Origin of the sequence: Thalassospira sp. A40-3, assembly GCF_015871485.1 — a bacterium.
Classification (GTDB): domain Bacteria; phylum Pseudomonadota; class Alphaproteobacteria; order Rhodospirillales; family Thalassospiraceae; genus Thalassospira; species Thalassospira tepidiphila.
The window spans coordinates 528530-643872 of the sequence record NZ_CP065428.1; the positions used below are offsets into that span (position 1 = coordinate 528530).

Here is a 115343-nt window from a genome sequence, read left to right on the forward strand (position 1 = left end):
ATGTCTTCACATGCTGGACCGAGTCATGGGGCAACAGCACCTCATTGACGAAATGCGAAAGTGCTGCCAGATCCTTGGTTGCGACCTTAAGGTGGTAATCCATCTCCCCGGTCAGCGAAAACGCCTCCAACACTTCGGGCAGATCGGCCAACAGTCTGGCAAACCGTTTGGCATTGTCGCGGTTATGGGTGGCAAGTGTCACCGAAATCACCACCAGCAACCCCATGCCCATCTTTTGCCGGTCAATATCGGCACGGTATCCGCGAATGACCTTGTCGTCTTCAAGGCGGGCACGGCGGCGTGAACATTGTGACGCCGAAAGGCCGATGCGTTCTGACAAATCATTGTTTGTCAGACGGCCATCCTTTTGCAGTTCCGCCAGCAGTTTAAGGTCCAGTCGGTCCAGTTGCATGTTTCACGCGCCAAATGATTGTTTAATGCATGATGTATGCAAAGAATTCCGAAAAGCAAGCGTAAATGCACGCACGTTGCACGCGGTTTGGCGCACGATTGGGACATAACAAGAATTCGAATAATTCCAATCATTCGAATGTTCCAATCAAAGGAGACTTCCGATGGGTCCGTTCCCGCATGATGCCCCGCGCGCAACCATTAGCGATGAAAACCCGGCCGGAACCGACGGGTTCGAGTTCGTTGAATTCGCCCATGAAGACGCCGACAAACTGGAAACCCTGTTTGCCCGCATGGGATACAGCCCGGTTGCCAAGCACAAGACCAAAAACATCACTGTCTGGCGTCAGGGCGATATCAACTACATCCTCAATGCGGAGCCATCATCGCATGGCATGAAATTCGTTGAAAAGCACGGCCCCTGCGCACCGTCCATGGCATGGCGCGTGGTGGATGCCAAGCATGCCTTTGATCATGCGGTGTCAAAGGGGGCAGAGCCCTACACCGGGGATGACAAGACGCTTGATGTCCCGGCCATCGTCGGCATTGGCGGGTCGTTGCTGTATTTCGTCGATAAATATGGTGAAACCGGTTCGGCCTATGACGCGGAATTTGACTGGCTGGGCGAACGCGATCCGAAACCCGAAGGGGTTGGTTTCTATTACCTTGATCACCTGACCCATAACGTCTATCGCGGCAATATGGATAAATGGTGGGACTTCTATCGCGATCTGTTTGGTTTCAAGCAAATCCACTTCTTTGACATTGCCGGTAAAATCACTGGTCTGGTCAGCCGCGCGATCACGTCCCCCTGTGGCAAGATCCGCATTCCGCTTAATGAATCGACTGATGACAAAAGCCAGATCGAAGAATACCTGCGCAAATACAAGGGCGAAGGCATTCAGCATATCGCGGTCGGCACCGATGGCATCTATGACGCCACCGACAAGCTTGCCGCCAATGATCTGAAATTCATGCCCGGGCCCCCGGAAACCTATTACGAAAAATCGCATGAACGCGTGCACGGCCATGACGAGCCGATTGAACGCATGAAGCAGCACGGCATCCTGATCGATGGCGAAGGTGTGGTTGATGGCGGCACGACCAAGATTTTGCTTCAGATCTTCTCGAAAACCGTGATCGGCCCGATCTTCTTTGAGTTTATTCAGCGCAAAGGCGACGAAGGCTTTGGCGAGGGCAACTTCCGCGCCCTGTTTGAGAGCATCGAAGAAGACCAGATCCGCCGTGGCGTGCTGAAGGTGGATGCCGCCGAATGATCATCGGCGATGGATCTTACAAAAGCCCGGATGACATCAATCCGGGCTTTTGCTTTTGGGGCCGCTAAGCGGACAGCGTCTTTTCAAAATAAACGCGCTTAAAACCGTCTTCCGTGCGTCGGTCTGTTTCAACATAACCAAGATGCGGATAAATCGATAAATTCGCCGACATCTTTTCATTGGTATAAAGACGGACACGCGAAAACCCTTGCTGCCGTGCGGTGTCCTCGCAGACGGCCATCAGGCGTTTGCCAATGCCACGCCCATTTAGCGCGGGCGTAACCGCGATGTTTTCAAGCATCATGGTCGTGTCGTCATCCGGGTAAAAAACAACAAAACCAACAGGCCGGTCGTCGTCATCGGTCGCGACATGAATATGTCCGGCGCTGATTTGTGCCGCAAAATCGGCGGTCATCGGGGCCGGCTTTCGCCCGATCACGGCAATATATTGCTGATAAGCCGAGATGGCGCACTCGCGGATGGCAGTTTCATCGCTGGGTTTTGCGGGGCGGATCATGTGCTTTCCAATCAGTTACGCCACCATAATTTCTTATGGTGGCGTTTGGGAATCAATGTGTTTTGATCGTTTCAGCTTGCTGTGCTGAAATCAAGTTGCCGTCGCTAGTAGGCACCAAATCCCAGCAAATGCGGCAACCACAGAACCAGCCCCGGGATTGCAATCATCAGGATCACCCGCACAAAGTCAGCCGCCAGAAATGGCAGGATACCGCGTGCAAGGGTCGTGATCTTCATGTCCGGTGAAACGCCCTGAATGATAAACAGGTTCATGCCAATCGGCGGGGTAATCAGGCCGATTTCAACAACCGATACCAGAACAACACCAAACCAGATCGGGTCATAGCCGACGCCGGTAATCACGCCATAGGCCGGAACCATGGTCAGAAGAATCATAGACAGGCTATCCATGAAGCACCCGAGAACGACATAAAACACCAGAAGCGCGATCAAAACGACAAGTGGCGAATAGCCCTGTGTGGTGATCCAGTCGACCAAGGTCTGGGTCAGTCCGCTGGTTTCAATGAAGAAATTGAAAAGTGCCGCGCCCACCAGAATAAGGAAAATCATCCCGGTCATGCCGGCGGTTTCGCGAATGCCGGTGCGCAAAACAGTCCAGGTCAGGCGTTTGCGCATAAAGGCAAACAGCAACGCTGCCCCCGCGCCAACAGCCGCGGCCTCGGTCGGGGAAAACAGGCCGGCATAAATGCCGCCAATCACCAAGGCGATCAAAAGGACCGCATCCCACATTTGCAGCAATGCGCCCCACCGTTGCGACCAGGGCACATAGGTGCTGACCGGCGCAAGCGATGGATCGCGCATCACCTGAATACGGATGGAGGCGATATAAAGAACCGTCGCCAAAAGACCCGGGATCATCGCACCGGCAAACAGCGCGCCAATCGACTGTTCGGTCATCAGCGCGTAAATCACCAGCAGGATCGATGGCGGAATGAGAACGCCCAGTGTGCCGCCCGCCGCAATCGATGCCCCGGCAAGACTTTTGGCATAGCCGCGTTGACGCATTTCAGGCAGCGCCACGCGCCCCATGGTCGCACAGGTCGCAAGCGACGATCCGCAAATCGCCCCAAACACCGCACTGGCCCCGATGCTTGATGCGGCAAGTCCGCCTGGACGATGGCCGGAAAAGGCCGTGATACCGCGAAACAGGTTGCTTGAAAGGCCGGAGTGCGATGCGAACACGCCCATGAAAATGAACAGTGGCACCACCGAAAGGCCATAGGGGAAGATCGCCTCAAACGGCAGGCTTGCCATGACATAGCTTGCCGACATCCAGTCGGTCAAAAGCAGCGTTCCGATAATACCAACCACCGCCATCGCGACAGCAACCGGTACGCGCAACAGGGCCAGTGCCAGTGCTGCAGCAAACCCGATCAATCCCGCCCATTCCGTCGCCATCAGTTATTCTCGTTCGTTAAAAGCATTTTCAGAAAATGGACAAGACAGACCAGTGTCGATATCGCCATGCCGCTGAGAAGGAAGCCCCAGAACAGGATCATCGGAATCTCAAGGTTCTGCGACACGTCGCCATAGCTCCATTGTTCCATCGCCCGTCCCCATGACAGATAAAACAGGAACGCCATCAACCCGGCACACAGAAGCGGGATTAGGGTGTCGATGATGCGAAACAGGAAGCGAAGATGGTTCTTGCCGACCAGGTCGACCGTGACGTGGGCATGGGCGCTAAACGCATAGGGGATCGCCCAGGATGCCGCCGCCATGACACAAAACTGGGTCAGGTCAACCGCGCCCACCATCGATTGGCCGCCAATGCGGCGCCAGATGATATCGATAACCACAATGGCAATCGCACCGATCAGGGCGGCCATACCGACAAAAGCCAGAATGTCGGTCAGTCTGTTCATAAAGCGGTCAGTGCGGTGAACCGCGGCATAAAGCCGCGATCCACCGAAGTTTTCAGTCGGCTGGGTCATTTGTCGCCAGCGTGATATTTGGCATCAAATTCCGCGATAAGTTCCTGCGCACGCTGATAGACGGCCTCGGGGTCCGAGACGCCCTTTTCCTTCAGGCTGGCAAGGTATTCCTTGATCATCGGCTGGGATGCTTCCTGCCATTCCGCACGGGTGGCGTCATCAATCGTGATGATTTCATTGCCGTGTTTTTCCGCATCAGCCTTGCCAACGGCTTCCCATTTGTCCCACCAGTCGCCGAATTTCCCGACAAGGACATCGCCAGAAATTTCGTCAATTGCGGCCCGCACGTCGTCGGGCAGGCTGTCATATTTTTTCTGATTCATGACGAAATAGAAGCCGGCGGTATAGGCCGCGGCATCGGTGTGATATTTCAAAAGTTCATTGGCCTTGACCGCATTGACCAGATCCCAGGTGGCAACCAGACCTTCGATATTGCCTTTTTCAAGGTTTTCGTAAATTGCCGAGGGCGGCAGTCCGACCGGGGATGCCCCAAAGGATTCCAGCATTGCTGAAATCGCCGGGCTTGGTGTGCGAAGACGCAGGCCCTTGAGGTCGTCAAGCGATCTGACCGGTGTATCAAGGGTGTGGATCAGTCCACCCGGATGGGTAAACAGGCCAAGGACCTTGAAGTCCTGATAGTCACTGCCAAGAAGGCCTTCCTTGTAAAGCTGCCACAGGGTTTCCGACCCGGAATCGGCATATTTCACCAGAAACGGCAGTTCAATCACCGAGGCAGCCGGATAACGGTCACGCGGAATGCCATTCAGGCCCACGGCCATATCCATAACGCCCGCGCGTACCTGATCGGCCTGACGGTCGATTTTGCCAAAGGCCGACGTGGCGTCATAGATCTCGACTTCGACTTTGCCGCCGGTTTTTTCCGACAGTTGCTGTCCCCAGCTTTCAAGGAAGTCCTTCTGGAAACCATGACTTGGCGGCAGATAGTGGCTGACTTTAAGGGTGATGTCGGCCGCATGCGCGATACCGGCACCGGCAAGAATGGTTGCGCCGGTCATAAGACCAAGCAGCGTTTTACGAAGATTAGGATGTTTCACGGATGTCTCCCTGTTTTTTTTAAGTCGTTCATTTGGTCTTGCGTCTGACCAGCTTCGGGCCAAGCGATTGCTGTGCAGTTGCCATCAGCCTGTGCATGTCCGGGATGGCAGTCTGGGATCGCGCCTGGAATGCTGTTTTTTCTTTGAATTGGAATTATGATATATATAATCAATTACGCAATATGAAATTTATGCAGGTAAATTTTGACCAAAGCCTCGCCCAAAAATATCCCGGATAGCGAAACCGAACATGACACCGCCGACGTGGTTGATGCCGCTGACAAGCGCAAAGGCATTCAGTCGGTCGAAGTCAGTGGCGTCATTATTGCCGCCTTGTGCGATTTCAAATTCCCGGTTCCGCTAAAGGACCTTGCAGACGCGGTTTCTATGCCCGCGGCAAAGGTCCATCGCTACCTTGCCAGTCTGGTGCGCATCGGCCTTGCCTGGCAGGATGACCAGACGGGGCTGTATGGCCTTGGCCCGATGGCGTTGCGCATGGGTGTTTCGGCGATTGAACGCAATGATGTTGTGATGCGCGCCGGTCGGCTGTTGCGCAATCTGGCGATTGAGTTGCGATCATCGGGGCATCTGGCGATCTGGGGTGAACGTGGCCCGGTTCTGATCCGCACCGAACATGGCGGCCCGCCGATCATATCGACCATGGGGCTTGGCACGGTGATGCCGCTTTTGCGCTCTGCAACCGGGCAGGCCTTTTTGACCAGCATGCCGCGCAGCGCAATCGAACATGTCATTTCGGCCGAACAGGAAATCCTGCATTGGGATGATGCCACGGTGGACCGGCTGATTGCCGACACCAAGCAACGCGGCGCAGCCGTGATTGAAGGCGATATCGTGCCCGGTTTATCCGCAATCAGTGCGCCGGTTTATAATCTCGACGGGGCGGTGGCCTGTTGCGTCACGCTGATGAACCCCAATGCCAATTACTTTCAGCCGGGACAGGCGGCGTTCGATGTGTTTACCCGTGCCATTGCCGATTTCACGCAAAGTTGGGGTGGCACGCCGCGCACGGAATCTGATCAGGCTTAGGGTGCCGGGATCACAGGTCGTTAAACCGTTTCAGGAGGTCAGAAAGACGTTTGAATTCATCTTTGCCCAGAAAGTCGCGCACTTTCCGGTCATAGGCGACGCCCGCCTCACACAGTGACGTGAAGGCCGATTTTCCCTGCGCAGTCAGGTCAAGGCGATGTACACGGCGATCATTTTCATCCTGAAACCGTTTCAACCAACGCCGTTTCTCGATGGAAAAGACAGCCCGTGAAACCTTGGTTTTGTGCAGTCCGGTATGGGTCACGATTTCGGTCGCGGTTAAGGCACCATACTGGCCGAGTGTCGCCAGAACCCGCCATTCGGACCGCGTCATCCGGTATCGGTCGCGATAGATATCGCGAAAGCCAAGGCTGAGCTTTTCGCTGGCGTGATGCATCAGAAACGGCAGGAAACTGTGAAGATCGAATTCGGATTTCATTGGCTTCAAAAGGCTGTTTGATAGTTACAAAAATTACAGTTACGAATGTAACTATATCAAAGATTGGGAGGAAAAAGGCAATGACGGATCACAACGAGCAGACCAAAAATGCCGAAAAAGGCGGTGCCAACGATCTGCGTTACATGCCCGGTTTCGGCAATGATTTTGAAACCGAAAGTCTTCCGGGTGCGTTGCCGCAAGGGCAAAACAGCCCGCAAAAATGCGCCTATGGGCTTTATGCCGAACAGCTTTCAGGATCGCCTTTCACCGCCCCGCGCGGCACCAATGAACGGTCCTGGCTGTATCGCATTCGCCCGAGTGTCAAACATAACGGGCGCTTCGCCGCCCTTGATCGACCGTTTTGGAAAACAGCGCCGTGCCTGAATGATCACAGCCTTGCGCTGGGTCAGTTGCGCTGGGATCCGGTGCCGATGCCCAAGGACGCAGTTGATTTCATATCGGGCATGCGCACGGTCACGACTGCGGGCGATGCCATGACCCAGACCGGCATGGCAAGCCATGTCTATGTCTGTAACACTGACATGGTCGATGACTATTTCTTCAATGCTGATGGCGAACTTCTGATCGTGCCGGAAAGCGGCACGCTTCGCATCTTCACCGAACTTGGCATGATGGATGTCGCCCCGCTTGAAATAGCACTTATTCCGCGCGGCATGCTGTTTAAGGTCAGCATCCTTGAGACCGGGGTTGATGGCGGCGCACGCGGCTATGTCTGCGAGAACTATGGGGCCAAATTCACCCTGCCCGAACGCGGGCCGATCGGGGCCAACTGCCTTGCCAATCCGCGTGATTTCAAAACACCCGTGGCCGCCTATGAGGATAAGGAAACCCCGTGTCGGGTGTTGGTCAAATGGTGCGGGCAGTTCCATGTCACTGAAATCGGCCATTCGCCGCTTGATGTCGTCGCATGGCATGGCAACTACACACCGTTCAAATATGATCTTCGGACCTTCTCGCCAGTCGGCGCGATCCTGTTTGATCATCCCGATCCGTCGATCTTTACCGTGCTGACCGCGCCAATCGACGAGGCCGGCACCGCCAATGTTGATTTCGTCATCTTCCCGCCGCGCTGGATGGTGGCTGAAAACACTTTCCGCCCGCCTTGGTATCACCGCAACATCATGTCGGAATTCATGGGCCTGATTTGCGGCCAATATGACGCCAAGGAAGAGGGCTTTGTCCCCGGCGGCATGAGCCTGCATAACATGATGCTGGCCCATGGGCCGGATGCCTACGGGTTTGACAAGGCATCGAACGCCGAACTTGGGCCGCAAAAACTCGATGGCACCATGGCCTTCATGTTCGAGACCCGCTATCCGCAACAACTGACAAAATTCGCCGCCGAACTGGAAACGCTTCAGGACGATTATCTTGATTGCTGGTCGGGGCTGGAACGCAAGTTCGATGGCACCCCCGAAGGTCGCCCGTAACCGCGACCCCAAAAAGCAATCACTCAGGACTTAACGAAAAGAATGCCGGAGGCACAAAAACAATGAAACTCGCCACCCTTAAAAATGGTACCCGCGACGGCCAGCTGGTGCTGGTTTCCAAGGACCTGTCGGAATATGTCGATGCCAGCGCGATTGCGCCAACCCTTCAGGCAGCCCTTGATAACTGGGCCGATATTGCCCCGCGTCTCAAGGATCTGGCAGGCGATGTCGAAGCCGGATCAGGTCCGGCGAAACGCGTTGCATTTGATCAGACCAAGGCACATTCACCTTTGCCACGCGCATTCCAGTGGGCCGATGGATCGGCCTATGTCAATCACGTCGAACTGGTCCGCAAAGCCCGCGGTGCCGAGATGCCGCAAAGTTTCTGGACCGATCCGCTGATGTATCAGGGCGGCTCGGACAGCTTCCTTGGTCCGCGTGATGACATCCTGATGGGCGATACCGCCTGGGGCATCGACATGGAAGGCGAAATTGCCGTCATCACCGATGATGTCCCGATGGGCGCAACCCTTGATCAGGCGCGTGATGCCATTCGCTTGATCATGCTGGTCAATGACGTGTCGCTGCGTGGTCTTATCCCCGGCGAACTGGCCAAGGGATTTGGTTTCTTCCAGTCCAAGCCGTCTTCGGCCTTTTCCCCGGTTGCCGTGACCCCGGATGAACTGGGCGATGCGTGGGATGGTGGCAAACTTCACCTGCCGCTTTGTGTTGATCTTAATGGCAAGCCGTTCGGGCGTGCCAATGCCGGGATCGATATGACCTTTGACTTTGCCCAGCTTGTGGCCCACGCCGCACGCACCCGTCCGCTCTGTGCCGGGTCGATCATCGGGTCGGGCACGGTATCGAACAAGCTGGATGGTGGACCGGGCAAACCGGTTGCCGCGGGCGGTGCGGGTTATTCCTGCATTGCTGAAATCCGCATGATCGAAACCATTGAAAATGGCTCGGCGGTAACGCCCTTCCTGCAATTTGGCGACAGCGTCAAAATCGAAATGCGCGATGCCAAGGGCCAATCAATCTTTGGCGCGATTGAACAAACTGTTCGCCAATACAAACCATAAGGCCCCACTATGAGCGAGATCATGAGCGAGATCGTTTTATATGACTATTGGCGATCCTCGGCGAGTTATCGCGTGCGGATTGCACTGGGGTTGCTCAATCTTCCCTACCGAACGGTGCCGGTTGATCTGCTGGCTGGCAGTCACAAAATCGGCGAACACCTGGTGCGCAATCCGCAAGGCCTCGTCCCCGCCCTTGAAATCGACGGGGTCATGATGACCCAGTCGGTTTCGATCATCGAATATCTTGATGAAACCCGGCCGGGGCAGGGGCTTTTGCCGACCGAAACGCTGGCCCGCCAACGGGTGCGGGCGCTGTCGCATGCGATTGCCATGGATACCCATCCGGTCTGTAATCTGGGTGTGGTGCGCCATGTGATGGATATTGCCGAGGCGCATGGTGATGACGCCGACGCCGCACGACAGGAATGGATGACGAAATATATCGGATCGGGCTTGGCCGGGTTTGAAGCCATGCTGGCCGGTGACGGGGACGGCACCAACGGCGATTTCTGCCACGGTGACCGCCCATCCATGGCCGATATCTGTCTGATCCCGCAGCTTTATAACGCACGCCGCTGGAATGTGAGCTTTTCTCACCTTCCACGAATTTGCGCGATAGAACAAAGCTGTAACGCGATCGCGGCCTTCGCCAACGCCCACCCGGACCGGTGCCCGCGCTAGGCCAAGCGAACGAAGACTTTAAACGCCAATCGCCTTGCCGTCACTGCGCGGATCATGCGCACCTTCGACAAAGCCGTCGTCGTCAATGCGAATGATCCCGGCCTGACCAGCCAGCGCACTTTGCGGTTCAATGGCGCGCAGGATGTGGCCGCGTGCAGCCAGTTCGTCAAACACGTCATCCCCGGCATCGACTTCAAGTTTCAGGCTGTCATTGGTGTCTGAAAACGTTTTGCCAAGCAGGAAGCGCGGTTTGGCGAGTGCGTCCGTCGGCGACAGGCCGAAATCAAGCATCCGGGTGAGCAGCATGGCAAGGGTTTGTGGCTGTCCATCGGCCCCTTGCGTCCCATAAAGCAGATGCGGTTTGCCACCCTTAAGCGCCATACCGGGATTAAGCGTATAGAACGGAAGCTTGCCCGGTGCGAAGGCATTCGGGTGAGCTGGATCGGTGCTGAATGCGGCCCCGCGGTTTTGCCAGACAATGCCGGTATCGCCCGCGACAACGCCGCTGCCCCAATCGAAATAGGTGCTTTGCAACACACTGGCGCAATTGCCATTGGCATCCTTGGCGGCCAGAAACACCGTATCGCCATGCCGGAACGGATGCGGCCAATCAAGTGCCTTGGTGGGCGAGATGTCCTTGGCGTCTGCGGCCAGACCGGCGTGATCCAGAAGAGTGGCAAAATCAGTGCTGGTGAAAGCGGGATCGGCGATCTGATCGCGCTTCAGGAATGCGCGTTTGATGGCCTCGACCACCAGATGGTAATGATCCGCCGTTCCCTCTGCCCAGTCCTTTTGCCCCAGTTCACGCAACACCCCCATGGTCATAAGTGTCGCCAATCCTTGCGTGGGCGCGGGCGGGGCAAACAGGGTGACGTCACCATAATCAAGCGATACGGCATCGACCGTGCGGGTCCGGGTTTTTGCTAAATCCGCCTTGGTGATCGGCGATCCAACGGCCGACAGGCCTTTGACAATCTGATCGGCAAGCCCGCCTTCATAGAAATCGCGCGCGCCATATTCGGCAATGCGTTTCAGGCTTTGCGCCAAGTGCGGCTGATGGAAGGTTTCACCGACATGCGGCATTCGCGCATTCGGGGTGAAGACATCCATGAAGCCCGGCCAATTGGCGATTTCCTCTTTACGGAAATCAAGCCAGAAACATTGTGACGGACTGATCGCAAAGCCGTTTTCCGCAAGCGCAATCGCAGGCGTGATCAAGTCCTTAAGGCTTTTGGTCCCGCCCCAGTTCTTTGCCGAATGATCAAGCGCATGTTGCCATGAATCCACCGTGCAGGCGGTGGTCAGGGTCGAGCCCGGACCGCGTAGCGGAATGGGCGTGCCGGGCGTGATTGTATCGGCGCCTTTTTCGGCGGCCTGACCAATACCCAGGAAAGACTGCACCTTGCCCGTGTTGTCTGAAACCATCCAGACCGCATCGCCGCCAATACCGCAGAAATGCGGGTATGTTACCGCCAACACCGCCGCGGTGGCGACGACGGCCTCAATCGCGGTGCCGCCATCGCGCAAGACTTGCGCACCGGCTTCGCTGGCCGCCGTGCTGGGGCTTGTGACCATGGCGCGATGTTCGGGGGCGGTTTGATGGTCGGTCATGGGCTTGGTTCTTTCAGCCAAAAGGATTGATTTCAAACAGGTTAGCGTTATGCGTGCATCGGTTGTGGCGAAATTGAATGCAATCCTTTATACAGGCGCAGGCAATAAAGTGATCGAAACAAGAAACTTGGCGGATCGGGATGAAAGCAGCGGACAAGGCAAAGCATCGCACAGACATGATCAGTTCGGCATTGCGTTCGGCAATCCTCGAACGTGTTCTGATGCCTGGCATGAAGCTGCCCGAAGATTCCCTTGGCGAACGTTTCGGCGTCAGCCGCACCCTTATTCGCCAGTCGCTTGAACGGCTTGCCGCCGAAGGGCTGGTCGAGCTTCGTCGCAACAAGGGCGCTGCGGTTGCCAAGCCCAGTCTTGAAGAAGCCCGCGATCTGTTTGAACTGCGCACCCAGATCGAAGACCTTGTCATCAGTCGGGTGATCAAGAATATGAGCCCGGAAATTCTGGGCGAACTTGAAGCCCACCTTGCCAAGGAAGTCGAAGCCGAAAACGCGTCCGAACCGATTTCGATCCGTCTTGCCACCGAATTCCACATCCTGCTGGCCCGCCTTGCCGGAAGCCCGGTCTTGCTGCGCTATGTCGAGGAAATCGGCTATCGCTGTGGCCTGACATTGTCGCTTTATGCCCGCCCGCATTCGACCGATTGCGGCATTCAGGAGCACCGCCAGATTATCGAGGCCCTTGCCAAGGGAGACGAAGATGCGGCGCGCAAACTGATGCGCCATCATCTGACGGCGGTTGCCGACCGCGCCCTGTTCACGACCAAGGAAAGCGGGCCGCTTTTGTATCTTGATGCGCTGGAACCCTATGCCAAGAAGGTGCGTGACGGCACCAGCTAAACCCGCGCGCACCACTGCCGCATCAACAGCCGCACGCGGGACCTCGCGCGTGACGTGCGGATGGCAGATGATTGGTGCGGGCTGCATCATTCGGGTTCCGGTCTGGCTCAGGCCTTGATGCCCTTGCGGATCAGAATGCGTTCCGCACTTTCATTCCAGACATCCATTTTGATGATCTTGCCGTTTTCAATCACGAAACGGTCGACATAACGGTTGCCTTCAAACGGGGTGCCGTCGGGCCATTCGCCGTAAAGCCAACCGGTGCTGTAAACAACAGTCTGGCCATTGGTATGGGCGACATCAAACTGGCCAAACTTCTTTTTCACCCATTTATAACGCGCGGCGTTAAACGCCGTTGTGCCCGACGGATGATCGTATTTCTGACCATCGGTAAAGGTGATGACAACATCATCGGACATGAATGTCGCCGCCAGTTCCGGGTCGGGCTTCATGGATGCATCCAGAAAATCACGCACCGTCTGCGCCTCTGGCGGCAGGGTATCGAGCACATTTTCCACGGTTTGGTCACTCATTTCGAAGGCCTCTGTTTTCGGGAATTGATCTGGCATCAGCATAAACGCTGTGCAGAAATTTTGCATGCACTAATTTTATGCAAAAATTGCATGCAATTTGCGTATACATGAGGCAATTCTGTTTTCCGAAGCGGTGGGAAAACGCCTAAGTCCCTGATTTTGAATGATTGTGATTCTTGGCATGTCGCTTGCTGCAATGCGGTGACGATTTGGTGCGCATGCCCAATTTGCGACGCCGGACGACGCAGACACATAATCAGGGAGTCTCACATGCCTATTTCTTCGCCTTTCCGGAAAATAACGCGGCGTGCCGCCCTTCTCGGGGCTGCTGCTGCGCTGATGTTCGCCACCACCCTGCCTGCCCATGATGCCCGTGCAGAAGACACTGTGAAGCTTGGCCTTGTTGCCGCACTCAGCGGACAGTCGGCCAAATCGGGCGAAGCCATTACGCGTGGCATCACCCTTGCGATTGACAAGATCAATGCCGAGGGCGGCGTTCTTGGCAAGCCGCTTGAACTTGTATCGCGTGATGATGAAAGCAACCCGGGCAAGGGTCTGGTCGCGGCCCGTGAACTGGCCCAGCGCGAAGGCGTTGCGGCGATCATTGGCGGCCTTGATACGCCGGTATCCTTTGCCATCGTGCCGTATGTGAACCAGCAGAAAATCCCGTTCATTGGCCCGTGGGCTGCCGGAACCGGGATCACCAAAAACGGTGCCGAGGAAAACTATGTCTTCCGCGTTTCGGCCGTTGATGAATATGTCGACGAAGCCATCACGGAATATCTGATCGCCAATTACGGTGCCAAGAAACCGGGCATGATCCTGATCAACAACCCGTGGGGGGAGTCGAATGAAAAGGGCTTGCTCAAGGCACTTGAAAAGCGTGGCATGGAACATGCCGGGATCGAAAAGTTTGAATCAAACGATGTCGATGTTGTCCCGCAGCTGACCCGTCTTAAGGAAAACGGCGCGGATTCCCTGTTTGTGGTTGCCAACGTTGCCCCGACCGCACAGGTGATCAAGTCGCTTGATCGCATGGGCTGGGATGTTCCGATTTCCTCGCATTGGGGTCCGGCTGGTGGCCGCTTCACCGAACTGGCGGGCAAGTCGGGCGAGAAAGTCCACTTCATCCAGACCTATCTGTTTACCGATCCGGCCAATCCGATGTTCGTCAAACTTCAGGAAAAGTTCCCGGAGATCGAAACCCTTGCCGACGTGACCCCGGCAACCGGCATTGCCAACGCCTATGACGCAACCCTTCTGATTGCAGCGGCGATTGAAAAGGCCGGTTCGACCGAAGGTCCGGCCATCCGCGAAGCCATGTACGAAATCAGCGGTGTCGAAGGCATGATCAAAACCTATGACAAGCCGTTCACCCCGGACGATCAGGATGCGCTTGGTCCGGAAGACTACACCTTCGCGCATTTCGTCGAAGGTCAGATCATTCCGATCAAATAAGCAACTTATCCAACCCTGTCGGCGTGTTCCCCAATGCACGCCGACGGGGGATTTATTCATTTTAAATGATGCACTTATGTGCACGGCATAAGCAGGCGGCTGGCAATGACACTCTTAATCGCAGCTCTGATAACCGGGATCGGTCTGGGCAGTATGTACGGGCTGATCGCACTTGGTTTCCAGATCACCTATTCGGTGTCCTCCAAGGTCAATTTCGCACAAGGATCGATGGTGATGCTGGGCGCTGTTCTGGGCTTTGTATTCTGCGAACGATACGGTTTTCCGGTCATTGTTGGCTATCCGCTGGCCATTTTGTGCTGTGGGCTTGCCGGTATCATGGTCGAATTTTTCCTTGTTCGTCCGTTTGCCGTTCGCAATTCCGAAGCCTGGCTGATGGCGACTGTCGCGGGCGGCATTTTGCTTGATAACGCCGTCCTGTTTACCTTTGGCAACGAACCGCGCACCCTGCCATCCGCCCTTGTTGGTGAAAGCTGGAATGTCTTTGGCACCGGCGTTTACCCGCAACAGATCCTGATCCCGGTGGCGGCCATTGGTGTCGCACTCGCACTCCATGCCCTGTTCCGTCATACCCGTCAGGGCCGCGCCCTTTTGGCCGTCGTGCAGAACCTTCAGGCAGCCAAGCTGATGGGGATCAACACCACCTTGATGGTGACCGGATCCTTTGCCATTTCATCGATGCTGGCCGGGTGTGCCGGGCTTTTGATTGCGCCGCTGTTCTCGGTGCATTCCGATATGGGAACGCTTTTTGGTCTCAAGGCCTTTGCGGTTGCCATTCTGGGCGGCATGACATCGGCCTATAGCGTGATGTTGGCCGGCTTTATCTATGGCCTGGTTGAGGCCGGTGTGACCACCTATCTCGGATCGTCCTACACCTTCATCGTCGTCTTCGCGCTTGTGATCGCGGTTCTGACCGTCAAACCAAGCGGCCTGTTTGGCCGTGCTGCGATCAAGAAGGTCTGATGATGAAACGCGAAATCAAATTCAAAAATCCGATGCCCAAGCTCAATAAATCCATCGCCCTTGATGCTACCATTCTGGCCGCCATCATCGCCGGTTTGATCGGTGTGACGATCACGGGCGGCTATACCCAGTTCGTCATCGGCCTTGTCGCCATCACCACCGTTTTGTGCGTGGGGCTCAACGTTTTATATGGCCTGACCGGGCTGGTGTCGCTTGGGCAGGTCGGGTTCTTTGCCATCGGCGCCTATGCCAGTGCCATTCTGACCCTGGCCGGGCTTAATTTCTGGATGGCGCTGATTGCATCGACCGTGATCGCCGGGTTGGCGGGCTGTGTCCTGGCCCTTTCGGCTGTGCGGATGGCCGGGCCGTTCCTTGCCATGGTGACGATTGCCTTTGCCTTTATTGTCGAACATGGCGCGATTGAATGGCGGGCGCTGACCGGCGGGCAAAACGGCCTGATGGGTTTCCCGATGCCCGACCTGTTTGGCTATATGTTTAGCGAACGCGATCTTGTGATGCTGTGTGTCGTTCTGGCCGGGGTTGCGCTTTTTGCCTTCCGTCGTCTGGCGACAAGTGGCTGGGGCATGGCGATGACCAGCATGCGTGATGCCGAAATTGCCGCAAGTTCGCTTGGCTATAACGCCTTTGCCGTCAAGGCGACCGGCTTTGCCATTGCGGCTGCCATGGCGGGGCTTGCCGGTGCGCTTTTCGCGCCGCTTATGATGTTTATCGCACCGTCAAACTTCCCGCTCAGCCAGTCGATCCTGTATCTGTTTGCCGTCATTCTTGGCGGTGCGGGCACGGTTCTGGGGCCGCTGGTCGGCGCATCGGTTTCGGTCTTGTTGCCCGAAATGCTGGCCGATTTTGCCGAATATCGCCTGCTGATTTTTGGCGGCCTTTTGATTGTCGTGTTGCTGATTGCACCGCGCGGCATTGTCGGCGTGATCGAACGGTTCATTCCGCTGACCAAACGCGGTGTCACCGCCACCCCGGCGGACGAGATCGAGGCCGGGCTTAAGGAGTACGCCAAATCCGATGGTCTGGTGGTTGAAAACCTGTCCATCGCCTTTGGCGGGGTGAAGGCGGTCAATGCCGTTTCCTTCACCGCCAAGCCGGGCGATGTCACATCTATCATCGGACCGAACGGGGCAGGTAAAACCACACTTTTGAACATCATCAGCGGCTTTTACAAACCGACCGAAGGTGTGGTGCGCATCGGTGATCAGGATATTGCGGGCAAGCCCACCGATTTTGCTGCGCGTAATGGTATTGCGCGCACCTATCAGGCGACCCGTTTGTTTGAAAACATGTCGGTGATCGACAACGTGATTGCCGGTCTTCCGGTCGGTCGCTTTGGCAAGCCGTTCAGTGCGATTGCATCGGATGCCAACCGCAACCATGCCGCCGGTCTTCTGGCCTTTTGTGGCTATCATGGTGATATCGATGCCCGTGCCGGTGACCTGCCGCATGTCGATCGCAGGCTGGTTGAAATCGCCCGGTCGCTGGCGACCAAGCCCGGTGTGTTGTTGCTCGATGAACCGGCTGCTGGTTTGATGCATGCCGATAAGGTGTCACTGGCGAAATTGCTGCGCCAACTGGCCGATGCCGGGATTACGGTGGTGCTGGTCGAACATGACATGGAAATGGTCATGGGCATTTCCGATCAGATTTTGGCCGTGGATGCCGGAACCCCGATCATCTTTGACACCCCGCAGGCCGTGCAAAACGACCCGCAGGTCATCGCGGCCTACCTTGGTGACGGCGAAATGAAGGCTCGCCCGCGGCCGATCCCGTTTGAGGCCGGGGACTCTCCGGTGATTGAAACCCTGCGCCTGACAGCCGGGTATGGCGCCGCACCGGTTCTGCATTCCATTGATCTTAAGGTCCGGCAGGGCGAAATGGTTGCGCTTCTGGGGGCAAACGGTGCGGGCAAGTCGACCTTCCTGACTGCACTGGCCGGGTTGCTCCGCCCCGTGGATGGCAAGATCGTTCTCAATAACGAATATATCCATGATCTTGCCCCGCATCAGATCGTCGAACAGGGCTTGGTTCTGGTGCCCGAAGGCCGTCAGGTCTTCCCGGAACTGACCGTGCGCGAAAACATCGAACTGGGGGCCTATAAGCAACCCAAACCTGTCAGTTCGGATGAACTTGAAGCCATCCTCAATCGCTTCCCGCGTCTGCGCGATCGTATCAACAGCCCGGCTGGATTGTTGTCAGGTGGCGAACAGCAAATGATGGCAATTGCCCGTGGACTGGTGGCCAAGCCAAAGGCGTTGTTGCTTGATGAGCCATCTCTTGGTCTGGCCCCGGCCATGGTCGAGGAACTCTATGCCATTCTCGGCGAATTGCGTGACGAAGGGGTGACCATTCTTCTGGTCGATCAGATGGCGACCATGGCGCTTTCGGTAGCTGATTATGCTTATGTCCTTGAACAGGGGCAGGTGGTTGCCAAGGGCAAGGCATCCGAGCTGAGAAAAGATGAACGCCTGATTGCTGCCTATTTGGGTGGCTCTGAACAAGGCGATAAGAAACCAAAACAGGAAACACACGAGAATGCTTGATTATCTGGTGAGGAACGCCTGCCTGAATGGCGAGAATGCGCTTGTCGATCTTGCCGTGGCGGATGGAAAAATTGTTGAAATTGCCCAGTCGATTACGGGTGATGCGCCAAGCTTTGATGCAGCGGGCCAGCTGATCAGCTGCGGCTTTGTGGAAAGCCACATTCACCTTGATAAGGCCTGCATTCTTGACCGGGCCAAAAACGAAACCGGCACGTTAAAGGGCGCGATCAGTGCCGTCGCCAACGCCAAAAGCGGCTTTACCGAGGATGACATTTACGCCCGCGGTGCCCGCGTGATTGAAAAGGCAATTACCGAGGGCACCAATGCGGTCCGCACCCATGTCGAAATCGATCCGGGCATTGGCTTGGCCGGTTTTAATGCCATCAAGCGGCTCAAGGCCGACTATGCCTGGGCAATGGATATCGAGATTTGCGTTTTCCCGCAGGAAGGCCTGTTCAACTATCCCGGCACCGAGGAGCTGTTGCGCGCAGCATTGGATAACGGTGCCGATCTGCTGGGCGGCTGTCCCTATATGGATACCGATCCACATGGCCAGATCCTGCGTCTGTTTGAAATGGCGCGCGACTATGATGTTGATCTGGATTTCCATCTTGATTTCGATCTTGATGCCAGCTGGCGCCATCTGGATGAAGTTGCCAAACAATCCACCGCCTTTGGCTGGCAGGGCCGCGTGATGATCGGGCATGTGACCAAACTGTCGGTTTTGCCCAAACCCGAACTTGAAGACACGATTGCCATCATGCGCGATGCCGGGATCGGCCTGACCGTGTTGCCCGCAACCGACCTTTTCCTGACCGGGCGCGATCATGACCATTCAGTCCCCTGTGGTGTCGCGCCCGCACACAAGCTCGCCGCCCATGGTGTGTGTTGCACGATTGCGACCAACAATGTGCTGAATCCGTTTACGCCTTATGGTGATTGTTCGCTGTCGCGCATGGCAAATCTTTATGCCAATGTCAGTCAGCTTGCGACCGAGGCCGAACTTGAAAACTGCTTTGCCATGGTGTCCGACGCCCCGGCCAAACTTCTCGGCCGATCCAGCAAGATCGCGGTCGGCAAAGCCGCAAGCTTCATCGTCCTGCCCGCCCAAAGCCGCGCACAAGTGGTCTCCGAAATCAGTCGCCCGATCTGGGGCATGAAGGATGGTCGGGTAACGTTCGAACATCCGGCGGCAAGGCTGTTTCGGCCATAAGTCAGACCAATAAAGAAGGGCAGCGGATGGGCTGCCCTTTCTGTCTGATGATTGGATTTTTTGGCTTAACCGTGCGCGATCATGATGTGACGGGCGGCGGTGTAATCCTCCAGCGCGTAATGCGACATATCCTTACCATAGCCGGACTGTTTCAGACCGCCATGGGGCATTTCATTGACCAGCATGAAGTGGGTATTGATCCAGGTGCAGCCATAACGAAGGCGGGCACTTGTTTGCATGGCGCGCGAAATATCCTTGGTCCAGATCGAAGATGCCAGACCGTAATCGGAATCATTGGCCCATGCGACGGCCTCATCCACATCTGTAAAGCGGGTGATCGACGCCACCGGACCAAACACTTCGCGCCGGACGATTTCATCAGATTGAAGCGCACCGGCAATCACGGTCGGCTGATAGAAGAAGCCAGGTCCATCATGCAGCTTGCCACCGGTGGTAATTTCCATGTGTTTTTGTTCGGACGCACGCGCGACGAAGCTTGCCACACGGTCACGCTGGCGTTCGGAAATCAGCGGGCCGATTTCGTTTTCGCTGTCGTCCGCACGGGCATAGGCGATGCTGGAAACCGCAGATGACAGGTCCGCCACCAGCTTGTCATGGATTTTCGGGCCAGCATAAATCCGGCATGCCGCCGTGCAGTCCTGACCGGCGTTATAGTAGCTGAATGCCCGCAATCCTTCGACAACGGCATCGACATCGGCATCATCAAAGACAATCACCGGTGCCTTGCCACCCAGTTCGAGGTGCGTGCGTTTGACTGATTTCGCCGCAGCCTGAAGAACCTTCTTGCCCGTCGCGACATCACCCGTGATCGACACCATATCGACCTTGGGATGATTGATCAGGGCATTGCCCACCGTGGCGCCACGACCAAGAACAATATTGACCACACCTTCGGGCAGGATATCTGCCAGAATGGTCGCCATCTTAAGCGCGGTCAGTGGCGTTTGTTCAGATGGCTTGAAAACGACCGTGTTGCCCCCGGCAATCGCCGGGGCCAGTTTCCAGGCCATCATCATCATCGGATAGTTCCACGGCGCGATAGAACCGACCACCCCGATCGGATCGCGGCGGATCATCGAGGTATGGCCCGCCATATATTCCCCGGCAATCGATCCCTGCATGCAGCGCACGGCACCGGCAAAGAAGCGATAGCAATCGACAATGGCCGGAATTTCATCATCGCGGACCGCATTGATCGGTTTGCCGCAATTAAGCGATTCCAGTTTGACGAACTCTTCGGCCTCGGCTTCGATCCGATCAGCAATTTTCAGAAGGTAGTTTGACCGTTCTGCCGGGGTTGTGCGCGACCATGACTGGAAGGCGTGCTCGGCCGCGCTGACCGCACGGTCGATCTGTTCCATCGATGCTTCGGGCAGCATCATGATGGTTTCGCCGGTCTTGGGATTGATGATGTTTTCTTCGGCCTCAATGCCCATTTCAAGGCTGCTGCCGATCAGCATCTTGGTATCCATAATAAGCTCTCCCGTTGGTAGCGTTATCGCGTGCTGTTATTTTCCCGATCCGGCCACCTGATCGCCATCGCGTGTCAGGTAATAGGCAGCCAGGATCGGCAGGACCGTGACCAGAACCACCACCATCGCCACCACATTGGTGACCGGACGCTGGCGGGGTCGGACAAGTTCTTCAAGCATCCAGATCGGCAGGGTCGACTGCTGTCCGGCGGTAAAGGTCGTGACGATCACTTCGTCAAAGGACAGGGCAAAGGCCAGCATGCCACCGGCCAGAAGCGCCGTGCCAATATTGGGTAAAATGACATGCCGGAAAGTCTGGAAACTGTTGGCCCCCAGATCCATCGAGGCTTCGACCAGCGACCCCGAGGTCCGTCTGAACCGCGCAACCGCGTTGTTATAGACAACCACCACACAAAAGGTCGCGTGACCCAGAATGATCGTCCAGATCGAGAACGGAATGTCGGCAATACTAAATGCCGAACGAAGCGCAATACCGGTAATGATACCCGGCAACGCAATCGGCAGGATCACCAGAAGCGAGATGGTTTCACGGCCAAAAAATTTGGTGCGTGATACCGCCGCCGCACAAAGTGTTCCCAGAACCATCGCGATCAGGGTCGAAATGGTTGCGGTCTGCAGCGACAGTTTCAACGCCTCCCAGACATCCGGGCGGTTCCACGTCACCTCAAGCCATTTCAGGGTAAAGCCGGGCGGTGGCCACTGATAGGATTTATCTTCTGTCGTGAAGGCATAGACAAAAATCAGCGCAATCGGCAAATGCATGAAGGCAAGGCCAAGACCGGCGGCAAGTTTCAGGCCCCAAGGAGCGCGTTGTTTCCCATCAGAGCGCATCGAAAGCCCCCATCCGTTTGGCACCCCAAAGATAGAAGCCCATGATAACCATCGGCACGACCGTAAAGGCAGCCGCCAGCGGAATGTTGCCCGCCGTGCCCTGTTGGGCATAGACCGCCTGACCGATAAACAGCCGTGAGGAGCCGACAATCTGCGGAATGATGTAATCGCCCAGCGTGAGTGAGAAGGTAAAGATCGAGCCGGCAACAATGCCCGGCAAGGCCAGCGGGAAAATCACGTGACGGAATGTTTGGCCTGGCGTCGCACCAAGGTCGCCCGATGCCTCGATAAAGCTGCCGGGGACGCGTTCAAGTGCTGCTTGCACCGGCAAAACCATAAAAGGCAACCAGACATAGAGGAAAACAAGGAAAGTCCCGGTATAGCTGACCGACAGCGAATAACCGCCAATGATCGGGATCGCCAGCCAGGCTTCAAGCAGCCAGGTCAGGTGCAGCTTGGTGAAAATCCAGGTCAGGATGCCTTCCTTGGCCAGGATTAGTTTCCAGGCATAGACCTTGACCAGATAGCTTGACCAAAGCGGCAACATCACGCCGATGTAAAACAACGCCTTCCACTTGCCGCGTGCATAGCGCGCAGCGAAATAGCCAATCGGAAATGCAACACAGGCCGCGGCAAGTGTCACGATGGCTGCCATCGAAACCGTGCGGATGATGATGTCGAGATTGGCGGGGCGGAACAGTTCGCCATACGTTTTCAGCGTCAGTTCATATTGAACCAAGCCGGAAAATTCATCGATCGAGAAAAAGCTTTGCGCGAGCAACGCAAAAAGCGAACCAAGATAGATGATGCCAAGCCAAAGGGCCGGCGGGGTCAGCATCAGGATCAAAAGAAGCTTCGGATTGCGCCAGAACTTGTCAGACAAGGCGCCGGTGATCCCACCCTCTCCGGGCAGAACAGCACTTTCGCTTTGAACCGTTGTGGCATTGGATGCGCTGGTGGCGCTGGTGGCGCTGGTGGCTCTGGTGGCGGTCATTGCGCCCCCTCCATCAGATGCAGGTCATTTTCCTGCCAGCTGATTTGAACGGTGGTGCCGTTCTCCGGCACGGCCTGATCGGCCGGGATCAGCGCGCCGATCCGCATATCGCCAAGTGCAAGGCTGATGCGCGTGGTGCCACCAAGATAACTGCTGCCGGTGACTTTGGCGCTATGGCCATCGGCGGAAACGATGCGGATCGCCTCGGGCCGCAGGCTGGCATAGCTTTCCCTGCCGGTCAGCTGTTTGACAAAACCCGGTTCAAGCACATTCGACGAGCCAACGAAATCGGCGACAAAGCGGCTTTCCGGACGTTGATAGATGTCTTGCGGGCTTCCGATCTGCTGGATTTTACCGTCGTTGAAAACCGCGACCCGATCCGCCATCGAAAGGGCTTCACCCTGATCATGGGTGACGAAAACAAAGGTAATGCCAAGTTTGCGTTGCAGGATTTTGAGCTCTTCCTGCATCTGTTCGCGCAGTTTGAGGTCCAGCGCGCCAAGCGGCTCGTCAAGCAACAGCACCTTGGGTTTGTTGACCAATGCGCGGGCAAGCGCCACGCGTTGGCGCTGACCGCCGGAAAGCTGCCCCGGGCGACGTTCGCCGTAACCCGGCAGGGCAACCAGTTCGAGCGCCTCGTTGGCAGCCGCATGACGATCGGTTTTGTTCATGCCGCGGATCATCAGGCCATAGGCGACGTTGTCGATGATGTTCATGTGCGGGAACAGGGCATAGTCCTGAAACACCGTGTTCACGTTGCGGCGATAGGGCGGCACATGTTCGACGGTGGTGCCGAAAATCTCGATATGGCCGCTGGTGGGTTGTTCAAACCCGGCAATAAGGCGCAGACAGGTGGTTTTGCCTGATCCTGACGGGCCGAGCATGGCGAAAAATTCGCCCTCGGCAATCGACAGGTCGACATTATCCACAGCGCGAACCGCGCCGAAATGTCTTGAAACCTTTGCGAAGGAAACTGCAGTCGTCATGGGTCAACCAGTTGTTTGAAACCCGCACATAAGTCGGATTTCGTTTCGTAAGGAATGGTGGCGGGTGTGGTGTATTTGGCGTTGGCGGTTGATCAGCGGCAATGACACCTTTCGGGTCCCCCGGAGCCCGGAAGTGCCGTGACATTGCCGCCGATCAGAATGGGGTGCGCATTTCGTGCCGGGTGTGACAACACGCCATGCGCATCCCCTTGCCCGATCAGGTTCACAAGGGTGGGGAACCTGATCGCAGGATCGCTTAGCGGCCGCCAATCACGCCGATATAGTCGGAAACCCAACGATAATAAGGCACGCATTCACCCTGGCTTTCGCATTTCGAAACCGGGGTCTGCCAGAAGCTGACACGGTCGAAATCATCAAAGCCGTTGGTGGCGCAACCTTCATCGCCCAACAGGGCATTGCCGGTGCAGGCTGCCGGAACAGCCGGGTTGGAACCAAACCATGCCGCAAGGTCGCCCTGAACTTTCGGAGACAGGGAATGTTCCATCCAGAGATAGGCACAGGTCGGGTTTTCAGCTTCGGCATGGAGCATGGTGGTATCAGCCCAGCCGGTAACCCCTTCTTCGGGGATCGTCGATGCAATCGGAAGGCCTTCCGATTTCAGAAGGTTGACCTGGAACGGCCAGGAACCGGATGCGACAACGCCTTCGTTCTTGAAATCATCCATCTGGATGAAGGCATCATGCCAGTACCGTGACACCAGTTCACGCTGCCCGCGCAGCAGATCAAGTGCTGCGGCATATTGATCGGCATTCAGCTCATAGGGGCTTTTGATGCCAAGTTCGGGGTTGTGCGCCATCAGATATTGCGCGGCGTCGGCGATGTGGATCGGTCCGTCATAGGCCTGAACGCGACCCTTGTTCGATTTGCCATCAGCAAGGGTCATTTCCTCGAACACGACATTCCAGCTTTTCGGTGCTTCGGCGAAGGCGTCGGTATTGTACATCAGAACGTTCGGACCCCACTGATAGGGCGTCCCGTAATGCACGCCGTCAACCGTGTGCCATGGCGCGCTTTTCAGGCGGTCATCGACGGTGTTCCAGCTTGGGATCAGGTCGGTATTGATCGGCTGAACGCGTTTGCCGGCAATCATGCGCAGCGACGCATCGCCCGATGCGGTGACAAGATCAAAGCCGCCTTCGTTCATCAGCGCGACCATTTCATCGGATGTGTTGGCGGTTTTGACATTCACCGCGCATCCGGTTTCCTTTTCAAAGGCGGTTACCCAGTCAAAATTGGCATCCGTTTCGCCGCGCTCGATATAGCCCGGCCAGGCAACGATATTCACGGAACCTTCCGGTGTGCCAAGTTCGGTCATCATGTCAGCGGCAGCCGCCTGACTGGCGGCAAAGGCAAGCACGACCATCACGGACGTGCCTGATTTCAATAGTGATTTCATTGTGATGTCTCCCAGTTGCAGGACGTCAGTTCGCGTGACTTTTATTTCCCGACGGCAAGCCTACGCTGATCTGGAGCATTCACAATTTCATTTAACAGAAATACGTTATCGGATTTTCCGATATCTGTTGCGGCGCAGCGTAACGGTCTGTTACATGGCGATTTTCTTGTTTCACTGGTGATGATATGTGCGTGTTTAACGCAGGCGGGTGGCGCGATGGGCCTGTGCCAGACCGATAAAATCACGTGCCGCCTGGGACAACGGGGAGCCTTTTCGCCAGACAACGCCGACCTGAACCATTGGAAGCGTACCCGATACATCGCGGCTTTCAATCCGGTCGCCCTCAAGCGACCAGGGGCGATAGACCAGATCAGGCAAAAGCGACAATCCGGCCCCGGTGGCAACAAGGCTTCGCACCGCCTCAACCGACCTTGTCCGGAAGGCAACACGGGGACGAGTGCCAAGCGCACCCAGCAATTTGCCGGTTGCTTCCTCGATCTCGTCGATGGTCAGCATGATCAGCGGCTCGGATGTGACATCATCAAGCGTGATGCTTTGTGCGGTGGCCAGTTTGTGACCCAGCGGCAGCCAAAGCCGATAGGGCGAAACTTCAAGAATTTCAGATTGCAATGCCAGACGATCCCGCAGGTTGGAAATCACCATCACGGCAACATCGATCTCGCCGCCAATCAGAAGGTGTTCAAGATAATCGCCATTATCCTCGGTCGCACTTACCGTTATCTGCGGATAGGCACGGCGATAGCGTGCCAGAATGTCAGAAAGCACATAACCCGCGACCAGCGATGTAACGCCCAGATGCAATTCGCCCTTTTGGGTTTGAGCGGTTTCCTCAAAGGCCTGTTTGGCGTCTGAAACATTGGCAAGGATGGTCGTGGCATGGCGCAGGAACTGATGGCCGTTATGGGTGATGTTAAGCCCGCGCGAATGACGATCAAACAGCGCGACCCCCAGATCGGCTTCAAGTTCCTTGATCGCCTCTGTCACGGCCGATTGCGAAATCGACAGAATATGCGCCGCCCCCGATACAGTTCCCTGTTCGGCCACGGCGACGAAATACTGAAGCTGTCGAATGGTAAAAGCCATGATGCCATCACGATAGGTGATAGCAAAACGCTTGTCGCGGTTTTTTCGATAACAGGTTTGGCAATAACCTGTTTGCTTAGACCAGTTCGGGTTCAGGTTTAACCAATGTTGCTGTGCCCGGATCCAGGCAAACCGACATGCCGCCATTGGGCAGATGCGTAAGTGTGCAGGTCCAGTCAAGACGTTCACAAATACGCCGGACGAGTTGCAGGCCAATGCCTTCGCCCTGAGGCATCGTGCATTGACCATTGCAGGTCAGGATGGCGTTTTCGACGCAGATCTGCGTGCCGGAAAGCGTGATCTTGACTTCGCCTTTTGGGGTGTGCTGGAACGCATTTCGGATCAGGTTGGACACCACAATCATCAGTGCCGCGCGCGAGGTCGCGATCTCGGTTTCGCGGCTGTCAGGTTCAAACGTGCAGGTAACGTGTTTGCCCTCCATCAGATAGGAAAGATCACTGATTTCCTGTTCGATGAACGCGTTGATGTTAATCGTTTCGGTTTGACCAAGCGGTGCATTGTCACGGCCCAGCCACAACAGCGTTTCAAGCAATTGCTGCATATTGCGGTTGGCGCGTTTGATGCGGGCCATAACGCGTGCCTGCGTTGCGTTGAGCGGGCTTTTTTCCAGAAGTTCGACATTGCCCGAAACGATGGTAACGGGCGTGCGCAGCTCGTGGCTGGCCTGACGGAGGAATTCACGTTCACGGGCAACGAATTTGTCGATCTGGTCAACTGATCGATGCAGTTCGTGGGCAACGTCATTAAGCTCTTCAAACCCGAAATCCGGGATCGGTTCGCGCAGGTTATCTGCCGTCAGATTGTTGGCCCAGTTCTGAAGGTTCTCGGATGGCTTGGTCAGACGTTTGCCAATCACCCACAGGAACCAGGCAAAGATGCCTACCACCGCCATGGCAAACGGGATCGACAGCAGGGCCAGCTTATGCAGGCGCACGAAATAGATGCTGTCTTCATCCCCGGCGTGATAGGTCTGCAGGATCAGGATGTCATCCCCATTGCGCAGCTGATAGGGGAAGACCAGAAAAACCGGATTTTCCGGGTTTTCTTCGGCGGCATATTTGTCGGTGTTGATATAGAAAAGCTCGCCAATCTCAAGATCGTCCGGTGTTGCGTGCGCGCGCAATTCTGCCGGCAGCTGATCAAACCCGGTGAAGGTTTCAATATTGAAACCCTTGGGCAAGGGGGCTTCGGGATTTTCGGCCAGTTCATTGTCATATTGTTCGGCAATGACTTGAAGCTGGAAGGACGCCACCATCCACTTGCCATACAGCATGTAAAAATTGACGACCACCGTATAAAGCACGAGCGTAATCACCAGACCCAGCAGCACGTAATTGCGCACAAAGCGGGAAAAGGATCGGGTCTTGGGTGCGCAACATGTGCTCATAGCGGCTACTCGCGAAGGGCCACGCCCTGGCCCGGAATGGTGTGAATCAGATTTTGCTCAAACGGTTTGTCGATCCGATGGCGCAGTTTGTAAAGATGTGTCTTCAGCGCATTGGTATCAGGTGGATCACCTTGCCAGAGCGCCATCGACAAACGAGAACGGGTTACAACCTGCGGACTGTTTTGCGCGAGAACCTCCAAAATGGTCCAACCCGTTGGCGATACACTGATATTCTGGCCAGCTCGCACCACGGAACGGTTTTCAAAATCAATAAGCAGGTCACCAAGCGAGAAACGCCTGACCTCGCCACTGCGCCGACGAGATAGAACACGTGTGCGCAAAAGAAGCTCTTCAAGCTCAAACGGTTTGACCAGATAATCGTCCGCCCCGGCGTGGAAACCTTCGATCTTGTCATCAAGTGTATCGCGCGCGGTCAACATAAGAACCGGGGTGTCCACCCCTTCGTCGCGCAGCGCCTTGCAGATGCTGATGCCGTCGCGGAATGGCAACATCAGATCAAGCAGGATGACGTCATACTCGCCGGTCAGCGCCATCTGATAGGCGGTTTCACCATCATAGGCATGGTCGCATTCAACGCCTTCAATCGTCAGATAGTCACTGACGGTGGCGGCGATATCCATGTTGTCCTCGACCAAAAGGACCATGATGTGGGCGGTTGCTTTCATTCACGTCATCTCGTTTTTCAAGACATGCAAGCATGCCGCAATTCAGCCGACGGGTCAGCAGGAAACACCCCGCAGCCCTGTTTGCCACATAAGGCCGGTTAGTCTCTCACTTGCTTCAGATCATCTTGGGTATCGATATCAAGTGCGGCATTTGCAAGTGATAGGGCTGTTACTTTATCGGCATGTCTGTCGATGATTTTGCGCGCGCCAATCGGCCCGACAAGGCTTTGCAAATCATCAAAGACAGACTTTGGGAAAATGGCAGGCACGCCCAGCCCATCTTGATGTCGGGTTGCGACAATCTGTTTGCCGTCAAAGGCCGTGATCAATCGGGTGTAATCCTCGCTGGTCAGATTGACCTGATCACACAGGGCAATCAAAACACCATCATACCCGCCGTTGGTCGCGATTTTCGTCATGCCGCACGCAATGGAGCTTCCCATTCCCGTGGCCCAATTGTCATTGGTGATAAGGATCACGCCGTTATCAAGGCGCGGCGCGATTTCATCGCCATAGGCACCAAGAACCACAAAGGTGTCAGATGTTGGCATCCCCGACAGGGCATCAAGCGCATGTTCGATCATGGGTTTGCCATTGATATCGGCAAGCTGCTTACGCCCGCCAAAGCGCGCACTTTCCCCGGCCGCCAGAAGAAGCGTGGCCAGTTTCGGTTTCGGGATGTCTGGGCGTGGCGTCATCATCATGGTCGCATTATTCGGCGGCTTGTGCCAAGGCCGGGGCCGCTGATTGCTTGAACAGGGCGGCATGAATGCCTGACAACATCGAAAGAGCAATGCTTTCAGGAAGTTGCCCGCCGATATCGAGACCCGCCGGACTTGAAACATCAAATGCCAGATCATTCCGCGAAATGCCAGCTTCGTTCAAAACATCGCGAAACCGATGGCGTGGACCAAGGGCGGACAGATGTTTGATCGGTGCATCGCAAAGCACCGCAAGGGCCGCGGCATCGATGCTAACACTATGGGCCATCAGAATAACTGCATCGACTTTGTGATCGGTCACATAGGTTGCCAAGTCACGATCAATCTTGCGCAGGATTGTGCCTGCCGCCCGGAAATGCTCGGCCCGGGCATTTGCCGGGCGAGGATCGACCAGTGTTGTTTGCCAGCCCATCTGATGGGCAATGCCAATCACCGGGCGAGCATCAAGGCCACCGCCCACGACAAGAACATGGGGTTCAGGCTGGATCGGTGTCACCAGCCAATTGCCGTCTTCACGGTTTTCGATATGGGCCGGGCGTTGTCCATAAAGCAAACCAGCCTCGAAATAGCCTTCGACAGCATCGATTTTCTGGAAATAGAGGCCGCTTTGACGTTTTTGCAGGGCTTCATATAAATCGCCAAGGCCCAGATCATTCGCGGAGCCAAGTGGCTGGAGCATGATATAGACCGTGCCGCCACATCCCACGCCAAGTTTGAATGACAGATCATCTTCGTCAGTGCCGTCATAGGTCAACATCACAGGCTTGCCGGTCACCATGGCCCGGCGCGCATTGCGGATAATGTCGGCCTCAAGGCAGCCACCACTGAGCAGTCCCAACTGTTGCCCGTGGCCGTTGATCAGCATCATGGCACCGGCCTTGCGATAGGCAGATCCCTCGGTGCGATAAACCGTTCCCAGCACCCATTCAGTGCTGTCGCGGTTTTCCTGCCAGGTGCCAAGCATTGCAGAAAGTTGATTGGTCATATTCCTCGCCCTTTCAGCAAAAGGGTAACTGCCCGGGAAACCACGGGGTGGGGGATGGGGGAAAAATGATTTCCCGAGCAGTTATCTCTTACACGAAGTCGAAACCAGCCTTGGTCATGGGAAGATCCAGAATCCGCTTGCCAGTTTGCGCAAAGATCGCATTGGCAACGGCCGGCCCGGTCGGGGGCAGACCCGGTTCGCCAACACCGGTCGGTGCACCGTTCGATGGAACGATGGCGACCTCGACTTCGGGCATTTCGGGATTACGAAGCAATTCGTAATCCGGGAAGTTGTACTGATCGACTTCACCGTCGGTCAGGGTGATCTGGTTGCGCAAGATCGCTGTCAGGCCGTAGCCGGCCCCGCCTTCCATCTGCGCGCGAATGACATCGGGGTTTACAGCCACACCGCATTCAACCGCCATGAACAGCTTGTTGACATGCACGCTGGTGTCATCGACCGAGACATCCGCCACAACCGCGACGCAGGTATTGAACGAGAAGTGGCAGGCAAAGCCGCGCTTATCGCCTTCTTTCCATCCGGAAATTTCACGCACGTGCTTGATGGCTTCAATCATGCGGGCCTGGTTGGGCTGCGCTGCGTCCAGCATGGCCAGACGTAGCGCGATCGGGTCCTGACCGTTTTCGGTTGCGACCATATCCATCAGGGTTTCCATGGCATAAGCGGTGTGGGTATGTCCCACCGAACGCCACCAAAGAACCGGCACCGGGTTATGGAAATCCGTCAGACCGATTGCCTGGTTCGGGATGGCATAAAGGCTTTCGGATACGCCTTCGACAGAGGTCGCATCAACCCCGTCACGGACCATCATGCCTTCAAAGCTTGTGCCTTTCATGATCGACTTGATCGCAAGGCGATGGTCCCATCCGACGATCTTGCCATCCGCATCCAGACCAATCTTTGCCCGGTGTGCCGACATGGCGCGGTAATAGCCGCCCTTCATGTCGTCTTCGCGGCTCCAGACCAGTTTGACCGGGACTTTCTTACCCGACACGGCAAAGGCCATGGCAGCCTCGGCATTGTAGTCGGCGGTCGGGTTGGCGCGACGGCCAAACGAACCACCGGCATATAGCGTCTTGATTTCGACCTGTTCGGGCTTAAGCCCAAGGATCGCCGCAACCGTCGGCCGCGTGATGGTCGGGAACTGACACCCGTCATGAACACGCACACCAAAATCGGTTGGTTCAATCGTGCAGTTCAGAGATTCCATTGACGCATGCGCCAGATACGGGAAGGTGAAGTCAGCCTCGATGGTTTTTGACGCACCTTCGATCAAGGGTGCAACATTCTCGGTTGTGATTTCGTGGCCGATTTCGAATTCCGGTTTTTCATCAAGCAGGGCTTGATGGGCCGCGATCAGGGCATCGGTGCTGCGGGTTTCAGCAACGCTGAAATCCCATTCAACCGAAAGCGCATCACGGGCCTGGAATGCCGACCAGGTGTTTTTGCCAAAGGCAACCACACCCGCCTTGTTTGGCAGGACCTGTGCGGCGATGAAACCACCGACATCCTTTGCCGCACTGTCATCGAACGATACAACGGTGCCACCGAATTTCGGGCTGTGCATGATCGCGGCATAGATCATGCCGGGCAGATTGACATCCATGGCAAAGATCGCGGTTCCGGTGGTCTTGCCGTGATTGTCCTTGCGGTGGAGCTTTTCGTTGCCGATCAGCTTGAACTGATCCGGGGTTTTGATTGTCGGTTTTTCAACGGCGTCAAGGGTTGCTGCGATCGCAACGAATTCGCCAAAGTGACCGGAATTGCCCCCTGATGAAATGACGCCGTTCTCAACAGAGATGGTCGATGCATCTACACCCCAGCTTTGGGCCGCGGCACGGACAAGCAAGTCACGCGCGGCAGCACCAGCTTCGCGGTACTGCATGAATGAATTGGCAATCGAGGTCGAACCACCGGTCCCCTGCGCGCCAAAGAACAGGTTCTTGTAGCGGACATCATCGGCCGGTGCGAAATCGGTTTTGACACTGTCCCAGTTGGCATCGATTTCTTCGGCGACGAGCGTGGTCAGGCCGGTGGTCGTACCCTGACCCATTTCGAAATGTTTGATGATGACGGTGACAACACCGTCGGCATCAATTTTGACAAACGGGTTCAGGTCGGTATTTGCAGTGACCGAGCTTCCGGCAGCCAGAACACCCTTGGCATTCACACCGACGAAAAGGGCTGTGGCGCCTGCGGCCGATCCCTTAAGGAAGCCGCGACGGGATACACTGATGTTCATGGCTTAGGCCTCCAGCTTTTCAGATGCGAGCTTGATGGCTTCGTTGATGCGGACATAGGTCACACAGCGGCAGGCATTGCCGTACATGTAATCCTTGATTTCCTCATCCGTCGGATTGGGGTTTTCGGTCAGAAGGCCGATGGCCGACATGATCTGACCGGACTGACACCAGCCGCACTGCACGACATCTTTTTCCTGCCAGGCGGCCTGAACCGCCTTGGCGATCTTGTCAGTTGCCCCTTCAATGGTGGTGATTTCGCTATCGACCGCATCCTCGACAAAGGTCTGGCAGGAACGGGTCGGGTAACCGTCGACATGCACAGTGCAGGCACCACAATAGGCAACGCCGCAACCAAATTTAGTGCCGGTAAGTTCCAGTTCGTCGCGCAGAACCCAAAGCAGCGGGGTGCCCGGTTCGACATCAACGGTACGGGATTCTCCATTGATCTTAAGCTGATATTGCATGACCGCCTCATCTCTCTCTTTTGGCTTGTTATGCCTGATCATCGCGTGGGGGCAGGTAACCAAGCGGTAAACGCCCGGAATGCGTTATCTGGTAGCGATGGGATGGCGATCTCCGGCCATCAGATCGGCTGGTCGCAGGGCAATACAGGCAGTCTACCAAGGGATTTAAGGCGGATGGCGCGGGCCGTCGGAGAGGAAAAAATGATGAAAACAAAAAGCCCGCCAGTGCATGGGACACTGACAGGCTTTTCAAGCTGGTCCGTCAGGTGGGGCGCCTGATGACCGTTAATGAGGGAGTTCGTTATCTCGGCAGGTGGCCATGTTCGCAGACGAACGCAACGTCATTGCGGGCAATGCCGATGTCTTCAAGCACTTCGCGCGGGGCATTGCGAAGCATTTCCGCATCACGGGCGACCTTGTAGGCTTGTGCCCATTTGCGGGGGAAAAGGACGAGCCAGCGCCAGATGGTTACGCCTGATACCGGCGCGACATTGGTGGTGGCGACGAGGGATCCATTTGTAAACTGTGCTGGCATGATGCTGGCTCGCTAGTTTGTTTGCTAATAAGGGGACAAAGTTTCCTTCGGACCCACAAACAATTTACGTCTGGATTATGTGAAACGGCGCGCAAAGTTCGCAAATCCGTGCGAGATTTTCGCAAAGAATTTGTAAAAACGATTTTCTTTCGCTGGCTGCTTCGGTCATGTTTATCCGAAGGATGTTACAGCGTCGTTTGGGATATTGGACCTTGGCGGAACTCGATAAATTTGACTATCGCCTGCTGGAATTGTTGCAGGAAAACAGTCGCTTAACAGGTAATGAGCTGTCCGCGAAAGTTGGTCTTTCATCGGCGGCCTGTTTGCGCCGGGTGCAGCGCCTGCGCGAAACCGGGGTGATTGAGCGCGACGTCGCGATTGTGTCGCCCAAGGTGTTTGGCAAGAAGATGATGGTGATCGTGCTTCTGACCATGGAGCGCGACCGACCGGATCGGTATATGCTGATGCGTGAAGAATTTGGCAGAATGCCTGAGGTTGTGCAGTGTCATCACGTTACGGGCGCGCATGATTTTGTGCTGCGGATTCAGGTCAGCGACATGGAAGAATACAGCGCATTTGTCGACCGGGTGTTTCATGAACCCTATATCAAACGCTATGAAAGTCTGGCGGTTCTGGGGTCGCTGAAATAGCGCAAAAAGGGGCTTTTTCGGTATTCACTTAAAATGAATAACCAGCCCCATTATTCAATATTGGTGAAAAATCAGACAGCAGGCTGACAGCCCGATATTGGACGTCATTTTAATCCTCATACAATTACAATGACGCCCAATTCGGAAATCCGGCATGCGGGTTTCGTCATGCCGGGATGGTTTTTTCCGATGCGTCGAACAGATGCACATCGCCGGATGCAAAATGCAGCCCGACGGTGTCGCCCACGACCGCGTCGGAATGACCGACGATGCGCACGGTGAACAGGCCGACATCGGGGACATTGACATAGGCGAAGCTGTCGGAGCCGAGATGTTCCATGACATCGATTTGACCGGTCAGGATGGCCTTTGAGGCATCACCGGCATCGCCCGCGTCACAAAGCGCCATATGTTCGGGGCGAATGCCCATCTTGGTGGCACCTTCGGTATTGCGGGCAATATCGGATGTGTTGCCATTGCCAAAGGTAAGCTGCATGCCCGTGCCCTTGCAGTCGACCACATTCATTTTTGGCGAGCCGATAAACTGGGCGACAAACAGGTTGCCCGGATGGCGATAGAGATCAAGCGGGGTGCCGATCTGTTCGATCTGGCCAGCCTGCAGAACGACGATCTTGTCGGCAAGCGTCATGGCCTCGACCTGGTCATGGGTGACATAGACCATGGTGGCACCGAGTTTCTGGTGCAGGCGGGCGATTTCAAGACGCATTTCAACGCGCAAAGCCGCATCAAGGTTTGAGAGCGGTTCGTCAAACAGGAAGGCGCGCGGTTCGCGGACAATTGCGCGGCCAATGGCGACGCGTTGACGTTGGCCGCCTGACAGTGCCTTGGGTTTGCGATCCAGATAGTCTTCGAGTTTGAGGGTGGCGGCGGCTTCATCGACCTTTTGGGTGATTTCGGCTTTGGGCATGCCGGCAACGGTCAGGGCAAAGCCCATATTTTCACGCACCGATTTGTGCGGATAAAGGGCATAGGACTGAAACACCATCGAAAGCTCGCGCTCGGCCGGTGGCTTGCCGGTGACGTCATCGCCATCAATCAGGATCTGGCCATCGGATGCTTCGACAAGGCCCGAAATCAGGCGCAGCAATGTCGATTTGCCACAGCCGGACGGGCCGACAAAAATCACCAGCTCACCCTCATTGATCTGAAGATCGATGCCCTTGATGACATCAATCCCGCCGAATGATTTGCGGATGCCTTTAAGTTCGATCTGGCCCATTTTATGTGTTCTCCTGATCTGCGGTGCCCGTTGGTGAGGCTGATTGGGAAAGGTGTGGGGTGATGGGCAACGTTTCGGGACGGGCCGCCCAATAAAGCGACATCGATGCCGTCCATGAAAAGTCCGTGCCACCGCCACCACGGCCGGTCACCGGGCAGAAATATTCACGAAAATCGGATTGGTCGATAAGGGACTGCGTATCGCGCCGGATGCGATCGGCAAGATCGGTTTCGCCATGTTCGATCAATCCGGTGGCGATCATCCAGTTGACCATGGCCCAGACCGGGCCGCGCCAATAACGGATGGAATCAAACAGTTCATGGTTGGGATCAAAGCTTGGAACGCCGTGTTTGACCTGTGATAGCCAGTGGGTGAGGGTTGCCGCCATCTTGCCCGCCCGGGTCGGTTCGACAGGCCCGGCAAACATCGCAAGCCAGCTTCCCGATGTGAGCCCGGTGGCGTGTTCATCGCGTCTGAGATCAAGTGTGACATAGCCACCAACCTTTTCAGACCACAGCAACTCAAACCCGGCATCAAGGCGGGCAAGGCGGGCGGTGGCGCGGGCGGCAATGTCGTCCTGGCCCAGAAGCCTTGCCATCGTGATCAGGTCGCGTTCGGCCCGGCGCAGGATGGCATTCATGCCCGGTTCAGCGACCCAGAACGGGCAATCGCGGGCAATGATTTCTGTATCCCAATTGCAATCACGACCAAACCTGACCAGCGCCATATAGTGATCGTAGTCGTTGTTTTTCGGGCGTTCGTCTTCGTTGACGATATCGGTGTCGCGGCGGTGATAGGTGCCAACCCCGGTGGTATCGATAAAGGATAATGGGCGATCCCAGTCGGGCAAATTATCGCGGCCACTTTCCCACGGATGCATGATGGCGACTACGCCACGGCCATCCGGGTCACGGGCATCGAGAAACCATTGATGCCAGCGATCAAGTTTGGGCAGAAGTTTTGCCGCGCGATCGCGATGGGCAGCAATATCTTCGGCCAGAAGCCGTTCGATCACGGTTGCCGCAACGGGCGGCTGGGTGATGCCCGATGTTGGCGGGCTTTTGGCAATGTCGGTCGTGCCCCATTGTTCCGGTCCGGGGAAGTAGCTTTTTTCCTCTTTCCAGAAAATGATGTGCGGCACCATGCCGTTGTCCCATTGCGCGGAAAGCAGGCTTTCGACTTCCTGCCAGGCGCGATCAGAATCAAACACCGAAAAGCCAAGGGCAACCAGCGCACTGTCCCAGTTCCACTGGAACGGATAGAGCTTGGCACTGGGCACGGTATAGCCGCCGCGATCATTGCCGATAAGGATGTCGGCCGCACGTCTGTTGGTGCCGGTAAGCTGATCGAGGGATAGGCGCATCTGGCGCATCTGGCTCATCTGGCTCATCTGGCTCATCCTTTGACACTCCCGGCGGTCAGGCCCTGAACAAGGAAGCGTTCAAACCACAGGAAGATGACCAGGATCGGAACCGTTGCGATCACCGCACCGGCCATCAGATGTTGACGCGGGACTTCGGATGAATTGAGCGACACGACCCCGCGCGACAGGGTGAAGATATCGGGATCATCGAGGAACATGAAGGCAAACAGGAACTCGTTCCAGGCGATCATGAAGACATAAAGCGACACCGATGCAAGGGCCGGCAAGGCAAGTGGCAGGGTGATTTTCCAGATCACGCCAAAGCGCGACAAACCATCCATCAGACCGGCTTCTTCCAGTTCGGCCGGAAGACCGCGGAAATAGCCCTGAAGCATGTAAAGGGCCACGGGGACCGTGGTGGCCGGATAGACGATCAGAAGGCCAACCACCGTATTGCGCAGGCCAAGTTGGCTGAAGACGGCATAAAGCGGGATGACCAGAACGATCATCGGCACGAGATAGATCAGCAGGATCGAGCTTGAAAGTACGGTCTGTCCGGGGAATTTCAAACGTGCCACCGCATAGGCGCCGGGGATCGAAAAGGCCAGCGTGATCAAAACAGTGCAGACCGACACGATGGTCGAAATCAGAAGGAAGCGGCCAAAATTGAACTTGGTGAACAGTTCGACATAGCTGTCAAACAGGCTGGCAGCGCCCTGTGTCAGATCAATCGACAGATCCAGCGGGTTCAGGAACAGATCCTGCTGGTTCTTAAGACTGGTCATCACCATCACATAAAATGGCAGGATGACGATCACGCTAAAGAACACAAAGCCAAAGCCCTTAAGGGTTCGGACAATCACCAGATCAATTTTGTAGCGTTTGAGCATGCCAGACTGAATGTCGATCAGGACCGCCCGGTTGGCAAAGGTCACGGCAAGCGCGATCAACCCGACGCCAAACGCCTGAATAAGCGAACTTTCAGAGAAGGCCAGACTGAACGGTGCACCAAAGGAGACCAGCATCATGGTTATGATGACGCCGGCAAAGGCGACAAGATAAAGCCCCGGTGTGCGGTCTGCGGGGGCGCGCAGCATGATGATGGCGGCATTGACCGCCCCGCCAAGCGCACCTGCCGATATGATCGGCGTTGCCGGAAGGCCGGTGATCAGGGTCAGTGAAATGCCGGTGAGGGCAACCGCAATCGTGCCCCAAAGCAAGCCAGTCAGAAGACCCAGAAGAAGACCCGTACCGATACGCATTACGAATCCTCCCGATGGACGAATTTGAAATAGAACACGGCAAACACCAGAAGCAGGATAAAGATGGCCACCGCCACCGCCGCCCCGGCGCCAAGGTTGGACAGGGCAAAGCCCTGTTCATAGACATCGACCGTGAGTGTGCGCGTGCCTGCCGCCCCGCCGGTCAGCAGGAAGATGTCGTCAAACTTGTTGAACGTCCAAATGAAGCGCAACAGGAACAAGGTGGACAGAATGCCCAGAAGTTGCGGCAGGGAAATGTGCCAGAATTGCTGGAGCGGGGTGGCACCATCGACCTCGGCGGCCTCGTACATGTCAGATGAAATCGACTGCATCCGGGCCAGAATGAACAGGAAGGACAGCGGGAAATAGCGCCAGGCTTCAAAGGCAATCACCGTTGCCAAGGCCAGCGGGAAATCGATGGTGAGCCCGAAAACATCAATGGGAATGTCGCGCTGACCAAAGAAGTTTACGCCCTCGTCGGCGATGTTCATGCGCTGCAAGATGGCGTTGAATGTGCCGTTGAAGGGATCAAGCAGGATCACCCAGGTAAAGGCGACCGCGATCACCGGTGCCACATAGGGAAACAGGAAAAGCCCGCGAATGATCGACCGCCCGGCAAAGGGTTTGTTGAGCATTTGTGCGGCAAACAGGCCCAGAACCAATGCGCCCAAAGTACCAAAGACGGTATAGGTGATCGTCACCCACAGCACCGACCAGAATTCGTGGGAATCAAAAATCCGCGCGAAGTTATCAAGGGTGAATTCACTGTTGGTCAGGATGTTGTCGGAGGTGCCGGTAACGGTGGGTTCGCTATCGCGCGGGGAAACCGGATTGGCGGCAAAGCTTTCATCCGAAACAGCCGTCATTTTAAGACGGGTGCGTTCGCCAGCCGGAAGGCCATCAAGCGCACAGCGGACCTCGGCCCCCGTGACCGTACAGACATCCCCCGGATCAATAACCGTAATGCCCGCGGGCAATGTATCGGTCAGGACGACGTCGGTAATATCGCCGTCGCGCGATGAATTGCGCAGGCGGTACTGGATTTCAAATTCCTGCCCGGCGATGTCAAAATCGCCCCGGACCCGTTCGGACACCACCGGGGTTGGCGGGCGCAAATCCGATAGTGTGACCGGCTTGACCGAAATCCAGAAATTGGCCAGCAACGGAAACAGGACAATGCCCATGACAATCAGAAATGTCGGGGCCAGCATCCAAAGGGCAAGCCGTGCTTCGCGCCGGGCCATCGGGCCCAGTTTGCCTTTGCGCGGCGGCGTGGTGGTTGCCGGAGGTTGAGCGGTTGAGTTGGAAGGGGCCATCGTCTTGAAATCCGTTGTGAAAATCGGAAATCCGGGGCGCGGCGAAAAAGCTACGCCCCGGATCAAGATCGCTTATTCGATGTTGCTGACTTCTTCGTTGATCAGATCAGCAGTTGCATCGGCATCACGTTCGCCATCGATGAATTCGCGCACACGGCGGTTGATGACCTGACTGTTGATGATGCGCGATGCCTTGGCCAGCTGACCTTCGGCAACACCCCAACGGTTTGCGGTTTCAAGACCGGAAACGATGTCGGTGATGACGGCCGGGTCATACAGCTCTGACAGCGGCTTTTTGCGATCCACACCGACCGGAAGCGTAGCCCATGCCTTAACAAATTCATCCGGATTGTCGGCGGTGCCATGACGGACCGGGAATTTGCCTTCGGGTGCGATGGAAAGCGTGCTGGTGTAACCTTCACCGAGCGAGAATTTGACAAATTCCTCGGCCGGGTCGGTATCGGCATCATTGGTGATACCGAAATAGCGAATGTCACCCCAGGCGGCACCATTCGGATTGGACGGGCCCATCAGACGGGTGACAACACCGGTTTTCGAGGCGAGCTCGCCCGAGGTCGGGTCATTATTGATGGTGGGCGGCGCGCTGTCGCGAAGGCCCGCCAGTTCATCAAGGATGAAGGGCGACCAGATGATCATTGCTGCTTTGCCCGCGAAGTAAACCTCGCGCGACTGTTTCCAGTACAGATCACCGGGGGGCGATGCATCGGCGAGTTTTTTATAAAACTCAAGCGCCTCGATCAGTTTTGCCTTGTCAAAACCGACCGAGCCATCGGCGGCCACCGGGGTTGCGCCATTTGCCAGGAAGACATGTTCGAGCACCTGGCTCATGAAGTTTTCATCGATCTTGGTCGCGGCGACAAAGCCATACATTTCAGGCGGGTTGTGCAGGGCTTCGATCGCCTTGACGATATTGGCGTAGGTGTTGGGGGCTTCCAGGCCCGCCTCGTCAAACAGGTCCTTGCGATAAAGCACCATCTGGGTCCAGCCATCAGAGGGGACCGCGGCAACTTCGCCGTCGAAATCAGCCATGCTGAGTGCGGCCGGGGCGAAGGTATCCTTGCCCAACTGGTTGACGACTTCGTTGTTGGCTTCGGTATCAAGGATGCCGGCCTCGGACCAGGGCAGGACATATTGCAGCGTCAGGTAAATGACGTCTGGCAAGTCACCGGCGGCGTAGGCCGCGGTGGCACGCGTGCCAAGTTCGGTTTCAGTGACCGGAATGACTTCGACAGAGGTGCCGGTTTTGGCTTCGAACTCCTTGGCCATTTCTTCTTGTTTGGCCAGGCGTTCGGGTTGTTCTTCGGTGGTCCAGAACCGCAGTTGCGCACTGGCGATGCTGGTGGAAACCAGCAGACCAGCGGCAGCAAGCGTTAAAGCACGCGTAAACCTTGTTTTCATGAGATGCCTCCCTTGGCATTTGCGGCCAGCTTCAATGCTGGCGGGTTGGCTGACCCACGGACGGTCAGCGATGCTTCCCACAGGATTTGGGAAAATTCGGATGCAGGCGACTTTGCCTTGTTTGCCTGCGCAACAACGATCCGGCCGACTTCACGGCCGATCTGATAGCTGGCCTGGCTCATGGTGGTCAGGCCGGGATGGATGGCCTCGCCCATCGGCAGGCCATCAAAACCAATCACGGACATTTCCGATCCGACATCGATACCGGCATGGGCCAGCGCATGGATCGCGCCGATGGCAACCGCATCGGTGACACACAAAATGGCGGTCGGATGATCGGGGAGTTTGAGAATTTCCAAAACGGCTTCGCGGGCGGCCAGTTCGTTGGTGATGCCGTCATGCATATAGCCGGGCAGAATGTCGCAACCCTTGGCCTTGGTCGCGGCAAGATAACCGGCGCGCCGTTGCCATGCGTAATTAAGTTCGGGATCGCCGCCGAGAAACGCGATCTTGCGATGGCCGAGGCCGACCAGGTAATTCACCGCATCGACAAAGGCCTTTTCATTGTCGATATCAAGCCATGCATAGTCGTCGCAGTTCTCTGTCCGGCCTTGGGCCACAAACGGGATGTGAGATGTGCGCAGGAAATCGATGCGCGGGTCATGGCGTTTGGTGCGGGCAACAACAAATCCGCCAACCTTGGCTGAGCGGATCAGGCGGTCCATGACTTCGACCTCGTCATGACCATCAGGGACGGCGGAGACCAGCAAGTCCCAGTCAGACAGGGCCAGTTCGGTGGCAAGACCGTCGAGAATTTCGGCCAGAAACGGATCAATCTGATGACCATCACGGGCCGGCAGGACAAAGCCGATGGTTTCAACAACACCACGGGCAAGACGCCGTGCGGTGGTTGACGGGCGATAGCCCAGTTCATCGGCGGCCTTACGCACACGGGCGACGGTTTTTTCGGCGATGTCTGGATAATTGTTAAGCGCGCGCGAAACGGTTCCCTCGGACAAACCAAGATGTTTGGCCAGCCGGGCAATCGACATGGTTTCGTTTTGCTTCCGAACGCGCGGCACGGAACCTCCCTGAGTGTCTTCGTTAGAGCCTGTTGCATCAAATTTGCCTCACTTTGCCGAGGACATCCTTCTGTCCGGCAAAGAAAGGTCCGGTGTGCGTAGCGGGGCTACGGTTCAAGGACCTTGACGCTGCGGGGCGGAAGAATGTCCCGGCCCACAGGGTTCGTTTTTGGCGGCGTTTCGCGGCGTTACACCGTTTGACCGATGCGCCGCATCGCTCTGCACGCTGTGCCTTGCCAAACGACACGCCAAAAACAAACAAAGCGAAGCAAATTTAATGCAACAGGCTCTACTGCTTTTCACCGCCTTTTTGACGGTGTTTGGTGTTCCGAAACCGCTTTCGGAACAGGGAAACGCTATCCGAAACCGCTTTCGGTTGTCAAACAGTTGATTTTGAACGATTTATTTTGCAACGCGGCAGCGGGGTCAGGCTACCCGCAAGGGTGGGGTGAAATCGCGTGTAATTCATGCACGCCAAGCCTTCTGCGCAAATTCATCAACCAAAGGTATAGAATTCGCCGCGTGCCGTATTTTGCGGCGCAAACCTTTGTATCGCCGCGGGTGGGCGCTGTGTTTTGGCCTTGTTGGGCGGTGACTCGCGCGGCTGCTTTATCGAAGATGGTGCGTGATGCCGTCATCGGCAATCTGGTCGGGGATGGTCCCGTTACTGAGCGGACTTTGTTTTTATCTGCTAAGTACTGAATTTCCTTGCCTAAAACCGGGCAAATCATATCACATGGCGTGATGACAGACCAAAATGCCGAGATAAATCCGAATGCCATTGTGCAAGTAAAGGTTCTGGCCCTGCTTGGCGCGGTGTTGCTTGTCGGGTCGAATTCGTTTGTTTTAAGCCCGATCCTGTCAGAAGTGGCGGCCGGGCTTTCGACGCAGACCTATCATGTGGCCTGGGCGATTTCGGCGTTCGGGGCGGCGACGGCCCTATCGGCGCTGACTCTGGCCGGGATGATTGACCGGATGTCGGTCGGGCGTGTTTTGGGCGGTGCGGCCCTTTTACTGGCGGTGGCGCAGGTTTCAAGCGCGCTCAGCCAGCATTGGGTTTGGCTGTGCCTGTCGCAGGCGCTGGCCGGGGTGGCCGTTGGTGTGTTGTTGCCGGGATCCTATGCCACGGTCACCGCCACAGCCCCCAAGGGGCGGGAGGCAGCACGGCTTGGTGTGGTTCTGACCGGGTGGGCGTTATCATTGGTGGTGGCAGTCCCCGCCGCAGCGTTCATTACCGAGCAATTTGGCTGGCGGATGGTTTATTTCCTGATGGCCGGGTTGTCGGTGCTGGTGGCCGGTATTCTGGTGATGTTGCTGTCGGATGTGCGTGGCGGGATGAGCACGCGGACATCGCCCTTGCGCGCATTTCGGCTGCCGGGTGTTTGGCAGTTACTGGCGGTGATGCTGGTTTATATGACCGCGTTTTACGGCTGTTTTGCGTTTTTCGGGGTGGGTGTGCGCACGGCCTTTGACCTGTCAGCGCAGGGCAGCGGTATGTTTGTTATGGCCTATGGCGTGGGGTTTGGCGTCATGGGATTTGTGTTGGGCGTGATATCGCCCAAAATTACCCGGGGGTATTTGTGTCTGGTGTTGATCGCGATTGCGACAAGCTATGCCACCTGGGGATTGACCCTGCAAAGCCAGATCAGCGCCATGGCCGGAACCGCCATTTGGGGGATGCTTAATCAGCTTGGCCTGAATGCGATGGTGGTGTCGTTGAACCGTCAGGCGTCTGATGCGCGCGGGGCGGTGATGGGGCTGAATAGTGCGGTGACCTATTCGGCGGTGTTTGCCGGGCCAATGATCATGGGACCGATTTATGCCGCGTTCGGCTTTGCCGCCGTGGCAGGATTTGGAGCCGTTTTGGTGATGTGCGGTGTGATTGTCAGTTGGCGACGCGCTTGAGATCTGGAATCCATAGCTGTTCGAATGACGGTCTGATCAAAAACGCAAAATGGCGGGTCGAAACCCGCCATTTGCATTTGTTTGTTGTCCGGTGCGCTTAGGAGAAGTCGAGCGCGCGGTCGCCGTTGGCGTCCTTGATGCGGGTCGGAAGACCCATGCCGTTGAGCAAATTCAGGAACGGTTTGGATGGCAGTTCTTCGACGTTTGCCATCTTTTTCACGTCCCACTCGCCAGTTGCGATCAGCATTGCAGCCGCGACGGGCGGCACACCGGCAGTATAGGAAATGCCCTGGCTTCCGACTTCGTTATAGGCGTCCTTGTGGTCCGCCACGTTATAGATCAGGACTTCGGTTTCCTGGCCGTCCTTGGTCCCCTTGACCAGATCACCGATGCAGGTCTTGCCGGTATAGTTCGGTGCCAAGGAGCTTGGGTCCGGCAGGCAGGCCTTGACGACCTTGAGCGGCACAACTTCGAGGCCCTCGGCCGTGGTGACCGGTTTTTCGGACAGAAGGCCGATGTTTTTCAGAACCGTGAAGACATTGACGTAGTGATCGCCAAAGCCCATCCAGAAGCGGACGTTTGGCACGTCAAGGTTCTGGGACAGGGAATGGACTTCGTCATGGCCGGTCATGAAGGTCTGGCTTTCGCCGACAACCGGCATGTCCCAGATCTTTTTGACTTCGAACATCTTGTTCGACTGCCATTTGCTGTCCTGCCAGGAATAGACTGTGCCGGTGAATTCGCGGAAGTTGATTTCCGGATCGAAGTTGGTGGCAAAGTATTTGCCATGGCTGCCGGCATTGATGTCGATGATGTCGATCGACTCAATCTTATCAAAGTAATCTTCGACGGCCAGTTTGGCATAGGCATTCACCACACCCGGATCGAAGCCGACACCAAGAATGGCGGTTACGCCAGCGGCCTCGCACTCGGCACGGCGCTTCCATTCATAGTTGGCATACCATGGCGGGGTTTCGCAGATTTTGTCCTGCTCTTCATGGATGGCGGTATCGAGGTAGGCGACACCGGTTTTGATGCAGGCCGACATGACCGGCATGTTGATAAAGGCAGAGCCGACATTAATGACGATCTGGCAGCCGGTTTTTTCGATCAGGGCCGCGGTCGCATCAACGTCGGTTGCATCCAGGGCGTGACCTTCAAGAACGCCGGGGTTCTTAAGGTTTTTCTTTTCGTGGATGCTGTCGATGATGGACTGGCACTTTGATGCCGTGCGCGATGCGATATGAATATCGCCAAGCACGTCATTATGCTGTGCGCATTTATGTGCAACGACCTGGGCGACGCCACCTGCGCCGATAATCAGAACATTCTTTTTCATGTCGGGCCAAAAACTCCCCTGTTTTGAGAGGTGGGGAAACACTTCCCCGGTTCGCTATGAAAACTGCGCTTTCGTGTTTTACGAAAGGCTCGAAACGTAGTCGTCAAAACCGAACTCACGCACAACGCGCTCTGTTCCGTCGAGTTCCCGGATCACGATGGACGGCATGCCGACCCCGTTAAACCAGTTCTTTTTCACCATGGTGTAGCCGGCCGCATCCTGAATGGAGATACGGTCCCCGACCTTGATCTCGTTTTCGAAATCAAATTCGCCAAATACGTCGCCGGCAAGGCAGGACTTGCCGCAAATCATGTATGGGTGATCGCCCGTGTTCGGCAGGACCTTGGCATTTTCGCGATAGATCAGAAGATCGAGCATGTGGGCTTCGATCGAGCTATCGACGATGGCAAGGTTTTTGCCGTTAAACAGGGTATCAAGCACGGTGACCTCAAGGGTGGTGCTTTTGGTGATCGATGCTTCGCCGGGTTCAAGATAGACCTGCACGCCGAATTTCTCGGAGAATGCCTTGAGCCGCGCGCAGAATTTATCAAGCGGGTAATCTTCGCCGGTGAAATGGATGCCGCCACCGAGGCTGACCCATTCAACACGCGCGAGAAGCGATCCAAACTTTTCCTCGATATTACCCAGCATCTGATCAAACAGATCAAAGTCGGCATTTTCGCAGTTATTGTGGATCATGAAGCCGGAAATGCGGTCCATCACCGCTTCGACCTTGGCGACGTCCCATTCACCCAGACGCGAGAACGGGCGGGCCGGGTCGGCCAGATCGAAGCTTGAGGTCGAGACCTGCGGGTTCAGACGAAGACCACGAACGATGCCCGATGCCTGATCGGCAAAGCGGGTCAGCTGGCTGATGGAATTGAAGATGATCTTGTCGGCATTCTCAATGACTTCGCCGATTTCATCATCGGAATAGGCGACACTATAGGCATGCGTCTCCTTGCCGAATTTCTGGCGGCCCAGCTTGACTTCATAGAGCGACGAAGACGTTGTGCCGTCCATATAGTCCGACATGAAGTCAAACACCGACCAGGTCGCAAAGCATTTCAGCGCAAGCAACGCCTTGGCACCGGAATGTTCGCGCACATAGGCGATCTTTTCCATGTTGCGTTTAAGCTTGGACTTGTCGATCAGATAATAGGGCGTTGCGGGCATGGACGGCTCTCTACAACTATGTCACGGGGAATGCGGGTGAACTCGGAACGCGCGATCACGCTGTCAGGTTCCGGGTTTGGGCAAAATCACCAAATTGGTGGGGGCAACCGGCTTTTCTAGTGGTCAGCCTGACGGTGCGTCATCCAATAGACGGAGACAGATAAACTGTATTCATTCATCAGATGCCTCCATCCTTCGGGTTTGCCAAATGCGTTTTGCTGCGTCCCAATAGCAGCGGGGGCAGGGGCGGTCAATACTGCAATGTCGCCTTTATTAGGCGATTTCGCGCGTCTCTGCATGTTGTGGTTTCATGACGGTTTGATCAAGGGGCAATCGCATTGATTTCGAAGGGTCATTGCCCCATCTGTTGATCATGGGGCGCATTCATGATTACCATCATGTTGTCGCGCCCGTAACACGGATACATTCAGACGGAGGAGGCCCCATGTCACCTGCACCTGTAAGTGTCGACCATCTTGCATTTCCGACCCGCGATCTTGAGGCGACCGACCATTTTTATTCCAAAGTGGTGGGCGCAACACTGGTCCACGCGGAAAGTGGCTATAGCCCGTCGTGGAAATCCGATTATTTGTTGATTACCTATGCGCTGCCCGATGGCACGCGCCTGTCCTTCTTTGACTGGCCGGCCGATACCGGGCCTTATCCGGACGATCCAAACATGCCCGATGACGTGTTTCATATCGGGTTGCGCTGTTCTGCCCCGCGCGATGTGATCGCCTGGCAGAACCATCTGTTCCAGCACAAGGTGGTCTATCACAGCGAGGATGACGGCAAGTCGCGCCGGTTATTTATGCGCGATCCCAATGGTATCCGGTTTGAAATCTTTGCCTCTGAAATTGCCAAATCCGGCGAGGATCATGAAGGAAACGCGCGTTCCGTCATGGGCGAGTGGCAAAAGATTGCCAGTGCCTGAGATTAGAGGTGCCTGAGTTTGCAGGGCCTAAGACGGTCCGCTAGCTGGGGCAGGGGCCGGTACTTTGGCGAACGATCAGTTCCGTCGGGATGATTACCGGCCCGGTTTCGCCGTGCGACGGCGGTGTTTTTGACCCCAGACGATCCAGAAGCAAGGCAATTGCCTGTTCGCCCAGACGGCGGCGGGGTTGGCGGACGGTTGTGATCGGTGGATCATAGGCCGCGGCATGCGGAATATCGTCAAAGCCGACAACTGATAGATCATGCGGGATGCGAAGCCCGACTTCCTTGGCAGCCACAATCACCCCGATCGCCATGCCGTCACTGGCGCAACACACGGCCGTTGGTCGGGTCTTGGGATCAGCCAGAAGCGCACGCCCGGCGGCAATACCGGAATCGATGGAAAAATCGCCGCGATAAATCAGGCCTGGTTCGTGGGTGATGCCCGCCGATTTCAGGGCGCGGCGATATCCGGTCACACGGTCCGTGGTCAGGATATTACCCGTCGGGCCGCTGACATGGGCGATGCGGGTATGGCCGAGATCAATCAGATGGTTGGTCGCAACAAAGGATGCCTCGTCATTATCAATGATGACGGTTGGCAAGGCACATCCCGGAATGCGTTCGCAGGCAATCACCACCGGTGGTGTGGCGTTTGCCGGGGCCTTGGCAAGCGGTGCCGGGAGCCTGCCATTGAGCAGGATCATGGCATCGGCCTGATTGCTGCGCAGATAGGCGGCATAGGTTGCTTCGCGTTCGGGATCGTTTTGCGTGTCACCAATCAAGACGTTATAGCCCGCCTGACTGGCACCCTTTTCAATGCCGGACAGAATCGCCGAAAAGAAAGGGTTTCCGATATCGGGCACCAGCAAAAGAATCATCCCCGAACGGTTCAGGCGCAGGTTCCGGGCCATGACATTGGCGGTGTAACCGGTCGCGGCGATGGCAGTTTGCACTCTTTCGCGTGTGGTTTCGGAAACCACATTGGGTTTGTGCAAGGCCCGGCTGACAGTGGCAATAGACACCCCTGCCTGGCGGGCAACATCTTCAATCGTCGCGATTTTTTCAGTCATTCTTCTTCCTACTCCGCCGGTTGCAGGCTGTCCAGCGGCATTCGACGCCCGGATCGGCAGGTGATTTTGATCACTCCGAGCAAAATGTAAAGGTTTACATCGAAAATGAAAACGTTTACACAGAGCTTAATCAAGAGTTGATCGCAAAAAATGCGACGCTAGGGAGGATATATTCATGACGGATGCGGCTGTTCACGCCGTTAATCCCGATCAGCAGGCGCGCGTGCGGCTGTCCGGTCGGGAGATTTGCAAGTCATTTGGCCCGGCACAGGTGCTTTTCGATGTTTCCATCGATCTGCATGCGGGGGAAGTGCATGCGCTTTTGGGCGAAAATGGTGCGGGCAAATCGACGTTAGTGAAAATCCTGTCTGGCTATCATCAGCCGACCAGTGGCGCACTTAGTCTTGATCAGACTGAAGTCACGTTTGAAGACAGTGAAGTTGCCGAAAATCACGGTGTCATCCTGATCCATCAGGAACTGAACCTGGCCGAGCAACTGACCGTCGAAGAAAACATTTTCCTTGGCCGCGAGATCAAGCGGGGCTGGTTCCTTGATAAGGCCGCGATGCGCGCGGAAGCCAAAAAGCTTCTCGATCAGTTGCAATGCGATGTCGATCCGCGCACACGCATCAAGGATCTTGCGGTTTCCGACCGTCAGATGGTCGAAATTGCCAAGGCACTTTCCAAAAACGCCGATATTCTTATCCTTGATGAACCGACCGCGGTCTTGACCGGGCGCGAGGTTGATATCCTGTTTGATCAGATCCGGCGCCTGCGCGAACAGGGTGTCGCGATCCTTTACATTTCCCACAAGCTGGACGAGATCAAGGCGATTGCCGACCGCGTCACGGTTCTGCGCGACGGGCGCCTGATCACGACCGAGCCGGTGACTGATGTTGAAAAAGACGACATGGCGCGCCTGATGGTCGGCCGGGATATCAAACAGATGTTCCCCGACCGCGCGCCGGTTGAGGCCCATGATGTGGCCATGTCTGTTCGCAATGTATCGGTTGACGGGCAGGTGCGCGACGCCAGCTTTGATCTGCGTCGCGGTGAGGTTCTGGGCTTTGCCGGGATTGTCGGCGCCGGGCGGACAGCCTTGATGGAGGCGATCATTGGCCTGCGTGACAGATCATCTGGCGAGATCGAACGCAATGGCGAGCCGGTTTCGATCCGCAGCCTGCAGGATGCCAAGAAATGCGGCATTGCCTATCTGACCAAGGATCGCAAGGGCAGCGGGTTGTTGCTGAATATGGATATGCGGCCCAACCTGACTTTGCTGGCACTTGAAAAATTCGGGACCGTGATCCTTAATCGCAAGGCCGAAGAAGCCGCACTGGCAAACGCGATCGAGGCCTTTGACATTCGCGCGGCCGATCCAAAAGCCAAGGTCGGTGATTTTTCCGGCGGCAATCAGCAGAAGCTGTTGCTAGCCAAGGTCATGGAAACCGACCCGGAAGTCGTGATCATCGACGAGCCGACGCGCGGCATCGATATCGGCACCAAAAGCCAGATTTATCATTTCATCGGCGATCTTACCAAACGCGGTAAATCCGTCATTCTCCTGTCGTCTGAAATGCCGGAAATGCTTGGCCTGTCTGATCGCATCGCGGTCATGGCGGCGGGGCGTATCACCGGCATTCTCGAAGGAAACGACCGCAACGAGCATGAAATCATGCGGCACGCGACAGGAATTTCAGGCAAGCAGGGAGTGTCTGTTCATGAGTAGCCTTGAGCGCTCTGAAGCCTCGACTTCGAGTGGTTTCAATATCGATTTCAAAGCCTTGGGTCCGTTTTTGGCCCTCGTTGGCCTGTTTGTTCTGGGCACGGGTATTAATGACGCGTTCCTGAGCGGCGGCAACCTCTCGAACATTTTCACCCGTGCGGCCTTTATCGGCATCATCGCGGTGGGTGCTACCTTTGTGATCACCGCGGGCGGCATTGATCTTTCGGTGGGCTCGATGGCGGCGTTTATTTCGGGTGCGATGATTGTTGTGATGAATACGCTTGTCGCAACGCTGGGGGCCGGGATCGAGACGGTTTTGATCGGTGTGGTGTTGTCAGTCTTGCTGGGGATTGCGGCCGGGGCTGTTAATGGCCTGGTGAGTACCAAGGGCAAGATCGAAGCGTTTATCGTCACACTTGGCACCATGGGGATTTACCGGTCGCTTGTGACCTATATGGCCGATGGCGGGACCCTGTCGCTTGATTTTGATGTGCGCGGTGTTTATCGCCCGGTCTATTACGGCGACATTCTGGGCATTCCTGTGCCGGTGCTTGTCTTCTTTGCCGTGGCGGTTGCGGGCTATGTGCTGCTGAACATGACGCCGTTCGGGCGGAAATGCTTTGCGATTGGCTCAAACGAGCAGGTTGCGCGGTATTCGGCAATCCATGTCGACCGTGTGAAGACCCTGACCTATGTCATTCAGGGGCTGTGCGTATCGGTTGCGACCATTATTTATGTGCCGCGTCTTGGGTCGGCTTCAAGCTCGACCGGGGTGCTTTGGGAACTTGAAGCGATTGCTGCCGTGATTATTGGTGGCACGATGCTTAAGGGTGGTTATGGCCGGATCTGGGGCACGGTGATCGGCGCGATCATGCTGACCACGATTGGCAATATTCTGAATTTGACGGATGCGATCAGCAACTATCTGAACGGAGCAGTTCAGGGTCTGATCATCATCGTTGCGGTATTCCTGCAGCGCGGGGACTGGCGACGCAAAAAGAGCAAATAACCGGCGATCAACGTCCGGGAAGAATGTGAAAACGCATCATTTTTTTGATCAGGAGGAAACGTTGATGAAAACGTTTACAAAATATCTGGGGGCCGCCTGTGTTCTGGGCCTTGGTTTGGCATCGACCGGTGCAATCGCACAGGAAAAGATCAAGATCGGGGTTTCGATCCCGGCAGCGACCCATGGTTGGGCAGGTGGCCTGAACTGGCATGCCGAACAGGCCGAAAAGCGTATTGAGGCAACCTATCCCAATATCGATGTCATTGTGGTCAGCGCGAATGGTGCAACCGAACAGGCAAACGACCTTGAAGATCTGGTGTCGGTTCAGAATATCGACGCTCTGGTCGTCTTGCCGTTTGAATCTGATCCGCTGACCGTTCCGGTCCAGCAGGTCAAACAGGCCGGCAAGTTTGTCACCGTGGTTGACCGTGGTCTTTCGCTTCCGGGGATTGAAGACGTCTATGTTGCGGGCAACAACCCGGAACTTGGCCGTGTTTCGGGCGAATACATCCGTGAACGCCTCAATGACGAAGGCAAGATCGTTGTTCTGCGCGGCATTCCGACCACGATCGACACCGAGCGTGTAGACGCGTTTGTCGAAGCGCTTGACGGCTCGAATATCGAAATCCTTGATATGAAACATGCCAACTGGAACCGTGATGACGGCTATGAAGTGATGCAGGACTTCCTGTCACGCTTCCCGGAAATCAACGCGGTCTGGGCACAGGATGACGACATTGCCCTTGGCGTGATCGAAGCCGTCAAACAGGCTGATCGTACGGACGAGATGTTCATCGTTGGCGGTGCTGGCATGAAAGACATCATCAAACGCGTGATGGATGGCGATGAACTGACCCCGATTGATGTTCTGTATCCGCCGGCAATGATCGCAACTGCGATGGACGTGACCGTTATGAAGTTCACGTCGAACGCGCCGGTTGAAGGTCGCTATATCCTGGGTGCGACCGTTGTTACCCAGGAAAATGCCGAGAACTTCTATTTCCCGGACAGCCCGTTCTAATAGAGCTTTGCTTGGGACAAGCACTCTTGCGTCGGGCGGTCGCCGCCCGACGCAGCCCGATTTCCACTGATTTCCACCAGAACGCAGTTAAAGAGGTCTGAGATGAAAACGCTTAAGGGACCGGCGATCTTTCTGGCGCAATTTGCCGGCGACGAAGCCCCGTTCGACAGTCTTGACGCGATTGGTCGCTGGGCGGCGTCACTCGGCTATAAAGGTGTTCAGATTCCAAGCTGGGACAAGCGCCTGTTTGATGTCGAAAAGGCAGCCGAAAGCAAGGATTACTGTGATGAAGTGATCGGCAAACTGGCACAGCACGGCGTGCAGGTGACCGAACTTTCAACCCATCTTCAGGGCCAGCTTGTGGCGGTTCATCCCGCCTATGACGAGATGTTTGACGGTTTTGCCGTGCCAGAAGTGCGCGGCAATCCAAAGGCGCGTCAGGAATGGGCCGTCAAACAGGTCAAGGCCGCGATCAAGGCTTCGCAACATATGGGAATCAACGCCCATGCAACATTTTCCGGCGCACTGGCCTGGCCGTTTGTTTATCCGTGGCCGCAACGCCCGGCCGGATTGATCGAAACCGCGTTTGACGAACTTGCCAAGCGCTGGACACCGATCCTGAATGCCGCCGACGAGGCGGGTGTTGATGTTTGCTATGAAATCCATCCGGGCGAGGACCTGTTTGACGGGGCGACGTTCGAGATGTTCCTTGAGCGCGTAAAGAACCATCCGCGCGCCAACATCCTGTATGATCCGAGCCACTTCGTGCTGCAGCAGCTTGATTACCTTGATTTCATCGACATTTATGCTGATCGCATCCGGATGTTCCACGTCAAGGATGCCGAGTTCAATCCAACCGGCCGACAGGGTGTCTATTCCGGATATCAGGGCTGGGTCGATCGTGCGGGCCGGTTCAGGTCGCTTGGCGACGGGCAGGTTGATTTTGGCGCCATCTTCTCGAAGCTTGCGGCGATTGATTTTGATGGCTGGGCTGTGCTCGAATGGGAATGCGCGCTCAAACATCCCGAAGACGGTGCCCGCGAAGGGGCCGAATTCATTAAAAACCACATCATTCGTGTGACAGAGAAAGCCTTTGATGACTTTGCCGACGGTGGCACGGACGAGGCGGCCAATCGCCGCATCCTTGGCATCGACTAGCACCATCACGGGCAATACTCGTCCATTTGGACTTTGGAGGCAGATATGAGCAAACAAACATCGCTTGGCCGTCGTTTGCGCCTTGGCATGGTTGGCGGCGGGCAGGGGGCCTTCATCGGGGCCGTTCATCGCATCGCGGCACGACTGGATGATCGCTATGAACTGGTGGCAGGTGCGCTTTCATCCAAGCCCGATGTCGCAGCGGCCTCGGCAGCAGAACTGTTTATCGATCCTGATCGCAGCTATGCCAGTTTTGAAGACATGGCCAAACAGGAAGCTGCGCGTGAAGACGGCATTGATGTCTGCGCGATTGTCACACCCAACCACCTGCATTTCCCGGCCGCCATGGCGATGCTGAATGCCGGTATTCACGTGATTTGCGACAAGCCGCTTTGCATGACCGTCGATGAGGCCGAAAAGATCGCGGCCAAGGTCAAGGAAACCGGCCTTCTGTTTGCCTTGACGCACAACTACACCGCCTATCCGATGGTGCGCGAGGCGCGCCAGATGGTGGCGGATGGCAAGCTTGGCAATATCCGGCTGGTGCAGGTCGAATATCCGCAAGGCTGGATGGCAACCAAGGTCGAGGATACCGATAACAAGCAGGCCAACTGGCGTGCCGATCCGGCCAAGGCCGGGATGGGCGGCGCACTTGGCGATATCGGCACCCATGCGCACAACCTTGCGAACTTTGTGTCTGGCATGACGCCGAGCGAACTTTGTGCCGATGTTGATGCCATCGTCGAGGGTCGCAAGCTTGATGACAATGTGCAGATCCTGATGCGCTATGAAAATGGCGCGCGCGGCATGCTGTGGGCAAGCCAGGTGGCGATTGGCCATGAAAACGGCCTTCGTCTGCGGATCTATGGCGATAAGGGCGGCCTTGAATGGGCGCAGGAACATCCAAACCACATGCATTTCCGCCCGCTTGATGGACGGCCGGAATTGCTGACCCGCGGTGGGGCAGGCATCGGGGCCGAAGGTCTTCATGGTGTGCGTGTGCCGCCGGGGCATCCGGAAGGGTATCTTGAAGGCTTTGCAAACCTTTATAGCGATTTTGCCGATCAGTTGGTTGCGCATCTGACCAATGGAAAGGCCGATGCCGCCGCCATGTTGGTGCCCGGCGTCAAGGAAGGCCTTGAGGGCATGAAATTTGTCGAAGCCGTCGTGCGTTCCGGCCGGGACGGGGCCGTTTGGGTCAAAATGTGATCATTTCGCGCAATCGGGAAATCTGGGGATTTCCGTGTGCGCGAATTCACCATTGAAACGTGTTCTTCCCGTCCGGCGCTCTGTCGGCATTGAGCCGCAGCCTTATTGGTTGCGGCTCTTTTTTTCAGCGCTTGACGAATTCCTTGCCGTCAATGGTCAGAACGCGACCATTGAAGGTGCAGTTTGCACTGCCATTTGGGATGGATGTGCGTTGAAGAATAGCCCCTGATGCAGCGTCGGAATAAATACCTTCGCCGTAATCAAAGCTGATGCTGTTGGCAGAGGTGTTGAAATAGAAGTCGATGTCGAATTGATACTCGCTGCCATACGTACGCTGGCGGAAATGCCCGCTGCCGCTGCCTGATCCATTCATGTCGTATGATGTCAGGCCATTGTCGGCGGTGAAGGTGCCGGTAGCGGTCGTGCAGTCATCGCGCTTTTGCGGCGCTGCAGCTTCGTTTGCGGCCTGCAAGGATTCGGCAAGATCCCTTGCTTCTGCAAGGGCCTGGGCGGCCGCCAGTTCTTCAAGGCGTTTGTCCTCAAGGCGCTGGCGCTCGATCTCGGCCAAGCGTTTGTCGGCAGAAATTCTGGCATCAAGCTCTGCTTCGGAGGCCAGTTTTTCCCCTTTGTAATAGGCACATGTGGTTTTCACATTCGCAGATGGGCCGCAATCGCGCAGACCCACATAGGTATCACGGTTTGCGTAGTCGGAATATTCAACCCAGCTGCCATCGGTGTTGGTGTAGCGTCCTGTTCCAATTGGCTTATCGCCTCTGACACCGCCTTCCCAGTAAGAGCCACTTCGTTGCGTAAGCTTGCCCGATTTGGGAACGCCTGCATCATAGTCACCGGTAAAGGTTTTGCCGTTGCCCCATCGTGTTGTGTCGTTTGGCTTAAAATCCATGGTTTCCCGGTTTATAGTGCCGGGTGTTTCGCCGCCGTCAGGCAAGATAAAGTTGCCAGAAATTTCGGTCGGTGTGATTTCTGCCTTGGTAATCTTGACGATCTCTTCGCCTTTTTTGCGAATGCCGACAATGCCTTGGCCATCGGTGCGAATTTCACCACGCGCCTGTTCACCGTGATACTCAAGCTGCCAGCCGTCGCCACGTTGAATGACGATGGGTCCGTAAAGCATATCGATGTGAATGATCTTGTTTGCGAAGGGAAATACGTCAGAGAACAGAGTTTGGCTTGTTTGTTTGATTGTGTCTTTAAACAAGCCGTATTCTCCGTCCAGCATGACCATCGTACCTGCGTCAACGCTCACCGGGCCATTAAACACAATAACGCCATCATGTTCGACGCGAACCTGATAGTTCCCGGGCCATAATTGCGCGACATGACGCTGACCGGGGGCGACCATTGTGGCGCTGTAGGGTTTGAAATTCGGATTGTCGGTCGATCCGGTGACATACATGTTCCAGTAATCTGGCATGAGACCGTCGGGATCGACCTGAAATGACAGCGCACCCCAGGGAAGTTTGGATTTCGCAAGTTTCGTGTCGGAAGTCTGTTCGACCTTCTGCGAACTTGAGGGTGCAGATGTGGTGGAGTTTGAAGCGCCTGATATACTGGAAAGCAAATCCGAGCCAATACTGGTCAAATCAGTTGTCTGGCATCCTGCGAGCAAAAAGCTTGCGGCAAGTAACAGACTTCCAGCGGTAAACGATGATTTTGTGAGTTTGGTTTGACCCTGCATTAAAGCCCCCTGATGCAGACCCTGATCAGGGTATTTGGGCAGAAAATTTAAATTCTGAAAAGTGAATTTAGCCTGCACGCTGGCTTTTTGGTTGCGCCTTAAAAAGGCAGTTCATCGCCAAATACTGACCGTTCAGAACGGCTTTTGCGCAACGCTGCGTAAGAGGGAACGCGAATGTATACTTTTGGGTGATGAAAGGCCTGACTGGTGTGCGGGGCAAAATCCAGGCCATAAATTCAATTTTTAATGAATAGAATCAGAAGCTTGTTGAGCCTTTTACGCGCGTGATTGCGGCGTAATGCGCCCCATGGTTTTCCACGAAGTGAAAAAGACTTGCTGCTTGGTTGATCCCCTATTGCTGGATTTTCCGTAAAGGTGTTTCCTAGGATCATAAAAAATAAGACTACTTTCAGGGAATTTACCGGGAGCGTCCGCATGCCCGAGAAGCCAAAGCTTCTGATAACGCGACGATTGCGTGATGCCGTTCAGGCACGCGCCGCGCGGGACTATCAGGTTCTGACCAATGCCGAAGATCGCGTGTTCACGCGTGAAGAGCTCATTGAAAAGTGCCAGCAGGTCGATGCTGTCCTGCCGTGCCATTCCGAGCATTTTTCGGCTGATGTCATTGCCGAACTGCCCAAGCGCCTCAAGATCATTGCCAATCATTCTGTCGGGGTGGATCACGTTGATCTGGCCGCGGCGAAGGATGCCGGGATTGTTGTGACCAACACGCCCGATGTGCTGTCGGATGCCACGGCCGAGATTGCCATGCTGTGCATGCTCGGTGCGGCGCGTCGCGGGGCCGAGGGAGATGCGATGGTGCGGGCCGGGAAGTGGGATTTCTGGTCGCCGGCCTTTATGGTCGGGCGTCAGGTCACCGGCAAGCGGTTTGGTGTGCTGGGCATGGGACGGGTTGGTCAGGTCGCGGCCGAACGGGCACGCGGATTTGGCATGGAAGTCCATTACCACAACCGCAAGCCACTGCCCGATCATATGGCCAAGGGGGCGATTTTCCACGAGACGGTCGAAGACCTGTTTGCCCATTCCGACGTGTTGTCACTGCATTGCCCTTCAACGCCAGAAACAAAAGGCATCATCAACAGCAAGACAATTGCGATGCTGCCCGACCGCGCGATCCTTGTGAATACAGCGCGTGGCAACCTGGTGGATGAGGATGCGCTTGTGGCCGCCCTTGAGAGCGGAAAGCTGTTTGCAGCAGGCCTTGATGTGTTTTGCAACGAACCCGGTGGAAATCAACGGATTAGCGCGTTGAATAACGTCTTTCTGTTACCACATATAGGGTCTGCTACAGAAGAAACGCGTGATGCCATGGGGTTTCGCGCACTTGATAACCTTGATGCCTATTTTCAGGGGAAAGAACCCGGCGACCGGGTGGCGTAGAAGGCGGGAAGACTGCCTGCGTCCAGTTTGTTGAAGTCTTTAACAATAACAAAATGCGCGCCGTTTTTGCGGTCCCGGAACGGACCAAGCGCATCAAAAATGGTCTTGGATATCAAGATCAGGGGCTTTTGAAGGCTGACAGTTACCGATTGTTTCCCGCCAATGGTGGACGGCAAACAACGGTATATCTGGGAGGAAAAATGGAAATGAAAACCAAATCTGAAGACGTGAAGTCCAAGGAAGTATCCCGTCGTTCGTTCCTGACCAAAGGGGCGACCGGGGTTGTGGCGGGTGGTGCTGCGGCAACCGGGATGTTTGCCGCACCGGCTGTCCACGCGCAGCCGGCACCGATGGTTCTGAAGATGCAGACTTCCTGGCCGTCATCCGACATCTGGATGACCTTTGCCCAGCAGTATGTTGATCGTGTTGAAGCCATGTCGGGTGGTCGTCTGAAAATCGACCTTCTGCCGGCGGGTGCTGTTGTTGCTGCCTTCCAGGTTCTTGATGGCGTCAATGACGGCGTGATTGATATCGCCCATTCCGTGCCGGTTTACTGGTACGGTAAAAACAAGGCGGCATCGCTGTTTGGTACCGGTCCGGTGTTTGGTGGTTCCGCAACCACCATGCTGAGCTGGTTCTATGCTGGCGGTGGTGAAGAGTTCTATCGCGAACTGACCCAGGATGTGATGGGTCTGGATGTTGTTGGTCTTCTTGGCTTCCCGATGCCAGCACAGCCGTTTGGCTGGTTCAAGGAGCAGGTCAACACCGTTGCCGATATCGAAGGCTTCAAATACCGCACCGTGGGTCTGGCAGCAGACCTTCTGCAGTCGATGGGCATGTCGGTCGCACAGCTTCCGGGTGGCGAGATTGTGCCTGCGATGGAGCGTGGCGTGATTGACGCGTTCGAATTCAACAACCCGTCGTCTGACATGCGCTTTGGCGCACAGGATGTTGCGAAGAACTACTATCTGTCTTCGTACCATCAGGCATCGGAAAGCTTCGAGTTCCTGTTCAACAAATCCCTGATGGAAGACCTTGAGCCGGATCTGCAGGCGATCCTGCGTCACTCTGTCGAGGCGGCGTCGACTTCGAACACGGCGCTTGCAATGGACAACTATTCCTCGGATCTGCAGAAATTGCAGGATGAGGGCGTAGAAGTTCACCGGACCTCGAAAGAGATCCTGGCCGCACAGCTTGAAGCCTGGGACAAACTGATCCCGACACTTGAAGAAGATCCGTTCATGAAACGGGTTCTCGACAGCCAGCGTGCCTGGGTCGAACGTGTGACCTTCTATGAACTGATGAACTCGCCTGATTATCAGCTCGCTTATGAACACTACTTCCCGGGCAAACTGAAACTCTGATCCCTGTTTAGGATTTCAGTGTTTTGATGATCCTGACTGCTCCGTTGGCCTGATCTTTTGGCTGGCGGAGCAGTCAATACGCGAACGGACAGGATTTCATGATTGGATTTATTGAATTCGCGGACAAGCTTTCGGCCTGGTTTGGCAAGGCCTTTGGCTGGTTGATTATCCTCATGACGCTTGGCATGAGCTATGAGGTGGCATCGCGATACCTATTTAATGCGCCAACCACATGGTCGCTTGATGTGTCATTTATCATGTATGGCACATTGTTCATGATGGGTGGGGCCTATACCCTGTCTCGTGGCGGGCATGTCCGCGGCGATTTCCTTTATCGTCTGTGGAAACCCACAACCCAGGCCAAGGTTGATCTGGTTCTTTATATCTTCTTCTTCTTCCCGGGTGTGACCGCCCTGATCCTGTCGGGCTGGAAATATGCCGCCCGTTCTTGGGGCTATGGGGAAGTAAGCGTGAACAGCCCGGCGGGTGTTCCGATCTTTCAATTCAAGGCAGTGATTGTCGCAGCCGGCATTCTTTTGTTCATCCAGGGCATCGCACAGGTGATGCGCTGCATTTTGTGTATCCGTGAAGGGTACTGGCGCAATGCAGATGATGATGTTCAGGAAACCGAAGAATTGCTGATGAAGCAAAAAGTGGCCAAGGAAGACTGATCCCATGACGATCAAGATCAACCAGAACGCTGAGCCATACGCGATACACGCCCCCGAACGGAGCAGCCAACGTGATTGACGCACATGTCGCCCTGATGATGCTGGGCATCTTTATTATACTGGTATTCCTCGGTTTCCCGGTTGCCTTTACCCTGATGGCGCTTGGCATCGGGTTTGGATATTACGCTTATTTCGATGCAGGCCGCATGTGGCGGGCCTTTGACCGGCTGGCTGAGGACAGCGAAACCCTGACCTCGGTGATAACGTGGTTCGAAGGGGCGTTTAACAACCGAATATTCGATTTGTTCATCAACCAGACATACACGGTGATGTCGAACGAAGTTCTGACCGCCGTGCCGTTGTTCCTGTTCATGGGCTATATCGTTGAACGCGCCAATATCGTGAACCGGCTGTTTGGCACCCTTAACATTGCGGCGCGTAACATTCCCGGATCGCTTGGCGTTGCCGCCCTGATTACCTGTGCGCTGTTTGCAACCGCAACCGGGATTGTCGGCGCGGTGGTGACACTCATGGGGATGCTGGCGCTGCCTGCGATGCTTAAGGCGCGCTATGACAAAAGCTTTGCATCGGGCATCATTTGCGCTGGCGGGACGCTGGGCATTCTGATCCCGCCGTCGATCATGCTGATTGTTTATGCCGCGGCGTCGGGGGTTTCGATCGTGCGGCTTTATGCCGGGGCGCTGTTGCCGGGCCTGACGCTTGTTGGTTTGTATCTTTTGTACGTCATGGGGCGTGCAATGTTGCAGCCAAAGGCAGCCCCCCGTCCGACTACCGAGGAAATTCCGGAAGTGCCGTTGCCGAAAGTCCTTTGGATGCTGGCAACCTCGTTCTTCCCGCTGGCCTTCCTGATTTTGGCGGTTCTGGGATCGATCCTGTTTGGTCTTGCGACCCCGACCGAGGCGGCGTCCATCGGTGCGCTTGGCGGGATGTTGCTGGCGGCGGCTTATCGGGCGCTGACCTTTGATCGCCTGCGCGAATCGGTTTATCTGACGGTGCGGACCTCGGCGATGGTGTGCTGGCTGTTTGTTGGGTCCTATACGTTCTCGTCGGTGTTCTCTTATCTTGGTGGTGAACATGTGATTGCCGAGTTTGTCGGTGGTCTGGACCTGACACCGCTTCAGTTCCTGTTGCTCGCGCAGTTGATCATCTTCCTTCTGGGCTGGCCGCTGGAATGGTCGGAGATCATCATCATCTTCGTTCCGATCTTCCTGCCGCTTCTGCCGCTGTTTGATATCGATCCGCTGTTCTTTGGTATTCTGGTGGCGCTGAACCTGCAGACCTCGTTCCTGACCCCGCCCATGGCGATGTCGGCCTATTACCTTAAGGGGGTGGCGCCCAGCGGGATATTGTTGACCGATATCTTCAAGGGGATCATGCCATTCCTGTTCATGGTGATTGTCAGCATGGTTCTGATGTACGCCTTCCCGCAAATCGTGTTCCATTTGCCAGATCTGTTCTATGGCGCACGTTAAGGGAGGGATGAGATGAGTAATATCAACCCGCTACTGACACTTGAAGTTGTCGAACTGCGCGACCGCCTTGCCAGCGGGGCGGTGCGCGCGGTCGAATATGTCGAAGCCTGCCTGGCGCGCATTGCCGAGATCGAGCCACAGGTTCAGGCATGGGCATGGCTTGATAGCGATCATGCGATTGCCCAGGCCCGTGCCCTTGATGCGCGGCGTCAATCCGGTGCGCCGATTGGTCCGTTGCACGGGCTTCCTGTCGGCCTTAAAGACGTGATTGATACCGCCAAGATCCCGACTGAAAACGGCACCGTCCTTGATAAGGGGCGGGTGCCGGAAGAAGACGCGGTTCTGGTATCACGGCTTAAGGCAGCCGGTGCCATCATTATGGGCAAGACGGTTTCGACCGAGCTTGCCTTTATGCATCCGTCCAAAACGCGCAACCCGCATAACCCGGATCATACACCCGGTGGATCATCGGCCGGGTCGGCAGCGGCGGTGGCAGCAGCCATGGTGCCGCTTGCCGTGGGGACGCAAACCGGTGGATCGGTTATTCGACCGGCATCGTTTTGCGGGGTTGTCGGGTTCAAGCCGACCTTTGGTGCGATTGCCCGGACCGGCGTTCTCAGCCAAAGCCCGAGCCTTGATACAATTGGTGTTTTCGCCAATTCGATCACCGGGGCGGCGATGGTGGCCGAAAGCCTGTTTGGATATGACGCAGGGGACCCGGCAACAGAACCGAGCCCGACACCAAGACTGGTCGATATCGCCAAAAGCGATCCTTTGGTCACGCCGATGTTTGCCTTTGTCCGTCCGCCGCAATTTGACGAGGTCGCGGACAAGGAAACCATCATGGCGTTTCGCGAAATTACCGAAATGCTGGGCGATCAATGTTTCGAGGCCCCGTTGCCCAAGGCATTTGAAGATGCAAATGCCCTGCGGGCCCGGATCAACTTTGCCGAAATGGCCAAGGATTATTACGGTTATGAAAAGCGTGGCCGTGATCACCTGTCGCCGGAAATCCTCGAGGCCATCGACAAGGGCAATGACGTCAAGGCGCGCGATTATCTGGCGGCCCTTGACTGGCGCAAGGTCCTGAATGCCGGGCTAGACGAAGTGTTCAATCGCTGTGATGCGATCATCACGCCTGCGGCCACGGGCCCGGCACCGGCCAACCATCAGACCACCGGCAACCCGATCTTTAACGGGTTGTGGACGTTCTGCGGAACGCCTGCCGTGACCATCCCGCTTTTGTGGTCAGAAGGCGGGATGCCGATGGGCGTGCAGCTTGTTGGTCGCATTGGCGATGATGCGCGTTTGATGCGGACCGCCAACTGGTTGAAATCACATCTCAGCAGTCAGGAGAACGCATAATGGAAAACAGTCTTTTGAACCGTGCCATGGCACTTCTGTCCTTTGCTGTGCTTGTCGGATTTGTCGGCATTCTTGTGGGCTATGTCACCCGCTTTGACCTTGCGTTGATCGTGGCACTGACGGTGGGTCTTGCCGGGTGGGATATGTGGCATGTCGCCATGGGCAACAAGGAAGACAAACACTGATCTGACGGGGAGAACCCCTGAAGATGCAAGCAAACTTGCGGGACAGGATGATGATGATCCTGTCCCGCTTTTTTATTTGGCGGTGTTCGCGTGGGCCGGGTCACGCGGTATCAAACAGATACCGCGTCATAGCCAAACCGTTTGGCGGCGATCTTTGTGATGTCGCGGATCAGGGCAATTTCACCCTCATCGAATTTCGGCCGGTAATAGTCCGGGGCATGAATGGTCGGCGCGACACGATCAATCAGGGGCCCGGCATCATCCAGTTCGACATGGTCAAACAGGGATGCGAGTTGTTTGGCCGGGTCGGCGACCAGGTCTTCATAGCGCACGACCAGTGTCGCCTTTGCCAGATCCTTGTTCACGATCATCCGGTCGGCCAGATAATGATGCAGGTTGGACCAGTAGCGCGCCCAGCCTTCAATCTCATCGCCATTGGTCCAGAGCTTCATGATCGCGAAGGTTTCGTGCAAATCGCCGGTATTGATCGGGCGACGGTCCAGCCCGAATTCGTAATGGCCGACGCGCTGCATATGGGCGATGGCGCGCGGGTTGTCGGCTTCGCCCGCGCAGAACAGTTTATGCTGCTTGATCAAGGATGCGATATGCCAAACCGGATCGCGCACCGGTAAGACAAACCGGGCATCGGGGAAAATCGACAGCAGATATTCCATCCGCGTGACCAGATAATTGGCCTTGGACACATAACGCTGGCCGCCCCGAACATGGATCAGTTTGCGAATGTGATCGCGGTAAAACTGTTCAAAACCCGGGTTGCTGATATGGCCATCGAGAACGTTGCTTTTGCCGATTTCATGCAGATTGTTGAAAAAGGCCATCCAGATCATTTCCTCGAACGCTTCGGGGCTTTCGGGGGTGACATTGATGCCATCTGCATGGGTGCGTTCGACCGCGACGTTTTTCTTGCCGGGTGCCAGATCGACAAAGCGGTTCCACAGCCAGGGCGTGAAAACAGGCGGATAATCGCGATAGCGATGGGTCGCCGCATCCGCGTGCCCGGCCAGTGTTTCGAGCAAAATGGTGCTGCCCGATCGGGCAAGACCGGCGATAAATATCGGCTTTTCGATCCGGATATCTTCAATGGCGTCGGCGGCCAGTCTGGTTTCGAAATTGCCCAGCCGGATCCAGTGTTGCGGGTGGCGCGATACCAGCCCGCTTAGCCAGTGATCCCAGCCAGATACATGAAACGCATTGCTGTTTGATGCCTGTTTCGCGGTCGCATTGGTCATTCGATCCGAAACCCTTTCTTGATCGCAAGTGACCCCAGCAACAGGCTTACGAAAAATGTCAGCTCCCACCCGCGGGCCCAGTCCGGACCGGCAGAGAGGATTTCCTGACTTTGCAGGGCAAAGCGAAGCTGTGTGACCGGGGTGTCATCGGGCAAATAACCCGCCGGATTGCCGATCAGGCTGTTCCACCAGACTTTATGATGCATGACCGGAATGGGGGCTGCTGCCTCGACGATATGGCTGTGTCCTTCGATATGTCCGGGGATCTGGACAATGGGGCAGGCGCCGGTGATGGCATCAGGATTGCCGCCGATCTGTTCGATCTCAGTATCCTTGGGTTCTACGTCGATCTGAACCGGTTCGCCGGGCGGCGGGCAGCTATATCCGTATTGCCCGTCCAGCCAGACAATCAGGGCAAGGGCGGGAAGGGATGCCACAACCGCCGGGCCGATGACAAAGCCGACCAGTTTGAAGGATTTGGCAAGCTGCGCCTTGGCAAGTTGCATGCCCTGCCCGAAATCCTCGCCATCGTCATCGGACATGGCGCGCTGGGCTGCCTTGACTTCGGCCTTTACCTGCTTGATGCGGGTTTGCGGCGAGATCAGGCGATATAAAACCATGGAAACGCCAGCACAGATCAAAGCCCAGATCAGCACCCGGCCAAAAGGACCAATGGCCGTGGCCATCAGGTCATCAAGGGCGGCAAATGCCGGGGCGGGCCAATCAAATAGTCCCATGGCAAATAATCCCATGGCGAACATTCCCGAGGCGGATCATCCGGTTTGATTTCATCTGCCTGCCCATTCAGGAATTTTGATGTTCTGATGCGTTGGCGGTCGCAGGCTTTGCCGCGCGGTTGGCCTTGCGTTTGCGCATCATCTTGCGAAGCGGCCACATCAACACAAAACCGACCGCAACGACGATTGCCGCCAAAACTGCCCACAAGGCGGAAAGCAGGCTAAGTCCGGCACCCGGCCCGACATAGGCGTGTGCGGGAAAGGCAATCAGCATCATCGCGCCCGCAAGCGTTACAGTGCCAATGGTCAGAAACGTCTGGGATTGTTTGGCTTTAGATGCCGGAATTATTGAGCTGTTCATTTGCGGTTTCATTGTGCTTCTCCTGCGTTGGAGGTGCCTGTATTCGGGGCGGGGGCGGTAGTGCGAAACAGGTCGGCACGCGCATCGCTGATGCGTTCGGCCTGTGAGACGACGGGGACGAGTTTCTTGCCGGGATTGTCGGGATCATCGCGGCGGATCGGGTTGTGGAATTCCCAAACGATTTCGCCGCTGTCGGTGACTTCCAGCAGACGACCGCCACTTGATTCCGTAATCAGGGTATTGCCATTGGCCAGACGTTGCTGATCAGCGCGAATGTTGCTGTCAAATTTCTGATCGGCGTTGCCCTTGTATTGCCAGGTAATGGCATTTGTTTGCGGATCGATTTGCAGAATGCGCGAGAACCCAGCATCGGGATCGGCAAACTGTCCCTGGTTATCGAACAAAAGGATTTCGCCATTGGGCAGAACGTCCGGGTCATGTTGGCCCAGCCACGGCCCACGGGTGGCCCAGGTGATCTTTTCCGCATCCATATCCAGAACGGCAATGATGCCAAGATCGCGGAAGGACAGAACGACGTCACCCGCCTTGCCATAGGCAAAGTTGGCGGCTGTTTTGTCGTCGATCAACTGGATCGTGTTGGTATGAAGGATGTCCTCGTTGGCGAAATAGGGGGCAAAATCAACCATGTTGGCGTAGTTGGACTTGATCAGCGCATCAAGGATCGAGACGCGTTTGATCTCCTTGCCATCGGGCGACAGGATCACGGCAAAATCATCAAGGCGCGGCGGCCTGAGTTGTTTGCGATTGGGATAGGTGTTGAACCGGAATTCCTGTGTCAGCGCATAGACACGCCCATCATCGGCGATGGAAAAATCATGATGCGCGGTGCCAAGATATTTCCAGATCGGTTTTGAATTGCGATCAATCTTGGCCATGCCATAGCCATAGGGCGTATCGCCAGCCGCGGTATACTGGACAATCAGATTGCCATCCGGCGCCATCTTGGCCGTATGCCAATGCATGAATTCATCTTTTTGCGGATTGGCGATCGGCGATGTTTCATCGTGAATGGCACTGAACGGCATCCGCCATTCATGGACGATGTTGCCATCCATATCGATCAGAACCGCATGCGGCCCATCGCCCGATGAATAAAGTGTCAGGCCAGCCAGTGCCTTGTCCTGGTCGTGGATGATGACACCGACTTCATCGGTGCGGGCCGGTGACCAGAAATCAAGCCGTTCGACATCGGTATATTTGGTACGTTGTTCCCAAAGTGCTGTTCCGGCACGCCAGGCATTTTTCAGAGACTGGTACGGCGGGACTTCCGCCAGCACCACAAACGCGCCAAGCCCAAAGCTGATCGCGGCAATTCCGATCACAGAAGCTGTGAGAAACAGGCGATCACCGGTATTGGTGGTGTTGGACTCTTCGTAGTGACGAGTATCAGGCACGCATAACCTCCGTGTATTTTGACAGAAAGGTTACGCAGACGTGCGGGCAAATTTACGGCGATTTTATCGGTAATTGCGGCGAATTGGTCCGCAATTAGCCGCGAATTCGCCTTAAACGTTAATTGTTAATATGAACAATCATACCGCTTTTTTGGGGCGAGGATGCAGACGGAGCAGGAAAATGATCCTGCCCGCTGGTTCGGTTTTATTTGCGTTCGGGGGGCTCGACCAGATTTTCAATCGGGGTGATTGAGGTGGTTTTGACCTTTTTGGTGACGATATAGGTGAAATAGCGGTCGATCCCGATATTGGACACCAAAAGCCGGTCGATCAGACGTTGATAGGCATCAACGTCATGACACAGTACCTTGAGCATGTAATCGACCCCGCCGCCAAGCGCATAGCATTCGACGATTTCGGGGATATCCTGAACAGCGCGTTCGAAAATCTGGAAATCATCATGCTGGTGATGACGGAGCGTTACTTCGGTCAGAACCAGTGTCGGTTTGACCAGTTTTTCCAGATTGATATGGGCGTGATACCCCGAAATAACGCCAAGGTCTTCGAGGCGTTTGAGCCGTTCCCAGCACGGGCTTGGCGAAAGGTTCACCGCCTCGGCCAGTTTGACCTTGGTGATGCGCCCTTCGCGTTGCAGGGTTTTGAGGATTTTCAGATCGAGCTCATCAAGCCGGACCATGGTCAGAGCACCTCGGCAATCACAATCAAACAGTCACCCGTTTTGATCAGGCCCTGGAAATGGCGGCACGAAACGATGCCTTCACGCGGGGCATAATATTCGCGCGGCGGGGTGCCTGTGCGTTCGACATCATAGATACGCGCGATCAGATCGCCTTCCTTGACCCTATCGCCCAGATCAACACACGGCTCATACAGGCCGGATGCCTCGGATGCGACAAAGCAACGGTCATCGGGCATATCAAGCATGGTTGTTCCGGTCGGGCTTGGTTCAATTTCACCCTTGAGGATACCGGCATGAATAAGGATGTTGCGCACACCACGATCGGCAATTGCGACACGTTCGGCCGTGGTTGAACCGCCGCCACCCAGTTCGGTGGTGACAAAGGTTTTGCCAGCTTCTTCGACCACGGTGTCAAACATGCCAACCGCATCCAGTTCGAGCATCATCATCGAATAGGGCGCACCGAATGCCTTCATGGCCGCGACACAGCGTGCTTCCTGTTCCTTGTCGGGCAGGACGTGGGCGGCTGCGAACGGGATGAAATCAAGCGTCTTGCCGCCGGAATGGATATCAAGAACGATATCGGCCTCGGGCACGAGATAGCGGAAGATATAATCGGCGATCTTTTGCGTCACCGTACCATCGGGTTTGCCCGGGAAGGAGCGGTTCATGTTGCCCGCATCAATCGGGGATGTCCGAGATGCACTGCGAAAAGCCGGGTAGTTCATGGCGGGCAGAATGATCACACGACCGGTGATTTCACCAGCTGAGAGGGATTCTGCCAGTTTGAACAGCGATACCAGGCCTTCATATTCGTCGCCATGGTTGCCGCCGGTCAGAAGGGCGGTGGGGCCATTGCCATTGCGGACCACGGTGATCGGGATCATCACGGCACCCCACGCGGAATCATCACGCGAATAGGGCAGCTTCAGAAAGCCGTGGTGAATGCCATCCTGATCAAGCGGGATTGTCGGGCTGATGGGCGATGGTTTTGTCATGGTCGTATCCTTAAAAAGCCTGACTTCGCGACCGTCGTCGTCAGGCTGTGGCGTCAGGTAACGCACACTATGACCCGCGCAAATGTCGCGATGTCATGGCGTGCGGAACGGTTTTTCAGGGTCAGTTTTTGACAAACAGCTGTCGTGGATAGCTGGTCAGGGTTTTCGACCCGGTTTCGGTGATCATCATGCTTTCGGTGATCTCGATCCCCCAGTCATCGAACCACAGGCCCGGCATGAAGTGGAAAGTCATGCCCGGTTCAAGAACCGTGCGGTCACCGGGACGCAGGCTCATGGTGCGTTCGCCCCAGTCAGGCGGATAGGAAAGCCCGATCGGATAGCCACAGCGGCTGTCTTTTTCGATGCCGAATTTCTGCAAGACCCCAAAGAAGGCAATCGCGATATCTTCGCAGACATTGCCCGGTTTGGCGGCTTCGAGCCCGGCCTGAAGACCTTCGATCAGGGCACTTTCGGCATCCAGGAACCGCTGATCGGGTTCGCCAAGGAAAATCGTGCGCGACAGCGGCGCATGATAGCGGCGGTAACAGCCAGCAATTTCAAAGAAGGTCCCGGCATTGCCCGGAACGGGTTTTTCATCCCAGGTCAGATGCGGTGCACCAGCATCTGCGCCCGATGGCAAAAGCGGTACAATGGCCGGATAGTCGCCACCAATGCCGTCAACACCGGCGATCCCGGTACGGAAGATTTCCGCAACCAGTTCGTTCTTTTTCATGCCCGGTTCGACGATTTCGAAAATGCGTTCATGCATGTTTTCAACAATGCGGGCGGCTTGCCGCATATAGAAAATCTCGGTCTCGGATTTGACTGCGCGCTGCCAGTTCACAAGGGCCGTGGCATCGGAAAACTTGGCGTTTGGCAAATGGGTCTGGAGTTGCAGGAAAGCCTTGGCGGAGAAATAGTAGTTGTCCATTTCCACACCGATACGGCGCGATGCCCAGCCGCGATATTCGATCACCTCGGCAAGGTAGTCCATCGGGTGATGGGTGGTCGATTGCACATAGTAATCCGCATAGGGAATGATGCGGTCATGCGGCATATAGACCGTGCGTTTTGCCCCGTTGGCATCCTGCGAACGCCCGAACCAGATCGGGTCGTCTTCGATTGGAACCAGTACGCATTGATGGACATAGAACGACCAGCCGTCATAGCCGGTTAGCCAGGCCATATTCGACGGATCGGTCACGATCAAAAGATCGAGCCCCTTTTCCACCATGGCTTTTTTGGTTTTCTCCAGGCGCTCGGCATATTCCTCACGCGTGAAATTCAATTCTACCTGGCTCATCGCAGGCCTCCAGATAAAGGCGGGGTTTCAGCTACCTGACCCATTTTCCTTTTGTTGTTACGAGATGACCTCGGTTCCGGCAGATGCTGCTTCGCAGCGGCTGCGGGCGAGGGTGGCGATTGCGGTGTCTTGCACACCGGTTCCGGTCAAATCACAGACCGTAGTCTGACCCGCACTTGTCCTGCCGGTCAAGGATTGGGCAATGATTTGGCCGAGTTCGGGGAATGTCGCGTCAGAGGACACCACACCGGCATCAATGGCGTGATGCAGTTCGCCAAGAATGCGTGTCTGTGCCTGACTGTCGCTGACATAAAGGTCGGCCTGCCCGATCAGGGCAGGATCAATTTCGTTTTTGTGTTCGGCATCGGACCCCATCGCGGTCACATGCGTTCCGGGTTTGACCCAATCGGCCATCAGAACCGGTTCGCGTGCAGGGGTCGTTGTGACGATGATGTCCGCCGTGCTTGCGGCGTCCTTGCCATCGGTCGTCGCGGTAACCGGAATGCCCAGTTCAAGCGATGCCTTTTTCGCGCACGCCTCGGCCTTGGTGATGTCGCGTGCCCAGATCGTCGCCGAGGTGATATCGCGCACGAGTGTCAGTGCCTTAAGCTGCAAGTGGGCCTGCACGCCGGCACCAAAGATGGCGGCATGTTTGGCGTCTTCGCGGGCCAGATGTTTGGCCGCCACGCCACCAGCGGCCGCGGTGCGCACATCGGTCAGATAGCCGTTATCAAGCAAGACGGCCTCCAGCAGGCCGGTTTTGGATGAAAACAGGTTCATCAATCCGTTGACCGATGGCAGGCCGAGTTTGGGATTGTCAAAGAAGCCCGGGCTGATTTTGATGGCGAAGCTGTCGATGCCCGGCACATAGGCGGTTTTGACATCGACCTCGCCATTAAACTCATCGATATCCAGACGCAGGATCGGCGGCATGCGGACGTCTTTCGTGGCAAGCGCCTTGAACGCACCTTCGACACAGTTGATGGCATCCATATCGAGATCAATGACCTTGCGCAGGTCGGTTTCGGTCAGAATTCTGATTGTCGGCATGGTTTGTTACTCCGCCATCAGGTCGACGTCTTCGCCGCCAACAATGCGTTTGTGCAGGTCCATGTCGATATTGCACCCCGTCGTCAGCACCACGGTGCGGCCGGGATTGTCGACCAGACCGGCACGCAGGGCGGCAATGCCCACGGCACCGGCCCCTTCGACAACTTGTTGGTCATCATGGTAGGCCGCACGGATGCCATCGGCGATCTGGGCTTCGTTGACCAGAACGAAATCGTCGGTCAGATCGCCGCACATATCGAACGTGTACTGGTTGTTTTCACCAATGCCACCGCCGAGGCTGTCGGCCAGTGTCGGCAATTCCTTGACCGACGTCGGTTTGCCTTCCTGAAGGCTTGTGATCATGGCACAGCCACGTTCCATAGTAATGCCAACAACCCGGATCATCGGATTGACCGATTTGGCGACCAGGGCCACACCGGCCAGCAACCCGCCGCCCGACAGGGGAACCAGCAAGGTATCCACGTCGGGAAGGGCTTCGACGATTTCAAGGCCAAGGGTGCCTTGGCCGGCAATGACATCGGCATGGTCAAAGGGCGGCAGCATGATCATGCCATCCTGTTCGACCAGCCGGTCGACTTCGTGTTGGGCTTCGTCCTGTGACTGGCCGGTAATGCGGACTTCGGCACCGAGTGCCCGGATGCCATCGACCTTGTTTTGCGGCACCAATTCGGACATGCAAATGATCGACCGCACCCCGGCATTGCGCGCGGCAAAGGCCAGTGCACGACCATAGTTGCCTGTTGATACGCCAACGACACCCTTGGCCTTTTCTTCGTCACGCAGGCGCAGCACCGCGTTGGCGGCACCGCGCAGCTTGAAGCTGCCGGTATATTGTTGTTGTTCGCATTTCAGCCAGACGGGGCTTCCGATGCGATCAGACAGGGCGGCGGACGGGCGCAAGGGTGTGTGGATCACATGACCCGCAATGGTTTTGCGGGCAGAAAGAACATCAGCAAATGTGATGGGGTCTTTCATGGGACCTCGACTTGGTTCGTTGGTTGCGGGGCATGATCAAACAGGGTTCCGAACCCTGTGATCGGATTTTTGTACCCAATCAGGTTCAAGGCATGCCAGATCAGGGCCTGATTGCTGGTGATGACCGGCTTTTTGAGACGGTGTTCGGCCTCAGCAATGATTTCAGCCGACCGGATCGCGGTGCAGGAAATAAACACCGCATCGGCATCAGGCGTGTCGACCTTAAGGGCACCTTCCAGCAGTGCCTTGGGCGGCAGGGCGGTCATGTCAAAGTCGTTATCAAGACCAAAGCCCATCACACGGGTAACATCAAACCCACGTTCTTGAAAACCGTCGGCAACCGACTGGGTTACATCGGCAAGATACGGGGTCAGGATGGCAATTTTTTGTGCACCGACCGCACGCAGGGCCAATTCACTGGCCAAAAGCGGATTGGTGACCTTGGTGCCGGGCATGCCTTGATTGATCAGTTCGGCGATTTTGTCCGACCCGGTCACGGCGGTGCCAGACGTGCAGCCGAAAATGGCAACATCAACGCCATATCCCGGCAACAGCGTTTTGGCCGCGCGTGGCAGGTCAGCCGCCATCGATTGCAGGTTTGCGACCGTGACCGGGTTGGCGTTTTCGATGCGCGTGGTGAACAGGCGCACGTCGCCTGGCAGGATGGCGCGCAGGTCATCCTCGCTATTAAAGTCTGTTGCCAGCGTGATCAGGCCAATCCGCCCTGCCGGTCCGACCGGATCAGGGGAATAGGGCACGTCTGCCGGCTCTGGCGTAACCGCACGGGATACGGAAATCATCCTGAACTCCAGAAGCGGGTCGTCCCGATTTAATCAGGACGACCCAGTTTCAAATTTTCAAATATGCTTCCGGTCGCAGCCGGAATTTACGGGCCAGAACTTGATCAGCGGAAGGCAAGCTCTGGCAGGAACAGGGCGATCTGCGGAACAAAGATCAGGATCACGGCCGCAAGCAGCAGCATGATGATGAAGGGCGGTGTTCCACTGATCACCTCGGCATAGGGTCGCCTGAAGATTGCGATGGCTGTAAAGATGTCACACCCGAACGGTGGCGTGGCAGAGCCAATGGCAACCTGAAGCGTCACCAACGTACCGACAAGCACCGGGTCCAGCCCCGCCGCGTTGACAAGCGGCATGAAGATCGGGGTCAGAACCAGAATGACAACAATCGGGTCAACGAACATGCAGCCGATAAAGAAGGCAATGCAGATCGCGGCCAGAATGACATAGGAGTTCGCCCCTTCAAGCCCCAATGCGCCAATCACGTGTTGCGGGATCTGGGCAAAGGAAATCACGAACGAGAATGTCGTGCCTGCACCGACCAGAATGAACACGACCGCCGTGATCAGACCGGTTGAACGGGCAATCGCCAGCAACTCGGACCATTTGACCGACTTGAAGATCAGCACTTCAAGGATGATGGCATAGACGACCGCAACAGCCGCAACCTCGGTCGGGCTGACCCAGCCCAGATAAATGCCACCGACGATCAGAACCGGGAACATGATGGCCGGACCGGCATTGATTACGGCCTTGCCGCGTTCAGCCCAGGTCATGCGCGGGATGGTCGGGATGTCGTTCTTTTTGGCGTAGTACATGCAGTACAGCGAGAACATGATCAGAATGAGAATGCCCGGGCCGATACCAGCCAGGAACAGTTCGCCGATCGAGACTTTGCCAACCACACCAAACACGATCATGCCAATCGATGGCGGGATCAGAAACGCGATGTCACTGGCATTGATGATCAGCGCCATGGCGAATTTGTCTTCGTAGCCGGCCTTGAGCATCTTGGGACGCAGCGGACCGCCCATGGCAACCACGGTGGCCTGTGTCGAGCCCGATACCGCGCCAAACATGGTGCAACCAAGGGCGGTAGTGACGGCAAGGCCGCCGCGCACATGGCCAACAAAGGTCATGGCAAGGTCAATCAGCCGGTTGGCCGTATGCCCCTTTGTCACGATATCGGCGGCAAAGATAAACATCGGCACCGCGATCAGGGCGACCGGCGAGATGCCCGTGACCATCTGCTGAATGAGGATGCGTTCGGGAATGGGCATGTAAAACATGAAGGCAACCACACTGGCGGTTGCCAGCGGCACCATCATCGGGAAGCCCAGCACCAGAAGTCCCAGCATCACCAGAAGGATTGTTGTTCCTAAATCCATTTTTCCATTCCCCCTTACAGATGATGCTCGTCGGCGTCGTCAAACGTATCCTCGACCTGATAGGACAGGTGCGTCCCCGGTTTGAGGATGTTGGTCAACGCTGCCAGAACAAACTGGATGCCGGTTACGCACAGGCCAAACGGCACGATCAGAACGGTCAGGTAATAGGGGATGCGCAAGGCCGGGGTCAGCCGGTTCGATGTGATCAGCGACGAAACATAATCGACCGAATACCAAGCCAGAAGGAACAGCAAAGAGGCCGTGCCAAGCGTAATGAAGATCATCATGACCTTGCTGGCGCGCGGGCCCAGCATATCGGTAAAGGCCGACATGCGGATATGGCGCCCCATGCGGGCGGCCTCGCTGATGCCGACAAAGGTCACAAGAATGATCAGAAACTGATTGAGCTCTTCGGAAAAGAAGATGCTCGAACTGAACCCCAGGCGCATGATCACATTGGCGACGGTGTTCACCGCCATGATGATGATGCTCCATCCGAGGAGCTGTCGTTCGACGACGGACAAGCCGTGGTCGAGTTTTCTTAAAATCCCCAACGCCCCGCCACTCGGAGCGGGGGCCTCCCCGTTTGCACCTGACATAGAACCTCCTTGATGCGTGTGCGAGACATTTTTGTGGAACGCTGTGTGTGGATGTTGGTTCCCTCCCACACGGATTGTCGTTCGCTTCACGCCGGTTCAGTCAGAATAAAAACGCTTTGTGATGGTTCAATCAGATTTTTGTCATGACACAAAATCAATACATCACGTCGAAGGCGTGAACGCCGGGCATTTGATCCATGGTATGGCGAATTTGGATCAGGGCATGCTGGACCGTTGGCGTATCCGGGGCACCGCCAAGACAGATCCGCATGGCGTTTGGCCGGGGGACCTTGACGGTCATGAACGGGTCGGAAATCGTGACAGCTACGCCGTTTTTGCGCAGTTCAGAGGCAAACCATTCTTCCTGCCAATGTTCGGGAATGCGCACCCAGGCCGACAGCGATGTCGGGTGATGGCGCACAACCGCATCGCCGAGAATATCGGCCACCAGTGCCTGGCGTTCGCGCATCAGGGCGCGCTGGACCGTGACCGCCTGATCGACGGTGCCATCGGCAATCCAGCGTGCGCCGATCTCTGCCATCAATGGAGTCCCCATCCATCCGGTGACGCGTAAAACGCTGCTGGCACGAATCGACAAATGCGCCGGAACAGCCAGAAAGCCGGTTCGAAGGCCCGGCATGACCGCCTTGGTCAGGCTTGAGACATGAAAGCCGAGCTTGGGCAGGAAGCTTGTGATTGGTGGCAGGTTTTCCTCAAGCAGCGGGCGATAGACATCGTCCTCGATGACGTAGACGCCGTAATGTTCGGCAATTTCGGCGATGCGTTTGCGCCGTTCCAACCCCATCAGGCAGTTGGTCGGATTGGTAAAGATCGGGGTGACGACAAGGGCCCGGATTTGGCGCGTGCGGCATTCTTGCTCAAACGCATCGGGCAGGATGCCTTCATCATCGGTCGGCAGCGCGCCCAGCTTGAAGCGCAGGATGCTGGCCGAGCCGATCACGCCGTGATCGGTCAGGCTTTCGGTCAGGACGACGTCATCGGGCTGAATGACGGTGGAAAGGGCGGTAAAGACGCCTTGTGCCGCGCCATTGGTAATCAGAAGGTTGGGGATTTCAACATCGACCCCCATGCCGGAAAGCCAGTTGCGCCCGATGTCGCGGTGATAATCAAATCCGGCAACCGGCCGGCAACTTTCCATCCAGCCGTGGTGGGGTTCTTCGGCCAGTTTGGCGTGCATCTGGCGCGACAGGTCATTGTGAAAATCGGTATAGGCCGCGCGCACGATTGAAAGATCAACCAGATCGGGTTGGCGACTATCGAGGATAAAGGACGACGCCCGGTCGGTCAGACGGGCCTGCACGAAGGTGCCGCGACGCCGTTCGGACCTTAGATAGCCTTGGCGTTCGACTTCCTTGTAGGCGGCACTGACGGTCTGAACGCTGACTTTCAGGCGATAGGCCAGTTCACGGTGTGTTGGCATGCGGACATCGTGGCGCAATCTGCCTGATTCAATATCGGTAATGATTGCTTCGACCAGTGCCTTGTATTTCGGGCCTGTTTCGCCGCTGAGGTCGATGTCAGGTAACCACATGATTGTTTTTCCACCCTGATGTTTTCGCGACCCTAACATGACAGGCGGGTTCTGTGTAGGTGTTCGGACTAATTTGTCATGAGACAAAACTAACATTGACCTGATGCAGGAACATTTCAAAACTTTGGGCGTTCATCACAGTGATGTTGAAATTAAGCGTTCCGATCCGAGTGCCTTCACAAGCGTTGGCGCCGATCGTTGAGCGCGATAACACGGGAGACTTCGATATGAGTCTGAACAAACTCCTTAAAGCGACCCTATCGGCGGCTGCACTGTTTGCCGTCGCAGGGACCGCTGCCCACGCCGAGGAATGGAAATTCGCCCACGAAGAAAGCCCGGGTGATGTTCAGGACCTTTACGCTCAGGAATTCAAACGCCTGGTCGAAGAAAAGACCGATGGCGACGTAAATGTCACCATTTACACCTATGGCCAGCTTGGCACCGAGAACGACATTACCGAACTGACCGCAGCCGGTGCTGTTCAGTTCTCGAACGCATCGCCGGGTCACCTGGGGACCTTCGTTCCGGAAATTCAGGTCTTTGGTGTTCCCTACCTGCTGTCGCAGGATAACGAGGTGAACAAAAAGGTTCTGTCTTCGAGCCCGACCATTTACGAAGGTCTGTCCAAGGATTTCGAGTCCAAGGGGCTGAAGCTTTATACCATGTACCCGGAAGGCGAAATGGTCTGGACCACCAAGAAACCGGTCGAAAAACCGGCTGATTTCGATGGTGTGAAATTCCGTGTCATGACCTCGCCGATCCTGATCGAAACCTATGAATCTTTCGGTGCTGATCCGGTCGCGCTGCCGTGGGGTGAAGTTTATTCCGGTCTTCAGACCAGCGTGATTGATGCACAGGTCAACCCGATCTTCTTCGTTGAAAGTGCCAAATTCTACGAAGTGACCGACCATCTGATCTATGCCGGTCAGCAGCAATACACCACCACCGTGGTTTCAAACGCGGCCTTCTATGACGGCCTGTCGGATGAACGCAAAGAGATGCTGGCGGAAGTAAAGGCAGAACTGGATGACTTCATCTATGAAGCCCAGAAAAAGGCCAATGACGAAGCCCTTGCACGCATCAAGGAAGCCAAGCCGGAAATCGAAGTGATCCGTCTGAATGACGAACAGCGTTCGGTCTTCAAGGAAGCTTCCAAAGGCGTTGGCGCAAGCCTTGTTGAGGAAGTCGGTGGTGACACCGAAGAAGTGCTGAACTCGCTTCGTGAAGAGTTTGGTACCGACATGTAATCGGGACTTCCCGATTTCATAAGATATCGCAAACCCCCGCAGGCACTGCTTGCGGGGGTTTTTGTTTGTCTTGAACAGCCGGTCGGTGATCCCGGTGATGCTCACAACATCAGTGTTTCTGCGTCTCATACGTGCCCTTTCCGATAAGCGGACTGTGGTGATGAAACTGACGTGAAAGGAACTGGCTGTGAATATGCTCAACCTGCTTCAAACTGTCCGTGACGCGATCTTCCCGGCAATCATGTTTGCCGTGATGGCACTTGGTACGCTTGTGTCGTCGCCAAAGGCGGAAGTTTACAATCCCAATGGTGTGCCGATCTCGTCGAGCGAATGGGCCGAAACATCCCCGGACTCAGCCAAGGTGACGGTCAAGGATGCGCTGAGTAATTCCGGAAATGCCACGGTTGTTGCCGGTGTGACCAATGCGGGTGCGGCACCTTATTTGAACCTGTTTGGTTCTGACGGTGCCGGTTCGATCTGGTGGCCGTCGGCAGATGGCGGCAACGCCGAGATCCAACTTCAAATCAGAAATGCATCGGGCAGCGTCACTGCTGCTTGCACGGTGACGTCCAAGAAAGATAATGCCGGGAAGTTTGCGACGACCTGCCAGTAACCAAGGGTTTGCGCCCGGTGGCAGTGAGATCGTGGCATTGAGATCACCGTCGCGTGGAAATAAAACAGGGGCCGGTCATGGGCCCGGCCCCTGTGCACCGCCGCGTCGGGAAGAAGGTTTGACGCGGCGGGTATTTCTGATGTCGCAGTGATATCGATCTGGCTTATTTGCCAGCAGCAACTTCGTCTGCAACCGCATCAACAGCCTGTTTGGCAATGTCGATGACTTTGTCGACTTCGGCCTTGGTGATGCAAAGCGGCGGGGCAAAGCCAAGGATATCGCCGTGCGGCATGGCACGTGCGATCATGCCACGTTCCAGGCAGGCGGCGGATACGCGCGGACCGATTTTCGCATTCGGATCGAAGCGTTCCTTCTTGGTTTTGTCTGCGACAAACTCAAGGGCAGCCATCAGGCCAACGCCGCGGGCTTCGCCAACCAGCGGATGGTTGTCAAAGGTTTCATGCAGGCGTTTCTGGAAGTAACCGCCCGTGTCCGCCGAATTGCCCGTCAGGTTTTCACCATCGACAATATCAAGGTTGGCGTTGGCAGCCGCCGCACAAACCGGATGGGCGGAATAGGTCCAGCCATGGCCGATCGGGCCCATCTGATCGGAACCCTGTTCAAGAACTTTCCAGACGCGTTCGCCAATGATCACACCCGATAGCGGCAGGTAACCAGATGAGACGCCCTTGGCAATCGTGATCAGGTCCGGCTTGATGCCATAGTGAAGCGATCCGAAATAGGACCCGGTACGGCCAAAGGCAGTCACAACTTCGTCGGCAACCAGCAGAACATCATACTTGTTCAGAACAGCCTGGATGGCTTCCCAGTAGCCTTCCGGCGGGGTGATGATGCCACCCGTGCCCATGACCGGCTCGCCGATGAAGGCAGCAACGGTTTCCGGACCTTCGCGCAGGATCATTTTTTCCAGATCATCGGCACAACGTTTGGCAAATTCTGCTTCGGTTTCGCCGGCCTCTGCGTTCCAGTAATGGTGCGGGCAGGTGGTGTGCAGAATGGGCGCACGCGGCAGATCAAATGCGTTGTGGAAGGCAGCTAAGCCGGTCAGGCTGCCGGTCATGATGCCCGAGCCGTGATAGCCACGCCAACGCGAGATGATTTTCTTTTTCTGCGGCAGGCCGCGGATGTTGTTGTAGTACCAGATCAGCTTGATGTTGGTTTCGTTCGCATCCGATCCGGACATGCCGTAATAGACGCGCTGCATGCCTTCGGGCGCGCTTTTGATGATGCGATCCGACAGACGGATGACCGGCTCGTTCCCGTGTCCGACATAGGTGTGGTAATAGGCCAGTTCCTTTGCCTGCGCATAGATCGCATCGGCAATTTCGGTGCGGCCATAACCGACGTTTACACAATACAGTCCGGCGAACGCATCGAGGCTTTCACGGCCTTCGGTGTCGTGGATATAGATGCCCTTGCCGCCATTGATGATGCGGTTGGGGGTTTCACCCGCTGCGTGCTGACGCATGTGGGTCGAGGGGTGCATGAAATGCGCCCGATCCATTTCCTGCAGATCAGCAGTGGTGTTTTTGATGACATTCATTTGAATTCTCCCATGTGAATGCGGTTGATGTCTTTTGCGCGCACCAAGGTCAAAACCTAGGCTTTGTAAGCAGCGCAGACGTATTTCAGTTCGGTAAATTCTTCGAGGCCATGGCGCGATCCTTCGCGGCCGAGACCGGATTGCTTGACGCCGCCAAACGGGATCGGTGCACCGGTGATTTTCACGCAGTTCAGCGCGACCATGCCGTATTCAAGGGCGTTTGAGACGCGTGCGGCACGGTCGTTGTCCTTGGTCAGCAGATAGGCGGCAAGGCCATATTCGCTGTCATTGGCCTTGGCGACGACTTCGTCCTCGGTATCGAAAGGCATGACCGGGGCAACCGGGCCGAATGTTTCTTCGGAAAAGATCTTCATGTCATCGGTGACATCGGCAAGCAGGGTCGGGGCAAAGAACAGCCCGCCCATTTTCTTGCCGCCGGTGACAACACGGGCACCCTTGGCGCGCGCATCGGCAACATGTTCTTCGCATTTGGCCACCGCACGGTCATGCATCAGCGGACCGATTTCGACATATTCCTCGATGCCGTTGCCAACCCGCAGATCGGCGATGGCCTTGGCGTATTTATCAAGGAAGTCGTCATAGATGTCGCGCTGAACAAAGATACGGTTGGCTGCCAGGCAGTCCTGACCGCTGGTGGCGAATTTGGCGTTCACCGCGTGGGCGACGGCCTCGTCCAGATCGACATCGTCAAAGACGATGAACGGCGCATGACCGCCGAGTTCCATCGACATTTTCTTGATCGTCTGGGCACCTTGCGACAGCAGAAGGCGGCCAACCTCGGTCGAGCCGGTAAAGGACAGCGCGCGGACATCGTGATGGCCGCACAGCTCGCCCACAACCGGGTTCGGATCGCCGGTGACGATGTTAAACACACCGGCCGGGATGCCCGCACGTTCGGCCAGTTCGGCCAGTGCAGTTGCCGAAAACGGCGTTTCGGTGGCCGGGCGTACGATCATGGTGCAACCGGCCGCCAGGGCGGCGGCGGCCTTACGCGTGATCATCGCACACGGGAAGTTCCATGGTGTGACCGCAGCGGTGACGCCAATCGGCTCACGCTTGATGGTCATGTTGCGACCCGGCAGGTGGGATGTGATGTTTTCGACATTCACCCGTTTGGCTTCTTCGGCGTAAAATTCGATGAAGCTGGCGGCGTAATCAATCTCGCCACGTGCTTCGTTGATCGGCTTGCCCTGTTCAAGGGTCATCAGAAGGGCCAGGTCTTCCTTGTTTTCAATCAGAAGATCATGCCAGCGACGCAAAGCGGCACTGCGTTCCTGGGGCAGAAGGGCCGCCCATGCCGGGAACGCTTCGCGGGCAGCCGCGATGGCCTTGCGGGTTTCGTGAACACCCATGTTTGGAACGGTGCCGATGAAGCTGCCATCGAACGGGTTGGTGACTTCGATCACCTGAAGGTTGTCAGCCGAGCACCAGCGACCATCAATATAGGCATGTTCGCGCAGCAAACGCAGATCGGAAAGCTGGCTGAGCGAAACGCAACGCTGTTCCTTTGATTGTGCCGTCATGGTGGCCTCCTTCCTTAAGCTTGGCGCGGTTTGCGCGAAGCATGTCATTGAACTGACAGGAAGGTATCAACAGGCTATCAGAGGAGGTGACCGAACTCGGCGCCATTTGATGCGTTTTTTTTGGCGCGGAGTGGCAAAAAGCGAATGTTTTTTCTGCTGAGCGCCAAAACGCGCAGAAAATCAGTCTTCTGAGCGATCGAGATATTTGCGCATTTCGCGTTTCTGGCGGCGCTTTTCAATAAGGGTTCGGATGATGATGGCGGCAAAAAACAAGATCACGACGCTTGTTGTCATCGGGAAGGCGACCGGAATGCCAATGACAAAGGCCAGTGCGCCGATAACACTGCCGCCAACAAGGGCGATAAAGCCGCCCAGCATTAGGACGCCAAGCAATACGGCAAGAAGTATGGAGGCGATTTTGTTCATAAGGCGCAGTTCATAAGGTCAGGCAAAAGAAGGATGGACGGAGCCTGCCCCTTACCGGGAAGCTCCGTCCGTTCGTTTTGTCAGTTCTTGTCGTTGTTGCGGTTGGTCAGCTGTTTGGTGGTTTGATCAAGCCGCTGGGCAAGAACCCGGATCAACTGATTGGAAACAGCCTGGTCCTGTCGGACAAGACCAAGGAATTCGGTCTTGTCGAGTTTCAGAACCGTCATGTCTTCGACCGCACGGATGGTTGCCGAACGCGGTGCATCGACAAGCAGGGCGATTTCGCCAATGACTTCCTTGGCATGAACGTCACGCAGTTTGAGCGTCTGGTGTTCATCAGTGGTCAGCCAGATTTCACCGCGCCCGGAAATGACGATAAAGGCGGCATCACCCGGGTCGCCCTGTTTGACGAGAACCTCGCCATGTTTGAAGGTCAGGCGCGGGCTGGTAAAGGCCAGCAGCTTGACGACACTGGGATCAAGCCCGGCGAACAGCGGGATGGTGCGCAGCAACCGGACTTCCTGATCGATGTCGCCTGCGGCCAGTGCCGCTGCGGCCTCGTCTTCGGTTTCTTCGGTTGTTGTTTCACTGTCATCGGCAACGCTTTTGCGTTTGACCAGTTTTCCGTTCGACATATAGAGCAAGGTATCGAACTTTTCACCGGCATGGTCATCATCATCGACCCAAACCAGACTGGTATGGTCACTTTCGCCTGTCAGGTAGTTGATGATGCTTTCGCGGGTTTCGCGATCCAGCGCCGAAAGACCTTCGTCGACGACCAGAAGATCCGGGTTCTTGATCAGCGCACGGACAAGGGCGATTTTCTGACGCAATGTCTGGGACATGCGGCTGCCGCCAACGCCGACCTGGCTTTCAAGGCCAAGGGACACCAACCCTTCGTAGAGGCCGCCTTCGTGGGCGATTTCAAACAGGACCTCGCCGACGCGTTCCTCGGAATTTGCACGGCCATAGGCAAAGCGACCAAACAGCAAGTTATCAAGGATCGGGGCTGCTGATGCGTAGCCATCCGCCTCGAAGAAGTCGATATAGCCTGCCAGATCGTCGGGCATGTTTTCGCGGAACTTGGGCCGGGCCTGAAGAACAAGTTCGCGGAAATCATCATCAATCACGCGCAGGCGGTGGCGGGCCGGGGTCAGTTGCATGGCAACGTCGAGAAGACGCAACTGGTCCTCTTTGCGCATGTCATCAACACGCACACCGTCGGTGCGTTTCAGGATGTTCTTGACCTCGGGCATTTCATCGGCCGAGACAAAGCTGTATCGGTCAAAGAATTCATGCCCCGGGGGCAGGCCGGTAAACAGTTCGATCATCAGATCAAGCGTTTCACGCCCCATCTTGATCATCTTTTCATACAGGCCGCTTTCACGCAGGCTTTTCTGGATATAGGGATGGGAAAGGAAGTCCATCCGCTTGAATTCGGTGCGTGATGGCGTCCCGAACAGGATGTTCACACCGACTGGCGCGTTGTCGTTGTATTTGTCGAAATCATAAGGTTCGACAAGGTCGGACAGCTGACGTTCGGCCAGAATTTCCTTAAGACGCGGACGGACATCGAGCACCGATTGAACAAGGTTCGGGCGTTCTTCGGGGCTGATGCGGCGCAACAGGCCAATGCGATAAATATCACGATCAAGGCCGACCACCTCAAGCAGGCGCATCAGTTCCTTTTGCATGTCTTCGCGCGATTCAAATCCCGGTCCGACATAATCGATCCACTCGGCAGACGGATCATAGGGGATGTTGCCCGACATCTTGATCTCGTCATACATTTCGCGCGTCAGCTTCCAGGGCAGATCGGCGGGATCGGCAAGTTCGACGACATCGACAAATTTGGGATCGGGATAGGCTTTGGCGTCCGCATCACTATCAGGTGCGGGATTGTCGTTATCCTGTTCCAGAAGGACGGGGCGGTGTTTCAGGCCATAGAACAGGTTATCGGAAATACTGCCATTAAACAGATACGCATCCGCCCCGACATAGGCCAGACGTTGCCCGACCACCGCAGCCGGAAGCGTGGTGGCATCAAAATCGGCAAACTGAATGCGCCCGCCCGTCGGGGTCATGATGTGGGCAATCAGACGGGCAAGTTGCGATTTGCCACTGTCTGATGCGCCGGTCAAAAGGGCCTTGCCCGGCAATCCCATGTTAAACGAAACATTTTCGACAACACGGGTGCCGTCCTCGTCCGTCCATGACAGGGCACTGACATCCAGCGGGCCGGCCAGTTTTGGCGAAACCGGTGCAATCAGTTCGTGTTCCGGTGCAAGATCAGGCAGCTCGAACTGTTCGTGCAGCTGTTCGTATTTGATGTTGGCGTCAGCAAGGCGCTGATAATAGGCGAGAAGTTCTTTCCACGGTGCCGACATGTCCTTGTAGGCGGCAAGGGCCGCGACCAACGCGCCGAAGCTCAGATCACCGGTAATCACCAGATAGCCACCGATGGAATAGAAGAAGAACGGGGTGATCTGGGCGATGAAGTTATTCAGGAATTTGATGAAGAATTTGCGGAAATAGATTTCCTTGCGGATCTCGAAAATCCGGCCCAGACGCTGGGTGAAGTGGGTTAGTTCGAACCCTTGGGTTTCGTTGGCACGAATATCGGTCGCCCCACCAACCGTCTCGCCGATATGTTCGGACATGCGGCGCACGTTCTGAACGCGCTGTTTGCCAAGCAGGTTCACGCGGCGTTGCAGTTTCGGGATCAGATAGCCCTGCAACGGATAAAACGCTATCGCTGCCAGCCCCATCAAAGGGTCCTGAATAAAGATGAAGGCCGAAATCGTGATCAGAATGCCGCCCTGATACAGCGGCAGGGCATAGGCCTCGCCAAAGAAGCCGCCCAACGGTTCGGCTTCGGCGGTGATCATGGAAACGATTTCGCCCTGGCTGGTCTTGCGGAAATGCGGCAGTGGAAAACGCAGAACACGGTCAAAAAGCTCGTAGCGCATGCGGCGCAGCATGCGTTCTGCCATCACGCCCTGATAGACGTTGATGAAGTATTTGAAGCCGCCATTGACGAAGACGAGGGCCAGAAAAATGCCCGAGAGGGCGAACAGATACTCGATCTGGGTCAGATCGACGCCAAGGATGTCATAGGGCGCACCGGCACCACCGATGGCCTCGTTGACGATCTGTTTGGGCAGATCAAGCGAGTAATAAAGAAACGGGAAAGAAGCCAGCGTGACCAATGTCAGCATGATCTGCTGGAGGCGGCTATGACGCCATATATAGGCAAAAACCGATTTGGGCATTCGCACGTCCCGTTTTGTGGTTGTGGAACATTTTTGTTCCGTTTGCTCGTTTTTATATTTGGGCAGGGTCAGGACCCTAATGTGCAGGTTATGCGCCGGTTGTCTGATCAACCAAGATCAAAACTTTGTTCCGGTTCAATGAACCCGCAGAAACCGTCCGCCACCGCGTCGGGTTTATCATAAGCCTGATAGTGATAGAGCCACATCTTCGCCTTGATCTCGGCAGGCAGGGTCACAAGTTGGTCGTAATGGGCATGGACCCCGGAATGACGGGGGCCGAGTTCGCAATCCTGAAAGATGATGTCGGCCTTTTTGTAGAACGGCATGTGGTCTTCGGGATTGAAAATCGCATCTGTTGTCAGGAAGAAGGACTTGTTCTGGCCGTGACCGAACAGGGCATAGGAATACATCGTGCTTTCCGGTGTCACGACATGGGCAACCGGGATGACATCGAAATGCATGCCATGCCAGTCAAATCCGTTCTTGGTGGAAAGCGGGACCACATCGAAATAGGACGACAGTTTGCTGTTGCCGTGGTCGCTGATTTCAAGGCCGCCGCGCAATGAGTGTTCCCACAGCGGTTCCAGCAGTTCGTCGACCGCAAACAGTTCCGCCCGGTGTCCCTCGAAGACGAAATAATTGGCAAGCGCCATCCATTCTAGCCCACCGATATGGTCCGAATGCAGATGGCTGACATAGACACCATGAATGTCGTTTGGCATATGACCAATGTTGCGCAGCGAATGGCGCGCGTCTGAACCGCAGTCAATCAGCAGGCGCTGTGGTTGGTCATTGCCCGACGGGGTCGTTTCCAGAACCATGTTGCTCTGGAAATTGTCAGCGGCCATACAAAAGGCCGATCCTGTCCCCGCAAACGTTAGCTTCATTCCCCGATCTCCCGATATTTGTCGAAAGATTAGACGAGGTTCGGGGCGTTTAACCACCCCCTTTTTATGAGTAACCGCTCAATTTTCCCGGTAAGCCTGGCCTGACCGACGGTTCAGGAGGGTGTCGATGTCTTGTTTTGATCGGATGGGGCGTCTTGTGAATGTTCGTTCCGGGCGTTGGCAAGTTTGCTCATTTCACTACGCAGAGCGCGCAGTTCGGTCATGATTTCCTGATGATCGAGTTCGATCACATCACGGGTCTGGGTTTCTTCAACATCGACATGTGTCGACATTGCATCAACCACAATCGCGATAAACAGGTTCAGGACGGCAAATGTCGTTACCAGAATGAACGGCACGAAGAAAAGCCACGCCAGCGGGTAAGACTCCATCACCGGACGGACAATGCCCATCGACCAGCTTTCCAGCGTCATGATCTGGAACAGCGAATAAAGTGATTCGCCAATCGTGCCAAACCAGTCAGGGAAGCCTTCGCCAAACAGCTTGGTCGCCATCACGGCCGAGACATAAAACACCAGCGACAGAAGTGTGAGGACGGAAATCATGCCGGGAATGGCGCGCATCAGGGCTTCGACCACCTTGCGCATGGAGGGCACGGTCGAAATCAGGCGGAAGGCACGCAGGATACGCAGTGCGCGCAGGACCGAGACGCCTTGGCCTGCTGGCATCAGGGTGATGGCAACAATCGTGAAATCAAAGACATTCCAGGCGCGCTTGAAGAAGGCCAGCCGATAGAGCGCAAGTTTCATCACCAGTTCGATGACAAAAATCGCGACTGCCACCTGATCGAGCACATGCAGCACCGACCCCGCCGCATTCATCACGGTCGGGGAGGTTTCAAGCCCGAGGATGATGGCGTTAATCGCAATGACGGCGGTGATGAAATTTTGAAAGCGATTGGATTCAACAATCCGGCGAAGAAAATTCATGGTGCCTCCCGACCAGGCCGGAAAAGGGCGCTTCATTTTGCCGGATATAACCGACGGACAGACTGCGCCGGAAAATGACAACAGGGCGCAGCATCAATCACGATGGTCTGCGCCCTGAATGGAAAATCAGTTCAGGCCCTTGCGGCCCATTTCAAGGAACTTGTCACGACGGCGCGCCTTCAGCACACCACCTTCGACGTCATCCATGCTTTCAAGTGCCTTGATGATCGCTTTACCAACCCGTTTGCAGGCTTCCTTGGCATCGCGCTGTGCGCCACCAAGCGGCTCTGGCACGATTTCGTCAATCACGCCAAGCTGCAGCAGATCCTGTGCGGTAAGACGGAGCGCCTCGGCAGCGGTTTTGGCTTCGTCGCCAGAACGCCACAGAATGGATGCGCAACCTTCTGGTGAAATCACCGAATAGATCGAGTTTTCAAGCATCAGAACATTGTTGGCAACTGCAAGCGCAATCGCACCACCCGATCCACCTTCGCCAATGATCACGGACACCAGCGGCACCTTGATATCAAGGCAGGCTTCGATCGAACGCGCGATGGCTTCGGACTGGCCGCGCGCCTCGGCATCGGCACCCGGGAAGGCACCGGCAGTATCAACAAGGGTAACAACCGGGATGTTGAAACGCTCAGCCATACGCATCAGGCGGATCGCCTTGCGATAGCCTTCGGGACGGGCAGAACCGAAATTGTGTTTCACACGGGTTTCGGTATCGCGGCCTTTTTCATGGCCGATCACCATCACCGTGCGGCCCTGCAAACGGCCGAAACCACCGATGATTGCGGCGTCTTCGCCAAACTGGCGGTCACCGGAAAGCGGGGTGAAATCGTCAAACAGGTTGGCGATATAGTCGGTGAAATGCGGACGATCAGGATGGCGCGCCACCTGGGTTTTCTGCCAGGGGGTCAGCTTGCCATAGGTGCCTTGCAAAAGCTTGGTCAGCTTTTCCTGCAGGCGGGAAACCTCGTCTGCGATGTTGACTTCGTCACTGCCCGTCAAATGACGGAGCTCTTCGATCTTGCCTTCAAGTTCGGCGATCGGCTTTTCAAAATCGAGGAAGTTATGCATCAGGGCATCATATCCGACTGGGAAACAATGGGGCGGAACATAGTATATCGACCCGCCACGTCAAGGGCGGAGCTATGAACAGTCCACATTTTCCGTTTACGTAATAATTATGGCGTAGTGTTCATACATTCATTACGTCTGATAGTTTGCACGTGGAACCCCATGACGTCCAGTATCGAGATCACACACATCAATGCCCCGGACGAGGTTTCGTTCGAGCGGCTTGTTGAAATTCTTTTGGCAGCCTTTGCCTTTCAGGACGATATTGTCGATCCGCCAAGTTCGGCCAAATCGGTTTCGGTTTCCGAACTGCAATGGCGTTTTGCCCGCGACACACTGTTCGTCGCCCGGGATGGCAATGGCAGCATCATCGGCCAAATCTGGATCGAGGATGTCGGCAAGGACGCCTATCTTTACAAGCTTTCGGTTGACCCGGCGGTCAAGGGATCTGGTATCGGCAAGGCATTGGTCGAGGCGGCCTGCGCGTTTGCGCGTGATCGCGGCAAGCAGCATATGCGGCTTAGTGTTCGGATCGAACTTGAAGACAATATCGCGTTCTTCACATCACGCGGGTTTGCGATTGTCGGCGAAGGTGTCCATGACGGATATGACAGAACGACATTCTGGAAAATGGCGCGCGATCTGCGGCAAATCTGATCAGGCGGGTTCACTTTCGGGCATCGGGCGTTTTGACATCGCATAATATGGAACGTGGGTTTCGCCCCAGTCCTTGAGGGCCAGAATAATGCCGCGCAGCGTTTCACCCTTTTGGGTCAGGCTGTATTCAACGCGCGGCGGGACTTCGGCGTAAACTTCACGATGTACAAGCCCGTCGGTTTCAAGTTCGCGGAGCTGGCGGGTCAGCATGCGCTGGGTGACGCCGGGCATCAGACGGCGCAGCTCGTTAAAGCGTTTCGTGCCATCAAGCAGATGGAACATCACAACGCCCTTCCACTTGCCACCAATCATATCAAGCGCACCTTCAACCGGGCAGCCGGGGCTTCTGTTGGGTGGGCAGCTATTCATCTTTAACCTCCAAATCAGCAAGGACCGGTTCAGGTGATGTGCCTGTAATGCCCGGAAATCCGCAATAGTATACAAATTGATACTATATGCTGAAATTGTGCGTACTTATTTCAAAGAGGATTATGCGTTAAAACTTGGCCATTCACAAATCAAACCTTTGATGGAAGGAAATGCCAAAGATGAAAGCCATTGGTATTTATAAATCTGCTCCGGTCGAAACCGACGGCCTGTTCACCCAGATCGAAACCGATGCCCCGGTTGCCGAGGGTCACGATATCCTTGTGCGGGTAAAGGGCGTTGCAGTGAACCCGGTCGATTTCAAAGTCCGCAAGGGCAAGCAGGATGACGGTGCCTTCAAGGTGCTTGGTTGGGACGCGGCCGGTGTGGTCGAGGCTGTTGGCGAAGACGTCACCCTTTTCCGTCCGGGCGATGAAGTCTGGTATGCCGGGGATGTGACCCGTTCGGGGTCCAATGCCCAGCTGCAACTTGTTGATGAACGCATTGTCGCGCCCAAGCCGAAGTCACTTGATTTCGCCGCCGCAGCAGCCCTGCCATTGACGACGATTACCGCCTGGGAGGCGATGTTTGACCGCCTTATGATTGATCGCAAGGCGGTTGATGCCAATGCAAACAAAACGATCCTGATCATTGGCGGGGCTGGTGGTGTTGGATCGATTGCCATTCAGTTGGCCAAGCTTGCCGGTCTGAAAGTGATCACGACCGCATCACGCCCGGAAACCATCGCGTGGGTCAAAAAGCTTGGCGCGGATCAGGTGATCAACCATCGTAATCCGCTGGATGAAGAACTGGCCGCGATTGATGTTGCCAATGTTGATTACATCTTCTGCACGTCGGAAACCGATCAGTATTTTGATGTGATGGCGACTGTCATCGCACCGCAGGGCCGGATCGTGACGATCACCGAGGCCCAGGAAAATCACAATGTGGACCTTCTGAAAGCCAAGTCGGCGAGCTTCTCCTACGAGTTCATGTTTACCCGCTCGATGTTCCAGACGGCCGACATGATTGAACAGCACAAGCTTCTGGCGACGGTCGCCCAGTTGGTTGATGACGGAACCATCACCAATACGGCGAATGAAAGCTTTGGCGCACTGTCACCGGAAAGCCTTCAGAAAGCGCATGCGTTGCTGGAAAGTGGCAAGGCCATTGGCAAGATCATCTTTGACGGCATTGCCGACTGATCGCAGTGCCATAAAACAACAGGCATCTTAATTTCGGGCCGATCCGCGTGAATGTCGCGGGTCGGCCTTTTTTATTTTCGTGATCTGGTGGGTTCAGGTCCTAGTCGGCGGAAGCATCTGCGATCAATGCTGTGATCTGATCGCGGAGCCAGCGATACAGGGGATGGGTGGTGGTGCGATCATGCCAGATCAACGCCATGTCAAAACCGGTAACGGGCATCGGGGGATCAAATATCTGGATCTGACCGGTGCGGCCGTGGGCAACCCGCCTGGGCACAAGGGCGATCATATCGCTGCGTGCGACGATTTCGGGGACAACAAGAAAGCCCGGTGCAGACAGGGCCACATTGCGTTTTCGTCCAAGTGCCGCAAGGGCATCATCCGCTGGCCCCTTAAAGCCGCCGCCTTCGGGGGACACCACGACATGGTCAAGCGCGCAAAAGCTGTCGAGATCAAGTGACTTGCTGATTGCCGGATGATCGCATCTGGCGATTGCGACATATTCCTCGCGATAGATTTTGCGCATCCGAAGCGTTTCTGGCGCTGTTTCAGGCGTTGAAAGCGCAAGGCTGACATCACCGCGCGCCATCTGGCTATCAAGCATGGATGTATTGATCGTGCGCCAGGCGACCTTGATCCCCGGCGCATCACGCCGCAAAACGTCAAGAAGCGGCATCAGGATCGCGTATTGCACATAGTCACTGGCGGCAATGGCGATGGTGGCGGTGATTGTTGATGGATCAAACGGACTGTTTTCCGCAACGACCCGGCGAACACCTTCCAGTGCCTGATGCAGCGGTTCTTGCAGTTCAAGTGCGCGTTCGGTCGGGATCATGCCGCGCTGTGCGGGCAGTAATAATGGATCGCCCAGCAAATCGCGCAGGCGGGCCAGCCGGGTTGAAATCGCCGGCTGGCTAAGGTTCAGGCGCCTTGCCGCATGCGTGACATTGCGTTCGGCCAGCAGCGTGTCGAGTGTGACCAGCAGGTTGAGGTCAAGCTTGCTGATATCTGTCATATTTATACCAGATAAAAAATTATTGAATTTCAAAGATAGCAGAACATCAGGCCATGATCACGCATCGAACGTGATCCCCTTTGGAAAGGACGGCCCAATGTCGAATGTCTTGATTGTCCATGCCCATCCCGAGCCCGCATCCCTGACCAGTGCATTAAAGGATGTCGCGGTTGAAACGCTGCGTGCTGACGGCCACGCCGTGCAGGTTTCTGATCTTTATGCCATGGGATGGAAGCCGCTGGCTGATGCGCACGATTTCACCGAACGTCGCGATCCTGATCGGCTGATCTATGTAGCAGAATCCAAGAATGCCTATGCGTCCGGCTTTCAGACGGCAGATATCGCCGCCGAACAGGACAAGCTTTTATGGGCGGACGCGGTGTTGTTCAGCTTTCCACTGTGGTGGTTTGGCATGCCCGCCATCCTGAAAGGCTGGTTTGATCGGGTTTTTGCCTATGGCTTTGCCTATGGTGTGGGCGAACATAATGAGACGCACTGGGGCGATCGATATGGCGAGGGCACGCTTGCCGGACGCCGCGCGATGCTGATTGTGCCGATTGGCGGACATTTGCCGCATTACAGTGACCGTGGTGTTAATGGCAGCATCGATGATGTGTTGTGGCCGATCCAGCACGGCGCGCTTTTCTATCCCGGTATGGACGTTATGCCGCCATTCCCGGTTTACAGCACCGATCGCATGGATGAGGACGGGTGGACAGAAGTGAAGACCGCGTTCAAGGAACGCCTCGCCGGTTTGTTTACCGATGACCCGATCCCGTATCGCGCGCAGAATGGCGGGCATTATGATGGCAATCAGCGTCTGAAGCCCGCGCTTGGTGGTGGATCGGACGGCATCAGGATGCATCTGGTGCGCGATGGTGATCCTCAAGAAATCCTGCGCGGAAAGGTTCGGCATGTCCGACCCATCGCGTGCTGAGACATGAGAAAGGGCCGGGGATGATACCGCCGGCCCTTTGAATTTCGTCTTTGTGCGGGATGCTTAGCCCGCATCGCGTGCGGCGATGGCTTCGGCCTGACGGACCATGACTTCGGCCTGTTTGATGGATGCGATATCAATCAGGCGACCATCAAGGGCGACGGCACCGGCCCCTTCGGACTGGGCCTTTTCCATCGCTTCGAGGATGCGCTTGGCCTTGGTGACTTCTTCTTCAGAAGGCGAATAAACCTCGTTGGCCAGCGTGATCTGGCTTGGGTGGATCGCCCATTTGCCCTCACAACCCAGAACCATGGCGCGGGCGGCTTGCGCGCGATAGCCGTCCGGGTCAGAGAAATCCCCAAACGGACCATCAATAGGGCGCAGACCATTGGCGCGCGCCGCAACCACCAGGCGGGCAATGGCATAGTGCCACATGTCGCCCCAGTGGTAATCGCGCGGATTATCGCCATCCTTGTCGGTCAGAACGCCATAATGCGGGTTCGGGCCGCCAATGCCGGTTGTCATCGCCTTGGTCGAGGCAGCGTAATCGGCCACCCCGAAATGCAGGCTTTCATTGCGCGGGGAGCCTGCGGCAATTTCATGGATGTTTTGCATGCCAAGGGCGGTTTCAATGATCAGCTCAAACCCGATGCGTTTCTTGCGGCCCTTGGCCGTTTCGATCTGGGTTGCCATCATATCAAGGGCGTAAACGTCGGCCGCAGTTCCGACCTTGGGGATCATGATCAGGTCAAGCCGGTCACCGGCCTGTTCGAGAACATCGACAACGTCGCGGTACATGTAATGGGTATCAAGACCGTTGATGCGCACCGACAGGACCTTGTCGCACCAGTCGATATCGTTGATGGCCTCGATGATGTTTTTGCGCGCCTGTTCCTTGTCACTGGGCGCAACGGCGTCTTCCAGATCAAGGAAAATGGCATCGGCCTTGGATTTTGCGGCCTTTTCAAACAGTTCGATCCGGCTGCCGGGAACGGCAAGTTCGGACCGGTTCAGACGTGCCGGGGCCGGGGTCGGTGTGGTGAAGCTCATGGTAACGTTTCTCCAGAACCTGTCATTTCAATCAGTGCGTCGCAGGCGATGGATCATCAATCGATCATCGCGCGAAGCATGTGGCGTATTGTTGCGTCCCGTTTTCGGGATCGTACCGTGGCCGCCGTGACAGTTATGTGGTCCGCGATCATTGTGCGTCGCAGTAAACCTGTGGGTAATTTAGGGTGCGGATGCGAATGCTGGCAAGTTTTAAAACACTTAAGTCTCTAGTGCTTTTGGCGCACGCGACCCGTAAATCAGAAAAACTCGAGATAAGCCGGATAAAGCAATAGCCCCTTAACCGGACTGTCGTTAGATTACCGGCGATACCGGGAACGCCATCGGTTGCGGGCCCTTAGACCCCATCAGCAGGTAGTATCGAACGCCCCATGCGTCGCGCTTATTCCATTGTTGTTTCTGCCGGTCTGGCACCTGCCCTGATTTTGGGCGCGTGTCTGGTGCTGGCCGTTTCACCGACACTGGTGCCAGCCGAGCTTTCCGGATTGGTGCGATATGGGCCGTTCTTGCTGGCGGTGCTGGGCGGGGCGATTGGCTGGTGGTTTAACCGCGGGCGTGCGGTTTTTGTCATGGCTTTGCTGCTGGTTTGCTATTGGCTGCTGGTTGGCAATGGAGCTGGCATTTCGGCCGAGGGATTGGCGTTCCTGCGGGTCGCCACACTTTATCTGATCCCGATCAATCTGCTTTTGCTGGGCTTTACGGCCGAACGCAGCGTTTTGAACCCACGTGGCATTGCCCGGATGCTGGTTCTGGGATTGCAGATCTTTGTCATGCTGATGCTGGCGGGGCAACCCGATGTCGGATCGGCGCTGCATCGCGTGCTTGATACGCGCTTTTTTGTCAGCACCGGTATTTTGGGCGCAATGCCCCATCCGGCGATGATCATATCCGTCATCGCGGTGGTCCTGCTTTTGATCCGGCACAAGCCGCTTGAAACCAGCTTTGCGGCGGCGATCATCGCCATTGATGTGGCAACCGTGATGGGCAGCGGGATTATTCAATATGGATATCTGGCAGCAACCGGTGTGGTTCTGGCGGGGCTTGCGCAGGAAGCCTGGCGGATGGCGTTTGTCGATGATCTGACCGGGCTGCCGGGGCGGCGCGCGCTGGGCCATGCGATGGCGGAACTTGGCAATCAATATGCGATTGCGATGCTTGATGTTGATCACTTCAAGAAGTTCAACGACACCTATGGTCATGATGTTGGCGATATCGTTTTGAAAAAGGTGGCGCGGGAGCTTGCGCGCGTCGGCGGTGGTGGGAAGGCATACCGTTATGGCGGCGAAGAATTTGCTGTGCTGTTTGCCGGACGCAGTGCCGAACGTGCAGCAGAGCCGCTTGATGCGCTGCGCAAACGGATTGCAGAGAACAAGATCACTCCGCCGGAAAAAAACAAATCCGTTTCCGTTACCATCTCGGTTGGGGTGTGCGAACGCGATGAGGATACCACCGACCCGTGGGCAGTCCTTAAAAGTGCCGACCAGAAGCTTTATCAGGCAAAGCAATCCGGCCGTAATCGCGTGGTGATTTAAAGCTCGTCAAACTTGAAGACAAGCCGCATCGAGCCTGCCGTGTTGGCGAGGGTTGCCAGACAGTTGGCGGCGCGTTCCGGTGGAATGGCGACGGCAAAGCGCAGGGTGTAAATCCGTGCATCCTTTTCATCGGTTGCCGATGCCGCCAGACGGACGATGTTGGCGTTATATTCGATAAAGATTTCCGACAGGCGCGCGATCAGGCCCGGCTGATCAATCCCCGAACATTCGATCAGATGGGTGGCACCCGGTGCCGTGGTCATTTCCGGGGTGGCGGCAATGGCTTCGACGGTGATGTCGGCATTGCCAAGGGAAAGTCCGCGCAGCACAGCCTCGCATTCGGATATCGGGCATTCGTCGGGAAGTTCGCAAGTGGTTTCGAACTTCGCAACATCGCCGTCGAGCGAAAAGGAGGTTGGGCCAAGGTTTGTGCCGATATCAAACAGTCGTCCGGTGATATCGGAAATCAAACCGACGCGGTCATCGCAGGAAATGGTGATCCGGGTGTTGGCATTCATTGTTGCGCTCCGTCCTAGGTCCCTTATCGGGCTTTGCCCTTGTGATCAGCTGACCATAACACCGCAGCGATACAAGATGCAGTGATTTTGTCGACCGGATGGCTACGCGCCAAGGGTGTAGTACGTTGTGCAAAGGTGATTGGATGCGCCTTTGTTATCACAATCATATGATTGAACTGATACGCGATGATGGGCCGTATGCCTTCGTGTGACAGCAACAATTCGACGTTGAAATTCCACGTTGGTTAACAGGAGATAGGACCATGTCTGCGATCAAATCGTCTCTCATTGCCGTTGCGACCGCTGCCAGCCTGACCTTTGGCGCCATGTCCGCCAAAGCAGCTGATATCGTTGATACCGCCGTTGCCGCCGGTTCGTTCAACACGCTTGTAGCGGCCGTGCAGGCCGCCGGACTTGTCGATACGCTTAAAGGCGAAGGTCCGTTTACGGTCTTTGCGCCGACCGACGAAGCCTTTGCCAAACTGCCGGCAGGCACCGTTGAAGACCTTCTGAAGCCGGAAAACAAGGACAAGCTTGTTTCCATCCTGACCTATCATGTGGTGCCGGGCAAAGTGATGTCGGGTGACATCGCAGGCAAGGAAATGATGGTGGCCAGTGTCCAGGGTGACAGCATCGATGTGAATGCCATGAACGGTGTCATGGTCGATGAAGCCACTGTGGTCAATGCCGATATCGAGGCTGACAACGGTGTTATTCACGTGATCGATACCGTGATCATGCCGGGCATGTAAGCCCGCAAACACCGACATAAAATACCCGATGTAAGATACGAAGCCCGGTGCAAATGTGTGCCGGGCTTTTTTCTGATCGGGCTTGTTTGAAGATTGTGCGCCAGACCAAGCAAGCGCAAAGCAGGTGGGCGAAAGAACAAAGGCCCGACGCAGTAACGTCGGGCCTTTGACTGGCGCGCCCGGAAGGATTCGAACCTCCGGCCTTCTGATTCGTAGTCAGATGCTCTATCCAGCTGAGCTACGGGCGCTTTTACGCTTGTATAAATGGTAAAGGCCCGACGCGGTGACGTCGAGCCTTTCACTGGCGCGCCCGGAAGGATTCGAACCTCCGGCCTTCTGATTCGTAGTCAGATGCTCTATCCAGCTGAGCTACGGGCGCTTGCCTTAATTTCCGGCGGTTTGCAAAGGACTGCTCCCCGTCGGCGGAGCGGAACTTATGCAAACGAGCATGCCATTGCAAGCAGTAAATTTGAATTTTTGCCATTTTTTCCGAAGGCGCGGTTTACCTGACTGCTACGCCCCTGTTTTGCCCGGCTTTGTCCGCTTTGAAGTGAATAAGGACAAGACTCGGCAAAAAAGGGGCAAATGCGTCTTGTTCCATAAGTGGTCGTAGACTAAGATGCTTTCAATCCCGGGGGAGCAGGGGCTTGTTTCACCTAGATAAAAAGGCAGGCCCAGGGAGATTCGCATATTTCTACTTAGGTAATAGATCGAAATGGCCGTTCGTAAAACCTACCTCGCCGTAATCGGCACCGCCCTGATGCTGGGGGGATGTTCTTTTTCTTCTGAGGCCCTGTGGCCGACACTTGCCGGTGAAGAGGAAACGACGCAGCAAAACGTCGTTGCCAATCAGCCTGTTGGTGCCGATGCCATCACCAGCTATGACGTTGCTGCAAGCACGGAACCGCTGACTGGGGTATCTCAGACCGGAACCTTTGTTGGTACCAAGGTCGAGAACATGCAGCAGGAGCTGAACCGTCTCAAATCCGCTTTGAGCAATCATAGCAACGAACTGCAGCAGCTGCGTGGACAGACCGTCGCGCACTCGCAGGCCTATCACGGCACGGTTGCCGCGATCAGTGCCCGTCTGCAGGTCGGCACCACGCCGGGCAACCCGGTTCTGGTGCAGCAGTGGAACACCGCACAGTCCGAACTGGATCGTGTGAATGATGACATTGCCGCGCTGAACTCGCTGGCCAACAAGGTTGCTGCCGACAGCACGCTGTCGACCTTCCTGCTTGAGTCGGTTCGTTCGGCCTATCAGGTTTCAGGCGCTGTTGACGAAGACCACCGTCAGCTGGCCCTGCTTGAAGACGAAACCAACCGCACCACGGTGCTGATTGATCGTCTTCTGAACGAAATCAGCGAAAGCCTTGCCCGTCAGACGTCTTATGTCAGCACAGAACGCGCGAACCTCAATGCGCTGGCCCTGGCTGTCAAGAATGGCGAGATCTTCGGGGATTCCCTTTCCAAACGTGTCTTCCAGTCGCAGGCTGCACCGGCATCAAGCGGTCAGCGTATGGCAGCCGCACCAAGCGACCGTCCGCTTGTCGTGATCCGTTTTGATACGGCGAGCGTCAAGTACGAGCAGGCGTTGTATAACGCGGTGAACCGCGTTCTTGAACGTCGCCCGCAGGCAAGCTTTGATGTGGTTGCGGTGACACCGAATCGTGGTACCCCGGCGCAGGTTGCGCTGAATGCCAATAAATCCAAGCGCAACGCGCAGGCAGTTCTTCGGTCGCTGACCGATATGGGCATGCCAAGCTCGCGCGTGCGTGCTTCTGATGCGACCAGCGCATCTGTCTCGGCAAACGAGGTGCACGTCTTCGTGCGCTAAGTCCTGTTGGACACCAACGGATTTTAAGAACGGCTAGCGGGTGCTTCGGGAGATCGAAGCACCCGTTTTTTATTTCGGGTCATGCCGGTCAGGTTATTTCGCCTGATCCGGTCAGCCGGAAAAAACAGAAGCCAGAAAACAGAAGGCTGATATGGGCGATCTGGTTAATCTGCGTCAGGCACGCAAACGCAAGCAACGCGACGAAAAGGCACGCAAGGCGGATCAGAACCGCTTGCTGCACGGGCGCACGCGTGGCGAACGTACCCTGACCGAACATGAACGCCAGAACGCCGCCAAACAGCATGACGGGCACAAGCGTGAAAAGCCGACCGGTGGTGAGGAAGACCAAGCCCCCGAGGTCAGTGAAAATAACGTGGTTTCAATCTTCGCATCTGATGACCCGTCCGACAGCGAAGTCAAATAGCGGCCCAATCATTCAAGTAAACAAGACGATACCGATCCCGATCCCATGCGGATAAACCGCGTGGGTTGCTTTGCTGGTCCGTGAGATGTGATCAGGGGCGGTTGTGATCAGGGGGCAGAGAACCGTTGCCCGCGTGTGATGTGCAGTGACAATGGCATGTTGCCATCGTTGCGGATCAAACGGGCAGGTGTCGGCCGTTGCACAAGGTGGCACGGCATCACCGGCAGTGCCGGGTATTCAAATCGCGGCATCGGAAATTGCATTCCGTCTGCCGGTCGCAAGTCTTCAGGCGCAATGTGAACAGATCATGCCGATCAGTTCAGCAGCGTTTCCGCTTCGCGTTTGGCCTGATCAAGGGCCTCATCCCATCCCATCAACCAGTCTTCATGATCACGGCAGTCAGACGGATAGGGGTTTTCGGTCAGACGATGAGCATCTATCCCGGCCGAGAAACCGGAACCATAGGCCGAATTCGGCAGATGGCGTTCCTGAACCACAGGCGCATGGGTTTCATAAAGGCTGTTGCGAAATGCCGGCAGCGAACACAGCACGCCATCATCGATGCCAAGCGGGTAGGCCATCATCATGGCGGTGCCAAGCGAGGTGATCGAAAGTTCTTCGCCAGCCGTCATGCGGATCAAGCCAGCCAGTTGAAGATTGGCAATGGCATTGTCGATGCGGCGCTGCAAGTCAGGGCCGTCCTGGATGGCAACCTGATTGCCATAATCGTCGGTACAGAAAAGGGACAAGACACGGCGCAGCAACATGCTGCGATCAAGATTTGCCTCGGCGCTGCGCAGTACGGTCAGCATCAAGGTCGGGTCGCCAGGCGCGAAATCCATAGAACTGGACATTCATGGGCCTCCGTTCGGGTCTAAACGAATTCCCTCCCAAGTCGGCAGCGATTATCTCTTGGCCTTGCTCTCTCGGTCTTGCACTCTTGGTCCTGAGCGGAGGCAAAGCCCTGCTGCTTTTTCTTATTATAGTTTGCAGATATGTTGCCAACTTGTGAAGACAAGATTTCGCTTATGCGGAATTTTTTGTTCTTGGCAGTGAATAAAAACACTTTGACGGCGTAACAATCTGAAAACAGGTGCCTATTGCCGTTGCTGCGTTGCAGCAGGATTTGGTGAAAATTTTTCCTGATTTGGTGTGGCTTGGGCCAGGTAGCAGCACTCTTGGCCTTGGAGCATCGGCGAAGATCGCCTCAGGTCGCGTTCTTGCCGGGTTTCGTGGTCGTGGACGCGGTCTTGCCATCCGGATTGCGCCAGACGCGCACGCGATTGCGACCGCCTTCCTTGGCGGCATATAGCGCCTTGTCGGCTTTTTCGATGATTTGCTCGGTCGTTCGGTTTTTGGTCATCGGGGCCGCCCCGATGGAGGCCGTGACTGGCAATATCGTCTCATCCGAGATGGCAACCGGGGATGCCTCGATCACGCGCCGCAGGCGTTCGAGAACGCGCGCGCATTGCTTCATGTCGGCATTGGGCAGGCAGACCAGGAATTCCTCACCGCCATAGCGATACACCTTGTCAAACGGGCGGACATGCGATTGCAGGATCCCCGCCACCGATTGCAAAACGAGATCACCCGCCTGATGGCCATAGGTGTCGTTAACCGATTTAAAGTGATCAAGGTCGACCAGCGCGATCGCGGTCGGGACCCCGGTGCGGATCGCACGTTCGCGTTCGGCATTCAGATCGCCCATCATCGTCTGACGGTTATAGGTACCCGTGAGAGGATCGACGTCTGATCGCGCGGTGCGGAAGGCACGCTCCAGACGGCGGAGCTGGGCAAAGAACGATTCTGCGCGCAGGGCCATCATGTCGAACTCGGCCGAATCGACTTCGTGATCGACATCATGTGCACTCAAAAGTCGTTTTGCCGACTCGTGAAGTTGCTGATGGGTGGTTGCCAGGGCGCGCATGGCGGGCTGGTCAATCAGGCGGTTATGGCGATTAAGCGCGTACCACGCCCCGAAATCACAATCATGATCGTCTTCGTCGGCGTCAGATGGCGTCCCCGAATCCGCCAGAACCAGCTTGCGGTTCCAGCGCAGCAAAAGGGCGATATGTTCGCCAAGCGCCTTTTCAAGTTCGGCAAGAATGTCGCGTTCGGCATCGGCCATCCCGCCATCGGCAATGCTTTCGGGCATTTTATGGCCCTTGGATCTGCCTTTGGCTTGCGGGGTGTCTGCCTTGGCCTGTTGCGACTTGTCACTCATTCGGAAGGCCCGGATTGGTGTTACGAAAAGATTTCGCCAAAGGTCTGTTGTAACAGGCGATCAAGTTCCGCCATAGGAATATCGACGCCAAGATCTTTGAGGCTGGTGACACCATGTTCAGAGATGCCACAGGGCACGATTCCACCGAAATGCGTCAGGTCCGGGGCGACATTAATCGCAATGCCATGGAACGTCACCCAGCGGCGCACCCGGACGCCAATGGCGGCGATCTTGTCTTCGCGGCCATCATCGCGCACCACCCAGATGCCAACACGGCCATCGCGCCGTTCGCCTTTGACGCCCAGCAACGCCAGGGTGCGAATCACCCATTCTTCAAGGTTGTGAACATAGACGCGGACATCGCGACCGCGATTCTTAAGGTCGAGCATCAGATAAACCGTGCGCTGACCCGGTCCGTGATAGGTATATTGCCCGCCGCGGCCCGCGTCATAGACCGGAAAGCGATCCGGATCGACAAGGTCCTCGGCATGGGCACTGGTGCCGGCGGTATAAAGTGGCGGATGTTCAAGAAACCAAACAAGTTCATGGGCTTCGCCAGCATGAATGGCCTCTGCGCGGGCTTCCATTTCTGCAAGGGCTTCGGGGTAGGAAACCAACTCCGGGGTGGTGCGCCACTCGGGGATTTGCGCGGTTGGGGCGTTGCTTTGCATTTTTCCTGTCAAATAAGTGAAATGAGCCCTTGATCAGGGGATACCAATTTGCTATCTCCCTTTCCGCACCAAGGCAAGCCCACTTAATTACCTCAAGGGCTTTGCTGCAAAACATATGCGGTCGTGGCGGAATTGGTAGACGCGCAGCGTTGAGGTCGCTGTGGGCTAACCCCCGTGGAAGTTCGAGTCTTCTCGACCGCACCATTATCTGGCCTCCCGGCCAATCGGGAAGGTCACGAAAAAGAACCCGTCAGCAATGGCGGGTTTTTTCGTTTGTGGACCTTCCCCATATATCCCCTACAATGGTTTGAATACGGCAATGGATCGGTTGGTGTGCGTCATCACGCGGCTGCGGCATAAATGATTGATTTATTGTGCGGTGCCGCGTTGAAAATTACGCAATGCAGCCCCTTGGCGAAGAATGAACTGAGTGCTTCAATCGCGGGCCAAACTCATTTAGTCTACCGGTCCCGCTAGAGTGAATTATCAGGATTTAACCGATTAACGGTTAATTTATGTAAATACCTGAAATCAAAGGTATTATAATGGCAAATAGAAATGACAAGCTGCGCGAAGCAGCTTTGGACTATCACCGGTATCCCACCCCGGGGAAATTGTCCGTAACGGCAACCACCACCCTTGCAAACCAGCGTGACCTTGCCCTGGCCTATTCGCCGGGCGTCGCGTTTGCGTGCGAGGAAATCGTCAAAAACCCCGATACCGCAGCTGATTACACCGCGCGCGGTAACCTGGTCGGGGTGATTTCGAACGGTACGGCTGTGCTTGGCCTTGGCCCGATTGGCCCGCTGGCGTCCAAGCCGGTGATGGAAGGCAAGGCGGTTCTGTTCAAGAAGTTCGCCAACATCGATGTTTTCGATCTTGAAGTGAACGAAACCGAGCCGCAGAAATTTATCGACATCGTCGCAGCGCTGGAGCCGACTTTCGGGGGTGTTAACCTCGAAGACATTAAGGCACCGGAATGCTTCATCATCGAAGAGGCTTTGCGCAAACGCTGTAACATTCCGATTTTCCACGATGACCAGCACGGTACGGCAATCTGTGTTGCCGCCGCGGTCCTCAATGGCCTGCGTGTGACCGGCAAGGATATCAACAAGGTCCGCCTTGTGACATCCGGGGCCGGTGCAGCGGCCTTGGCGTGTCTGAACCTTCTGGTTTCCATGGGTTTGCCCAAGCACAACATCACGGTCACTGACCGGTTTGGTGTGGTCTATAAGGGCCGGGCCGAGGAAATGGATCCGTGGAAGGCCGAATACGCGATTGAAACCAACGCGCGTACGTTAAGCGACGTGATCGAAGGGGCTGATATCTTCCTGGGTCTTTCGGCGCCGAACGTGATGGGCGAGGATGAGCTTCGCAAGATGGGCGAAGGCCCGATCATCATGGCGCTGGCCAACCCGACGCCGGAAGTTTCCCCGGAACTGGTCAAGGAAATCCGCCCGGATGCGGTTATGGCCACCGGTCGTACGGATTATCCGAACCAGGTGAACAACGTTCTTTGCTTCCCGTTCCTGTTCCGTGGCGCGCTTGATGTCGGCGCGACCGAGATCAACGAGGAAATGAAGATCGCCGCCGTCCATGCCATCGCCGATCTGGCAACGGCCGAGGTTTCCGATGTTGTGGCAACTGCCTATGGCGGGGAGGAGCTTAAATTCGGTCCGGAATATCTTATCCCGAAGCCGTTTGATCCGCGCCTGATGCTCGAAATTCCGCCGCGTGTGGCCAAGGCCGCCATGGCGAGCGGTGTTGCCAAACGCCCGATCGAGGATTTCGACGAGTATCGTCAGCAGCTTGAAGGTTTCGTCTTCCGGTCCGGCCTTGTCATGAAGCCGGTGTTTGACGTGGCGCGGTCGCACAAGAAACGCGTTGTCTATCCCGAAGGCGAATCGCGTCGTGTTCTGCAGGCCTGTCAGGTGCTTGTCGATGACGGCATTTGTCATCCGGTGCTGATTGGTCGCCGCGAGGTCATCCTTGAACGGATTACCGAGCTTGGCCTGCGTCTTGTTCCCGATGAGCAGATTGAAATTCACGATCCCGATGACAATCCGCATTTCGAACAGGATTGGCAGGATTTCCACAACATCATGGGCCGTCGCGGCATCAACCCGGAATATGCCCGGGCGATCGTGCGTACCCGTCCGACCGTGATCGCGGCCCTGATGCTGCGTCGTGGGGAAGTCGATGCGATGCTGTGCGGCTGTCAGGGCGGCTTCCTGCGCCATCTGCGCTATGTCCGCAATCTTGTCGGCCTGCGCAAAGGTGTGACTGATTTCTCCACGGTCAACATGATGATCATGAAGCAGGGGACGTTCTTCCTGACCGATACTTATGTGTCGGTCGATCCGACCCCGGAACATGTGGCGGAAACCACCATCATGGCGGCCGATGTCGTCAAGCGTTTCGGCATGACGCCAAAGGCCGCGTTGATTTCGCATTCGAACTTCGGCAGTCACGAAAACAAGTCGGCCTGCAAGATGCGTGATGCGCTTCAGCTGATCAGAACGCAGGCACCCGATCTTGAGGTCGAAGGTGAAATGCATGCAGATGCAGCCATTTCGCAGCCGATCCGTGACCGGATCTTCCCGCACTCGATGCTGAGCGGTTCGGCCAACCTTCTGGTGATGCCGACGCTGGATGCAGCCAACATTTCGTACAACATGGTCAAGATGTTGGGTGATGGGCTTCCGGTTGGGCCGATCCTGGTCGGTGCGGCCAAATCAGCCCACGTCGTCAGCCCGTCGATTACCGTGCGCGGTATTGTCAACATGACGGCAATTGCCGTTGTTGATGCCGTCACACGGACGCAGGAAAGCCAGTAACATACTCCCAGCCCCGTCTTGATCCCAAGCGGGGCTGGGGTGAATTGCTATCGCGCTCTTGACCGGGGCTATGTGATAGCGCAGAAACAGCCGTGCCGGGCGTTGGAACACAATGCCCGACACGGCGTTTAATCTTTTGCAGGAAAAATTGGCGGCTCATTAAACAGGGAGGGGCAGATGACAGGTCAAGTTGAAGAACTCGACCGGCCGGCGGAAAAGTCGTCTGGCGATGAATATGTCGATCTGACTCCCGAATATGCCCGCGAAATCTTTGATGCGCTGGGCGAGGAAGAAGGCAGCAAGGCTGCTGATCTTCTGGGTGAACTGCACTTTGCCGATATTGCCGATTTGCTGGGTTGGGCAAGCTCCAACCAGCGTGAACTGCTTGTTGATCTGATCCGGCCGGATTTTGATCCGGAATTCCTGACCGAACTTGATGACGAACTTCGTGAAGAAGTCATCGGGTTACTTGGCACCGATGTGGTGGCCGAGGCCATCACCGAACTTGATTCCGATGACGTCGTCGAGGTCATCGAGGACTTTGACGAGGATGAGCAGCGCGAACTTCTTGGCGCGCTTTCGGATATCGAGCGTGCGCGCGTTGAAGAGGCGCTGTCTTATCCGGAATATACCGCCGGTCGTATCATGCAGCGCGAGCTGGTGGCGATCCCGGATTACTGGTCTGTCGGGCAAACCATTGACTTCCTGCGGTCGGCCAAAAGCCTGCCGGAAGATTTTTATGACATCATTGTTGTTGATCCGCGCTATAGCCCGGTGGGGATTGTGCCGCTGTCGCGTGTGATCCGGACAAACCGCCCGGTGCTGATCCGCGATGTGATGGAATCCGATGAAATGCGCACGGTCGTCGTGACCGAGGAACAGGAAAACGTCGCCCATCTGTTCCGTCAACGTGACCTGATTTCCGCCCCGGTTGTCGATGACAGCGGCCGACTGGTCGGTGTGATCACGGTTGATGACGTCGTTGACGTTATCGACGAGGAATACGAAGAAGACATGATGCGCCTTGCCGGTGTTGGCGAGGAGGACGACCTTTCAAGTGCGATCTTTGCCACCACTCGATCACGTTTTACATGGCTTTTGGTTAATCTTGGCACTGCGATCATGGCATCGGTTGTGATCGGTCTGTTTGAAGGTACGATTGAAAAGCTTGTGGCGCTGGCCGTGCTGATGCCAATCGTCGCCTCGATGGGCGGTAATGCCGGCACGCAGACATTGACCGTGGCCGTGCGTGCGATTGCCACGCGTGAGCTGACCAGTACCAACGCATTGCGCGTGGTCCGCAAGGAAGTGGCGGTATGTGGCCTGAACGGCCTGGCCTTTGCGGTTCTTGCCGGGGCTGTGACATGGTTCTGGTTTGATGACATGCTGCTTGGTGGTGTGATCGGCGTTGCCATGATCATCAACCTGCTGTTTGCTGGCCTGTTCGGGGCGCTGATCCCGCTTGGCCTAGAACGTGCGGGCATTGACCCGGCCGTCTCGTCGGCGGTTTTCCTGACGACGATTACCGATGTTGTCGGCTTTTTCGCCTTCCTCGGATTGGCGGCAGTCTTCCTGCTTTAGTCACCTCATTCGAGCACCGAAAAACAAACCCCCGCAGTCGATCTGATTGCGGGGGTTTTCTTTGATCGGAATGTCAGGCTCAGGCTATCCGGATTTTGTGTCGCTGGCAGGCCGTGACTTGCCTTTGGCCGCCGATTTGGTCGGTTTCTGCTGAATCAGCAGTTCCATCGTATCGGCTGCATCACGCGGTGGCGACAGAAGGAACCCTTGAATTTCATCGCATTCGGCCGCCTGAAGGGATGCCATCTGTTCTTCGGTTTCAACGCCAACGGCAACCACCTTGCGGTTCAGGCTTTTGCACAGCCGGATGGCTGGTTGCAGGACGCTGTTTTCGGGCTGTTCATCAAGTGCGACATTAAACAGCGACTTGGACAGTTTGATGCGCTGGACCGGGAAGCGTTTCAGATACCGCAGCGATGTGTTGCCGGCCGCAAAATGATCAAGCGTCAGGCCAATGCCCGCCTCCGAGAAACGATAAAACTGACCAAGGGCGCGTTCCGGATCGCGCATGACGATTTCCTCGGACACCTCGATCTCGATCATCGCCGGATCAACTTCATGTTCGGCGGTCAGATCGGTGATGTTCTTGATCAGATCGGCCTGAATGAACTGGCGGCTTGAAACGTTAAGTGCAATCGGTACCGGGACATAGCCCTGACGGCGCCAGTCGGCGACCTGTTTACACACCGTCTCAATGATCCAGTGACCAAGGGGTGAAAGCAGGCCCGTCCGATCCGCAACCGCGATGAAATCGGGCGGCAGGCGGCGTTTGCCACTGTCATCAATCCAGCGCAGCAGTGCTTCGAACCCGGTAAGGGTGCGGTCTGATGTGCGATAGCGCGGCTGATATTCCAGAACGAAGCGTTTTTCATCGACCGCACGGCGCAACTGCGTTTCCATCGACAGGCGCGCATGCATCACGTTGTTCATCGTCTCGACGAAGAAGCAATAAGATGATTCTGCGGATTTCTGGGCGCGATACATTGCCGCGTCGGCATTGGCCATCAATTGCGATGGTGCGCGTGCATCGTTGGGATAAAGTGCGACACCGACACTGACATGCAGGCGAATTTCATCGCCTGTGGTGGTCAAGATCGGTTGCGACATGGCTTCGACCACGCGTTCGGCGACGAGGGCTGCCCCCTCGGCCTCGGAAAGGTCGGTCGCGATGATGGCAAACATATCGCCCGAGAACCGCGCACAGGTGTCCTTTTCGCGCACGGTCGCACGCAAGCGACCGGAAATGGTGCGCAGCGTTTCATCGCCGACATCGGCCCCGAACCGGTCATTGATTGCCCGGAAATTGTCGATATCGACGACAAGAACCGACAGAAGCTTTTCGTAGCGTTTGGCATGGGCAACCGCCTGATTGAGGCGATCCTCAAACAGGGCATGGTTGGGAAGGCCGGTCAGCGGGTCGTGCGTCGCCAGATAGCGCAACCGGTTGACCGATGCATTGGCAGCCGGGTTGTGATGCAAGGTGATGTCGACACAATCCGGATGGGTCGTGGATGGCCGCATTGTCAGATCGCAGACAACATGCACGCCCTCGGCACTGCGGACAATCCATTCACGCCTGAGTTCGTCATCGCCACGATTGATCGCAAGCAGCATCTTTTCCTGCGAACGACGGGATGCGGTGCCATCCGACTGGAATTCCGGTGCCAGATTGTAAAACCGGATAAAGCCGTAATCCTCTTCGCGCAAATCAAAGAATTCGGCGGTTTCCGGCGACATTGATTTCAGGTGACCGTCAAGCTTGGTGATTGATAGTGACAGGTCACTGATGTCATCGCCAGCATGGATGTGATGAACCGTGCGGCGCATTGCCATTTTCTGCCGGTTGCTCAGCAGGAAGACAATCGTCGTGAACAAAATGGTCGTCAGTGCGCCGAATATCAGGATCAGTTCCGGATTGATCGTGCTGTGGGCCAGTTGCGGATCGGCAATGACATCGACCTGCCATTGGCGGCCAACCACATCAAAGGCGACTGTGCGCTGAAGGGTTTCATCATCACCTTCGCCGCGAATTTCAAACAGAACAGTGTCACCTTCGCGGACACGGACGGTGTAATCTTCGACCTGTTCGGTGTTGATCACCGCCGCCAGCATGGAGCGAATGCGAAACGCCCCGTTGATGATCCCGATAATCTCGCCATCGCGGCCCAGAACCGGGGTATAGGCCGCAAAGCCACGCCCGCCCTGCATGAGCTCAAGCGTTGGTGTGATCTGGGTGCGGCGTTGATCAAGCGCGATATCAAGAACCGGACCAGCAAGCGGGTGACGTTTGAGATCCGCCCCCATGGCCGGAACGTTGCCCTTGATCGGGGCGACATACAAAATGATGTAGTTCGGCGTTATCCAGTTGATCGCCTGGAGTGCAGGGAAGCGGCTTTGAAGCGGGGTCGCAATCGAAAGATAATCTCTTTCGTCCTCGGGCGGGCCGCTCTGCCAATTGTCGGCAAAGCTTTCAAGCACCGCGAGGTTATTGTTCACAATGGATTTGATCTGCTGGGAAACGGAATTTGCCGTAATCTGGCCAGCAGATTGAAGGATTACGCGGCGATCACTTTCAACCATTTGCCAAATCAGATAGGTGACAGATGCGAAGAAAGCAGCCGTCAGAAAACCAGCCGCCAAAGCCCGTTTTTTCAGGCGTGACGTTTGTTTGGTTGCGTTTTCCTCAGCGTGCTTTGTTTCTTCTTCCATCTGTCCCCCAAACACAACGACCCTTGCTGATCCTCCCCGATCAGGATGTGTGTGCATACGGTTATCACCAGTAAACATCCATGCACCGATGGATAAAGATGCCAGTGTATTTTGCTGGCCGATAACCGGTACTATTTGTTTATGGTGTTATTCTTACACGACTTTAAGGGGTTGGTCGCCTGCATTTACGGATTAATTTTTGACGGTAATTGCCAAAAACTGTTCCGGGACAGGGTTTTGATACAGGTTTGGCGATAATAAATCCGTGTTAGCCCCTGTTCTGAAAACGTGAAGTGTTGTATCTGAGGCGGAAATCCGGCACCCGCAGTAAAGGCCGGTCATTGTGTGACAAAGATCACCCCCAGAGAGAGTCCATGAAACACCATAACCGCAATCCCCGTGCACGGGGAGGACGCAAACGTCAGCCATCCCGGCGTGATCCGCTGATCGGGTTTGAAGCAGACGTCACCATCGAACAGATCGGTGCGCGCGGCGATGGGATTGCCCATGTCGCGACACCCGATGGTAAATCGGTTTTGATCTATGTGGATTGCGTGTTGCCCGGTGATCAGGTGCGCGTTGCCCTTCGCCAGAAACGTGGCGACGGGTATGGGGCCGAGGTGGTTGCCGAAATCGCACGTTCGAGTGGGTATAACACGCCACGCTGTGCTCATTTCAAGGAATGCGGGGGCTGCGCCCTGCAACACATGAATGATGACGATTACCGCACCTGGAAGCGTGACAAGGCCTTGGTCGCCGTTCAGCGTGCGGGTATCGATCCGCAAGATGCCGAAACGCTTGTCGGGGATGTGGAGATTTCACCACCGGCAAGTCGCCGTCGTGCCGGTTTTTCGGTGCATGTCGGCGTAACCGGCGTTTTTGTCGGTTTCCATGGTCGGTTCAGTCATACGGTTCTAAATGTGCCCGACTGTGCGGTATTGCGCCCGGAACTGATGGCGTTTCGCGAAGCATTTGTCATGTTCCTTGAAGCCTGCCCGCCGGAACATGCACGCGACATCAAGGAAGTATTTGTCACCCTGACCGATAGCGGTCTGGATATGCTTATTCAGGCAAGCAACGATCCCGACCTTGATATGCGCCAGGATCTGGCGGAATTCGCGGAAGCGCAAAATATCGCCCGGCTGAGCTGGAAAACCGGGGATCGTCCTGATGAACCGGTTGCTGCGCGTCATTTACCGGTTGTGCGTTTTGAAGGTGTCGAGGTGGCGATTGCGCCGGGCGGTTTCTTGCAGGCCACCCAGGACGGGGAACAGGCACTGGTTGCGGCCATCAAGTCGGCATTGGCTGATATCGCGCCGAAAAACGTTGCCGATCTTTTTTGCGGTGTGGGCAGTTTTACATTTTCACTGGCCCTGTCGGGCAAACGGCGTTCGGTCACGGCTGTGGAAAGCGATCCGCGGGCCGTGGAGTTACTGCAATATGCGGTCGGACAATCGGGCAGCCCGGTCAAGGTCGTAAAGCGCGATCTGTTTCGCCAGCCGCTTGTTGGGGATGAACTGAGCAGCTTTGACCTTGTGGTGTTTGATCCGCCGCGTGCCGGGGCCCTTGCCCAGTCAGAGACGCTTGCGATCGACGGGCCGGAATGGATCATTGCCGTATCATGCAATCCGGCGACGTTTAGCCGTGACATGCGGGTTCTTAGGAATGGCGGCTATGAAATCACCAAAGTCGTGCCGGTCGATCAGTTCCTGTGGTCGTCACATCTTGAATTATTCGCCATTTTGCGCCGCGTTTCTGCCGGTTGACGCCGTTTGCAGAGCGGTGCGCTTTGGGGCTTAATTTTTATTCACTGATATACTATACTATCAGTTGGTATTTCCGCCGGACACCAGGATGGTCAGGTTGGCAAGGGATTGAAAATGCGCAGTCCCTTTGCCTGTGCAGCACGTAGTTGTTTTGCCGGCTTGTTTGAGCGGAAAAACAATGGAACCACTGGCCAGTCAGTTGCCGATTTATACCAGTACTGCGCGTGCAATTGCCCCGCAGAACCGGTTGATTGCGCCTGAAAGCAGCCAGTTCTCCGCTAACAATCAAAACACAAACCGCAATACCGACCCGCTTCGCAGCGCAGGTTCTACCAATGCGCAACTGAACCGGTCTTTGGGCAGTGCCGGTGAACTTCTTGGTCAGGCATCAAGCGATCTTTCGCGGATTGGCGATGCGCTTGACGAAATTGACGCGCTTGTCACGGTCGCGGAAGAAAACAGCGATCTGTCCACGCAGCAACGCGCACAGTTAAACGCACAGATCGAAGATTATCTGACCCGGATCGACGATATTGCGGCCAATAGCAATTTTGAGGGCCGCGATCTTCTGGCATCGGATCAGACGATTACGCTGCAGGTTGGCAGTGGCACATCATCAGACAATCGTATTGATGTGACGCTGTCGGCTTCAAGTTCCGAAGATCTGGCGACTGGCCTTTCGGCGATAAATGTTTCCGACAGCACGGGCGTTTCCAATGCGCGTGCACTGGTGGACGAGGCGCAGCAAGCCCTTCGGGATCGCGAGATTTCTGTTTCTGCTGATCAGGGAAGTTTGCGAACCGCGCAGGACCAGAACCGCGTTTCGCAGGTTGCGGGTGAAAACATTGTCCAGGCGCAACTGGCGGCATCGGCACCATCTGGTCGCGAGGATGCGCAGGCAAACATTGCACAAAATCTGCAGGCTTATCTTGGCGATATTTCCGCACAGCTTGCCAATCAGACCGTCGCGGTGGGTGGTATCGCCTTGCCTGAACCGCGCCCTGATCCTGTGCCGGAACAGGAAGAAGATCCGTTCTTCGATCCGACCGCCGAAGATGACGATCCGAGCCAATCACAGGACTTCCTTGGCCAATCTGTTCCAGACAGCGGAGCAACCCGGCCTTTGGTTAATACCGGATTTGGCGGATATGACAGCGGTGGCAACGGAACATCGGGCGGCGGTGGTCGTGCGGATCGTCCGGCCAATCGGATTTCTGTCGAAGCGTGAGCCTGATCTCGGTTTCCGAAAGGGTCAGCAGGAAGGCGTTTTATCCTTCGACATTCTCGCCTTCGTAGATACCCCAGAACCCGTGGCGCGGCGCCCAGCCTTCGAAATCACCAAACCGCAATTGACACCAATCGACCGTCGCCGGGCAGTCTTCGATGCGGCCAATCACACTTGCCGAGACCAGCGCAATCTTGCGGGCATTCTTGTCGGCGGCGGAATAGAGCGTGATGTTTTCATCGGTCACGATGACGTGGCGCGACCCGATCAGAAGGCTTTGATGAACCCAGCCTTCGCTGCCTTCCCAGTCACGCACCTTGCGCCAGGTATCGAATTCCGACACCACTTCCATCGGCATATTGCGACGGTGATAAATCCAGACTTTCGGGTATCGCAGGCCGGGGCCAGAGCGTAAAAATACCTTGTCAGAGCGCAGCGCGACAAATCGCGGGATCGGCAGGCCCGATTCCTGTGCGCTGGCCACGATCGGAGCGGTCAGACTGCCAAGAATCGCCAAGGCCATGAAGCGATACAGAAATTTGCGCAAAACCTGCGGCATCTTGTTGGTATTCCTTCATTTATTCCATTTGCGCTGGTTTTGTAATAATTCGCTGTTGCGAAATAAAATTACAAAAAGTGCGTCAAAATTCTTGCTTTTGTACCTTTCGGCATGGCATCACTGCACTGCGGCAGGGCACAAAAATGCACCATGCCTTATTTTGTCTGAAAAAGAGTTAAAAGACCGCATAGGATCGGCACATGACCAAGAAAAAACCGCTTGTCGTCGTGACCCGGAAACTGCCGGAAGCGATTGAAACCCGCATGATGGAACTGTTTGACGCGCGTCTGAACATTGATGATGCGCCGATGAGCAAGCAGGAACTGATTGATGCGGTCAAGGAAGCCGATGTGCTGGTGCCAACCGTCACCGACAAGATCGATGCGGCGGTTCTGGCCCATGCGGGTCCCAATCTGCGCCTGATTGCCAATTTCGGCACCGGTGTCGATCATGTCGATCTGCAAACTGCCCGTTCGCGTGGCATTACGGTCACCAATACACCCGATGTCCTGACCGAGGATACCGCGGATATGACCATGGCGCTGATCCTGTCGGTTTCGCGCCGCCTGGCAGAGGGCGAACGTCTTATTCGCAAGGGCGAATGGGCGGGCTGGGGCCCGACGCTTATGCTCGGTCATCGCATCTGGGGTAAGCGCCTTGGCATTGTTGGCATGGGCCGTATCGGCCGTGCACTGGCACGCCGGGCAAAGGGTTTCGGCCTTTCGGTGCATTACCATAACCGCCGTCGCGTACATCCCGATATCGAAGAAGAACTGGATGCGACCTATTGGGAAAGCCTTGATCAGATGCTGGCCCATGTGGACGTCATCTCGGTCAACTGCCCGCATACGCCTGCGACCTATCATTTGTTGTCGGCGCGTCGTCTTAAACTGATGCAGCCGCATGCCATTCTGGTTAACACCGCACGCGGCGAAATCGTTGATGAACCGGCCCTGACCCGGATGCTGGCCGATGGTGAAATCGCCGGTGCCGGACTGGACGTGTTTGAACACGAACCGGCGGTGAACCCGAAATTGCTTGAACTGCAAAATGCGGTCCTTCTGCCCCATATGGGATCGGCCACCATCGAAGGCCGCGTTGACATGGGCGAAAAGGTCCTGATCAACATCAAGACGTTTGTCGACGGTCACACACCACCGGATCGCGTGATCGAAGGATTGCTGTAGGCCGCTTTCCATAATGATTTCAAAGGGGTGATGGCGCGTATATCACCCCTTTTTTCATACACTCCCCATATGTGGATGGTGTGACGTGGCCGTTACAGGCATTTTCCCCGGCATTAAACCAAACCGGTTTCAATTTTGGGATGTATGCAAATGGTAAGACGGCCAAAAACGCTTGTTGCTGATCTGGGTGTGGCGACCCCGGCAAATGATGACGTCGCGGCCGGGCTTGCAACACGCGAAGTCGTCTTGCACGGGCCATGCGTGGTGTCAGGCATCCAAAGCCGTCACGCCGAAGAGATTGTCTTTGTGCGTTCCGGAACCGTTCTGGTCAGTGATGGCGACGGGAATGTATATGAAAGCCACTACGGCTGCATTTCGATCCTTCAGGGGCATCGTTACCATCTTCATGTCAATGCCGGCCAAACCGCCAAACTTTTGATCCTTGCTGTGCCGTCTGTTCAGGATCCGGAACAGTTTTCTGCCTTGCAGATCGCCAAGACCAGAGTTCGCGATATGATCCTGCGCGAGAAGCTTAAGTGACCTGTAAGCACGTACCCAAGGGTGCGATGATCCTTTCTCCTGACAATTCCTGACAGCAGATACGTGCCAATGCGCATTGGGCGTTTCTTTCTGATCCGTGCTTGTTTATGACTGTTGCATATCACGCATAAACAACACGGGGTCATCATGAGTTTGATCTTTGACGCACCTGCACCGACGACCATTCCGGTTCAGGGCACCGACGACGTTTTCCCGGTAAATCGCATTTTCTGCATCGGCAAAAACTACGCCGAACATGTCCGCGAAATGGGTTCCGATCCTTCGGACACCCCGCCTTGTGTCTTTATGAAACCAACGGACTGCCTTGTGGTCGGAAATGGTGACTTGTCCTATCCGTCGGGCACGGAAGACCTGCATTATGAGGGCGAACTGGTGGCTGCGCTTTCCAAGGGGGGCAAGGATCTGGATCGTGCCGCCGTTGAGGATGCAATTTTTGGCTATGCCGCCGGTCTTGATATGACGCGTCGCGATGTTCAGGCCGGTCTCAAGGACCGTCGCCTGCCATGGGATATGGCAAAATCGTTTGATGGCTGTGCGGCCATTTCCGCCATCAAGCCCAAGGCCGATGCCGGCAATCCGCACGCCACCAACCTGAAATTGTCGGTCAATGATGATGTGCGCCAGAACGACACCACGGCCAAAATGATCTGGCCGGTGGTGGATGCATTGGTGCATCTGTCGACCCTGATCGAACTGAAACCGGGCGATCTTCTGTTTACCGGAACGCCCGAAGGCGTTGGCCAGGTTGTCCGTGGTGATCGCATGGATCTGGTGATTGCAGATGTCGCGGAACTGTCTGTGACCTTGAAATAGACCATTGGGGGATCGTGGGGCAGGGGCCCATCCTCAATCGAGCAAAAACGGAGCCCGTTTTGAAAATCGTAAGCTGGAATATCAATTCCGTCCGACTGCGTATTGAACAGGTCATCAAGTTTCTGAATGATCAGCAGCCTGATGTGCTGTGCTTGCAGGAACTGAAATGCCCCGATGAGCATTTTCCGCATGATGCCTTTGAGGCGGCTGGTTATGTTCATCGCCATAATCATGGCATGAAAAGCTATAACGGGGTTGCGATCATATCGCGCCTGCCGTTTGTCGAAACCGACATCAAGCATTTCTGTGGCAAGGAAGATCGCCGTCATTGCATGGCAAAGTTCGAAAATGGCGTCGAACTTCATAACTTCTATATCCCGGCTGGCGGGGATGAACCCGATCCGGCAATCAATGAAAAGTTTGCCCACAAGCTGTCCTTCATTGATGAAATGACCAACTGGTGGGGGGATCGTCGCGCAACCGATCCCAACCGCAAGGCAGTTCTGGTTGGTGATTTCAACATTGCGCCGTCGGAAAATGATGTCTGGTCGCACAAGCAGCTTCTGCGCGTGGTCAGTCACACGCCGGTAGAGGTTGAAATCCTTGAGAAATTCCGCCAATCGGGCGATTTCATCGATGCTGTCCGCGAAGTGGTTCCCGAACCCGAAAAACTGTTTAGCTGGTGGAGCTATCGCGCACGCGACTGGCGGGCAAGCAACAAGGGCCGTCGACTGGACCATGTCTGGATGACGCCAAACATGGCTGGAACGGTGCGCAGGGCATCGGTCTATGACATTGCCCGGGATTGGGAAAAACCATCAGACCACGCACCCGTTGTGGTGGAATTCAATCTCTGAACACGCAGATTAGCCGAGATTTCGAAACAGCGGATCAGGCAAGCCTAATCCGCTGTTTTGTCATGTGAAATAACTTGATTGTCTGACCGATCAGCGCAACTCTTCTGGTTGAACGAAACCGGATGCGTCCCCATTTGCACCCTAAGGGTTGAATTTCGCGTATTTTCGGTGAGGCACTACGCAGGAAACGGGCAATGAAAAAGATACTGATTGGTCTGGCCGTGATCATCGTTTTGGTCGTCGGGGCCCTCGTCTATGTTTACGTCAATCTTGATAACATCGTGAAATCCACCATCGAAGAGGCAGGCACGCGTGTGACGCTGGCCGATGTCGCGGTTGACGGTGTGTCGATCGAGCCGACGCAAAATACCGCGGCGATCAATGGGCTTGTGGTCGGCAATCCCGACGGGTTCAACTCCGATTATGCTTTCTCGCTTGGCAATATCTCGGTCCGCCTTGATGGTTCGACCCTGACCAGCGATACGATCCGTATCATCGAAGTGGTGGTTGACCAGCCAAGTGTCATTTACGAACTGGGCAATGGCAGTTCAAACATCGCAACCATCCAGCGCAACGTCGAAGCCTTTGTTCAACGTGTTTCCGGTCCGACCGGTGCGGGTGGCGCTGATGGTGCCACATCTGGCGACGATGCCGCAGGTGGAACCAAAATCATTATCGACAATGTCTATGTCCGCAACGGTGATGTCGGTGTTTCGGCCGACTTCCTGCAGGGCAAGAAACTGTCGGCCAGCCTGCCGGAAATTCATCTGACCGATGTGGGCAAGGAAGAAGGCGGCGCGACCCCGGCGCAGGTTGCCGGTGAAATCCTGACAGCGATCAACACCGCCGTCTTCAAGGCGGTTTCAAGCTTGAATGTCGATGGCCTGTTGCAGGGCGTCGGTGACCTTGGCAAAGGTGTCGTCGGTGCCGTTGGTGGCGCTGCAAGTGGCGGTGGCACCAAGCTGAAAGAAGGTGCCGATGCGCTTGGCGGCGCGGTCAAGGGACTGTTTGGCGGTTCCTCGGACTAGGTCATCGTATGATCGTCTTGATCTGATGTGATGTTCGGCCCGATGGATGTGTTTTTGATCCATCGGGCCGCTGTGTTTTTGGTGATTGCGTGATCAAATCAAAAAAGGCAGGCCGTGAGAGCGGATGTCCGTCGATTGTGAATTTTCTCTATCCCACTGCTTTTTTTCATGAATTTGACTTC

103 protein-coding genes and 3 tRNA genes (1 of these 106 cut by a window edge) are annotated in these 115343 nt (G+C 55.8%); 44 read left to right on the forward strand and 62 right to left on the reverse strand.

The features are described 5' to 3' along the window. On the reverse strand, window positions 1-412 hold the 5' portion of the coding sequence (locus tag IT893_RS02380; protein WP_008889980.1) for an Lrp/AsnC family transcriptional regulator. 59 nt of this gene lie to the left of the window's left edge; 412 of the gene's 471 nt are visible here — the first part of the coding sequence; its start codon is at window positions 410-412; its stop codon lies beyond the left edge, outside the window. A 163-nt stretch (window positions 413-575) separates the two neighbouring features. Here IT893_RS02380 and hppD point away from each other — a divergent pair, with 163 nt between their 5' ends. Then, the gene (gene hppD, locus IT893_RS02385) at window positions 576-1688 is read left to right on the forward strand and encodes a 4-hydroxyphenylpyruvate dioxygenase (protein ID WP_197146698.1); all 1113 of its coding nucleotides are present in this window, start codon (window positions 576-578) and stop codon (window positions 1686-1688) included. A 64-nt stretch (window positions 1689-1752) separates the two neighbouring features. Here the strand turns inward: hppD and IT893_RS02390 are convergent, their stop codons facing one another. The 4 genes from IT893_RS02390 to IT893_RS02405 all read right to left on the reverse strand — a co-directional run bounded on the left by IT893_RS02390 (window position 1753) and on the right by IT893_RS02405 (window position 5214). Next, a complete protein-coding gene (locus IT893_RS02390) occupies window positions 1753-2103 on the reverse strand; it encodes a GNAT family N-acetyltransferase (protein ID WP_197146699.1) in 351 nt (116 codons plus the stop codon). Window positions 2104-2309: 206 nt separating this feature from the next. Continuing rightward, window positions 2310-3623: a TRAP transporter large permease gene (locus IT893_RS02395; protein ID WP_197146700.1), complete on the reverse strand. Its 1314-nt coding sequence runs from the start codon at window positions 3621-3623 to the stop codon at window positions 2310-2312. Next, a complete protein-coding gene (locus IT893_RS02400; RefSeq protein ID WP_197146701.1) occupies window positions 3623-4159 on the reverse strand; it encodes a TRAP transporter small permease in 537 nt (178 codons plus the stop codon). The genes IT893_RS02395 and IT893_RS02400 overlap by 1 nt, the downstream gene beginning before the upstream one ends. Then, window positions 4156-5214, reverse strand: coding sequence for a TRAP transporter substrate-binding protein (locus IT893_RS02405; RefSeq protein ID WP_197146702.1), 1059 nt, complete (start codon window positions 5212-5214; stop codon window positions 4156-4158). Before IT893_RS02405 ends, IT893_RS02400 begins: the two co-directional genes overlap by 4 nt. A gap of 204 nt (window positions 5215-5418) precedes the next feature. Between IT893_RS02405 and IT893_RS02410 the strand changes: the two genes are divergently transcribed. Beyond that, entirely contained in the window at window positions 5419-6261 is an 843-nt protein-coding gene (locus IT893_RS02410; RefSeq protein ID WP_197146703.1) for an IclR family transcriptional regulator, read from the forward strand. A gap of 10 nt (window positions 6262-6271) precedes the next feature. Here IT893_RS02410 and IT893_RS02415 read toward each other — a convergent pair whose 3' ends face one another. Continuing rightward, window positions 6272-6700, reverse strand: coding sequence for a MarR family winged helix-turn-helix transcriptional regulator (locus tag IT893_RS02415; RefSeq protein ID WP_197146704.1), 429 nt, complete (start codon window positions 6698-6700; stop codon window positions 6272-6274). Between the two features lie 80 nt (window positions 6701-6780). Between IT893_RS02415 and hmgA the strand changes: the two genes are divergently transcribed. From hmgA to maiA, 3 genes are all read left to right on the forward strand, one after another. Beyond that, window positions 6781-8151, forward strand: a complete 1371-nt coding sequence (hmgA, locus tag IT893_RS02420; RefSeq protein WP_197146705.1) for a homogentisate 1,2-dioxygenase — start codon at window positions 6781-6783, stop codon at window positions 8149-8151. Window positions 8152-8213: 62 nt separating this feature from the next. After that, the gene (locus tag IT893_RS02425; protein ID WP_197146706.1) at window positions 8214-9233 is read left to right on the forward strand and encodes a fumarylacetoacetate hydrolase family protein; all 1020 of its coding nucleotides are present in this window, start codon (window positions 8214-8216) and stop codon (window positions 9231-9233) included. Between the two features lie 21 nt (window positions 9234-9254). Beyond that, the gene (gene maiA / locus IT893_RS02430) at window positions 9255-9914 is read left to right on the forward strand and encodes a maleylacetoacetate isomerase (RefSeq protein ID WP_252724055.1); all 660 of its coding nucleotides are present in this window, start codon (window positions 9255-9257) and stop codon (window positions 9912-9914) included. An 18-nt stretch (window positions 9915-9932) separates the two neighbouring features. Here maiA and IT893_RS02435 read toward each other — a convergent pair whose 3' ends face one another. After that, window positions 9933-11525 carry a gamma-glutamyltransferase family protein gene (locus IT893_RS02435; RefSeq protein ID WP_197146708.1) on the reverse strand — a complete coding sequence of 531 codons (1593 nt, stop codon included), beginning with the start codon at window positions 11523-11525 and terminating at the stop codon, window positions 9933-9935. Window positions 11526-11665: 140 nt separating this feature from the next. Here IT893_RS02435 and IT893_RS02440 point away from each other — a divergent pair, with 140 nt between their 5' ends. Then, window positions 11666-12379 (forward strand): GntR family transcriptional regulator, encoded by a 714-nt coding sequence (locus IT893_RS02440; RefSeq protein ID WP_008889992.1) that lies wholly within the window; start codon window positions 11666-11668, stop codon window positions 12377-12379. A 107-nt stretch (window positions 12380-12486) separates the two neighbouring features. On the opposite strand, the gene IT893_RS02445 is transcribed toward IT893_RS02440, so the two are convergent. Next, window positions 12487-12912: a nuclear transport factor 2 family protein gene (locus IT893_RS02445; RefSeq protein ID WP_120225843.1), complete on the reverse strand. Its 426-nt coding sequence runs from the start codon at window positions 12910-12912 to the stop codon at window positions 12487-12489. A gap of 270 nt (window positions 12913-13182) precedes the next feature. Between IT893_RS02445 and IT893_RS02450 the strand changes: the two genes are divergently transcribed. From IT893_RS02450 to IT893_RS02465, 4 genes are all read left to right on the forward strand, one after another. Beyond that, entirely contained in the window at window positions 13183-14370 is a 1188-nt protein-coding gene (locus IT893_RS02450; protein WP_120225618.1) for an ABC transporter substrate-binding protein, read from the forward strand. A 105-nt stretch (window positions 14371-14475) separates the two neighbouring features. Further along, window positions 14476-15351 carry a branched-chain amino acid ABC transporter permease gene (locus IT893_RS02455; protein ID WP_197146709.1) on the forward strand — a complete coding sequence of 292 codons (876 nt, stop codon included), beginning with the start codon at window positions 14476-14478 and terminating at the stop codon, window positions 15349-15351. After that, on the forward strand, window positions 15351-17915 hold the full coding sequence (locus IT893_RS02460; protein WP_197146710.1) for a branched-chain amino acid ABC transporter ATP-binding protein/permease: 2565 nt from the start codon (window positions 15351-15353) through the stop codon (window positions 17913-17915). Before IT893_RS02455 ends, IT893_RS02460 begins: the two co-directional genes overlap by 1 nt. After that, window positions 17908-19128: an amidohydrolase family protein gene (locus IT893_RS02465; RefSeq protein ID WP_197146711.1), complete on the forward strand. Its 1221-nt coding sequence runs from the start codon at window positions 17908-17910 to the stop codon at window positions 19126-19128. The genes IT893_RS02460 and IT893_RS02465 overlap by 8 nt, the downstream gene beginning before the upstream one ends. Window positions 19129-19193: 65 nt before the next feature. Here the strand turns inward: IT893_RS02465 and IT893_RS02470 are convergent, their stop codons facing one another. The 13 genes from IT893_RS02470 to IT893_RS02530 form a co-directional block, all read right to left on the reverse strand. Continuing rightward, window positions 19194-20621: a gamma-aminobutyraldehyde dehydrogenase gene (locus IT893_RS02470; protein ID WP_197146712.1), complete on the reverse strand. Its 1428-nt coding sequence runs from the start codon at window positions 20619-20621 to the stop codon at window positions 19194-19196. Between the two features lie 36 nt (window positions 20622-20657). Further along, the gene (locus IT893_RS02475) at window positions 20658-21473 is read right to left on the reverse strand and encodes an ABC transporter permease (RefSeq protein WP_197146713.1); all 816 of its coding nucleotides are present in this window, start codon (window positions 21471-21473) and stop codon (window positions 20658-20660) included. Then, window positions 21463-22467 (reverse strand): ABC transporter permease, encoded by a 1005-nt coding sequence (locus IT893_RS02480; RefSeq protein WP_197146714.1) that lies wholly within the window; start codon window positions 22465-22467, stop codon window positions 21463-21465. Before IT893_RS02480 ends, IT893_RS02475 begins: the two co-directional genes overlap by 11 nt. Further along, window positions 22464-23453 (reverse strand): ABC transporter ATP-binding protein, encoded by a 990-nt coding sequence (locus tag IT893_RS02485; protein ID WP_197146715.1) that lies wholly within the window; start codon window positions 23451-23453, stop codon window positions 22464-22466. The genes IT893_RS02480 and IT893_RS02485 overlap by 4 nt, the downstream gene beginning before the upstream one ends. Before the next feature lie 256 nt (window positions 23454-23709). Continuing rightward, window positions 23710-24870, reverse strand: coding sequence for an ABC transporter substrate-binding protein (locus tag IT893_RS02490; RefSeq protein WP_197146716.1), 1161 nt, complete (start codon window positions 24868-24870; stop codon window positions 23710-23712). Window positions 24871-25065: 195 nt separating this feature from the next. Continuing rightward, complete coding sequence (locus IT893_RS02495) at window positions 25066-25974, reverse strand: LysR substrate-binding domain-containing protein (RefSeq protein WP_197146717.1); 909 nt, start codon at window positions 25972-25974, stop codon at window positions 25066-25068. A gap of 76 nt (window positions 25975-26050) precedes the next feature. Next, entirely contained in the window at window positions 26051-27382 is a 1332-nt protein-coding gene (locus tag IT893_RS02500) for a HAMP domain-containing sensor histidine kinase (RefSeq protein WP_197146718.1), read from the reverse strand. A gap of 5 nt (window positions 27383-27387) precedes the next feature. After that, window positions 27388-28068, reverse strand: a complete 681-nt coding sequence (locus IT893_RS02505; RefSeq protein WP_008889999.1) for a response regulator transcription factor — start codon at window positions 28066-28068, stop codon at window positions 27388-27390. Window positions 28069-28166: 98 nt separating this feature from the next. Continuing rightward, complete coding sequence (locus IT893_RS02510) at window positions 28167-28772, reverse strand: NTP transferase domain-containing protein (RefSeq protein WP_252724056.1); 606 nt, start codon at window positions 28770-28772, stop codon at window positions 28167-28169. 7 nt (window positions 28773-28779) lie between these two features. Beyond that, entirely contained in the window at window positions 28780-29775 is a 996-nt protein-coding gene (locus IT893_RS02515; protein WP_197146719.1) for an XdhC family protein, read from the reverse strand. Window positions 29776-29863: 88 nt separating this feature from the next. Beyond that, window positions 29864-32038, reverse strand: coding sequence for a xanthine dehydrogenase family protein molybdopterin-binding subunit (locus IT893_RS02520; RefSeq protein WP_197146720.1), 2175 nt, complete (start codon window positions 32036-32038; stop codon window positions 29864-29866). A 3-nt stretch (window positions 32039-32041) separates the two neighbouring features. Then, window positions 32042-32503 (reverse strand): (2Fe-2S)-binding protein, encoded by a 462-nt coding sequence (locus IT893_RS02525; RefSeq protein ID WP_197146721.1) that lies wholly within the window; start codon window positions 32501-32503, stop codon window positions 32042-32044. 301 nt (window positions 32504-32804) lie between these two features. Next, the gene (locus tag IT893_RS02530) at window positions 32805-33038 is read right to left on the reverse strand and encodes a hypothetical protein (protein WP_008890004.1); all 234 of its coding nucleotides are present in this window, start codon (window positions 33036-33038) and stop codon (window positions 32805-32807) included. A 212-nt stretch (window positions 33039-33250) separates the two neighbouring features. Between IT893_RS02530 and IT893_RS02535 the strand changes: the two genes are divergently transcribed. Then, a complete protein-coding gene (locus IT893_RS02535; protein ID WP_062955801.1) occupies window positions 33251-33688 on the forward strand; it encodes an Lrp/AsnC family transcriptional regulator in 438 nt (145 codons plus the stop codon). A 166-nt stretch (window positions 33689-33854) separates the two neighbouring features. Here IT893_RS02535 and IT893_RS02540 read toward each other — a convergent pair whose 3' ends face one another. The 6 genes from IT893_RS02540 to IT893_RS02565 all read right to left on the reverse strand — a co-directional run bounded on the left by IT893_RS02540 (window position 33855) and on the right by IT893_RS02565 (window position 41370). Further along, window positions 33855-34928 (reverse strand): ABC transporter ATP-binding protein, encoded by a 1074-nt coding sequence (locus tag IT893_RS02540; RefSeq protein ID WP_197146722.1) that lies wholly within the window; start codon window positions 34926-34928, stop codon window positions 33855-33857. Between the two features lies 1 nt (window position 34929). Next, complete coding sequence (locus IT893_RS02545) at window positions 34930-36327, reverse strand: trehalase family glycosidase (RefSeq protein WP_252724057.1); 1398 nt, start codon at window positions 36325-36327, stop codon at window positions 34930-34932. Beyond that, entirely contained in the window at window positions 36324-37553 is a 1230-nt protein-coding gene (locus IT893_RS02550) for a carbohydrate ABC transporter permease (RefSeq protein ID WP_120225610.1), read from the reverse strand. The genes IT893_RS02545 and IT893_RS02550 overlap by 4 nt, the downstream gene beginning before the upstream one ends. Further along, the gene (locus IT893_RS02555) at window positions 37553-38869 is read right to left on the reverse strand and encodes a sugar ABC transporter permease (RefSeq protein WP_197146723.1); all 1317 of its coding nucleotides are present in this window, start codon (window positions 38867-38869) and stop codon (window positions 37553-37555) included. The genes IT893_RS02550 and IT893_RS02555 overlap by 1 nt, the downstream gene beginning before the upstream one ends. Before the next feature lie 72 nt (window positions 38870-38941). After that, entirely contained in the window at window positions 38942-40288 is a 1347-nt protein-coding gene (locus tag IT893_RS02560) for an ABC transporter substrate-binding protein (protein ID WP_197146724.1), read from the reverse strand. Next, window positions 40285-41370 (reverse strand): substrate-binding domain-containing protein, encoded by a 1086-nt coding sequence (locus IT893_RS02565; RefSeq protein WP_197146725.1) that lies wholly within the window; start codon window positions 41368-41370, stop codon window positions 40285-40287. Before IT893_RS02565 ends, IT893_RS02560 begins: the two co-directional genes overlap by 4 nt. A gap of 204 nt (window positions 41371-41574) precedes the next feature. Between IT893_RS02565 and IT893_RS02570 the strand changes: the two genes are divergently transcribed. Continuing rightward, the gene (locus tag IT893_RS02570) at window positions 41575-42072 is read left to right on the forward strand and encodes a hypothetical protein (RefSeq protein ID WP_197146726.1); all 498 of its coding nucleotides are present in this window, start codon (window positions 41575-41577) and stop codon (window positions 42070-42072) included. A gap of 42 nt (window positions 42073-42114) precedes the next feature. Further along, window positions 42115-43275 (forward strand): MFS transporter, encoded by a 1161-nt coding sequence (locus IT893_RS02575; RefSeq protein ID WP_252724058.1) that lies wholly within the window; start codon window positions 42115-42117, stop codon window positions 43273-43275. Between the two features lie 97 nt (window positions 43276-43372). Here the strand turns inward: IT893_RS02575 and IT893_RS02580 are convergent, their stop codons facing one another. Continuing rightward, window positions 43373-44614 (reverse strand): saccharopine dehydrogenase family protein, encoded by a 1242-nt coding sequence (locus IT893_RS02580; RefSeq protein WP_197146728.1) that lies wholly within the window; start codon window positions 44612-44614, stop codon window positions 43373-43375. 78 nt (window positions 44615-44692) lie between these two features. Further along, window positions 44693-45790, reverse strand: a complete 1098-nt coding sequence (nspC, locus tag IT893_RS02585; RefSeq protein WP_197146729.1) for a carboxynorspermidine decarboxylase — start codon at window positions 45788-45790, stop codon at window positions 44693-44695. Between the two features lie 445 nt (window positions 45791-46235). Between nspC and IT893_RS02590 the strand changes: the two genes are divergently transcribed. Beyond that, window positions 46236-46724 (forward strand): VOC family protein, encoded by a 489-nt coding sequence (locus tag IT893_RS02590; protein ID WP_063086976.1) that lies wholly within the window; start codon window positions 46236-46238, stop codon window positions 46722-46724. A 40-nt stretch (window positions 46725-46764) separates the two neighbouring features. On the opposite strand, the gene IT893_RS02595 is transcribed toward IT893_RS02590, so the two are convergent. Next, on the reverse strand, window positions 46765-47796 hold the full coding sequence (locus tag IT893_RS02595; RefSeq protein ID WP_197146730.1) for a LacI family DNA-binding transcriptional regulator: 1032 nt from the start codon (window positions 47794-47796) through the stop codon (window positions 46765-46767). A 175-nt stretch (window positions 47797-47971) separates the two neighbouring features. On the opposite strand from IT893_RS02595, the gene IT893_RS02600 reads away from it, so the two are divergent. The 5 genes from IT893_RS02600 to IT893_RS02620 all read left to right on the forward strand — a co-directional run bounded on the left by IT893_RS02600 (window position 47972) and on the right by IT893_RS02620 (window position 53919). Continuing rightward, on the forward strand, window positions 47972-49525 hold the full coding sequence (locus IT893_RS02600) for a sugar ABC transporter ATP-binding protein (RefSeq protein ID WP_197146731.1): 1554 nt from the start codon (window positions 47972-47974) through the stop codon (window positions 49523-49525). Next, entirely contained in the window at window positions 49518-50531 is a 1014-nt protein-coding gene (locus IT893_RS02605) for an ABC transporter permease (RefSeq protein WP_008890019.1), read from the forward strand. Before IT893_RS02600 ends, IT893_RS02605 begins: the two co-directional genes overlap by 8 nt. Before the next feature lie 64 nt (window positions 50532-50595). Continuing rightward, entirely contained in the window at window positions 50596-51552 is a 957-nt protein-coding gene (locus IT893_RS02610) for an ABC transporter substrate-binding protein (protein WP_040823275.1), read from the forward strand. 102 nt (window positions 51553-51654) lie between these two features. Then, the gene (locus IT893_RS02615; protein WP_197146732.1) at window positions 51655-52710 is read left to right on the forward strand and encodes a sugar phosphate isomerase/epimerase; all 1056 of its coding nucleotides are present in this window, start codon (window positions 51655-51657) and stop codon (window positions 52708-52710) included. A 45-nt stretch (window positions 52711-52755) separates the two neighbouring features. Beyond that, a complete protein-coding gene (locus IT893_RS02620; RefSeq protein WP_197146733.1) occupies window positions 52756-53919 on the forward strand; it encodes a Gfo/Idh/MocA family protein in 1164 nt (387 codons plus the stop codon). Window positions 53920-54043: 124 nt separating this feature from the next. On the opposite strand, the gene IT893_RS02625 is transcribed toward IT893_RS02620, so the two are convergent. Next, window positions 54044-55618, reverse strand: coding sequence for a hypothetical protein (locus IT893_RS02625; RefSeq protein WP_197146734.1), 1575 nt, complete (start codon window positions 55616-55618; stop codon window positions 54044-54046). A 435-nt stretch (window positions 55619-56053) separates the two neighbouring features. Between IT893_RS02625 and IT893_RS02630 the strand changes: the two genes are divergently transcribed. From IT893_RS02630 to IT893_RS02655, 6 genes are all read left to right on the forward strand, one after another. Beyond that, window positions 56054-57019 carry a D-glycerate dehydrogenase gene (locus tag IT893_RS02630; protein ID WP_197146735.1) on the forward strand — a complete coding sequence of 322 codons (966 nt, stop codon included), beginning with the start codon at window positions 56054-56056 and terminating at the stop codon, window positions 57017-57019. Window positions 57020-57225: 206 nt separating this feature from the next. Next, window positions 57226-58383 carry a TRAP transporter substrate-binding protein gene (locus tag IT893_RS02635; RefSeq protein ID WP_040823277.1) on the forward strand — a complete coding sequence of 386 codons (1158 nt, stop codon included), beginning with the start codon at window positions 57226-57228 and terminating at the stop codon, window positions 58381-58383. A 98-nt stretch (window positions 58384-58481) separates the two neighbouring features. Continuing rightward, a complete protein-coding gene (locus IT893_RS02640) occupies window positions 58482-59054 on the forward strand; it encodes a TRAP transporter small permease subunit (RefSeq protein ID WP_008890025.1) in 573 nt (190 codons plus the stop codon). Window positions 59055-59125: 71 nt separating this feature from the next. Beyond that, a complete protein-coding gene (locus IT893_RS02645) occupies window positions 59126-60547 on the forward strand; it encodes a TRAP transporter large permease subunit (protein WP_120225598.1) in 1422 nt (473 codons plus the stop codon). A gap of 12 nt (window positions 60548-60559) precedes the next feature. Beyond that, window positions 60560-61912, forward strand: coding sequence for an amidase (locus IT893_RS02650; RefSeq protein ID WP_197146736.1), 1353 nt, complete (start codon window positions 60560-60562; stop codon window positions 61910-61912). Further along, window positions 61912-62097, forward strand: coding sequence for a hypothetical protein (locus IT893_RS02655; protein ID WP_008890028.1), 186 nt, complete (start codon window positions 61912-61914; stop codon window positions 62095-62097). The genes IT893_RS02650 and IT893_RS02655 overlap by 1 nt, the downstream gene beginning before the upstream one ends. Before the next feature lie 110 nt (window positions 62098-62207). Here the strand turns inward: IT893_RS02655 and IT893_RS02660 are convergent, their stop codons facing one another. The 13 genes from IT893_RS02660 to IT893_RS02720 all read right to left on the reverse strand — a co-directional run bounded on the left by IT893_RS02660 (window position 62208) and on the right by IT893_RS02720 (window position 75246). Then, window positions 62208-63347, reverse strand: a complete 1140-nt coding sequence (locus IT893_RS02660; protein WP_197146737.1) for a sulfotransferase — start codon at window positions 63345-63347, stop codon at window positions 62208-62210. After that, a complete protein-coding gene (locus IT893_RS02665; RefSeq protein WP_252724059.1) occupies window positions 63344-64099 on the reverse strand; it encodes a hypothetical protein in 756 nt (251 codons plus the stop codon). The genes IT893_RS02660 and IT893_RS02665 overlap by 4 nt, the downstream gene beginning before the upstream one ends. A gap of 52 nt (window positions 64100-64151) precedes the next feature. Beyond that, window positions 64152-64445: a hypothetical protein gene (locus IT893_RS02670; protein ID WP_252724060.1), complete on the reverse strand. Its 294-nt coding sequence runs from the start codon at window positions 64443-64445 to the stop codon at window positions 64152-64154. Window positions 64446-64453: 8 nt separating this feature from the next. Beyond that, window positions 64454-65860 (reverse strand): arylsulfotransferase family protein, encoded by a 1407-nt coding sequence (locus tag IT893_RS02675; RefSeq protein WP_197146739.1) that lies wholly within the window; start codon window positions 65858-65860, stop codon window positions 64454-64456. Between the two features lie 205 nt (window positions 65861-66065). Then, window positions 66066-66557, reverse strand: a complete 492-nt coding sequence (locus tag IT893_RS02680; protein WP_008890033.1) for an Lrp/AsnC family transcriptional regulator — start codon at window positions 66555-66557, stop codon at window positions 66066-66068. Between the two features lie 2 nt (window positions 66558-66559). Then, a complete protein-coding gene (gene doeB / locus IT893_RS02685) occupies window positions 66560-67558 on the reverse strand; it encodes a N(2)-acetyl-L-2,4-diaminobutanoate deacetylase DoeB (protein ID WP_120225591.1) in 999 nt (332 codons plus the stop codon). 121 nt (window positions 67559-67679) lie between these two features. Continuing rightward, window positions 67680-68861, reverse strand: coding sequence for an ectoine hydrolase DoeA (gene doeA, locus IT893_RS02690; RefSeq protein ID WP_063086986.1), 1182 nt, complete (start codon window positions 68859-68861; stop codon window positions 67680-67682). A gap of 57 nt (window positions 68862-68918) precedes the next feature. Beyond that, complete coding sequence (eutC, locus tag IT893_RS02695; protein ID WP_197146740.1) at window positions 68919-69911, reverse strand: ectoine utilization protein EutC; 993 nt, start codon at window positions 69909-69911, stop codon at window positions 68919-68921. Between the two features lie 6 nt (window positions 69912-69917). Beyond that, window positions 69918-70907: a hydroxyectoine utilization dehydratase EutB gene (gene eutB / locus IT893_RS02700; RefSeq protein WP_197146741.1), complete on the reverse strand. Its 990-nt coding sequence runs from the start codon at window positions 70905-70907 to the stop codon at window positions 69918-69920. Then, window positions 70904-71707: an Asp/Glu racemase gene (locus tag IT893_RS02705; RefSeq protein ID WP_197146742.1), complete on the reverse strand. Its 804-nt coding sequence runs from the start codon at window positions 71705-71707 to the stop codon at window positions 70904-70906. Before IT893_RS02705 ends, eutB begins: the two co-directional genes overlap by 4 nt. A 104-nt stretch (window positions 71708-71811) precedes the next feature. Next, window positions 71812-73095, reverse strand: a complete 1284-nt coding sequence (locus IT893_RS02710; protein ID WP_063086990.1) for a TRAP transporter large permease — start codon at window positions 73093-73095, stop codon at window positions 71812-71814. A gap of 14 nt (window positions 73096-73109) precedes the next feature. Next, window positions 73110-73694 (reverse strand): TRAP transporter small permease, encoded by a 585-nt coding sequence (locus IT893_RS02715; RefSeq protein ID WP_064789014.1) that lies wholly within the window; start codon window positions 73692-73694, stop codon window positions 73110-73112. 154 nt (window positions 73695-73848) lie between these two features. Then, on the reverse strand, window positions 73849-75246 hold the full coding sequence (locus IT893_RS02720; RefSeq protein ID WP_008890041.1) for a PLP-dependent aminotransferase family protein: 1398 nt from the start codon (window positions 75244-75246) through the stop codon (window positions 73849-73851). Between the two features lie 227 nt (window positions 75247-75473). Here IT893_RS02720 and dctP point away from each other — a divergent pair, with 227 nt between their 5' ends. Both dctP and IT893_RS02730 read left to right on the forward strand, forming a co-directional pair. Beyond that, window positions 75474-76493, forward strand: coding sequence for a TRAP transporter substrate-binding protein DctP (gene dctP, locus IT893_RS02725; protein WP_008890042.1), 1020 nt, complete (start codon window positions 75474-75476; stop codon window positions 76491-76493). A gap of 187 nt (window positions 76494-76680) precedes the next feature. Beyond that, a complete protein-coding gene (locus IT893_RS02730) occupies window positions 76681-77106 on the forward strand; it encodes a hypothetical protein (RefSeq protein ID WP_197146743.1) in 426 nt (141 codons plus the stop codon). A 163-nt stretch (window positions 77107-77269) separates the two neighbouring features. Here the strand turns inward: IT893_RS02730 and IT893_RS02735 are convergent, their stop codons facing one another. The 7 genes from IT893_RS02735 to IT893_RS02765 all read right to left on the reverse strand — a co-directional run bounded on the left by IT893_RS02735 (window position 77270) and on the right by IT893_RS02765 (window position 86832). Then, a complete protein-coding gene (locus tag IT893_RS02735; protein ID WP_197146744.1) occupies window positions 77270-78670 on the reverse strand; it encodes an aspartate aminotransferase family protein in 1401 nt (466 codons plus the stop codon). A gap of 56 nt (window positions 78671-78726) precedes the next feature. After that, entirely contained in the window at window positions 78727-80214 is a 1488-nt protein-coding gene (locus tag IT893_RS02740) for an NAD-dependent succinate-semialdehyde dehydrogenase (RefSeq protein ID WP_197146745.1), read from the reverse strand. A gap of 180 nt (window positions 80215-80394) precedes the next feature. Further along, window positions 80395-80640: a hypothetical protein gene (locus tag IT893_RS02745; RefSeq protein ID WP_197146746.1), complete on the reverse strand. Its 246-nt coding sequence runs from the start codon at window positions 80638-80640 to the stop codon at window positions 80395-80397. An 80-nt stretch (window positions 80641-80720) separates the two neighbouring features. Further along, window positions 80721-83912, reverse strand: a complete 3192-nt coding sequence (locus IT893_RS02750; protein WP_197146747.1) for an ABC transporter transmembrane domain-containing protein — start codon at window positions 83910-83912, stop codon at window positions 80721-80723. Between the two features lie 107 nt (window positions 83913-84019). Then, window positions 84020-84799 (reverse strand): MBL fold metallo-hydrolase, encoded by a 780-nt coding sequence (locus tag IT893_RS02755; protein WP_040823107.1) that lies wholly within the window; start codon window positions 84797-84799, stop codon window positions 84020-84022. Between the two features lie 113 nt (window positions 84800-84912). After that, window positions 84913-85749 carry an ion transporter gene (locus IT893_RS02760; protein WP_197146748.1) on the reverse strand — a complete coding sequence of 279 codons (837 nt, stop codon included), beginning with the start codon at window positions 85747-85749 and terminating at the stop codon, window positions 84913-84915. A gap of 126 nt (window positions 85750-85875) precedes the next feature. Beyond that, a complete protein-coding gene (locus IT893_RS02765) occupies window positions 85876-86832 on the reverse strand; it encodes an acetyl-CoA carboxylase carboxyltransferase subunit alpha (protein WP_008890050.1) in 957 nt (318 codons plus the stop codon). 162 nt (window positions 86833-86994) lie between these two features. Here IT893_RS02765 and IT893_RS02770 point away from each other — a divergent pair, with 162 nt between their 5' ends. Continuing rightward, window positions 86995-87489, forward strand: a complete 495-nt coding sequence (locus IT893_RS02770) for an N-acetyltransferase (RefSeq protein WP_197146749.1) — start codon at window positions 86995-86997, stop codon at window positions 87487-87489. On the opposite strand, the gene IT893_RS02775 is transcribed toward IT893_RS02770, so the two are convergent. Further along, window positions 87490-87858, reverse strand: a complete 369-nt coding sequence (locus tag IT893_RS02775) for a helix-turn-helix domain-containing protein (RefSeq protein WP_063087007.1) — start codon at window positions 87856-87858, stop codon at window positions 87490-87492. A 179-nt stretch (window positions 87859-88037) separates the two neighbouring features. On the opposite strand from IT893_RS02775, the gene IT893_RS02780 reads away from it, so the two are divergent. Continuing rightward, the gene (locus IT893_RS02780) at window positions 88038-89060 is read left to right on the forward strand and encodes a zinc-binding alcohol dehydrogenase family protein (protein WP_197146750.1); all 1023 of its coding nucleotides are present in this window, start codon (window positions 88038-88040) and stop codon (window positions 89058-89060) included. Between the two features lie 100 nt (window positions 89061-89160). Here IT893_RS02780 and IT893_RS02785 read toward each other — a convergent pair whose 3' ends face one another. Beyond that, window positions 89161-90075, reverse strand: a complete 915-nt coding sequence (locus tag IT893_RS02785; RefSeq protein WP_197146751.1) for a LysR family transcriptional regulator — start codon at window positions 90073-90075, stop codon at window positions 89161-89163. Window positions 90076-90172: 97 nt separating this feature from the next. Here IT893_RS02785 and IT893_RS02790 point away from each other — a divergent pair, with 97 nt between their 5' ends. Continuing rightward, the gene (locus IT893_RS02790; protein WP_197146752.1) at window positions 90173-91012 is read left to right on the forward strand and encodes an NAD(P)H-dependent oxidoreductase; all 840 of its coding nucleotides are present in this window, start codon (window positions 90173-90175) and stop codon (window positions 91010-91012) included. A 63-nt stretch (window positions 91013-91075) separates the two neighbouring features. On the opposite strand, the gene IT893_RS02795 is transcribed toward IT893_RS02790, so the two are convergent. Continuing rightward, a complete protein-coding gene (locus IT893_RS02795) occupies window positions 91076-92062 on the reverse strand; it encodes a CoA ester lyase (protein ID WP_197146753.1) in 987 nt (328 codons plus the stop codon). A gap of 389 nt (window positions 92063-92451) precedes the next feature. On the opposite strand from IT893_RS02795, the gene IT893_RS02800 reads away from it, so the two are divergent. Further along, window positions 92452-93612, forward strand: a complete 1161-nt coding sequence (locus tag IT893_RS02800) for a diguanylate cyclase (protein WP_197146754.1) — start codon at window positions 92452-92454, stop codon at window positions 93610-93612. Here the strand turns inward: IT893_RS02800 and IT893_RS02805 are convergent. Next, window positions 93609-94130: a glycine cleavage system protein R gene (locus tag IT893_RS02805; RefSeq protein WP_197146755.1), complete on the reverse strand. Its 522-nt coding sequence runs from the start codon at window positions 94128-94130 to the stop codon at window positions 93609-93611. The genes IT893_RS02800 and IT893_RS02805 overlap by 4 nt on opposite strands. Before the next feature lie 263 nt (window positions 94131-94393). On the opposite strand from IT893_RS02805, the gene IT893_RS02810 reads away from it, so the two are divergent. Continuing rightward, a complete protein-coding gene (locus IT893_RS02810; protein WP_008890059.1) occupies window positions 94394-94882 on the forward strand; it encodes a fasciclin domain-containing protein in 489 nt (162 codons plus the stop codon). A gap of 171 nt (window positions 94883-95053) precedes the next feature. Here IT893_RS02810 and IT893_RS02815 read toward each other — a convergent pair. Beyond that, window positions 95054-95130: transfer RNA gene (locus IT893_RS02815), tRNA-Arg, on the reverse strand. 54 nt (window positions 95131-95184) lie between these two features. Continuing rightward, window positions 95185-95261, reverse strand: a tRNA-Arg gene (locus IT893_RS02820). Between the two features lie 336 nt (window positions 95262-95597). Here IT893_RS02820 and IT893_RS02825 point away from each other — a divergent pair. Both IT893_RS02825 and IT893_RS02830 read left to right on the forward strand, forming a co-directional pair. Further along, window positions 95598-96719, forward strand: coding sequence for a hypothetical protein (locus IT893_RS02825; RefSeq protein WP_008890060.1), 1122 nt, complete (start codon window positions 95598-95600; stop codon window positions 96717-96719). A gap of 151 nt (window positions 96720-96870) precedes the next feature. Continuing rightward, on the forward strand, window positions 96871-97143 hold the full coding sequence (locus tag IT893_RS02830; protein WP_197146756.1) for a DUF4169 family protein: 273 nt from the start codon (window positions 96871-96873) through the stop codon (window positions 97141-97143). Between the two features lie 314 nt (window positions 97144-97457). Here the strand turns inward: IT893_RS02830 and IT893_RS02835 are convergent, their stop codons facing one another. The 3 genes from IT893_RS02835 to lipB form a co-directional block, all read right to left on the reverse strand. Beyond that, a complete protein-coding gene (locus IT893_RS02835; protein ID WP_120225574.1) occupies window positions 97458-97997 on the reverse strand; it encodes a hypothetical protein in 540 nt (179 codons plus the stop codon). A 353-nt stretch (window positions 97998-98350) separates the two neighbouring features. After that, window positions 98351-99367 carry a diguanylate cyclase gene (locus IT893_RS02840; protein ID WP_252724061.1) on the reverse strand — a complete coding sequence of 339 codons (1017 nt, stop codon included), beginning with the start codon at window positions 99365-99367 and terminating at the stop codon, window positions 98351-98353. 20 nt (window positions 99368-99387) lie between these two features. Further along, the gene (lipB, locus tag IT893_RS02845; RefSeq protein WP_063087005.1) at window positions 99388-100038 is read right to left on the reverse strand and encodes a lipoyl(octanoyl) transferase LipB; all 651 of its coding nucleotides are present in this window, start codon (window positions 100036-100038) and stop codon (window positions 99388-99390) included. A 117-nt stretch (window positions 100039-100155) separates the two neighbouring features. Here lipB and IT893_RS02850 point away from each other — a divergent pair. From IT893_RS02850 to mgtE, 3 genes are all read left to right on the forward strand, one after another. Beyond that, window positions 100156-100242: transfer RNA gene (locus IT893_RS02850), tRNA-Leu, on the forward strand. Window positions 100243-100583: 341 nt separating this feature from the next. Continuing rightward, on the forward strand, window positions 100584-102875 hold the full coding sequence (locus tag IT893_RS02855; RefSeq protein WP_197146757.1) for an NADP-dependent malic enzyme: 2292 nt from the start codon (window positions 100584-100586) through the stop codon (window positions 102873-102875). Window positions 102876-103052: 177 nt separating this feature from the next. Then, window positions 103053-104456 carry a magnesium transporter gene (gene mgtE, locus IT893_RS02860; protein WP_197146758.1) on the forward strand — a complete coding sequence of 468 codons (1404 nt, stop codon included), beginning with the start codon at window positions 103053-103055 and terminating at the stop codon, window positions 104454-104456. A gap of 84 nt (window positions 104457-104540) precedes the next feature. Here the strand turns inward: mgtE and IT893_RS02865 are convergent, their stop codons facing one another. After that, window positions 104541-107165: an EAL domain-containing protein gene (locus IT893_RS02865; protein ID WP_197146759.1), complete on the reverse strand. Its 2625-nt coding sequence runs from the start codon at window positions 107163-107165 to the stop codon at window positions 104541-104543. A 374-nt stretch (window positions 107166-107539) separates the two neighbouring features. Between IT893_RS02865 and IT893_RS02870 the strand changes: the two genes are divergently transcribed. Beyond that, the gene (locus IT893_RS02870) at window positions 107540-108931 is read left to right on the forward strand and encodes a class I SAM-dependent RNA methyltransferase (protein ID WP_197146760.1); all 1392 of its coding nucleotides are present in this window, start codon (window positions 107540-107542) and stop codon (window positions 108929-108931) included. A 178-nt stretch (window positions 108932-109109) separates the two neighbouring features. Beyond that, on the forward strand, window positions 109110-110159 hold the full coding sequence (locus IT893_RS02875) for a hypothetical protein (RefSeq protein WP_197146761.1): 1050 nt from the start codon (window positions 109110-109112) through the stop codon (window positions 110157-110159). A gap of 40 nt (window positions 110160-110199) precedes the next feature. Here IT893_RS02875 and IT893_RS02880 read toward each other — a convergent pair whose 3' ends face one another. Then, window positions 110200-110715: an SH3 domain-containing protein gene (locus tag IT893_RS02880; protein WP_008890070.1), complete on the reverse strand. Its 516-nt coding sequence runs from the start codon at window positions 110713-110715 to the stop codon at window positions 110200-110202. Between the two features lie 200 nt (window positions 110716-110915). On the opposite strand from IT893_RS02880, the gene IT893_RS02885 reads away from it, so the two are divergent. The 5 genes from IT893_RS02885 (at window position 110916) to IT893_RS02905 (ending at window position 115161) form a co-directional block, all read left to right on the forward strand. Then, a complete protein-coding gene (locus IT893_RS02885) occupies window positions 110916-111902 on the forward strand; it encodes a D-glycerate dehydrogenase (RefSeq protein ID WP_008890071.1) in 987 nt (328 codons plus the stop codon). A gap of 150 nt (window positions 111903-112052) precedes the next feature. After that, window positions 112053-112442 (forward strand): hypothetical protein, encoded by a 390-nt coding sequence (locus IT893_RS02890; protein ID WP_197146762.1) that lies wholly within the window; start codon window positions 112053-112055, stop codon window positions 112440-112442. A gap of 147 nt (window positions 112443-112589) precedes the next feature. Then, window positions 112590-113276, forward strand: coding sequence for a fumarylacetoacetate hydrolase family protein (locus IT893_RS02895; RefSeq protein ID WP_197146763.1), 687 nt, complete (start codon window positions 112590-112592; stop codon window positions 113274-113276). Window positions 113277-113335: 59 nt separating this feature from the next. Next, on the forward strand, window positions 113336-114133 hold the full coding sequence (xth, locus tag IT893_RS02900; protein WP_197146764.1) for an exodeoxyribonuclease III: 798 nt from the start codon (window positions 113336-113338) through the stop codon (window positions 114131-114133). A 194-nt stretch (window positions 114134-114327) separates the two neighbouring features. Then, the gene (locus IT893_RS02905; RefSeq protein WP_063087020.1) at window positions 114328-115161 is read left to right on the forward strand and encodes a hypothetical protein; all 834 of its coding nucleotides are present in this window, start codon (window positions 114328-114330) and stop codon (window positions 115159-115161) included. The last annotated feature ends 182 nt before the right edge of the window (window positions 115162-115343 follow it).

What these genes read in the sequence shown, in the direction of transcription:
- hppD (WP_197146698.1), top strand. Translation starts at nt 576, where the DNA reads ATGGGTCCGTTCCCGCATGATGCCCCGCGCGCAACCATTAGCGATGAA.
- IT893_RS02390 (WP_197146699.1), bottom strand. Translation starts at nt 2,103, where the DNA reads ATGACCGCCGATTTTGCGGCACAAATCAGCGCCGGACATATTCATGTC.
- IT893_RS02395 (WP_197146700.1), bottom strand. Translation starts at nt 3,623, where the DNA reads ATGGCGACGGAATGGGCGGGATTGATCGGGTTTGCTGCAGCACTGGCA.
- IT893_RS02400 (WP_197146701.1), bottom strand. Translation starts at nt 4,159, where the DNA reads ATGACCCAGCCGACTGAAAACTTCGGTGGATCGCGGCTTTATGCCGCG.
- IT893_RS02415 (WP_197146704.1), bottom strand. Translation starts at nt 6,700, where the DNA reads ATGAAATCCGAATTCGATCTTCACAGTTTCCTGCCGTTTCTGATGCAT.
- hmgA (WP_197146705.1), top strand. Translation starts at nt 6,781, where the DNA reads ATGACGGATCACAACGAGCAGACCAAAAATGCCGAAAAAGGCGGTGCC.
- IT893_RS02425 (WP_197146706.1), top strand. Translation starts at nt 8,214, where the DNA reads ATGAAACTCGCCACCCTTAAAAATGGTACCCGCGACGGCCAGCTGGTG.
- maiA (WP_252724055.1), top strand. Translation starts at nt 9,255, where the DNA reads ATGAGCGAGATCGTTTTATATGACTATTGGCGATCCTCGGCGAGTTAT.
- IT893_RS02435 (WP_197146708.1), bottom strand. Translation starts at nt 11,525, where the DNA reads ATGACCGACCATCAAACCGCCCCCGAACATCGCGCCATGGTCACAAGC.
- IT893_RS02440 (WP_008889992.1), top strand. Translation starts at nt 11,666, where the DNA reads ATGAAAGCAGCGGACAAGGCAAAGCATCGCACAGACATGATCAGTTCG.
- IT893_RS02445 (WP_120225843.1), bottom strand. Translation starts at nt 12,912, where the DNA reads ATGAGTGACCAAACCGTGGAAAATGTGCTCGATACCCTGCCGCCAGAG.
- IT893_RS02450 (WP_120225618.1), top strand. Translation starts at nt 13,183, where the DNA reads ATGCCTATTTCTTCGCCTTTCCGGAAAATAACGCGGCGTGCCGCCCTT.
- IT893_RS02455 (WP_197146709.1), top strand. Translation starts at nt 14,476, where the DNA reads ATGACACTCTTAATCGCAGCTCTGATAACCGGGATCGGTCTGGGCAGT.
- IT893_RS02460 (WP_197146710.1), top strand. Translation starts at nt 15,351, where the DNA reads ATGATGAAACGCGAAATCAAATTCAAAAATCCGATGCCCAAGCTCAAT.
- IT893_RS02465 (WP_197146711.1), top strand. Translation starts at nt 17,908, where the DNA reads ATGCTTGATTATCTGGTGAGGAACGCCTGCCTGAATGGCGAGAATGCG.
- IT893_RS02470 (WP_197146712.1), bottom strand. Translation starts at nt 20,621, where the DNA reads ATGGATACCAAGATGCTGATCGGCAGCAGCCTTGAAATGGGCATTGAG.
- IT893_RS02475 (WP_197146713.1), bottom strand. Translation starts at nt 21,473, where the DNA reads ATGCGCTCTGATGGGAAACAACGCGCTCCTTGGGGCCTGAAACTTGCC.
- IT893_RS02480 (WP_197146714.1), bottom strand. Translation starts at nt 22,467, where the DNA reads ATGACCGCCACCAGAGCCACCAGCGCCACCAGCGCCACCAGCGCATCC.
- IT893_RS02485 (WP_197146715.1), bottom strand. Translation starts at nt 23,453, where the DNA reads ATGACGACTGCAGTTTCCTTCGCAAAGGTTTCAAGACATTTCGGCGCG.
- IT893_RS02490 (WP_197146716.1), bottom strand. Translation starts at nt 24,870, where the DNA reads ATGAAATCACTATTGAAATCAGGCACGTCCGTGATGGTCGTGCTTGCC.
- IT893_RS02495 (WP_197146717.1), bottom strand. Translation starts at nt 25,974, where the DNA reads ATGGCTTTTACCATTCGACAGCTTCAGTATTTCGTCGCCGTGGCCGAA.
- IT893_RS02500 (WP_197146718.1), bottom strand. Translation starts at nt 27,382, where the DNA reads ATGAGCACATGTTGCGCACCCAAGACCCGATCCTTTTCCCGCTTTGTG.
- IT893_RS02505 (WP_008889999.1), bottom strand. Translation starts at nt 28,068, where the DNA reads ATGAAAGCAACCGCCCACATCATGGTCCTTTTGGTCGAGGACAACATG.
- IT893_RS02510 (WP_252724056.1), bottom strand. Translation starts at nt 28,772, where the DNA reads ATGATGATGACGCCACGCCCAGACATCCCGAAACCGAAACTGGCCACG.
- IT893_RS02515 (WP_197146719.1), bottom strand. Translation starts at nt 29,775, where the DNA reads ATGACCAATCAACTTTCTGCAATGCTTGGCACCTGGCAGGAAAACCGC.
- IT893_RS02520 (WP_197146720.1), bottom strand. Translation starts at nt 32,038, where the DNA reads ATGAACATCAGTGTATCCCGTCGCGGCTTCCTTAAGGGATCGGCCGCA.
- IT893_RS02525 (WP_197146721.1), bottom strand. Translation starts at nt 32,503, where the DNA reads ATGCAATATCAGCTTAAGATCAATGGAGAATCCCGTACCGTTGATGTC.
- IT893_RS02530 (WP_008890004.1), bottom strand. Translation starts at nt 33,038, where the DNA reads ATGCCAGCACAGTTTACAAATGGATCCCTCGTCGCCACCACCAATGTC.
- IT893_RS02540 (WP_197146722.1), bottom strand. Translation starts at nt 34,928, where the DNA reads ATGGGCCAGATCGAACTTAAAGGCATCCGCAAATCATTCGGCGGGATT.
- IT893_RS02545 (WP_252724057.1), bottom strand. Translation starts at nt 36,327, where the DNA reads ATGAGCCAGATGAGCCAGATGAGCCAGATGCGCCAGATGCGCCTATCC.
- IT893_RS02550 (WP_120225610.1), bottom strand. Translation starts at nt 37,553, where the DNA reads ATGCGTATCGGTACGGGTCTTCTTCTGGGTCTTCTGACTGGCTTGCTT.
- IT893_RS02555 (WP_197146723.1), bottom strand. Translation starts at nt 38,869, where the DNA reads ATGGCCCCTTCCAACTCAACCGCTCAACCTCCGGCAACCACCACGCCG.
- IT893_RS02560 (WP_197146724.1), bottom strand. Translation starts at nt 40,288, where the DNA reads ATGAAAACAAGGTTTACGCGTGCTTTAACGCTTGCTGCCGCTGGTCTG.
- IT893_RS02570 (WP_197146726.1), top strand. Translation starts at nt 41,575, where the DNA reads ATGCGCCGCATCGCTCTGCACGCTGTGCCTTGCCAAACGACACGCCAA.
- IT893_RS02575 (WP_252724058.1), top strand. Translation starts at nt 42,115, where the DNA reads ATGACAGACCAAAATGCCGAGATAAATCCGAATGCCATTGTGCAAGTA.
- IT893_RS02580 (WP_197146728.1), bottom strand. Translation starts at nt 44,614, where the DNA reads ATGAAAAAGAATGTTCTGATTATCGGCGCAGGTGGCGTCGCCCAGGTC.
- nspC (WP_197146729.1), bottom strand. Translation starts at nt 45,790, where the DNA reads ATGCCCGCAACGCCCTATTATCTGATCGACAAGTCCAAGCTTAAACGC.
- IT893_RS02590 (WP_063086976.1), top strand. Translation starts at nt 46,236, where the DNA reads ATGTCACCTGCACCTGTAAGTGTCGACCATCTTGCATTTCCGACCCGC.
- IT893_RS02595 (WP_197146730.1), bottom strand. Translation starts at nt 47,796, where the DNA reads ATGACTGAAAAAATCGCGACGATTGAAGATGTTGCCCGCCAGGCAGGG.
- IT893_RS02600 (WP_197146731.1), top strand. Translation starts at nt 47,972, where the DNA reads ATGACGGATGCGGCTGTTCACGCCGTTAATCCCGATCAGCAGGCGCGC.
- IT893_RS02605 (WP_008890019.1), top strand. Translation starts at nt 49,518, where the DNA reads ATGAGTAGCCTTGAGCGCTCTGAAGCCTCGACTTCGAGTGGTTTCAAT.
- IT893_RS02610 (WP_040823275.1), top strand. Translation starts at nt 50,596, where the DNA reads ATGAAAACGTTTACAAAATATCTGGGGGCCGCCTGTGTTCTGGGCCTT.
- IT893_RS02615 (WP_197146732.1), top strand. Translation starts at nt 51,655, where the DNA reads ATGAAAACGCTTAAGGGACCGGCGATCTTTCTGGCGCAATTTGCCGGC.
- IT893_RS02620 (WP_197146733.1), top strand. Translation starts at nt 52,756, where the DNA reads ATGAGCAAACAAACATCGCTTGGCCGTCGTTTGCGCCTTGGCATGGTT.
- IT893_RS02625 (WP_197146734.1), bottom strand. Translation starts at nt 55,618, where the DNA reads ATGCAGGGTCAAACCAAACTCACAAAATCATCGTTTACCGCTGGAAGT.
- IT893_RS02630 (WP_197146735.1), top strand. Translation starts at nt 56,054, where the DNA reads ATGCCCGAGAAGCCAAAGCTTCTGATAACGCGACGATTGCGTGATGCC.
- IT893_RS02635 (WP_040823277.1), top strand. Translation starts at nt 57,226, where the DNA reads ATGAAAACCAAATCTGAAGACGTGAAGTCCAAGGAAGTATCCCGTCGT.
- IT893_RS02640 (WP_008890025.1), top strand. Translation starts at nt 58,482, where the DNA reads ATGATTGGATTTATTGAATTCGCGGACAAGCTTTCGGCCTGGTTTGGC.
- IT893_RS02650 (WP_197146736.1), top strand. Translation starts at nt 60,560, where the DNA reads ATGAGTAATATCAACCCGCTACTGACACTTGAAGTTGTCGAACTGCGC.
- IT893_RS02655 (WP_008890028.1), top strand. Translation starts at nt 61,912, where the DNA reads ATGGAAAACAGTCTTTTGAACCGTGCCATGGCACTTCTGTCCTTTGCT.
- IT893_RS02660 (WP_197146737.1), bottom strand. Translation starts at nt 63,347, where the DNA reads ATGACCAATGCGACCGCGAAACAGGCATCAAACAGCAATGCGTTTCAT.
- IT893_RS02665 (WP_252724059.1), bottom strand. Translation starts at nt 64,099, where the DNA reads ATGGGATTATTTGCCATGGGACTATTTGATTGGCCCGCCCCGGCATTT.
- IT893_RS02670 (WP_252724060.1), bottom strand. Translation starts at nt 64,445, where the DNA reads ATGAACAGCTCAATAATTCCGGCATCTAAAGCCAAACAATCCCAGACG.
- IT893_RS02680 (WP_008890033.1), bottom strand. Translation starts at nt 66,557, where the DNA reads ATGGTCCGGCTTGATGAGCTCGATCTGAAAATCCTCAAAACCCTGCAA.
- doeB (WP_120225591.1), bottom strand. Translation starts at nt 67,558, where the DNA reads ATGACAAAACCATCGCCCATCAGCCCGACAATCCCGCTTGATCAGGAT.
- doeA (WP_063086986.1), bottom strand. Translation starts at nt 68,861, where the DNA reads ATGAGCCAGGTAGAATTGAATTTCACGCGTGAGGAATATGCCGAGCGC.
- eutC (WP_197146740.1), bottom strand. Translation starts at nt 69,911, where the DNA reads ATGCCGACAATCAGAATTCTGACCGAAACCGACCTGCGCAAGGTCATT.
- eutB (WP_197146741.1), bottom strand. Translation starts at nt 70,907, where the DNA reads ATGAAAGACCCCATCACATTTGCTGATGTTCTTTCTGCCCGCAAAACC.
- IT893_RS02705 (WP_197146742.1), bottom strand. Translation starts at nt 71,707, where the DNA reads ATGATTTCCGTATCCCGTGCGGTTACGCCAGAGCCGGCAGACGTGCCC.
- IT893_RS02710 (WP_063086990.1), bottom strand. Translation starts at nt 73,095, where the DNA reads ATGGATTTAGGAACAACAATCCTTCTGGTGATGCTGGGACTTCTGGTG.
- IT893_RS02715 (WP_064789014.1), bottom strand. Translation starts at nt 73,694, where the DNA reads ATGTCAGGTGCAAACGGGGAGGCCCCCGCTCCGAGTGGCGGGGCGTTG.
- IT893_RS02720 (WP_008890041.1), bottom strand. Translation starts at nt 75,246, where the DNA reads ATGTGGTTACCTGACATCGACCTCAGCGGCGAAACAGGCCCGAAATAC.
- dctP (WP_008890042.1), top strand. Translation starts at nt 75,474, where the DNA reads ATGAGTCTGAACAAACTCCTTAAAGCGACCCTATCGGCGGCTGCACTG.
- IT893_RS02735 (WP_197146744.1), bottom strand. Translation starts at nt 78,670, where the DNA reads ATGAATGTCATCAAAAACACCACTGCTGATCTGCAGGAAATGGATCGG.
- IT893_RS02740 (WP_197146745.1), bottom strand. Translation starts at nt 80,214, where the DNA reads ATGACGGCACAATCAAAGGAACAGCGTTGCGTTTCGCTCAGCCAGCTT.
- IT893_RS02745 (WP_197146746.1), bottom strand. Translation starts at nt 80,640, where the DNA reads ATGAACAAAATCGCCTCCATACTTCTTGCCGTATTGCTTGGCGTCCTA.
- IT893_RS02750 (WP_197146747.1), bottom strand. Translation starts at nt 83,912, where the DNA reads ATGCCCAAATCGGTTTTTGCCTATATATGGCGTCATAGCCGCCTCCAG.
- IT893_RS02755 (WP_040823107.1), bottom strand. Translation starts at nt 84,799, where the DNA reads ATGAAGCTAACGTTTGCGGGGACAGGATCGGCCTTTTGTATGGCCGCT.
- IT893_RS02760 (WP_197146748.1), bottom strand. Translation starts at nt 85,749, where the DNA reads ATGAATTTTCTTCGCCGGATTGTTGAATCCAATCGCTTTCAAAATTTC.
- IT893_RS02765 (WP_008890050.1), bottom strand. Translation starts at nt 86,832, where the DNA reads ATGCATAACTTCCTCGATTTTGAAAAGCCGATCGCCGAACTTGAAGGC.
- IT893_RS02770 (WP_197146749.1), top strand. Translation starts at nt 86,995, where the DNA reads ATGACGTCCAGTATCGAGATCACACACATCAATGCCCCGGACGAGGTT.
- IT893_RS02775 (WP_063087007.1), bottom strand. Translation starts at nt 87,858, where the DNA reads ATGAATAGCTGCCCACCCAACAGAAGCCCCGGCTGCCCGGTTGAAGGT.
- IT893_RS02780 (WP_197146750.1), top strand. Translation starts at nt 88,038, where the DNA reads ATGAAAGCCATTGGTATTTATAAATCTGCTCCGGTCGAAACCGACGGC.
- IT893_RS02785 (WP_197146751.1), bottom strand. Translation starts at nt 90,075, where the DNA reads ATGACAGATATCAGCAAGCTTGACCTCAACCTGCTGGTCACACTCGAC.
- IT893_RS02790 (WP_197146752.1), top strand. Translation starts at nt 90,173, where the DNA reads ATGTCGAATGTCTTGATTGTCCATGCCCATCCCGAGCCCGCATCCCTG.
- IT893_RS02795 (WP_197146753.1), bottom strand. Translation starts at nt 92,062, where the DNA reads ATGAGCTTCACCACACCGACCCCGGCCCCGGCACGTCTGAACCGGTCC.
- IT893_RS02800 (WP_197146754.1), top strand. Translation starts at nt 92,452, where the DNA reads ATGCGTCGCGCTTATTCCATTGTTGTTTCTGCCGGTCTGGCACCTGCC.
- IT893_RS02805 (WP_197146755.1), bottom strand. Translation starts at nt 94,130, where the DNA reads ATGAATGCCAACACCCGGATCACCATTTCCTGCGATGACCGCGTCGGT.
- IT893_RS02810 (WP_008890059.1), top strand. Translation starts at nt 94,394, where the DNA reads ATGTCTGCGATCAAATCGTCTCTCATTGCCGTTGCGACCGCTGCCAGC.
- IT893_RS02825 (WP_008890060.1), top strand. Translation starts at nt 95,598, where the DNA reads ATGGCCGTTCGTAAAACCTACCTCGCCGTAATCGGCACCGCCCTGATG.
- IT893_RS02830 (WP_197146756.1), top strand. Translation starts at nt 96,871, where the DNA reads ATGGGCGATCTGGTTAATCTGCGTCAGGCACGCAAACGCAAGCAACGC.
- IT893_RS02835 (WP_120225574.1), bottom strand. Translation starts at nt 97,997, where the DNA reads ATGTCCAGTTCTATGGATTTCGCGCCTGGCGACCCGACCTTGATGCTG.
- IT893_RS02840 (WP_252724061.1), bottom strand. Translation starts at nt 99,367, where the DNA reads ATGAGTGACAAGTCGCAACAGGCCAAGGCAGACACCCCGCAAGCCAAA.
- lipB (WP_063087005.1), bottom strand. Translation starts at nt 100,038, where the DNA reads ATGCAAAGCAACGCCCCAACCGCGCAAATCCCCGAGTGGCGCACCACC.
- IT893_RS02855 (WP_197146757.1), top strand. Translation starts at nt 100,584, where the DNA reads ATGGCAAATAGAAATGACAAGCTGCGCGAAGCAGCTTTGGACTATCAC.
- mgtE (WP_197146758.1), top strand. Translation starts at nt 103,053, where the DNA reads ATGACAGGTCAAGTTGAAGAACTCGACCGGCCGGCGGAAAAGTCGTCT.
- IT893_RS02865 (WP_197146759.1), bottom strand. Translation starts at nt 107,165, where the DNA reads ATGGAAGAAGAAACAAAGCACGCTGAGGAAAACGCAACCAAACAAACG.
- IT893_RS02870 (WP_197146760.1), top strand. Translation starts at nt 107,540, where the DNA reads ATGAAACACCATAACCGCAATCCCCGTGCACGGGGAGGACGCAAACGT.
- IT893_RS02875 (WP_197146761.1), top strand. Translation starts at nt 109,110, where the DNA reads ATGGAACCACTGGCCAGTCAGTTGCCGATTTATACCAGTACTGCGCGT.
- IT893_RS02880 (WP_008890070.1), bottom strand. Translation starts at nt 110,715, where the DNA reads ATGCCGCAGGTTTTGCGCAAATTTCTGTATCGCTTCATGGCCTTGGCG.
- IT893_RS02885 (WP_008890071.1), top strand. Translation starts at nt 110,916, where the DNA reads ATGACCAAGAAAAAACCGCTTGTCGTCGTGACCCGGAAACTGCCGGAA.
- IT893_RS02890 (WP_197146762.1), top strand. Translation starts at nt 112,053, where the DNA reads ATGGTAAGACGGCCAAAAACGCTTGTTGCTGATCTGGGTGTGGCGACC.
- IT893_RS02895 (WP_197146763.1), top strand. Translation starts at nt 112,590, where the DNA reads ATGAGTTTGATCTTTGACGCACCTGCACCGACGACCATTCCGGTTCAG.
- IT893_RS02905 (WP_063087020.1), top strand. Translation starts at nt 114,328, where the DNA reads ATGAAAAAGATACTGATTGGTCTGGCCGTGATCATCGTTTTGGTCGTC.